The organism is Streptomyces sp. NPDC087420 (assembly GCF_044744165.1).
Classification (GTDB): domain Bacteria; phylum Actinomycetota; class Actinomycetes; order Streptomycetales; family Streptomycetaceae; genus Streptomyces.
This window is the reverse complement of record NZ_JBIUXU010000001.1, coordinates 228325-340482: the sequence shown is the minus strand read 5'-3', so window position 1 is coordinate 340482 and position 112158 is coordinate 228325. Positions and strand designations below refer to the sequence as shown.

The 112158-nt window shown below is 71.8% G+C and carries 104 protein-coding genes and 3 pseudogenes (2 of these 107 cut by a window edge); 39 read left to right on the top strand and 68 right to left on the bottom strand.

What is annotated here, in order from left to right; all coding sequences use genetic code 11:
* The 10 genes from ACIO1C_RS01550 to ACIO1C_RS01505 all read right to left on the bottom strand — a co-directional run.
* On the bottom strand, window positions 1-268 hold the start of the coding sequence (locus tag ACIO1C_RS01550; RefSeq protein ID WP_401857129.1) for a phospholipase C. Its footprint begins 1619 nt before the window's first position; the window shows 268 of its 1887 coding nt (coding positions 1-268); its start codon is at window positions 266-268; its stop codon lies off the left edge, out of view.
* 159 nt (window positions 269-427) lie between these two features.
* Window positions 428-1699: an iron uptake transporter deferrochelatase/peroxidase subunit gene (efeB, locus tag ACIO1C_RS01545; protein WP_401858004.1), complete on the bottom strand. Its 1272-nt coding sequence runs from the start codon at window positions 1697-1699 to the stop codon at window positions 428-430.
* Between the two features lie 23 nt (window positions 1700-1722).
* A complete protein-coding gene (locus tag ACIO1C_RS01540; RefSeq protein WP_401857127.1) occupies window positions 1723-2997 on the bottom strand; it encodes an imelysin family protein in 1275 nt (424 codons plus the stop codon).
* 125 nt (window positions 2998-3122) lie between these two features.
* On the bottom strand, window positions 3123-3293 hold the full coding sequence (locus tag ACIO1C_RS01535) for a hypothetical protein (protein WP_327233153.1): 171 nt from the start codon (window positions 3291-3293) through the stop codon (window positions 3123-3125).
* A gap of 224 nt (window positions 3294-3517) precedes the next feature.
* The gene (locus ACIO1C_RS01530; RefSeq protein ID WP_401857125.1) at window positions 3518-4990 is read right to left on the bottom strand and encodes an SDR family NAD(P)-dependent oxidoreductase; all 1473 of its coding nucleotides are present in this window, start codon (window positions 4988-4990) and stop codon (window positions 3518-3520) included.
* Window positions 4991-5091: 101 nt separating this feature from the next.
* Window positions 5092-5805: a GNAT family N-acetyltransferase gene (locus ACIO1C_RS01525; RefSeq protein ID WP_401857124.1), complete on the bottom strand. Its 714-nt coding sequence runs from the start codon at window positions 5803-5805 to the stop codon at window positions 5092-5094.
* Window positions 5802-6725, bottom strand: a complete 924-nt coding sequence (locus ACIO1C_RS01520) for an NADP-dependent oxidoreductase (RefSeq protein ID WP_401857122.1) — start codon at window positions 6723-6725, stop codon at window positions 5802-5804. The genes ACIO1C_RS01525 and ACIO1C_RS01520 overlap by 4 nt, the downstream gene beginning before the upstream one ends.
* Window positions 6726-6973: 248 nt before the next feature.
* A complete protein-coding gene (glgC, locus tag ACIO1C_RS01515; RefSeq protein WP_401857120.1) occupies window positions 6974-8191 on the bottom strand; it encodes a glucose-1-phosphate adenylyltransferase in 1218 nt (405 codons plus the stop codon).
* Between the two features lie 25 nt (window positions 8192-8216).
* A complete protein-coding gene (gene glgA, locus ACIO1C_RS01510) occupies window positions 8217-9407 on the bottom strand; it encodes a glycogen synthase (RefSeq protein ID WP_401857118.1) in 1191 nt (396 codons plus the stop codon).
* Between the two features lie 94 nt (window positions 9408-9501).
* Window positions 9502-10257: a (2Fe-2S)-binding protein gene (locus ACIO1C_RS01505; protein ID WP_401857116.1), complete on the bottom strand. Its 756-nt coding sequence runs from the start codon at window positions 10255-10257 to the stop codon at window positions 9502-9504.
* Between the two features lie 204 nt (window positions 10258-10461).
* Here ACIO1C_RS01505 and ACIO1C_RS01500 point away from each other — a divergent pair, with 204 nt between their 5' ends.
* Window positions 10462-11694: a DMT family transporter gene (locus tag ACIO1C_RS01500; RefSeq protein ID WP_401857115.1), complete on the top strand. Its 1233-nt coding sequence runs from the start codon at window positions 10462-10464 to the stop codon at window positions 11692-11694.
* On the opposite strand, the gene ACIO1C_RS01495 is transcribed toward ACIO1C_RS01500, so the two are convergent.
* Window positions 11575-12840 carry a transglycosylase family protein gene (locus ACIO1C_RS01495; protein WP_401857113.1) on the bottom strand — a complete coding sequence of 422 codons (1266 nt, stop codon included), beginning with the start codon at window positions 12838-12840 and terminating at the stop codon, window positions 11575-11577. The two genes, ACIO1C_RS01500 and ACIO1C_RS01495, sit on opposite strands and share 120 nt — an antisense overlap.
* A gap of 154 nt (window positions 12841-12994) precedes the next feature.
* Here ACIO1C_RS01495 and ACIO1C_RS01490 point away from each other — a divergent pair, with 154 nt between their 5' ends.
* Window positions 12995-14134 (top strand): LacI family DNA-binding transcriptional regulator, encoded by a 1140-nt coding sequence (locus ACIO1C_RS01490; RefSeq protein WP_401857111.1) that lies wholly within the window; start codon window positions 12995-12997, stop codon window positions 14132-14134.
* Window positions 14135-14263: 129 nt separating this feature from the next.
* Here the strand turns inward: ACIO1C_RS01490 and ACIO1C_RS01485 are convergent, their stop codons facing one another.
* Complete coding sequence (locus ACIO1C_RS01485; protein WP_401857109.1) at window positions 14264-15604, bottom strand: ROK family protein; 1341 nt, start codon at window positions 15602-15604, stop codon at window positions 14264-14266.
* A 142-nt stretch (window positions 15605-15746) separates the two neighbouring features.
* Between ACIO1C_RS01485 and ACIO1C_RS01480 the strand changes: the two genes are divergently transcribed.
* Genes ACIO1C_RS01480 through ACIO1C_RS01465 form a run of 4 tightly spaced genes read left to right on the top strand, consistent with a single transcriptional unit; the run spans window position 15747 to window position 20307 of the window.
* Window positions 15747-17057, top strand: coding sequence for an ABC transporter substrate-binding protein (locus ACIO1C_RS01480; RefSeq protein WP_401857107.1), 1311 nt, complete (start codon window positions 15747-15749; stop codon window positions 17055-17057).
* A gap of 10 nt (window positions 17058-17067) precedes the next feature.
* Window positions 17068-18078 (top strand): carbohydrate ABC transporter permease, encoded by a 1011-nt coding sequence (locus ACIO1C_RS01475; RefSeq protein ID WP_401857105.1) that lies wholly within the window; start codon window positions 17068-17070, stop codon window positions 18076-18078.
* Entirely contained in the window at window positions 18071-18931 is an 861-nt protein-coding gene (locus ACIO1C_RS01470; RefSeq protein WP_401857103.1) for a carbohydrate ABC transporter permease, read from the top strand. Before ACIO1C_RS01475 ends, ACIO1C_RS01470 begins: the two co-directional genes overlap by 8 nt.
* A gap of 20 nt (window positions 18932-18951) precedes the next feature.
* Entirely contained in the window at window positions 18952-20307 is a 1356-nt protein-coding gene (locus ACIO1C_RS01465; RefSeq protein ID WP_401858002.1) for a GH1 family beta-glucosidase, read from the top strand.
* 93 nt (window positions 20308-20400) lie between these two features.
* Here the strand turns inward: ACIO1C_RS01465 and ACIO1C_RS01460 are convergent, their stop codons facing one another.
* The 6 genes from ACIO1C_RS01460 to ACIO1C_RS01435 all read right to left on the bottom strand — a co-directional run bounded on the left by ACIO1C_RS01460 (window position 20401) and on the right by ACIO1C_RS01435 (window position 26416).
* Entirely contained in the window at window positions 20401-21321 is a 921-nt protein-coding gene (locus ACIO1C_RS01460; protein ID WP_401857102.1) for a PfkB family carbohydrate kinase, read from the bottom strand.
* Entirely contained in the window at window positions 21318-22307 is a 990-nt protein-coding gene (locus ACIO1C_RS01455) for a zinc-dependent alcohol dehydrogenase family protein (RefSeq protein ID WP_401857100.1), read from the bottom strand. Before ACIO1C_RS01455 ends, ACIO1C_RS01460 begins: the two co-directional genes overlap by 4 nt.
* Window positions 22304-23191 (bottom strand): carbohydrate ABC transporter permease, encoded by an 888-nt coding sequence (locus ACIO1C_RS01450; protein ID WP_401857098.1) that lies wholly within the window; start codon window positions 23189-23191, stop codon window positions 22304-22306. The genes ACIO1C_RS01455 and ACIO1C_RS01450 overlap by 4 nt, the downstream gene beginning before the upstream one ends.
* Window positions 23188-24129 carry a carbohydrate ABC transporter permease gene (locus tag ACIO1C_RS01445; RefSeq protein WP_401857999.1) on the bottom strand — a complete coding sequence of 314 codons (942 nt, stop codon included), beginning with the start codon at window positions 24127-24129 and terminating at the stop codon, window positions 23188-23190. Before ACIO1C_RS01445 ends, ACIO1C_RS01450 begins: the two co-directional genes overlap by 4 nt.
* A 38-nt stretch (window positions 24130-24167) precedes the next feature.
* Window positions 24168-25529 carry an ABC transporter substrate-binding protein gene (locus tag ACIO1C_RS01440; protein ID WP_401857096.1) on the bottom strand — a complete coding sequence of 454 codons (1362 nt, stop codon included), beginning with the start codon at window positions 25527-25529 and terminating at the stop codon, window positions 24168-24170.
* A 125-nt stretch (window positions 25530-25654) separates the two neighbouring features.
* On the bottom strand, window positions 25655-26416 hold the full coding sequence (locus ACIO1C_RS01435; RefSeq protein ID WP_327233171.1) for a DeoR/GlpR family DNA-binding transcription regulator: 762 nt from the start codon (window positions 26414-26416) through the stop codon (window positions 25655-25657).
* A gap of 428 nt (window positions 26417-26844) precedes the next feature.
* On the opposite strand from ACIO1C_RS01435, the gene gndA reads away from it, so the two are divergent.
* The gene (gndA, locus tag ACIO1C_RS01430; RefSeq protein ID WP_401857094.1) at window positions 26845-28287 is read left to right on the top strand and encodes an NADP-dependent phosphogluconate dehydrogenase; all 1443 of its coding nucleotides are present in this window, start codon (window positions 26845-26847) and stop codon (window positions 28285-28287) included.
* 410 nt (window positions 28288-28697) lie between these two features.
* Here the strand turns inward: gndA and ACIO1C_RS01425 are convergent, their stop codons facing one another.
* Together ACIO1C_RS01425 and ACIO1C_RS01420 are read right to left on the bottom strand one after the other, a co-directional pair.
* Window positions 28698-29330 (bottom strand): aspartate/glutamate racemase family protein, encoded by a 633-nt coding sequence (locus tag ACIO1C_RS01425; protein ID WP_401857093.1) that lies wholly within the window; start codon window positions 29328-29330, stop codon window positions 28698-28700.
* A gap of 76 nt (window positions 29331-29406) precedes the next feature.
* Window positions 29407-29751, bottom strand: a complete 345-nt coding sequence (locus ACIO1C_RS01420; RefSeq protein WP_401857092.1) for a GNAT family N-acetyltransferase — start codon at window positions 29749-29751, stop codon at window positions 29407-29409.
* Between the two features lie 208 nt (window positions 29752-29959).
* On the opposite strand from ACIO1C_RS01420, the gene ACIO1C_RS01415 reads away from it, so the two are divergent.
* The 7 genes from ACIO1C_RS01415 (at window position 29960) to ACIO1C_RS01385 (ending at window position 37477) form a co-directional block, all read left to right on the top strand.
* Entirely contained in the window at window positions 29960-30382 is a 423-nt protein-coding gene (locus ACIO1C_RS01415) for a DUF350 domain-containing protein (RefSeq protein WP_161308425.1), read from the top strand.
* A gap of 88 nt (window positions 30383-30470) precedes the next feature.
* On the top strand, window positions 30471-31481 hold the full coding sequence (locus tag ACIO1C_RS01410; protein WP_401857091.1) for an SPFH domain-containing protein: 1011 nt from the start codon (window positions 30471-30473) through the stop codon (window positions 31479-31481).
* Window positions 31478-32380 carry a hypothetical protein gene (locus tag ACIO1C_RS01405; RefSeq protein WP_401857089.1) on the top strand — a complete coding sequence of 301 codons (903 nt, stop codon included), beginning with the start codon at window positions 31478-31480 and terminating at the stop codon, window positions 32378-32380. Before ACIO1C_RS01410 ends, ACIO1C_RS01405 begins: the two co-directional genes overlap by 4 nt.
* Before the next feature lie 317 nt (window positions 32381-32697).
* On the top strand, window positions 32698-33723 hold the full coding sequence (locus tag ACIO1C_RS01400; protein ID WP_401857996.1) for a hypothetical protein: 1026 nt from the start codon (window positions 32698-32700) through the stop codon (window positions 33721-33723).
* Between the two features lie 165 nt (window positions 33724-33888).
* A complete protein-coding gene (locus tag ACIO1C_RS01395; protein ID WP_401857993.1) occupies window positions 33889-35301 on the top strand; it encodes an amino acid permease in 1413 nt (470 codons plus the stop codon).
* Window positions 35301-36689 (top strand): glutamine synthetase family protein, encoded by a 1389-nt coding sequence (locus ACIO1C_RS01390; protein WP_401857087.1) that lies wholly within the window; start codon window positions 35301-35303, stop codon window positions 36687-36689. Before ACIO1C_RS01395 ends, ACIO1C_RS01390 begins: the two co-directional genes overlap by 1 nt.
* 116 nt (window positions 36690-36805) lie before the next feature.
* On the top strand, window positions 36806-37477 hold the full coding sequence (locus ACIO1C_RS01385; protein ID WP_401857086.1) for an endonuclease: 672 nt from the start codon (window positions 36806-36808) through the stop codon (window positions 37475-37477).
* An 80-nt stretch (window positions 37478-37557) separates the two neighbouring features.
* Here the strand turns inward: ACIO1C_RS01385 and ACIO1C_RS01380 are convergent, their stop codons facing one another.
* On the bottom strand, window positions 37558-37758 hold the full coding sequence (locus tag ACIO1C_RS01380; protein ID WP_401857084.1) for an antitoxin: 201 nt from the start codon (window positions 37756-37758) through the stop codon (window positions 37558-37560).
* An 89-nt stretch (window positions 37759-37847) separates the two neighbouring features.
* Window positions 37848-38228 carry a luciferase family protein gene (locus ACIO1C_RS01375; RefSeq protein WP_401857083.1) on the bottom strand — a complete coding sequence of 127 codons (381 nt, stop codon included), beginning with the start codon at window positions 38226-38228 and terminating at the stop codon, window positions 37848-37850.
* A gap of 180 nt (window positions 38229-38408) precedes the next feature.
* Between ACIO1C_RS01375 and ACIO1C_RS01370 the strand changes: the two genes are divergently transcribed.
* Window positions 38409-38972, top strand: a complete 564-nt coding sequence (locus tag ACIO1C_RS01370; RefSeq protein WP_401857081.1) for an inositol oxygenase family protein — start codon at window positions 38409-38411, stop codon at window positions 38970-38972.
* A gap of 55 nt (window positions 38973-39027) precedes the next feature.
* Here ACIO1C_RS01370 and ACIO1C_RS01365 read toward each other — a convergent pair whose 3' ends face one another.
* Window positions 39028-39507, bottom strand: coding sequence for a hypothetical protein (locus ACIO1C_RS01365; RefSeq protein ID WP_401857079.1), 480 nt, complete (start codon window positions 39505-39507; stop codon window positions 39028-39030).
* A gap of 360 nt (window positions 39508-39867) precedes the next feature.
* On the opposite strand from ACIO1C_RS01365, the gene ACIO1C_RS01360 reads away from it, so the two are divergent.
* From ACIO1C_RS01360 to ACIO1C_RS01350, 3 genes are all read left to right on the top strand, one after another.
* Window positions 39868-41418: an alkaline phosphatase D family protein gene (locus ACIO1C_RS01360; RefSeq protein WP_401857077.1), complete on the top strand. Its 1551-nt coding sequence runs from the start codon at window positions 39868-39870 to the stop codon at window positions 41416-41418.
* 230 nt (window positions 41419-41648) lie between these two features.
* Window positions 41649-43079 carry a M20/M25/M40 family metallo-hydrolase gene (locus ACIO1C_RS01355; protein WP_401857075.1) on the top strand — a complete coding sequence of 477 codons (1431 nt, stop codon included), beginning with the start codon at window positions 41649-41651 and terminating at the stop codon, window positions 43077-43079.
* Between the two features lie 107 nt (window positions 43080-43186).
* Window positions 43187-44119, top strand: a complete 933-nt coding sequence (locus tag ACIO1C_RS01350; protein ID WP_401857074.1) for a LysR family transcriptional regulator — start codon at window positions 43187-43189, stop codon at window positions 44117-44119.
* A 102-nt stretch (window positions 44120-44221) separates the two neighbouring features.
* Here the strand turns inward: ACIO1C_RS01350 and ACIO1C_RS01345 are convergent, their stop codons facing one another.
* Window positions 44222-45811, bottom strand: coding sequence for a FadD7 family fatty acid--CoA ligase (locus ACIO1C_RS01345; protein WP_401857072.1), 1590 nt, complete (start codon window positions 45809-45811; stop codon window positions 44222-44224).
* Between the two features lie 268 nt (window positions 45812-46079).
* On the opposite strand from ACIO1C_RS01345, the gene oxc reads away from it, so the two are divergent.
* Window positions 46080-47831, top strand: a complete 1752-nt coding sequence (oxc, locus tag ACIO1C_RS01340) for an oxalyl-CoA decarboxylase (RefSeq protein ID WP_401857071.1) — start codon at window positions 46080-46082, stop codon at window positions 47829-47831.
* A gap of 57 nt (window positions 47832-47888) precedes the next feature.
* Window positions 47889-49145: a formyl-CoA transferase gene (frc, locus tag ACIO1C_RS01335; RefSeq protein WP_401857069.1), complete on the top strand. Its 1257-nt coding sequence runs from the start codon at window positions 47889-47891 to the stop codon at window positions 49143-49145.
* Window positions 49146-49272: 127 nt separating this feature from the next.
* On the opposite strand, the gene ACIO1C_RS01330 is transcribed toward frc, so the two are convergent.
* From ACIO1C_RS01330 to ACIO1C_RS01235, 20 genes and pseudogenes are all read right to left on the bottom strand, one after another.
* Complete coding sequence (locus ACIO1C_RS01330) at window positions 49273-50706, bottom strand: PQQ-dependent sugar dehydrogenase (RefSeq protein WP_401857067.1); 1434 nt, start codon at window positions 50704-50706, stop codon at window positions 49273-49275.
* 184 nt (window positions 50707-50890) lie between these two features.
* Entirely contained in the window at window positions 50891-51874 is a 984-nt protein-coding gene (locus ACIO1C_RS01325; protein WP_401857066.1) for an aldo/keto reductase, read from the bottom strand.
* A 135-nt stretch (window positions 51875-52009) separates the two neighbouring features.
* Complete coding sequence (locus tag ACIO1C_RS01320) at window positions 52010-52537, bottom strand: hypothetical protein (protein WP_401857064.1); 528 nt, start codon at window positions 52535-52537, stop codon at window positions 52010-52012.
* Window positions 52538-52545: 8 nt separating this feature from the next.
* The gene (locus ACIO1C_RS01315; RefSeq protein ID WP_401857063.1) at window positions 52546-54006 is read right to left on the bottom strand and encodes an aldehyde dehydrogenase family protein; all 1461 of its coding nucleotides are present in this window, start codon (window positions 54004-54006) and stop codon (window positions 52546-52548) included.
* Window positions 54007-54148: 142 nt separating this feature from the next.
* Window positions 54149-55060, bottom strand: a complete 912-nt coding sequence (locus ACIO1C_RS01310) for a BadF/BadG/BcrA/BcrD ATPase family protein (RefSeq protein ID WP_401857062.1) — start codon at window positions 55058-55060, stop codon at window positions 54149-54151.
* Window positions 55057-56079 carry an SIS domain-containing protein gene (locus tag ACIO1C_RS01305; protein ID WP_401857061.1) on the bottom strand — a complete coding sequence of 341 codons (1023 nt, stop codon included), beginning with the start codon at window positions 56077-56079 and terminating at the stop codon, window positions 55057-55059. Before ACIO1C_RS01305 ends, ACIO1C_RS01310 begins: the two co-directional genes overlap by 4 nt.
* A complete protein-coding gene (locus tag ACIO1C_RS01300; protein WP_401857059.1) occupies window positions 56076-57203 on the bottom strand; it encodes a Gfo/Idh/MocA family protein in 1128 nt (375 codons plus the stop codon). Before ACIO1C_RS01300 ends, ACIO1C_RS01305 begins: the two co-directional genes overlap by 4 nt.
* Complete coding sequence (locus tag ACIO1C_RS01295; RefSeq protein ID WP_401857057.1) at window positions 57200-57952, bottom strand: sugar phosphate isomerase/epimerase family protein; 753 nt, start codon at window positions 57950-57952, stop codon at window positions 57200-57202. Before ACIO1C_RS01295 ends, ACIO1C_RS01300 begins: the two co-directional genes overlap by 4 nt.
* Window positions 57949-59979 (bottom strand): primary-amine oxidase, encoded by a 2031-nt coding sequence (locus tag ACIO1C_RS01290; protein WP_401857055.1) that lies wholly within the window; start codon window positions 59977-59979, stop codon window positions 57949-57951. The genes ACIO1C_RS01295 and ACIO1C_RS01290 overlap by 4 nt, the downstream gene beginning before the upstream one ends.
* Window positions 59980-60020: 41 nt before the next feature.
* Window positions 60021-60809, bottom strand: a complete 789-nt coding sequence (locus ACIO1C_RS01285) for a GntR family transcriptional regulator (RefSeq protein ID WP_401857053.1) — start codon at window positions 60807-60809, stop codon at window positions 60021-60023.
* A complete protein-coding gene (locus tag ACIO1C_RS01280; protein WP_401857052.1) occupies window positions 60806-61846 on the bottom strand; it encodes a Gfo/Idh/MocA family protein in 1041 nt (346 codons plus the stop codon). Before ACIO1C_RS01280 ends, ACIO1C_RS01285 begins: the two co-directional genes overlap by 4 nt.
* Window positions 61843-62835, bottom strand: coding sequence for an NAD-dependent epimerase/dehydratase family protein (locus ACIO1C_RS01275; RefSeq protein ID WP_401857051.1), 993 nt, complete (start codon window positions 62833-62835; stop codon window positions 61843-61845). Before ACIO1C_RS01275 ends, ACIO1C_RS01280 begins: the two co-directional genes overlap by 4 nt.
* The gene (locus ACIO1C_RS01270) at window positions 62832-63623 is read right to left on the bottom strand and encodes a sugar phosphate isomerase/epimerase family protein (RefSeq protein ID WP_401857049.1); all 792 of its coding nucleotides are present in this window, start codon (window positions 63621-63623) and stop codon (window positions 62832-62834) included. Before ACIO1C_RS01270 ends, ACIO1C_RS01275 begins: the two co-directional genes overlap by 4 nt.
* Window positions 63624-63666: 43 nt before the next feature.
* Window positions 63667-64341, bottom strand: a complete 675-nt coding sequence (locus ACIO1C_RS01265; RefSeq protein ID WP_401857048.1) for a ThuA domain-containing protein — start codon at window positions 64339-64341, stop codon at window positions 63667-63669.
* Between the two features lie 61 nt (window positions 64342-64402).
* The gene (locus ACIO1C_RS01260; protein WP_401857047.1) at window positions 64403-66082 is read right to left on the bottom strand and encodes an ABC transporter substrate-binding protein; all 1680 of its coding nucleotides are present in this window, start codon (window positions 66080-66082) and stop codon (window positions 64403-64405) included.
* Window positions 66083-66153: 71 nt separating this feature from the next.
* Window positions 66154-67257 (bottom strand): ABC transporter ATP-binding protein, encoded by a 1104-nt coding sequence (locus ACIO1C_RS01255; RefSeq protein WP_401857045.1) that lies wholly within the window; start codon window positions 67255-67257, stop codon window positions 66154-66156.
* Window positions 67254-68366 (bottom strand): ABC transporter ATP-binding protein, encoded by a 1113-nt coding sequence (locus tag ACIO1C_RS01250; RefSeq protein ID WP_401857990.1) that lies wholly within the window; start codon window positions 68364-68366, stop codon window positions 67254-67256. The genes ACIO1C_RS01255 and ACIO1C_RS01250 overlap by 4 nt, the downstream gene beginning before the upstream one ends.
* Window positions 68367-68507: 141 nt before the next feature.
* A pseudogene (locus ACIO1C_RS01245) lies at window positions 68508-69338 on the bottom strand (ABC transporter permease); the annotation flags it as partial.
* Between the two features lie 3 nt (window positions 69339-69341).
* Window positions 69342-70316, bottom strand: a complete 975-nt coding sequence (locus ACIO1C_RS01240; RefSeq protein WP_401857044.1) for an ABC transporter permease — start codon at window positions 70314-70316, stop codon at window positions 69342-69344.
* Between the two features lie 13 nt (window positions 70317-70329).
* Window positions 70330-71433: a Gfo/Idh/MocA family protein gene (locus ACIO1C_RS01235; RefSeq protein ID WP_401857042.1), complete on the bottom strand. Its 1104-nt coding sequence runs from the start codon at window positions 71431-71433 to the stop codon at window positions 70330-70332.
* Window positions 71434-71690: 257 nt separating this feature from the next.
* Between ACIO1C_RS01235 and ACIO1C_RS01230 the strand changes: the two genes are divergently transcribed.
* The gene (locus ACIO1C_RS01230; RefSeq protein ID WP_401857040.1) at window positions 71691-72635 is read left to right on the top strand and encodes a zinc-binding dehydrogenase; all 945 of its coding nucleotides are present in this window, start codon (window positions 71691-71693) and stop codon (window positions 72633-72635) included.
* Between the two features lie 49 nt (window positions 72636-72684).
* On the opposite strand, the gene ACIO1C_RS01225 is transcribed toward ACIO1C_RS01230, so the two are convergent.
* From ACIO1C_RS01225 to ACIO1C_RS01205, 5 genes are all read right to left on the bottom strand, one after another.
* Window positions 72685-73440 carry a GntR family transcriptional regulator gene (locus tag ACIO1C_RS01225; protein WP_401857038.1) on the bottom strand — a complete coding sequence of 252 codons (756 nt, stop codon included), beginning with the start codon at window positions 73438-73440 and terminating at the stop codon, window positions 72685-72687.
* Between the two features lie 168 nt (window positions 73441-73608).
* Window positions 73609-74709, bottom strand: a complete 1101-nt coding sequence (locus ACIO1C_RS01220; RefSeq protein WP_401857036.1) for a hypothetical protein — start codon at window positions 74707-74709, stop codon at window positions 73609-73611.
* Window positions 74710-74748: 39 nt separating this feature from the next.
* On the bottom strand, window positions 74749-75864 hold the full coding sequence (locus ACIO1C_RS01215; RefSeq protein ID WP_401857034.1) for an AI-2E family transporter: 1116 nt from the start codon (window positions 75862-75864) through the stop codon (window positions 74749-74751).
* Between the two features lie 123 nt (window positions 75865-75987).
* Entirely contained in the window at window positions 75988-77163 is a 1176-nt protein-coding gene (locus ACIO1C_RS01210; RefSeq protein ID WP_401857033.1) for a hypothetical protein, read from the bottom strand.
* A 59-nt stretch (window positions 77164-77222) separates the two neighbouring features.
* A complete protein-coding gene (locus tag ACIO1C_RS01205) occupies window positions 77223-78182 on the bottom strand; it encodes an STM4015 family protein (protein WP_401857987.1) in 960 nt (319 codons plus the stop codon).
* Between the two features lie 197 nt (window positions 78183-78379).
* Between ACIO1C_RS01205 and ACIO1C_RS01200 the strand changes: the two genes are divergently transcribed.
* Both ACIO1C_RS01200 and ACIO1C_RS01195 read left to right on the top strand, forming a co-directional pair.
* Window positions 78380-79312 carry a DUF5829 family protein gene (locus ACIO1C_RS01200; protein ID WP_401857984.1) on the top strand — a complete coding sequence of 311 codons (933 nt, stop codon included), beginning with the start codon at window positions 78380-78382 and terminating at the stop codon, window positions 79310-79312.
* A gap of 189 nt (window positions 79313-79501) precedes the next feature.
* Window positions 79502-80329: a lipase family protein gene (locus ACIO1C_RS01195; RefSeq protein ID WP_401857032.1), complete on the top strand. Its 828-nt coding sequence runs from the start codon at window positions 79502-79504 to the stop codon at window positions 80327-80329.
* A gap of 64 nt (window positions 80330-80393) precedes the next feature.
* On the opposite strand, the gene ACIO1C_RS01190 is transcribed toward ACIO1C_RS01195, so the two are convergent.
* The 3 genes from ACIO1C_RS01190 to ACIO1C_RS01180 form a co-directional block, all read right to left on the bottom strand.
* Window positions 80394-81593, bottom strand: a complete 1200-nt coding sequence (locus ACIO1C_RS01190; RefSeq protein ID WP_401857981.1) for a cytochrome P450 — start codon at window positions 81591-81593, stop codon at window positions 80394-80396.
* Between the two features lie 230 nt (window positions 81594-81823).
* Window positions 81824-83128, bottom strand: a complete 1305-nt coding sequence (locus ACIO1C_RS01185) for a hypothetical protein (protein WP_401857031.1) — start codon at window positions 83126-83128, stop codon at window positions 81824-81826.
* Window positions 83129-83176: 48 nt separating this feature from the next.
* Window positions 83177-83473 carry a chaplin family protein gene (locus ACIO1C_RS01180; protein WP_401857029.1) on the bottom strand — a complete coding sequence of 99 codons (297 nt, stop codon included), beginning with the start codon at window positions 83471-83473 and terminating at the stop codon, window positions 83177-83179.
* Window positions 83474-83755: 282 nt separating this feature from the next.
* Between ACIO1C_RS01180 and ACIO1C_RS01175 the strand changes: the two genes are divergently transcribed.
* Window positions 83756-84163 carry a YciI family protein gene (locus ACIO1C_RS01175; protein WP_401857027.1) on the top strand — a complete coding sequence of 136 codons (408 nt, stop codon included), beginning with the start codon at window positions 83756-83758 and terminating at the stop codon, window positions 84161-84163.
* 8 nt (window positions 84164-84171) lie between these two features.
* The gene (locus ACIO1C_RS01170; protein WP_401857978.1) at window positions 84172-85320 is read left to right on the top strand and encodes an RNA polymerase sigma factor; all 1149 of its coding nucleotides are present in this window, start codon (window positions 84172-84174) and stop codon (window positions 85318-85320) included.
* A 92-nt stretch (window positions 85321-85412) separates the two neighbouring features.
* Here the strand turns inward: ACIO1C_RS01170 and ACIO1C_RS01165 are convergent, their stop codons facing one another.
* A complete protein-coding gene (locus ACIO1C_RS01165; RefSeq protein ID WP_401857025.1) occupies window positions 85413-85964 on the bottom strand; it encodes an HPP family protein in 552 nt (183 codons plus the stop codon).
* Between the two features lie 162 nt (window positions 85965-86126).
* On the opposite strand from ACIO1C_RS01165, the pseudogene ACIO1C_RS01160 reads away from it, so the two are divergent.
* Window positions 86127-86567 (top strand): annotated as a pseudogene (locus ACIO1C_RS01160) (M24 family metallopeptidase); the annotation flags it as partial.
* Here the strand turns inward: ACIO1C_RS01160 and ACIO1C_RS01155 are convergent.
* From ACIO1C_RS01155 to ACIO1C_RS01135, 5 genes and pseudogenes are all read right to left on the bottom strand, one after another.
* Window positions 86560-87189, bottom strand: a pseudogene (locus ACIO1C_RS01155) (molybdopterin-dependent oxidoreductase); the annotation flags it as partial. The pseudogenes ACIO1C_RS01160 and ACIO1C_RS01155 sit on opposite strands and share 8 nt — an antisense overlap.
* A gap of 175 nt (window positions 87190-87364) precedes the next feature.
* Complete coding sequence (locus tag ACIO1C_RS01150) at window positions 87365-87739, bottom strand: hypothetical protein (protein ID WP_401857023.1); 375 nt, start codon at window positions 87737-87739, stop codon at window positions 87365-87367.
* A gap of 90 nt (window positions 87740-87829) precedes the next feature.
* The gene (locus tag ACIO1C_RS01145) at window positions 87830-88264 is read right to left on the bottom strand and encodes a roadblock/LC7 domain-containing protein (RefSeq protein WP_327233226.1); all 435 of its coding nucleotides are present in this window, start codon (window positions 88262-88264) and stop codon (window positions 87830-87832) included.
* A gap of 166 nt (window positions 88265-88430) precedes the next feature.
* Window positions 88431-89204, bottom strand: a complete 774-nt coding sequence (locus tag ACIO1C_RS01140) for a transcriptional regulator (RefSeq protein WP_401857021.1) — start codon at window positions 89202-89204, stop codon at window positions 88431-88433.
* Window positions 89201-89680: a hypothetical protein gene (locus ACIO1C_RS01135; RefSeq protein ID WP_401857020.1), complete on the bottom strand. Its 480-nt coding sequence runs from the start codon at window positions 89678-89680 to the stop codon at window positions 89201-89203. The genes ACIO1C_RS01140 and ACIO1C_RS01135 overlap by 4 nt, the downstream gene beginning before the upstream one ends.
* Window positions 89681-89987: 307 nt before the next feature.
* Here ACIO1C_RS01135 and ACIO1C_RS01130 point away from each other — a divergent pair, with 307 nt between their 5' ends.
* Both ACIO1C_RS01130 and ACIO1C_RS01125 read left to right on the top strand, forming a co-directional pair.
* On the top strand, window positions 89988-90968 hold the full coding sequence (locus ACIO1C_RS01130) for a TIGR03557 family F420-dependent LLM class oxidoreductase (protein WP_401857019.1): 981 nt from the start codon (window positions 89988-89990) through the stop codon (window positions 90966-90968).
* A 69-nt stretch (window positions 90969-91037) separates the two neighbouring features.
* Complete coding sequence (locus ACIO1C_RS01125; protein WP_401857017.1) at window positions 91038-91316, top strand: hypothetical protein; 279 nt, start codon at window positions 91038-91040, stop codon at window positions 91314-91316.
* Between the two features lie 50 nt (window positions 91317-91366).
* Here the strand turns inward: ACIO1C_RS01125 and ACIO1C_RS01120 are convergent, their stop codons facing one another.
* The gene (locus tag ACIO1C_RS01120) at window positions 91367-91693 is read right to left on the bottom strand and encodes a plasmid stabilization protein (protein WP_401857015.1); all 327 of its coding nucleotides are present in this window, start codon (window positions 91691-91693) and stop codon (window positions 91367-91369) included.
* Between the two features lie 1445 nt (window positions 91694-93138).
* On the opposite strand from ACIO1C_RS01120, the gene ACIO1C_RS01115 reads away from it, so the two are divergent.
* The 3 genes from ACIO1C_RS01115 to ACIO1C_RS01105 all read left to right on the top strand — a co-directional run bounded on the left by ACIO1C_RS01115 (window position 93139) and on the right by ACIO1C_RS01105 (window position 95365).
* On the top strand, window positions 93139-94302 hold the full coding sequence (locus tag ACIO1C_RS01115; RefSeq protein WP_401857976.1) for a YihY/virulence factor BrkB family protein: 1164 nt from the start codon (window positions 93139-93141) through the stop codon (window positions 94300-94302).
* 98 nt (window positions 94303-94400) lie between these two features.
* Window positions 94401-94820, top strand: a complete 420-nt coding sequence (locus ACIO1C_RS01110; protein WP_401857013.1) for a phage holin family protein — start codon at window positions 94401-94403, stop codon at window positions 94818-94820.
* Window positions 94817-95365: a DUF3618 domain-containing protein gene (locus tag ACIO1C_RS01105; protein ID WP_401857011.1), complete on the top strand. Its 549-nt coding sequence runs from the start codon at window positions 94817-94819 to the stop codon at window positions 95363-95365. The genes ACIO1C_RS01110 and ACIO1C_RS01105 overlap by 4 nt, the downstream gene beginning before the upstream one ends.
* A gap of 313 nt (window positions 95366-95678) precedes the next feature.
* Here the strand turns inward: ACIO1C_RS01105 and ACIO1C_RS01100 are convergent, their stop codons facing one another.
* The 3 genes from ACIO1C_RS01100 to ACIO1C_RS01090 form a co-directional block, all read right to left on the bottom strand.
* Entirely contained in the window at window positions 95679-97304 is a 1626-nt protein-coding gene (locus ACIO1C_RS01100; RefSeq protein WP_401857009.1) for a phytoene desaturase family protein, read from the bottom strand.
* Between the two features lie 2 nt (window positions 97305-97306).
* The gene (locus tag ACIO1C_RS01095; RefSeq protein ID WP_401857007.1) at window positions 97307-97807 is read right to left on the bottom strand and encodes an SRPBCC family protein; all 501 of its coding nucleotides are present in this window, start codon (window positions 97805-97807) and stop codon (window positions 97307-97309) included.
* Window positions 97808-97978: 171 nt separating this feature from the next.
* Window positions 97979-98344, bottom strand: coding sequence for a YybH family protein (locus ACIO1C_RS01090; protein ID WP_401857005.1), 366 nt, complete (start codon window positions 98342-98344; stop codon window positions 97979-97981).
* A 190-nt stretch (window positions 98345-98534) separates the two neighbouring features.
* On the opposite strand from ACIO1C_RS01090, the gene ACIO1C_RS01085 reads away from it, so the two are divergent.
* The 6 genes from ACIO1C_RS01085 to ACIO1C_RS01060 all read left to right on the top strand — a co-directional run bounded on the left by ACIO1C_RS01085 (window position 98535) and on the right by ACIO1C_RS01060 (window position 106307).
* Entirely contained in the window at window positions 98535-99491 is a 957-nt protein-coding gene (locus ACIO1C_RS01085; RefSeq protein WP_401857002.1) for a GlxA family transcriptional regulator, read from the top strand.
* Between the two features lie 110 nt (window positions 99492-99601).
* Window positions 99602-100597: a type I glyceraldehyde-3-phosphate dehydrogenase gene (gap, locus tag ACIO1C_RS01080; protein WP_401857001.1), complete on the top strand. Its 996-nt coding sequence runs from the start codon at window positions 99602-99604 to the stop codon at window positions 100595-100597.
* A 110-nt stretch (window positions 100598-100707) separates the two neighbouring features.
* A complete protein-coding gene (locus tag ACIO1C_RS01075) occupies window positions 100708-101319 on the top strand; it encodes a dihydrofolate reductase family protein (RefSeq protein WP_401856999.1) in 612 nt (203 codons plus the stop codon).
* A gap of 314 nt (window positions 101320-101633) precedes the next feature.
* Window positions 101634-103229 (top strand): DUF4331 domain-containing protein, encoded by a 1596-nt coding sequence (locus tag ACIO1C_RS01070; protein WP_401856997.1) that lies wholly within the window; start codon window positions 101634-101636, stop codon window positions 103227-103229.
* A gap of 85 nt (window positions 103230-103314) precedes the next feature.
* A complete protein-coding gene (locus tag ACIO1C_RS01065) occupies window positions 103315-104658 on the top strand; it encodes a tetratricopeptide repeat protein (protein ID WP_401856995.1) in 1344 nt (447 codons plus the stop codon).
* Window positions 104655-106307, top strand: coding sequence for a nickel transporter (locus ACIO1C_RS01060; protein ID WP_401856993.1), 1653 nt, complete (start codon window positions 104655-104657; stop codon window positions 106305-106307). Before ACIO1C_RS01065 ends, ACIO1C_RS01060 begins: the two co-directional genes overlap by 4 nt.
* An 84-nt stretch (window positions 106308-106391) precedes the next feature.
* On the opposite strand, the gene ACIO1C_RS01055 is transcribed toward ACIO1C_RS01060, so the two are convergent.
* Both ACIO1C_RS01055 and ACIO1C_RS01050 read right to left on the bottom strand, forming a co-directional pair.
* A complete protein-coding gene (locus tag ACIO1C_RS01055) occupies window positions 106392-107030 on the bottom strand; it encodes a maleylpyruvate isomerase family mycothiol-dependent enzyme (protein ID WP_401856991.1) in 639 nt (212 codons plus the stop codon).
* Window positions 107023-107937, bottom strand: a complete 915-nt coding sequence (locus ACIO1C_RS01050; RefSeq protein WP_401856990.1) for an alpha/beta hydrolase — start codon at window positions 107935-107937, stop codon at window positions 107023-107025. Before ACIO1C_RS01050 ends, ACIO1C_RS01055 begins: the two co-directional genes overlap by 8 nt.
* A 109-nt stretch (window positions 107938-108046) precedes the next feature.
* Here ACIO1C_RS01050 and ACIO1C_RS01045 point away from each other — a divergent pair, with 109 nt between their 5' ends.
* Window positions 108047-108682, top strand: a complete 636-nt coding sequence (locus ACIO1C_RS01045; protein ID WP_401856988.1) for a TetR/AcrR family transcriptional regulator C-terminal domain-containing protein — start codon at window positions 108047-108049, stop codon at window positions 108680-108682.
* A gap of 16 nt (window positions 108683-108698) precedes the next feature.
* Here ACIO1C_RS01045 and ACIO1C_RS01040 read toward each other — a convergent pair whose 3' ends face one another.
* From ACIO1C_RS01040 to ACIO1C_RS01025, 4 genes are read right to left on the bottom strand one after another with little or no spacing between them, the layout of a single operon-like run.
* Window positions 108699-109391 carry an MBL fold metallo-hydrolase gene (locus ACIO1C_RS01040; protein WP_401856986.1) on the bottom strand — a complete coding sequence of 231 codons (693 nt, stop codon included), beginning with the start codon at window positions 109389-109391 and terminating at the stop codon, window positions 108699-108701.
* Window positions 109392-109445: 54 nt separating this feature from the next.
* Window positions 109446-110336 (bottom strand): hypothetical protein, encoded by an 891-nt coding sequence (locus tag ACIO1C_RS01035; protein WP_401856984.1) that lies wholly within the window; start codon window positions 110334-110336, stop codon window positions 109446-109448.
* 58 nt (window positions 110337-110394) lie between these two features.
* Entirely contained in the window at window positions 110395-110829 is a 435-nt protein-coding gene (locus ACIO1C_RS01030; protein ID WP_401856983.1) for a MarR family winged helix-turn-helix transcriptional regulator, read from the bottom strand.
* Between the two features lie 10 nt (window positions 110830-110839).
* Window positions 110840-111838 carry an SDR family oxidoreductase gene (locus ACIO1C_RS01025; protein ID WP_401856981.1) on the bottom strand — a complete coding sequence of 333 codons (999 nt, stop codon included), beginning with the start codon at window positions 111836-111838 and terminating at the stop codon, window positions 110840-110842.
* 116 nt (window positions 111839-111954) lie between these two features.
* Between ACIO1C_RS01025 and ACIO1C_RS01020 the strand changes: the two genes are divergently transcribed.
* Window positions 111955-112158 carry the 5' end (the start) of a TetR/AcrR family transcriptional regulator gene (locus ACIO1C_RS01020; protein WP_401856980.1) on the top strand. The gene runs 498 nt beyond the window's last position, so 204 of the gene's 702 nt are visible here — the first part of the coding sequence; the start codon lies at window positions 111955-111957; the stop codon falls past the right edge of the window.

Genomic DNA, 112158 nt, shown 5'->3' with positions numbered 1-112158 from the left:
AGGGGGTGCCGTCGGTGTTCGCGGCCTTCGGGTACGTCGCGAAGTAGTGGTCGAAGGACTCGTTCTCGTCGAAGAGGACGACGACGTGCTTGATCGGGGTCGTGGTCTTCGCGCTGTTGTCCTTGTCGCCCTTCGGGTGGTGACCGGGCGCCGCGGCGGCCGGGGCCACCGAGCCGCCGAGCGCGAGGAGGGCGGCGGCGGCGGCGAGCGTCGCCGCCCGTCCCGTCCCGCGCCTGCCCTGGCGCGCCTTGACTCTTGCTGTGAACATCTGTCACCTATCGCTGCGTGCGCGCCCGGGCGCCCCCGTCGGGCGCCCGGGTGGTGCGCCGTCTGATTGTCGTCAGCATGTTCGGACGCCTGTACGCACCACTGCGTGGCCTGACCATGTATCTGCGGTGAATGGTTGGTCAGGGAATGCACATGTCCCTCACGCCAGGAGAGCGCTGCCCAGCCAGTCGGCGCGGTCGCGTATCCCCGGAAGGGCGAAGAAGTAGCCGCCGCCGTACGGCTTGACGTAGTCCACCAGGGGTTCACCGGCGAGCTTCTTCTGCACGGCGGCGAACTGCCGGTCCAGGTCCTGCTGGAAGCAGCAGAACACCAGGCCGGTGTCGAGGTCGCCGTTGTCCCGCACACCGCGGTCGTAGTTGTAGCCGCGCCGCAGCAGCCGGGTGTCCGCGGTCGCCGCGGTTCTGGGGTTGGCCAGCCTGATGTGCGCGTCCAGCGGGATCACGTCGCCCTGCGGGTCCTGGGCGTACCGCGGGGCGTCCTTCTCGTGGCTGCCGTCCAGGGGCGCTCCGCTGTCGCGGGAGCGGCCCATCATGCGCTCCTGCTCGTGGAGGGAGACCCGGTCCCAGAACTCCACCATCATCCGGATCAGCCGTACCACCTGGTAGCTGCCGCCCGCCGCCCAGGCCGGCTCGCCGGCGCCGGGACGTACCCACACCAGCCGGTCCATCAGACGCGCGTCCCGGGTGTCGGGGTTGCCCGTGCCGTCCTTGAAGCCCATCAGGTTGCGGGGGGTGCCGGACGGGCGCGGCGGCGACACGAAGCCCTCCATGCGCCAGCGGATCTGCATCAGCCCCCGGGTGTGCCGGGCGACGTCGCGCAGGGCGTGCGCCACCGTGTCGGGGTGGTCGGCGCAGAGCTGGAGCATCAGGTCGCCGTGGCACCAGGCGTCCGCCGGGTCGTCGTCGGGGAAGACGTCCATCGGCCGCAGCCCGCGCGGGCGCAGGGGCGCGAGGCCGAAGCGGTCGTCGAAGAGCGAGGAGCCCACCGCGACCGTCGCGGTCAGCCCGTCGCCGGGGACGACCGGGCCGAGGACACCGGAGTCGGGCAGCGGCGCGGAGATGCCGAGCGGTTCGGGCACCCCGCCGGCGGTGAGGAAGCGCAGGCGCTCGGTGAGGGTGCGCAGCAGGCCGGCCAGTTCGGCGCGGTCGCGCGCGGTGACGTCGAAGGAGGTGAAGACGGCGTGGCGCTGGACGGGCGTCAGGATGCCGGCCTGGTGGGCGCCGTGGAAGGGGACCGTGTGGCCTTCCGGCCGCTCCTGCACCGGCTCGTCGCCCGCGCGGGCGACGGCGCCCACTCCCCCGGCTCCCGCGGCGGCCCCGGCGGCGCCCGCCGCCAGCGCCCGGTGCAGGAAGGACCGCCGCCGCACACCTGACGGTGTGTCATCGTGAGCCGGGGTGGGGGTGGTTGTCATCGAGTCCTCCGTACGGTCGCTGGTCATGAGGTCCTCCGTACGTCGAAGATGACCGCCACCGGGGCCAGTTGTTCCGCCAGGTCGCCGAAGTCGGCGTCGATCCGTTCGCGGTCGGCGCGGGGCAGGGCCGCCGGCGCCCGCCAGCCGCCGTGGGACGCCAGCGCGTCCAGATCCCGCTCCGTGGTCCGCAGTCCGCTGTCGACGCGGGGCAGACCGGTGTCGCGGGGGGTCAGCAACGGCCGCAGCAGGGTGACGAGTTCGGCGGTGCCGTCCAGTCCGGCGCGGGCCGACGCGAGGGAGGTGCCGCTGCCGAAGTCGGAGCGGCCCGTGAGGTCCTGCTGGATGCTGTCCTCGGTGATCTCGTGGGTACGCAGGCCCAGGTCGAGCGGGTCCATGCGGGTGTCCGTCCACGCGGTCCTGAGCGTCCGTACATCCGCCGCCAGCCGGTCGGCGGGACCGCGCAGCGCCTTCGCCGCCTCGCCGTGCCACAGCCCGTACTCGACCCGGTGGAAACCGGTGAAGTCCTGGTCGTGCGGGCCGCCGGGCAGCCCGGCGTCGGTGCCGTCCACGGCGGCGCCGAGGTCCCCGAACGCGCCGTACGCGCCCCCGAGTCCGACAAACGCCAGATGTGCGGGCAGCCAGGCCGTCCGCGCGGCGGCCAGGTCGCCCCGGTCCACCGCGTCGCGCAGCGTGTCGACCCGGGCCACCACACCGCCGAACCCGCCGGCCACCCACTTCTGGTAGGCGAGGGTCACGGGGATCAGGTCGTGGCTGTTGACGGGCAGCACCGCGGGTCCGCCCTTGGCGGGTCCTTGGCTGATCCGTACGGCCGCCCCCGTGACCGCGTCGGTGTCCTCGACCAGGCAGCGGAAGGTGTACGTGCCACGGCCGAGCGTCACCCGGATCGGGCGGGTCGTGCCGGGCGCGAGCCCGTCCACCTCGCCGAGCAGCGCGCCGGTGGAGTCGGTGAGATACACCTCGGCGGCGCTGGTCGTGTCGTTGCGCACGTCGAAGACCTGGAATCCCGCCCGGGGGTGCCGCCAGCCCTTGCCGCAGGTCTCGGCGGCGTCCGACGCCTCGACGGCCGTGTGGGGCAACCCGTCTGCGGCCGGGTCGGCCCGCTGGGCCACGGCCTGCGCGGTGTGTCCGCCGGGGTGCGCCAGGGCTAGCGCGCCTGCCGTGCCCGCCAGGACGAGACACGCGGCGAGCGCCACCCGTCCGCGTCGTACACGGCGGGCGGGCGGGGGCTCTGCCTGGGGTCCCGGGGGGACGTGGTGGAAGAGGTCACGTAGCGGCACGAAAATGGATGCTAGTTGCATTCATCCTGGCGGCCGGGGACGACTCGGTGAAGTTCGCTCGAAATCAAGGTGTCCGGCCGGCGCCGTCGCGCCGGCCGGACGAACGCCTTGCGACGTCGGTACCGTCAGTCGATCCCGCGCAGGATGTGCGGCTCCGAGAGGTCGTCCTCGTAGCCCGCCAGCCGGATCGGGGCCGACCTGGCCCACACTTCGAGGTTGCCGAGCTTCTCCGGTCTGCGGGTCGGTTCCCCGGGCTCCGCGGCCCGTTCCTCGCTCGTCTTGATGTCTGGTGTCACGGCGCACTCCTCTGTGTCGCGCAACTCTGGGACAGGGGCAGTTCCGTCGCGGTGGCGCCGTCTACTCGGGCGGGACCGCGGCCGTGGTAGTGGGCCTGTCCCCGCGCGGCCGTGAGGATGGTGTATCCCCGGTGTTGGCCGCGTGTGCCCCTCAGATTAACCAGATGAGCGGCTGTCCGCTCGACCGGGCTCACCGGGGGGTGAAGTTTCCGGCCGAACGGCCCCTACCAGTTGGCGGGCGCGTAGTCCTTGAGGAAGCAGCCGTACAGCGCCTCGCCGCGCTCGCCGCGCACGATCGGGTCGTACACGCGCGCCGCGCCGTCGATGAGGTCCAGCGGGGCGTGGAAGCCCTCGTCCGCCAGGCGCATCTTGTCCGGGTGCGGGCGCTCGTCAGTGATCCAGCCGGTGTCGACGGCCGTCATGAGGATGCCGTCGGACTCGAACATCTCCTGGGCGCTGGTGCGGGTGAGCATGTTCAGCGCGGCCTTGGCCATGTTCGTGTGCGGGTGGCCCGCCCCCTTGTAACCACGGCTGAAAACACCCTCCATGGCGGAGACGTTCACCACGTACGTGTGGGTGGCCACGGCGGCGGCCATCGCCCGGCGCAGCCGGCTGATCAGGATGAACGGCGCGGTGGAGTTGCACAGCTGGACTTCGAGCAGTTCGACGGCGTCGACGTCGGAGACCGTCTGCACCCAGCTGTTGGTGTGGTGCAGGTCGGGCACCAGGCCGCCGGCGTCGATGGCGGTGCCCGCCTCGATCCTGGCGAGCGTGGCGGAACCGCCGACCAGCGCGAGTCCGGTGACGTCCGCGGCGGACAGCGCCTCGGCCGCCCCGGAGGGGAGGACGGCCTGGGCGCCGCTGCCGAAGGCTCCGATGACGTGGGAGGCGGGCAGTTCCCCGGCGGGCAGGGGCGCGGACTCGGCGGCGAGCAGCTCGCTGTAGGCCTGCGGGGAGCGGCGCACCGTCTGGGCCGCGTTGTTGATCAGGATGTCCAGCGGGCCCTCGGCGGCGACGGAGTCGGCGAGCGCGACGACCTGCGCGGGGTCCCGCAGGTCGATGCCGACGATCTTGAGCCGGTGGATCCACTCGTCGCTGTCCTCCATCGCCTTGAAGCGGCGGATCGCGTCGGTGGGGAAGCGGGTGGTGATGGTGGTGTGGGCGCCGTCGCGCAGCAGGCGCAGCGCGATGTACATGCCGATCTTGGCCCGGCCGCCGGTGAGCAGGGCGCGGCGGCCCGTGAGGTCCGTACGGGCGTCACGGCGGGCGCGGTTCTCGGCGGCGCAGGACGGGCAGAGCTGGTGGTAGAACGCGTCGACCTCGACGTAGCGGGTCTTGCAGATGTAGCAGGAGCGGGGGCGCCGGAGGATGCCCGCGATCTCCCCGGCGACGGACGACGACGGCAGCAGCCCCTGTGTCTCGTCGTCGATCCGCTCGGCGGAGCCGGTGGCGGTGGCCTCGGTGACCGACCGGTCGTGGGCGGTCTTCGAGGCGCGGCGCTCCTGGCGGCGGCGCTGCTTCACCGTCCGGTAGATCCCGGCGGTGGCCCGGCGCACGGCGACCGCGTCGGGGTGGTCGACGTCGATCTTGTCGAGTTCGTCCAGCACGCTCAGACAGACGGCCAGCCGGTCGGGGTCGATGCCGGGGCCGTGCGTCAGGCTCTCGCCGTACGCCGGGTTGTCCTCTGTCACCGTCATCGCCGCTGCCGTTCCTCGCTCGCCCGTGCGCTGGTGCGCGGGTCACTCATGCGCAGGTCAGGAGCATACCGATGTGTCGGGTGTCAACAAAATCCCTCAGGTCACCCGGTACTCACCCGGCTGGTGTCCGGCAGCGGGACGCGGGCGTCCAGGAAAGTGGTGGTCCTACGGAGCCGGAAGCCGAGCGACTCGTACAGCCTGATGGCGTTCGTGTTCTTCGCGGCGGTGTGCAGGAACGGGACGTCGCCGCGCTCCCGGATGCCGTGGGCGACGGCCAGGACGAGCCGCGCCGCCAGGCCCTGGCCGCGGTGGGCGGGGTCGGTGCAGACCGCGCTGATCTCCGTGTGGCCGACGGGCCGCATCCGCTCCCCGGCCAGGGCCACGAGCGCCCCGTCGCGGCGGAAGCCGAGGTAGGTGCCCATCTCGATGGTGCGGGGCATGAAGGGCCCCGGCTGGGTGCGCGCGACCAGGTCGAGGATCTCGGGGACGTCGCCGGCGCCGAGGCGTACCGCCTCCTCGTCGGGTGCGGCGGCCACCCCGTCGTCGATCATCTGCACCCCCTCGATGCTGAAGGTGATCTCCCACCCGGCCGGCGGGGGCAGCCGCAGGCCGGGGAGCGCGACGGTGTTGCCGGGGCCGGTGATCGCGGCGATGTCCGCCCAGTCCTCGTCGTCCGGCTGGTCGGGGAGCGCCAGCCAGGGCGACACCTCGGGCGGGTAGCGCAGCAGCCGGCCCCGCCGTTCGGCGAAGTGGGCGTGCGGCCCGGTCAGGGAGGAGTGGGCGGGGTTGTCCAGCGGGTGCGACACGGTGTTCATGCTCCGATCTCGATGACGATCTTGCCCTTGATGTGGCCCTCTTCCACGGCGCGCAGCGCCTCGCCGGCCCGCTCCAGCGGGAACGTCCGGGTCACGTACGGCCGCAGCGTCCCGCTCACCACGAGCTTCGCGACCTCGTCCAGGACCTCCGCGTTGCGCAACCGCAGCACCGGCTCCCCGCCGAGGCGCGCGATCGTCTGCCGGTCGCCCGCGCTGATCAGTTTTGTACGGTCCTCGACGAGGACGGCCACGGCCTCCAGGTCGGCGCCGCCGACCAGGTCGAACACCGCGTCGATCCCGTCGGGCGCCACGGCCCGCACGCGTGCGGCGACGCCGGGGCCCGGGGTGACGTGGACGACGCCGAGCGACTCCACGAAGTCCTTCTTGCCCGCGCTCGCCGTGCCGACGACCCGCAGGCCGCGGCCGACCGCGATCTGGGCGGCGGCGACGCCCACCCCGCCGCCGACCCCGGTGATCAGGAGGGTGGCGCCGGGCGGGAGGTCCAGCTGGTTGACGCCGTCGTACGCGGTGGCCGCGGCGATCGGCAGGGTGGCCGCGTCCGTGAACGACAGCGCGTCCGGCTTGTGGGCGGCGATCCCGACCGGGAGGAGGGTGTACTCCGCGTATCCACCGGTGGCGGCCGAGCCGAAGACGGCGTCGCCGGCCGCGAACCCCGTGACGTCGGGTCCGGTCGCCTCCACCACACCGGAGACCTCTCCGCCGAAGACGACGGGGAACCGCGTCGGCGGGGCGCCGGGCCTGCTGAAGCCCGTACGGAGTTTGTGGTCGACCGGGTTCACCCCGGCCGCGCGGACGGCCACGAGCAACTGTCCCGGGCCCGGTTCGGGCTTCTCCGGCAGCTCCACGAGTGCTTCCGTCTCGGGACCGCCGTTGCGGGTGAAGACATACGCCTGAGTCATGGGAACTCCTCGGTTCGGCCGACGTGTCGCTGGGCGTCGCAGCCCCCGGTCGCTGGGCCGCGGCCCACAAAGGAGGGAAAGCGGATCACCGGGCGGCTATTCCCGGGGTCACACGCTGTTCATGCCCCCGCAACAAGCAGCGACGAGCCGCGAGAAGGGACCGTTCCGGCCGGGGCGCGGCGGAACGGGCGGCCGGGGAGATCCCCGGCCGCCCGCCGTGCCACACGTCCCTGTGCCGGGCAACGGGGTCAGGCCACGACCTGGCCCTTGCCGAGGGCGATGATGCCGTTCTTGGAGACGGTGTAGAGCGCCCCGTCCCGCTCGGGGTTGACGCCGATCGTCGCGCCGGGCGGTACGTCCACGTTCTTGTCGAGGATCGCGTTCCTGACCACCGCGCCCCGCCCGATCCGTACGTTGTCGTGGAGCACCGACCCCTGCACCACCGCACCCTCCGAGACGACCACCCCGGGCGAGAGGACGGAGCGGGTGACCTGGCCCCGGATGACACAGCCGGGGCTGACGATCGACTCGCCGGCGATGCCGCCCGCCACGAAGCGCGCGGGCGGCAGCTGGGTGGAGTGGGTGTAGATGGGCCAGCGGCGATTGTCGAGGTTGAAGGCCGGCTGGTGCGAGATCAGGTCCATGTGCGCGTCGTAGTACGAGTCGAGCGTGCCGACGTCGCGCCAGTAGCCGTGCTCGCTGGGCGTCTCGCCGGGGACGTGGTTCTCGCTGAAGTCGTACACCTGGGAGACGCCGCGCTCGGTGAGCATCGGCAGGATGGAGCCGCCCATGTCGTGCACCGAGTTCTCGTCCTCCGCGTCCCGGTGCAGGGCGTCCACGAGGACCTTGGTCGTGAAGAGGTAGTTGCCCATCGAGGCGAAGACGTGCCCCGGGTCCCCCGGCAGACCGGGCGGATCGGCCGGCTTCTCCAGGAAGCTGTCGACCTGGAGGCCGTCCGAGGCCGGGGTGATGATCCCGAACGAGGAGGCCTCGGCCTTGGGCACTCTGATCCCGGCGACGGTGACACCCGCGCCGTTCTCGATGTGCTGCTGGAGCATCTGGCGCGGGTCCATGCGGTACACGTGGTCGGCGCCGAAGACCGCGATGTAGTCGGGCTGTTCGTCGTGGACGAGGTTGAGCGACTGGAGGATCGCGTCCGCGCTGCCCAGGTACCAGTGCGGGCCCAGCCGCTGCTGGGCGGGGACCGGCGTGACGTAGTTCCCCAGCAGGCTCGACATCCGCCAGGTGGTGGTCACATGGCGGTCCAGTGAGTGCGACTTGTACTGCGTGAGCACGCAGATGCGCAAGATGTCCGCGTTCACCAGGTTGGACAGGACAAAATCGACGAGGCGGTACGTACCGCCGAACGTCACCGCCGGTTTGGCCCGGTCCGCGGTGAGCGGCATCAGGCGTTTGCCTTCCCCGCCCGCCAGAACGATTCCGAGCACCGAAGGTCCACCGCGCATCGCCGCTCCCTACTCGTCCGTACTCTCAGAAGCCCTGATCGGGCTTCAGCAGCTTCCGGTACACCTCGCGCGTACGGAGGGCCACCTGGTCCCAGCCGAATTCGCGTACGGCGCGCTCCCGTCCCGCTACCCCCATCGCGGCCGCCGACTCCGGATCGTCGAGAACCCGGTTGAGCGTTTCGGTGAGGGCCGACTCGAAGGCGGCCGGGTGGCGCTCGTCGTACGGCACGAGCAGTCCCGTACGCCCGTCGTCCACGACCTCCGGGATGCCGCCCACCGCGGAGGCCACCACCGCCGTCCCGCAGGCCATCGCCTCCAGGTTGACGATGCCCAGCGGCTCGTACACCGACGGGCAGACGAACACCGCGGCGTGCGTGAGCAGTTGGACCACCTCGGGGCGCGGCAGCATCTCGGGGATCCAGTGCACGCCGTCGCGGGTGCGCTGCAACTCCTCGACCAGCTCGCGGAACTCGCGCTCGATCTCGGGGGTGTCCGGCGCGCCCGCGCACAGCACGAGCTGGGCGTCCGGGTCGAGGGCGCGGGCGGCGCGCAGCAGGTGCGGGACGCCCTTCTGGCGGGTGATGCGGCCGACGAAGAGGACAAACGGGCGGTCCGGGTCGAGGCCGATCCGCTCCAGTACGTCCGTGGCCGGATCCGGCCGGTACAGGCGGGTGTCGATGCCGTTGTGGACGACGTGCACCCGGTCCGGGTCGAGCGCGGGGTAGGCGGCGAGGATGTCGGCGCGCATGCCGTGGGAGACGGCGATCACGCCGTCGGCTGCCTCGATCGCCGTGCGCTCGGCCCAGCCGGAGAGCGCGTACCCGCCGCCGAGCTGCTCGGCCTTCCACGGGCGCAGGGGCTCCAGCGAGTGGGCGGTCATCACGTGCGGGATGCCGTGGAGCAGTTTGGCGACGTGGCCGGCGAGGTTCGCGTACCAGGTGTGGGAGTGGACCAGCTCGCGGCCTTCGAGGGCGGCGGCCATCGCCAGGTCCACCGAGAAGGTGCGCAGCGCGTCGTTGGCGCTGTCGAGCCCGGCGGCGGCGCGGTGGCGGAACACCCGGTCGCGGGCGTCGGCCGCGGGGTCGGTGCTCTCGCCCCAGCAGTGCACGTCGAGATCGGTCAGGGGCCGTAGCTCCCGGGCCAGGAACTCCACATGGACACCGGCCCCGCCGTAGACGTCCGGCGGATACTCCCGCGTCAGCAGCCCCACCCTCACGCCGTACCCCTGTCCTGGCCCTGTCGTAGCCGCTGGTCGAAACAGTGCCGGTCAGCCTGCCACACGCGATGTCAGGTGCCGACGCCAGTCATGGTCACCCGGAATCGGCCCCGGCGGAAGACCGTTGCGGAGGCCGGTCGAAGACGCAGTCCCCGCACAGGCCACCGCCCGGACACCGGTAGTGGAGACAGCAGCTCCGCCGTCGGAATGACCCTGCCCCGTAATCGCCCGTGGCACGCAGGTCCCGGTGATCGAAAAGCTCGGCGGCCAGGGCGTGCGCCCGGGCCGCGATCTCGGGCCGGCCGTTCCGGTCCCCCCAGGCGGCCAGCTCGCGTGCGGCCCCGGCGAGCGCGGAGGCCGCGTTCCCCCACAGCAGCCGGGGCGAGACGTGGCCGTCGCGGCGCAGGGCCTCGGCGAGCGGGACGAGATGGCCGTACTGCACCACCTCGCGGACGGTCGCGGCGGTGGCCGGAAACGTACGGGTGCCGGCCAGCCAGAGGTCGTCGGGTGTGGTGAGGTCCGGGTCCCAGTGCAGCCGCTCGGGGTCCAGATCGGGCACCGTGTCCCCCAGAACGGCGCAACCGAGCGCGATGGACCAGAGGCGGGCCGCGAGGCCGAGCTGGGCGACGGACGCCGCGACCCTGCGCTCGGGCGTGCGCAGCCGGGCCGCCACTTTGTCGACGCGGGCCGTCAGGGGCGCGATGCCGCCCTCGTACACGCGGGCCAGCGCTCCGTGCGCGCCGGGCGGCGGCTCGGTGCGCAGCGCGAAGAAGCCTCCTACGGAGGCGACTTCCGCCAGATCCGTCCGGCCCATCCGTACCTCTCTTCCATCCTCGCTTCGATCACTCATGGTGACCTTTTGGCCGATCATTTACGGGATGTGACCGGTCCCGCCCGGGTGAACGGACGCGGCCGACGGCGGTTTCCTCGCCGCTGACCTGCACGACCGTCTCTGGGTGGAGTTCCGGGACCGCCCCGTACTGCGACCGTAGTACGACGGATTGACCACTTCAGGACGACGCCGAATCCGCCCGGACGAGAGATCGTGGGAGGCATGAGTGCACTTGCGCTGTCCGTGCTGCTGTCGCTGGTCTCCGCGGTCGCCTACGCGGCCGGGGCGATCCTTCAGGAGCGCGTCGCCGCGGACACCCCCGACCGTCCGTACGCCCCGCTGCACCACGGTGTGTGGTGGGCGGCCGTGGCCCTGAACGGGGTGGGGGCGCTGCTGCACGTCGTGGCGCTGGCGTACGGGCCGCTGAGCCTGGTCCAGCCGCTCGGCGCGCTGACGATCGTCTTCGCGCTGCCGATGGCCGCGCTGTTCGTGGGACGCAAGGCCGGGCACACCGCGTGGCGCGGCGCGATCATGGCGGCCGTGGGGCTGGCGGGGCTGCTGGCGCTGACCGGCGGCACCGACTCGCACTCCCTCGGCGCGACGGAACGGCTGATCCTCGGGGCGTCGACGTTCGGCGCGGTGGGGCTGCTCTTCCTGGTGGCTCAGATCGTGGGCCGGCCGATCGTACGGAGCATGCTGCTCGCCGGCGCGGGCGGTGTCGCGTTCGGCATCGCGTCGGTGTTCACGAAGACGGTCGCGGTGGACTGGACCTCGGACTCCACGACCGTGCAGGTGCCGAGCCTGCTGGTGATCGGTGTGCTGGCGGCCACGGGGCTGATGCTCTCCCAGGCGTCGTACCGGGGCGCGGGCCTGGCGGCTCCGCTGGCGACGGTCACGGTCGTCAACCCGGTGGTGGCCGCGGCGGTGGGCATCACCCTGTTCGGCGAGACCTTCCGGTACGGCGTGCCGGGCACGGTGCTGGCGCTGGGCTCCGGGGTGGTCGCGGCGGGCGGGCTGATCCTGCTCACCACGGAGCGGTTGGGGTCGTCACGGGAGCCGCGGGACGAGCCCGCGGCGCCGCCGTCCTCGCCGGAGGGGCCCGGACCCCGGCGCGGTGGTCCTCCGGGCGGTGCGCGCCCGGAGGACGTACAACCGGAGGACATAGCCTCCGACAGCGCACGGCGGGACAGCGCCCGCCATCACGGCGCACGGCCGAACAGGCCCCGTGCGGACGGCACACGGTCCGACGGCACACGGTCCGACGGGACGCGACCGGACGGAACGCGGACGGAGGGGAAGCCGCCGGAGGGGAAGCCGCCCGGGGGGCCGGGGGCGTCAGATGCGGACGCCGCGCGCCCTCAGCCAGGCGAGGGGGTCGATGTCGGTGCCGTAGCCCGGCCCCGTACGCACCTCGAAGTGCAGGTGCGGTCCCGTGCTGTTGCCGGTGGATCCTGACCGGGCGATCCGCTGGCCGCCGCCGACCTGCTGGCCGGCCCGTACCGTCAGCGCGGACAGGTGCGCGTACTGGCTGTACTTGCCGTCCGCGTGCCGGATGACGACCTCGTAGCCGTACGCCCCCGCCCAGCCGGCCGAGACGACGTGCCCGGCGGCGGCCGCCTTCACCGACGTGCCGGTGGGGACGGGGAAGTCGACGCCCGTGTGGTAGCCGCTCGCCCAGGCTCCGGCCTTGTGGTACGGCGTGCCGGTCGACGCGGCCACGGGGGCGGTGGCTCCGCCGGTGGTCTGCGTGCTGGTACGGGTGGGCGCCTCGGTCCTGCGCTTCTCCGCCGGCTTCGGCTTGGCCGTCCGCTTCGGTTCGGCGGTCTTCGGCTTCTCGGCGGTCTTGGGCCGCTCGGCCGTCCTGGGTTTCGCGGCCGGCGCGGCCTTCTGGGCGGGCTCCGCCTTGGGCTTGGTGGCGGGGGAGGCGCTCTTGGCCGGGGCCTGGAGGACAAGCTTCTGGCCCGGGAAGATCAGGTCGGGGTCGCTGCCGATGACGCGGCGGTTGTCGTCGTACAGCCGCTGCCAGCCGCCCTTGACCGACTCGTCCACGGCTATCTCGGAGAGGGAGTCGCCCCGGGCGACGGTGTATCCCTCGCGCTGGGTGGGGACGGACGTCGGCGAGGTGGCCTTGTCGGTGGCTTTGGACCGGGTCTTCTCCTGGGTCTTGGCCTGCGCGGGCGCGGCGCGGGTCGTGCCACCGGGCGTGATGTCGGGGGCGTCGCCGCCGCGGGTCAGTCCCGCCTTCACCGAACAGGCAGGCCAGGCGCGCGGCCCCTGTCCCTTGAGGACCTTCTCGGCCACGGCTATCTGCTGGTCCTTGGTGGCCAGGTCGGCGCGCGGGGCGAAGCTCCGGCCGCCGTACGCCTCCCAGGTGGACTGGGTGAACTGGAGCCCGCCGTAGTAGCTGTTGCCCGTGTTGATGTTCCAGTCGCCGCTCGACTCGCAGGCCGCGACCTTCTCCCAGACATCCACGGACGCGGCGTGCCCGGCCCCGGCGGCGATGAGCGGCAGTGCCATCCCCGCGCCACCCGCCGTCACGCTCAGCGATACGCGGTTGATGCGGCTCGGCTGGTACCTGCGGTGCCGACCGTTAGCGGTCATGGCTTGCTCCCCCGTTGACAGGTAGGACACGTCGCAAGCCGCCAACTTAAGGGAGTCGCACGGACGGTGACAAGAGCTCACGCTCCGCTCGCCCTCTTTCCGCCGTATACGCCCCCTACGAGAGCGCTCTCCCTCTGGTGCTACAAATGGGGCCATGACGGAAGACGTGCGATCGGCCGCCGCGCCCACCCTGGAGGACGTGGCACGAGCGGCCGGAGTCTCCCGCGCCACGGTCTCCCGGGTGGTCAACGGGGTGCGCAATGTCGATCCCGCGATCCAGGAAGCGGTACGGCAGGCCGTCGCCGCCACGGGCTACACGCCCAACCGCGCGGCCCGTTCGCTGGTCACCCGGCGCGCGGACGCCATCGCCCTGGTCGTCTCGGGGGCGGCGGCGGACGACGCGATGGAGGAGCCGGGGCCGGCCTCCGGGGAGCGGGAGAACGGGGGAAGCGCCGGCGGGGGCGTGGACGAGGACGAGGACACCGACGGCGGGAGTGTCTCCTTCACCGCCCGGGTCTCGGCCGACCCGTTCTTCGGCCGGGTGGTGACGGGGGTCGTCAACCACCTGCGGCCGCGCGGCATGTACCCGATGCTGATGTTCGCGGGGACCGCCCGCGCCCGCGACGAGGTCGTCTCGTACATCCGCCAGGGGAACACGGACGGCGCGCTGGTCGTGTCCGCCCACGCCGAGGACCCGCTGCCGTCCCTGCTCACCGAGGCGGGGCTGTCCGCTGTGCTGTACGGCAGGCCGACCCGGCCGGTACGGATCAGCTATGTGGACCTGGCCCAGCGCGACGGCGCGCGGCTGGCCGCGGAGCGGCTGCTGGAGCGGGGGTGCCGGCGGATCGTGACGATCACCGGGCCGCTGGAGGCCCCGGTGGGGCAGGACCGGCTGACGGGCTTCCGCGAGACGCTGGCGCGCCGGGGGTATCCGGAGGTGCCGGCGGTCGAGGGGCGGTTCAGCCAGGAGAGCGGCGAGGCGGCCATGGCCCGGCTGCTGGCGGAACACCCCGATCTGGACGGGGTGTTCGCGGCCAACGACCTGATGGCGGCGGGCGCGTGCCATGTGCTGCGCGAGCACGGGCGGCGGGTGCCGGAGGACGTCGCGGTGATCGGCTTCGACGACAACGGGGTGGCCGCGGCGTGCCGGCCACCGCTGACGACCATCCGGCAGCCGGTGGAGGAGATGGCGGCGGCGATGGTGGACCTGCTGCTGGACCGCCTCGCTCGGCCGAGCCTCCCGGTCACGTCGGTGATCTACGAACCGACCCTGGTGGTACGGGACTCCGCGTAGCGCGTCGCCGGGCTGTGGGTGTCCTCAATCGCCGGCCACATCAAGCCGCCCGGCGATTGAGGGCACCCGGCGTCGGACGGAAGCGGCACGATCAAGCCCGTCCGGCGATTGAGGACAACGGGTGGCCGTTCAGGCCGACGGGTCCGGCGTCGGGGCCGGGGTGCGGCGCCAGCGGTGCGGGGCCGCGAGGCCACCCGCGTCGCCGGGAACCGCGGGCGCGGGCACCCGTGGCCGGCTCCCACCCCGCGCCAGGAACGCCGCGAGCGGCAGCGTCGCCGCCCCCACCGTGACCGCGTCGGGCCCCAGTTCGCCCAGCTCGATGGTGGTGCGCGCCGACGGGTGCTTCAGGGAGTACGCCTCCGCGTGCCGCCGGATCGCCGGCAGCAGGTGCGGCCCGATGAGCAGCCCGGCCCAGCCGCCCAGCAGGATGCGTTCCGGCAGGAAGAGGTTGATGAGATCGGCGACCGCCGCCCCGAGGCACTCCGCGGTGTGGTCCAGGAGCGAGACGGCCAGCGGATCGGGCGGCGGCCCGTCGGGGCCGGGGAACGCCGCTTCGAGCAGCGCGGCCAGCGCCGTCTCGTCGTCGGCGTCGTCGGGCAGCGGCCCGCCCGCCTCGTACCACCGCTCACGCATCGCCTCGGCGCCCGCGTACGCCTCCAGGCAGCCGATGGAGCCGCAGCGGCATCTGCGCCCGCGCATCTGGACGGTGGTGTGCCCCCACTCCAGCGCGCTGCTGCGGCGGCTCTCCTCGACCAGGCTGCTGCCGTGGATGACGCTGGCGCCGACCCCGGAGCCGATGAGGGCGATCGCGGCCGTACCGGCGCCCCTGCCCCCGCCGAACCACATCTCGGCCTGGCCCAGCGTCTTGGCGCCGTTGTCGATGAACAGGGGCACCTCGGGCGGGATTTCGAAGCCCTCGCGGAGCAGTTTCTCGAAGGGGACGGCGCTCCAGCCGATGGTCTGGCCGTGCACCACCGCGCCGTCCTGGCCGCCCCGTTCGATGATGCCGGGGACGCCGATGCCGATGCCGAGGAGCCGGGCGGGGTCGGCGCCCGCGTCGCGCAGGACGTCGGCGACGCCGGAGCGGACGTGGGAGACGATGCGTTCGACGTCGTACCCGTGCTGGGCGAGGAGCCGTTCCGTCCGCGCGAGTTCGGTGAGCGACAGGTCGAAGAGCTCGACCCGGACCCGGGTCTCGCCGATGTCGATGCCGATGAGCAGGCCGCCGTCGGCGGCGACACGGAGCAGGGTACGCGGACGGCCGCCGTCGGAGTCGACAACACCGGCCTCTTCGAGGAGTCCCTCCGAGGCCAGTTCCGCGACAACGTTGCTGATGGAGCCCGAACTGAGTCCTGTGGCCGATCCGAGTTCCTGGCGGCTCAGCGGACCGTCGAAATACAACCGTTGTACAACCCTGGCACGATTGCCCCGGCGCAGGTCACGCACTGTCCGTCTGCCGCGCTCAGCCATGTTGCTCCTTCCCGGCAGGCAACATACCCCGGCCCCAGCCCTTGACGCGACCTTCTCTCACCTCTTAAATCACGTCATAAATTAAGTCATGGAGGCCGTTCGACTCTCGAACGCTGCCATCCCCGGAAAGGGGCCACCTCACATGCGCAAGGCCAGAGCCGCAGCAGCAGTAACCATCGTCAGCGCTCTCGCGGCAGCCGTCACCGGTTGCGGCGGGGGATCGTCAGAAGGTGGAAGCAACGAATCACCGAAGACCCTCACGTACTGGGCGTCCAACCAGGGCCCCAGCATCGAGGCGGACAAGAAGATCCTGACCCCCGAGCTCGCGAAGTTCGAGAAGCAGACCGGGATCAAGGTCAAGCTCGAGGTTGTGCCGTGGTCGGATCTGCTCAACCGGATCCTCGCCGCCACGTCGTCGGGCAAGGGCCCCGACGTGCTGAACATAGGCAACACCTGGTCCGCCTCGCTCCAGGCGACCGGTGCCCTTCTGCCGTGGGACACGAAGAACTTCGACGCGATCGGTGGCAGGGACCGGTTCGTCGACTCGGCGGTGGCCTCGGCCGGCGCGGAGGGCAAGGACCCCTCCGCCGTGCCGCTGTACTCGCTGGCGTACGCCCTTTACTACAACAAGGCGATGTTCAAGGACGCGGGCATCGAGAAGCCCCCGGCCACGTGGGACGAGCTGGTCGCCGACGGCAAGAAGATCTCCAAGGACGGCAAGTGGGCGCTGGGCGCGGAGGGCGGTAACCTCTCCAACAACATCCACCAGGTCTTCGCCCTCGGCAAGCAGCACGGCGCCGACTTCTTCGACAAGGACGGCAAGCCGACCTTCACGTCGGACGGCGCTGTCGCCGCCGTGAAGCAGTACGTCGACTTCATGGCCAAGGACAAGATCGTCGCTCCGGGCAACGCGGAGTACGCCCAGAACCAGTCCCTCCAGGACTTCGCCAAGGGCAAGACGGCCATGGTCCTCTGGCAGGCCGCCGCGTCGACCTTCGCCTCCCAGGGCATGAAGCCCGAGGACTGGGGCGTCGCCCCGGTGCCCGTCCAGTCCGGCGTTCCCGGCACGGGCGAGCAGACCAACTCCATGGTCGCGGGCATCAACATCGCGGTGTTCAACAACACCAAGAACATCGACGGCGCGAAGAAGTTCGTGAAGTTCATGACGAGCGACGCCGAGCAGACGCTGCTGAACAAGACCTACGGCTCGGTCCCGCCCGTCAAGGCCGCGCAGCAGGACCCGGCGTTCGGCGCCTCGGACGTGAAGGTCCTGAGGGACACGCTGGGCACCAGCGCCGCCCCGCTCCCCCAGGTCGCGAACGAGTCCCAGTTCGAGACGACCGTCGGTACGGCCGTCAAGGGCCTGTGGGCCGACGCCGCGGCGGGGAAGCCGGTGACCACCGAATCCGTCAAGGCAGCACTGACCAAGGCCCAGCAGCAGATGACTCCGTGAGGCTCTCTCCATGACCGCCACCGTCACACCCAGCAGTGGGCACAAAACGGGCGACGTGGAGAAGACGGACAACGGGGGTGCGCGCGGACGACGTTTCCCGCGCATCCCCGACCGGATCCGTCAGGGCGGTCTGCCCTACCTCCTGCTGCTGCCCGCCGTCGTGCTCGAACTGCTCGTCCACATCATCCCGATGGTGATCGGGATCTGGGTGAGCTTCAGGCAGCTCACCCAGTTCTTCATCCGGAACTGGGGCAATTCCCCCTCCGCCGGTTTCGACAACTACAAGGTCGCCATCGACTTCGATGCCCCGATCGGTCAGGCGCTGCTCCACTCGTTCCTCGTCACCTGCGCCTTCACCGTGCTCTCCGTCGGGCTCTCGTGGCTGCTCGGGGTGGCGGCGGCGATCATGCTCCAGGAGAACTTCCGCGGCAGGAGCATCCTGCGGACGATCTTCCTGGTCCCGTACGCCCTGCCCGTGTACGCGGCGGTCATCACGTGGGCGTTCATGTTCCAGCACGACAACGGCGTGATCAATCACATCCTTCACGACCAGCTCGGCCTCACCGACAAGCCGTCGTTCTGGCTCATCGGCAACAACAGCTTCATCGCGCTGGTGATCGTCTCGCTCTGGAAGTCCTGGCCCTTCGCGTTCCTGATGCTGATGGCCGCCCTCCAGAACATCCCGCGTGATCTGTACGAGGCCGCCTCCATCGACGGGGCGGGCATCTGGCAGCAGATCCGCAAGATCACGCTGCCGTCGCTGCGCCCGGTCAACCAGGTGCTGGTGCTGGTGCTCTTCCTGTGGACGTTCAACGACTTCAACACGCCGTACGTCCTGTTCGGCAAGTCGGCGCCGGAAGCGGCGGACCTGATCTCGATCCACATCTACCAATCGTCCTTCGTCACCTGGAACTTCGGTTCGGGCTCTGCGATGTCCGTCCTGCTGCTGCTCTTCCTGCTGCTGGTCACGGCGATCTACCTGTTCATCACCTCACGGGGAAGGAAGGGCACCGATGTCTAGCCCCCGGTCTCCCATGGCGCCGCCGCAGTCGTTCCTCTGGACGCGCCGCGTCGTCCTGACGGTGCTGGCGGCCTTCGCGCTGCTGCCCGTCTACGTGATGGTCAGCAGCTCGCTCAAGCCGCTCCAGGACGTGTCGGGGAAGTTCCAGTGGATCCCGACGAACCTGACGATCCGCCCGTACTTCGACATCTGGAAGACGGTCCCGCTCGCCAAGTACTTCCTGAACTCGCTGATCGTGGCGGGTTCCGCGACGGTGCTCTCCGTGGTGATCGCGGTGTTCGCGGCATACGCGGTGAGCCGGTACAAGTTCCGCGGCAAGCGGACCTTCACCATCACGGTGCTCTCCACCCAGATGTTCCCGGGGATCCTCTTCCTGCTCCCGCTGTTCCTCATCTTCGTGAACATCGGGAACAGCACCGGCATCGAGCTGTACGGCTCGCGCGCCGGGCTGATCCTCACCTACCTGACGTTCTCGCTGCCGTTCTCCATCTGGATGCTGATCGGGTACTTCGACTCCATCCCGCGCGAGCTGGACGAGGCCGCCATGGTGGACGGCTGCGGACCGATCCGCGCCCTGTTCCAGGTCGTGGTGCCGGCCGCCGTCCCGGGCATCGTGGCCGTCGCCGTGTACGCGTTCATGACGGCCTGGGGCGAGGTCCTCTTCGCCTCCGTCATGACCGACGACCAGACCCGTACCCTCGCGGTCGGTCTCCAGGGGTACGCCACCCAGAACGACGTGTACTGGAACCAGATCATGGCCGCCTCGCTGGTCGTGAGCGTGCCCGTCGTCGTCGGGTTCCTTCTCCTCCAGCGCTACCTCGTCGCCGGCCTGACCGCGGGCGCCGTGAAGTGAACCACCCCGAAAGGCAGTTCGTGAACGACCTCAACGCCCTTCCTCCCGATTTCACCTGGGGCGTCGCCACCGCCGCGTACCAGATCGAGGGGGCGGTGGCCGAGGACGGCCGTGCCCCGTCGATCTGGGACACGTTCTCGCACCTCCCCGGCACGATCGACAACAACGACAACGGTGACGTGGCCTGCGACCACTACCACCGGGTGCCCGAGGACATCGGGCTGATGAAGCGGCTCGGCGTGGACGCGTACCGCTTCTCGCTGGCCTGGTCCCGGGTCATCCCCGGCGGCGACGGACCCGTCAACAAGGCGGGTCTCGACTTCTACGACCGGCTGGTGGACGGGCTGCTGGAGGCCGGCGTCACGCCGTTCGCCACGCTCTACCACTGGGACCTGCCGCAGGCGCTCCAGGACCGGGGCGGCTGGCCGGTCCGCGAGACCGCCGAGCACTTCGCCCGGTACGCCTCCGTCGTCGCCGAGCGCCTCGGCGACCGCGTCAAGGACTGGGCGACCCTCAACGAGCCGCTGTGCTCGTCGTGGATCGGCCACCTCGAAGGCAAGATGGCGCCCGGCGTCACCGACCTCGAGGCGGCGGTGCGCACCTCGTACCACCTGCACCTCGGCCACGGGCTCGCGGTGCGGGCGATCCGCGCGGTCTCGCCGGACGCGCGCGTCGGCATCGTCAACAACCTCAGCCCGGTCGAGGCGGCCTCGGACAGCGACGCGGACCGCGCGGCAGCCGTCCGCGCCGACGGGCACACCAATCGCTGGTGGCTGGACCCGATCCTCGGGCGCGGCTACCCGCAGGACATGGTCGACCTGTACGGCGTGGAACTGCCGGTCCGGCCGGGCGACCTGGAGACCATCGCGGCGCCGCTGGACTGGATGGGAGTGAACTACTACTTCCGCCAGATCGTGGAGGACGACCCGGCCGGCATCGCGCCCTTCGCCAAGCAGGTCGAGGGACCGAACGCGCTCCACACCCACATGGGGTGGGAGGTGCACGCGGAGGGCCTGGAGCAGCTGCTGCTCCGCCTCACCGACGAGTACGGCGTCGAGCGCATCTACGTGACGGAGAACGGCTCGGCCTTCCCCGACACCGTGCGCGCGGACGGTACGGTCGACGACCCCGAGCGGACCCGGTACCTGGAGGACCACCTCGCGGCGTGCGCCCGAGCGGTGGAGAAGGGCGCCCCGCTCGCGGGGTACTTCGCCTGGTCGCTGATGGACAATTTCGAGTGGGCTTACGGCTACGACAAGCGGTTCGGGCTGGTCCACGTGGACTACGAGACGCAGGTCCGCACGGTCAAGGCCAGCGGGTACCGCTACGCGGAGATCATCCGCGAAGCCTCCGCGAAGCGCGACGCGGCCGCCTGACGCCTTTTGTCCTCAATCGCCGGACGGGCTGAACTTTCAGCCCGTCCGGCGATTGAGGACACACCGCGGCCGGAGGCCGCGCACCACGCACTCCTAGGTCGCCGGGACCGGCACCGGCTGTGTGCCCTCCTGGGCGACCACCGACGCCGCGACCCGGGACGCGAATCCCAGCATCTCCGCCGCGCCGGCGGGCGACAGCTCCCCCGCCCGCGCGAACGCACCCTCCCTGGACAGCCAGTTCAGCACCGCCGCCATGAACGCGTCTCCCGCACCGATGGTGTTGACCACCTCGACCGGTACCGCCGGTACCGTCACCGGCTCCCCGGTCCGGGTGTAGGCGGTCGCGCCGCGCGCCCCGCGCGTCAGCACCACCAGCCGCCCCTCCCGCGCCAGCCGCAGGCACGTCTCGCCCGGATCGGCGTCCGGCCAGAGCCGGAGCACGTCCTCGTCGCTGGCCTTGACGATCCCCGCCAGGGCGCACAGCTCCCGCAGCCGCCGCGCACCCGGCCCGGCGTCCAGTGTGCGGTCCTCGCGCACGTTGGGGTCGACCACCAGCACCGAGCGGTCCGCCGCCGCGCGGGCGGTCGCCGCCACCGCCTCGGCGGCCGGGGACACGACCGCGGCGAGCCCGCCCACGTACACCGCCCCGAACTCCCCCGCCTCCGCCGCGCGTTCGCTGATGCGGAAGGTGGCGGTGTCCTGGAGGTGGAAGTGGTAGCCCGTGCCGTCGGGGCCCGGGTCGGCGACCGCGAGGGCGGTGGGCAGCTCCGACCGTCCGCACAGCCCGAGTTCGGTACCGGCCGAGACCAGCCGCCGCTCGATCGCCCGGGCGAAGCCGTCGCCGCCGAGTGTGCCGGCGAACCAGCTGGGGGTGGAGAGCGCGGCCAGTCCGGCGGCGACGTTGGCGGGCGCGCCACCGGGCTGGGCGTGCTGGGTCAGCCGGTCGTCCGGGGACGGTACGAGGTCGATCAGCGCCTCCCCCATCACCAGCACGGCGCCGGGCCCACCGGTCACGGCTCGACCACGATCTTGCGTCCCTGGCCGGCCTTGAAGCGGTCCAGCGCCTCGGGGTACGACTCCAGCGGCATCCGGTCGCTGATGAACACCGCGGGGTCGAGCACCCCGGTGGCGAAGAGCGCCGCGGCCCGCTCGTAGCTGTGGAGCACCGCCATCGAGCCGGTGATCGTGATCTCCTGGTTGTAGATGCGGTACGGCTCGATGACCGCGGTCGTCGCGTAGTCGGCGACCCCGAACTGGAGGAACGTACCGCCCTTGGCGACCCGTCCGAGGCCGTCCTGGATGGCGCCGGCGTTGCCCGTGGCGTCGATGACGATGTCCCAGCCGCGCGGGGTGTCCAGCTCCTCGGCGGAGGCGGCGGAGCGGGAGACGCCGAGCGTGGTGGCGGTCGCGAGCCGCTCCGGGTTGATGTCCAGGATGTCGACGGAGGCGGCGCCGGTGCGCTTGGCGAGCTCCAGCATCATCAGGCCCATGGTGCCGGAGCCGTAGATCAGGACCTCGGCGCCGAGCGTGGAGCGCAGGACGTCGTAGCCGCGCACCGCGCAGGACAGCGGCTCGATGAGCGCGGCGTCCTTCACGTCGATGTGGTCGGGCAGGCGGACGCAGTTGGCGACGGGCGCGACGGCGAACTGGGCGGCGCCGCCGGGCTTGCTGACGCCGATCGCGTTCCACCGCTCGCACAGGTTGCCGCGCCCGATCCGGCAGTAGTGGCACTCGTGGCAGTAGAGCGAGGGGTCGACCGCGACCTTGTCGCCGACCGCCAGTTCGGTGACGTCGGAGCCGATCTCCACGATCTCGCCGGCGAACTCGTGGCCGGGCACGATCGGCAGGGTGGGCGCGAACTCGCCCTGGAGGATGTGCAGATCGGTGCCGCAGAGCCCGCAGGACGCGACGGCGACGACCACGTCCCGGGGGCCGGGGGTGGGGTCGGGCACCGTCGTGACGGAGACCTTGCCAGGGGCTTCGATGATCGCGGCCCTCATTTGACTGCTCCAAGGGAGAGGCCCTGGACCAGTTTGTCCTGGGCGGCGAAACCGGCGGCGAGCACCGGCAGGGACACGACGACGGAGGCGGCGCACAGCTGGGCCAGGAAGAGGCCCTGGCTGGTGACGAAGCCCGTCAGGAAGACGGGCGCCGTCTGCGCGGTGACACCGGTGAGCACCCGGGCGAACAGAAGCTCGTTCCAGCTGAAGATGAAGCAGATCAGCGCGGTGGCGGCGATGCCGGGCGCGGCGACCGGGGCCACCACCCGGGCGAGGACGGTCGGCAGCCTGGCGCCGTCCATCTGCGCGGCCTCGATGATGGAGACCGGGACGTCCGCGAGGAAGGACTGCATCATCCACACCGCGATCGGCAGGTTCATCGAGGTGTAGAGGATGACGAGCAGCCAGATGTTGTCCAGCATGCCGATGTTCTTCGCGAAGAGGTAGATCGGCAGCAGGCCGGCGACCACCGGCAGCATCTTGGTGGAGAGGAAGAAGAACATCACGTCCGTCCACTTGCGGACGGGCTTGATGGAGAGCGCGTACGCCGCCGGAAGGGCCAGCAGCAGGACAAACAGGGTCGAGAACAGCGAGGCTGTCAGGGAGTTGATCAGCGGCGGCCAGGGGCTCGCGCCGCCGTCGGAGCCGAAGAACACCTTGTAGCTGTCGAGGGTGAGGGGCGCCGTGAACGAGGGCGGATTGGTCGCCGCGTCCGTCTCCGAGTGGAAGGACGTGAGCAGCATCCAGAGGGCCGGCAGGCAGAAGCCGAGCCCCACGACCCAGGCGAGCAGGCCGAGGCCGGCGGAGCGCCGTCTGGCCTTGCGGGTGGCGGGCGCGTAGGCCGTGACCGGGGCCGCCTTCGCGGTGGCGGTGGTGGTGCTCATGCGCGGCTCGCCTCCTCACTGAAGAGGGACGAGACCACGCGGAGGGCGAAGGTCGCGATCACGATCGTGCCGATCACGACGACCACTCCGGCCGCGGAGGCCAGTCCGTACTCGTGAGCCTGGTAGAAGGTCTGGTAGATGGTGTACGGCAGGTTCGCGGTGCCCAGGCCGCCCGCGGTGATGGTGAACACCGCGTCGAAGTTCTGGACGACGTAGATGGCGCCGAGCAGGGTGCCCAGCTCCAGGTAGCGGCGCAGGTGGGGCACCGTCAGGAAGCGGAACATCTGCCAGGTGCCGGCGCCGTCGAGGCGCGCGGCCTCCATCATGTCCAGCGGCTGGCTCTGGAGTCCGGCGAGCAGGATGAGCATCATGAACGGCGTCCACTGCCAGACGAGGGACGCCTCGACGGCCAGCAGCGGCATGTCGGTGATCCAGTCGGGCTGGGCGGGCGTGGAGTCGCCGAACAGTCCGGTGAACCAGGCCCAGCCCCCGTTCAGCAGACCGTACTCGGGGTTGTAGAGCAGGTGTTTCCACATCAGCGCCGCCGAGACGGGCACCAGCAGGAACGGGGTGATCAGGAGCGTACGGACGAAGCCGCGCCCCATGAACTTCCGGTTGATCAGGAGCGCCAGCAGCAGGCCGAGCACCACGCTGACGATCACGACGGTCGCTGTGAGCAGAATGGTGGTGAGGATCGACTCGCGCAGGGACTCGTCCGTGACGACCGTCTTGTAGTTGGACAGTCCGGAGAACGCGCGCTCGTCGGGGGCGAGTGAGTTCCAGTCGAAGAGCGAGATGAACAGCGTTGCCACGAAAGGCAGTTGGGTGACCGCGATCAGGAAGATCAGCGCGGGCAGCAGGGGCGCCCTGGTGGCCCAGGCGCGGGCCCTGACCGAGGGCCCCCGTCCGGCGCGCCGCGGCGCCGGGGGCCGCGACACGCCGGCCGGGGAGGCCGAGGGGGTACTGACGGGGACACTCACTGCTGCTCCTTGCCGACCTTCTCGGCGAGCGCCTGCGAGGTCTTGAGGGCCTCCGCGACGGACTGCTTGCCCGCGATGGCGGCGCTGATCTCCTGCGAGACCTTCGTGCCCAGGTCGGTGAATTCCGGGATGTCGACGAACTGGATGCCGACGGTGGGCCGGGGCTGGGTGCCCGGGTTGGTCGGGTTGGCCGTGGTGATGGCCTGCTGGGTCACGTCGGCGAAGGCCGCCGCGTCCTTGAGGTAGGCCGGGTTGGCGTAGGTCGAGGCGCGCTTGCCGGCGGGCACGTTGGGCCAGCCGATCTTCTCGCCGACGAGGTTCTCGTACTCCTTGCTGGACGCCCAGGAGATGAACTTCCAGGCGCTCTCGTCCTTGGTGGACGCCTTCTGCATGCCCCAGGCCCAGGTGTAGAGCCAGCCGGAGCTCTCGGTCTTCTCGACCGGGGCGGGTACGTAACCGATCTTGCCCTTGACCGGGGAGTCGGCGGCCTCCAGCGAGCCGGCGCCGGCCGTGGCGTCGTACCACATGGCCGACTTGCCCTGCGTCATGTTGTTGAGGCACTCGGAGTAGCCGGACTGCGCCGCGCCCGCCTCACCGTGCTTGCGGACGAGGTCGACGTAGAACTGGGTGGCCTTGGTGAACTCGGGCGACGTGAGCTGTGCCTCCCAGTCCTTGGTGAACCAGGTGCCGCCCATGGTGTTCACGACCGTGGTCAGCGGGGCGATGACCTCGCCCCAGCCGGGCAGCCCGCGCAGGCAGATGCCCTTCATGCCGCTCTTCGCGCCGTCCGCCTTCGCGGCGAGGTCGGCGACCTGCTGCCAGGTGGGCTTGGGCGGCATGGTCAGGTTCTTCTCGGCGAAGATGTCCTTGCGGTACATGAGGAACGACGACTCGCCGTAGAAGGGCTCGCCGTAGAGCTTGCCGTCGGCGGCGGTCAGCGAGTCCTGGAGGGGCTTGAGGATGTCGGCCTGGTCGAAGGCCTTGTCCTTCTTGACGTAGTCGTCCAGCGGGTGCAGCCAGCCGTTCTTGGCGAAGAACGGGACCTCGAAGTTGCTGATGGTGGCGACGTCGTACTGGCCGGCCTGCTCGGAGAAGTCCTGGCTGATCTTGTCGCGGACGTCGTTCTCGGGCAGGACGGTGAAGTTGACCTTGATCCCGGTGTCCTTGGTGAAGTTGTCCGCGGTGAGTTTCTGCAACTCGACCATCTGCGGGTTGTTCACCATGAGGACGTTGATCGAGTCGCTCCCGCCGGAGGAGCTGCCGCCGCCGGCTCCGCTGCACCCCGCGAGCAGGGCCGCCAGGGCGGCACCGGCTCCCACACGGACGCTGATTCCACGTCGTCTTTGCTGGACGGGCATGAGTTGTCTCCTGATCACTTCGTTGTGAGGGGGTTCCGGGGGTGTGCGGACCCGCGTCCCGGCCGTGCCGAGGAGGCGCGGCGGGTACGGAACGGAGAGGGCCGGTGGGTGTCGGACCGCGGGTGTCAGACGCGGATGACCTGTGGTCCGAGCAGTGAGTACCGCTGGGCCTCCGCCGAGGGGAGGCCCGCGTCCGTGACGATGGATTCAAAGTCGGCGACCTCGGCGAACCGGCAGAAGCTCACCGCGCCGAACTTGGTGTGGATCCCGGCGAAGACCCGGCGCCGGGAGCTGCGCATGGCCTGCGCCTTGACCTCGCTGACGGCCGGATCCGGGGTGGTGAGGCCGTACTCGCGGGAGATCCCGTTGGCTCCGACGTAGGCCAGGTCGATGACGAACTCGGAGAGCATACGCGTGGTCCAGTGGTCCACCGTGGCCATGGTGGATCCTCTGACCCGGCCGCCGAGGAGCAGCACCGCGATCTTCTCCGCGTCGGCGAGCGCGGTCGCCACCGCGAGGGAGGCGGTGACGACGGTCAGGGTCCGGTCGCGGGGCAGCGCCTCGGCGACGAGCTGCGGGGTGAAGCCCTCGTCGACGAAGACGGTCTCCGCGTCGCCGAGGAGATCGGCGGCGGCAGCCGCGATCCGGGACTTCTGCGGGACGAGACGGGTGGTCCGTACCGCGAGGGTCGTCTCGAAGCCGGCGGACTCCACCGGGTAGGCGCCGCCGTGGGTGCGCCGTACCAGGCCGTGTTCCTCCAGGGCGTGCAGGTCGCGCCGGACGGTCTCCTTGGCCACCGAGAGCTTCGAGGCGAGCGCGGTGACGTCGACCGCCCCGGCACGGCGGGCGATCTCCAGGATTTCTCGTCGGCGTTCGTCGGTGTCCACGACACACACTTCCCTGCTCCGCTGCGGCTCGGGCTCAGCACCCGTTCGGGCTCATGCGTCGTTTGTACAAGCAAAGGCCCCGTCGCGACCAGGTTCTTCACTCATCCGACTGTGCCCGTTCATGCCCGCTTCGCCCGGAGCGTCGGCGCAGGTCACACCAGTGGTGACGGCTGTTGTCGCGCAGATCACCGCCCGCTTCGGTACCGCTTCGTGCCCGAACGGAGCCCGAACCGGAATCCCCTTTCCCCACAACCGGCGTGGTTACACGAGAAGCCGCTCACATCTGACCCTGCCCGTTCGGACACGATCGGGCGATCACGTCGCGCGTACGGCGGGAACACGACACGATGCGACAGGCCCGGAATGCGGATGACTCCGGGCACCTTGAGGATTGACGTAACAAGCTCACTACTTTCAGGAGCGCTTCCATGAGTGGTACCGCCCAGATCGGCGTCACGGGGCTCGCGGTGATGGGCCGCAACCTGGCCCGCAACTTCGCGCGCAACGGTCTCACGGTCGCGGTGCACAACCGCACGGCCGCGAAGACCCGGGCCCTGGTCGAGGAGTTCGGCGACGAGGGCACGTTCGTGCCCGCGGAGACCGCGGAGGAGTTCGTCGCGGCCCTGGAGCGCCCCCGCCGCCTGATGATCATGGTGAAGGCCGGGGACCCGACGGACGCCGTGATCCAGGAGTTCGCCCCCCTGCTGGAGGAGGGGGACGTCATCATCGACGGCGGCAACGCCCACTTCGCCGACACCCGCCGCCGGGAGAAGGAGCTGCGCGAGCGCGGCATCCACTTCGTCGGGGTGGGGGTCTCGGGCGGCGAGGAGGGCGCGCTGCACGGCCCGAGCATCATGCCGGGCGGCTCCGCCAAGTCGTACGAGTCCCTCGGCCCGCTGCTGGAGAAGATCGCGGCGAAGGCACCGGACGGGGCGCGGACGGTCGCGCACATCGGTCCTGACGGCGCGGGCCACTTCGTGAAGATGGTGCACAACGGCATCGAGTACGCCGACATGCAGCTCATCGCGGAGGCGTACCACCTGCTGCGGTCCGTCGCGGGCTACTCCCCCGCGAAGATCGCCGAGACGTTCCGTACGTGGAACACCGGCCGGCTCGACTCGTACCTGATCGAGATCACCGCCGAGGTACTCGCCCATACGGATGAGGCGACCGGCAAGCCGTTCGTGGACGTCGTGCTCGACCAGGCCGAGCAGAAGGGCACCGGCCGCTGGACGGTCCAGATCGCCCTCGACCTGGGTGTGCCGGTCTCCGGGATCGCCGAGGCGGTCTTCGCGCGTGCCGTCTCGGGCCACGCGGCGCTGCGCGAGGCGTCGCGCGGGCTGCCGGGGCCGACCGCGCGCCCGCTGGACGACACGGAGGCGGCGCGCTTCGCCGACCAGGTGGAGCAGGCGCTGTACGCGTCGAAGATCGTGTCGTACACGCAGGGCTTCCACCAGATCCGGGCGGGCAGCGACGAGTACGACTGGGACATCGACCTCGGTTCGGTCGCGGCGATCTGGCGGGCGGGGTGCATCATCCGCGCCGCGTTCCTGGACCGGATCCGGGCGGCGTTCGACACGCGGCACGACCTGCCGAGCCTGCTGTCGGACAAGCAGTTCGCCGAGGAGATCGGCACGGCGCAGGACGACTGGCGGGCCGTGGTGGCCACGGCGGCGGTGCAGGGCGTCCCGACTCCGGGCTTCTCGGCGGCGCTCTCGTACTACGACGCGCTGCGCGCGGAGCGGCTGCCCGCCGCCCTGACGCAGGGCCAGCGTGACTTCTTCGGGGCGCACACCTACCGGCGTACGGACCGCGAGGGGTCGTTCCACACCCTCTGGGGCGGCGACCGCTCGGAGGTCAGCAGCGACTGACCGGCCACTGCCCCCTACGCCGACCGGCCGGCCGCGTTCTCGCGGTCGGCCGGTCGGCGTGGAGGGCGGGCGTCAAGGGGTGTCGCGCAGGGGCCCCGGTGCGGGCTCCGGTTCCGGTACGGGGTCCGGGCCCGGCGGGCTCGGCACCGGATCGGGCTGCGGGGGCGGGGACGGGCGCGGCGGGGGCGAGGGGGCCGGGGGCGGCGAGGGAACGGGCGCGGGGCCCGGGCCCGGCAGCGGTCCTGGTGCCGGCGGTCCTGGCGTGGGGACGGGCGACGGCGGTACCGGATCGGGATACGGGCTGGTCATGACTGACCTCCTGTGGTGCGTGGTCGTACGTTCCCAATGTCTCCCGGTGCGCGTGCCCGCGCGCGCCGGGTCCACGCGTCAGGATGCGCCGGGTCCACGTGTCAGGAGAGCGCGGCCGCGGCCACCGCGGCGGCGTTCAGGCCGGGGCGGGGGCTGGAGAGCACCGGGACGGTGGTCGTGGCCCGGTCCGCCGCGCCGGCCATCGACGCCTGGGCCAGTACGATCACGTCCGCCGCCGCGACACCGTCGACGACCGCCGCCACCGCGTCCAGATAGCCGTCGAGGTCGCCCGCCTCGAACCGCTCCCAGGCGCCGTCGACCAGCACGGTCCGCAGGTCGACGGGCCGGCCCGCCGCCTCCTCGCGGATCAGCGTGAGCGTCGGCTCCAGCGTGCTCTCCACCGTGGCGACCACCACCACCCGGCCCGCCTCGGCCGCCGTGGCCGCCATCGGCCGGTCGACCCTGAGCACCGGTACGCCGAGGACGCGGCCCGCCTTCTCCGCGACCTCCCCGAGCGTCGAGCAGGTGCAGAGCACGGCGGCCGCGCCCTCGGCGACCACGTCCTCCAGCGCCGCCTCCACCGCGTCCGACACGGCCTCGGGCCCCTCGATCCTGGCCCGGTCGAGCAGCTCCCCGGCCACCACGTGCCGCAGGACGAGGCCCGGGTGGTCGGAGTCGCGCAGGGCGTCGAAGACCGGGACGTGGGCGGGAGAGGTGTGCAGCAGCGCGAGCATGATCACGATGCTAGACCGGGCCGGCGCGGGCGTCGCGCCGGTCGCCGGACCCCCGCGCCGGTCGCCGGACCCCGGGTCACCAGACCTTGGTGCTCGCCTTCAGCTGCTCCTCGGCGGCCGCCACCACGTCCACCGGCGCCGGGGGCGCCTCGTCGGGGTGCCGCTCGGCCCAGGTGGCCGCGTACGGGCAGAGGGGGACGACGGGGACGCCCTCGCGCGCCGCCGTCGCGTAGAACTCACGGACGAGCTTGCCCGCGATGCCCTTGCCCTCGTGGCCCTGCTCCACCACGGTGTGCACCGCGACCAGCGCGGCGGGGGTGGCGTCGAGGGTGAAGTAGGCGACGACGCCGACGGCCTGGCCGTCCTCGTACGCCTCCAGACGGCCCAGCGCGCGGTTGTCGCGGATCTCGATGTCGGCCATGGTGACGGACTCCCTGTGGTTCGGTGGGGCGGTCTCGGTGGTGGTCGGTGGGATGGAGAGCCACACTCACGTGACCGTTTCAGCCTACGCAACCCGCCTGCGGCGCAGCCGGTTTGGGCCGCCGCGACCGGAGATCTCGTACGGCCGTGCGATACATTTTGCGTCGCTTTTACCACGATCCACTTCTGCGGCGGAGACGAGCTTCTCAATGAGCGACATTCTCAACGGACTTGGCCGGGCCGGCGTCTACGGGGCGCTCGGTGTGGTCCTGCTGATCCTCGGCATCGTCCTGGTGGACCTGCTGACCCCGGGCAAGCTCGGGAAGCAGATATGGGAGGAGCGCAACCGCAACGCGGCGGTCCTCCTCAGCTCGGCCCTGCTGGGCATCGGGGGCATCGTGTTCACCTCGATCTGGACGACGTACGACGACTTCGGCAAGGGACTCGCGTCGACCGCCGCGTTCGGGGTGCTGGGGCTGGTGATGATGGCCGTGGCCTTCCTGGTGGTGGACCTGGTCACGCCGGGGAAGCTGGGCGCCACGCTGGTCGAGGCGGAGCCGCATCCGGCGGTGTGGGTGACCGCGTCCTGCAACCTCGCGGTGGCCGCGATCATCTCGGCGTCCATCGCCTGACGACACCCCCTCCCCCTTCATATCGTCAGCTTGACGACAAGGAGCCGCCTTCGATATCGTCGCCATGACGACAACAAGGGGGGCCTCCATGGCCGACATCACCCGGCGCCTCGGCTGGCGCCATCTGCGCTCCGCGCCCACCGCGTACGTACGGCACGACCGGCGCGGACAGCTCGCCCACGACGGCACCGGGCTGAGCTTCTGGTTCCGGGCGCTGAGCGCGGCCCTCTCCGAAGTGCCGGTCGACGACCGGGAGCTGGCCATGGCCTTCCACGCCCGTACGGCCGACTTCCAGGACGTCACCGTGCAGGCGACCGTCACCTACCGGATCAGCGACCCGGGCACGGCGGCCGGCCGGATCGACTTCTCCGTCGATCCGGACACCGGCGCCTGGCGGAGCGCGCCGCTGGAGCAGATCGCCACCCTGCTCACCGAGACGGCCCAGCAGCACGCGCTCGACGTGCTGGCCCGTACCCCGCTTGCGGCGGCGCTGGCCGACGGAGTCGCGTCCGTGCGGCAGCGGATCTCCGACGGCCTCGCGGCCGAGCCCCGGCTGCCGGCGACCGGCATCGAGGTGGTGGCCGCGCGGGTGGTCGCCATCCGCCCGGAGGCGGAGGTGGAGCGCGCCCTGCGCACGCCCGCCCGTGAGCTGATCCAGCAGGAGGCGGACCGGGCCACCTACGAGCGGCGGGCCGTGGCGGTCGAGCGCGAGCGGACCATCGCCGAGAACGAACTCGCCAGCAAGATCGAACTGGCCCGGCGCGAGGAGCGGCTGGTCGAGCAGCACGGCACCAACGCCCGTCGCGAGGCCGAGGAGAGCGCGGCGGCCGACGCCGTACGGGCCGAGGCCGAGGCGCGGCGGATCGTGAAGCTCGCCACCGCGCAGGCCGAGGCGGCGCGGCAGACCGGTGACGCGCGGGCCGCGGCCCAGTCCGCCTGGCTGCGGGTGCACGGCGAGGTGGACGCGGCGACGCTGCACGCGCTGGCCGCGACGCGCCTCGCGGAGAACCTGCCGCGCGTCGACAGCCTCACCCTCTCCCCCGACGTGCTCACCGGGCTGCTCGCCAAGCTGGGCCGTCCCGGGGACGGGTCCGCGTGAGTCTGGCGCCGCGCGCGGTGCTGGTCCACCGCACCAGTGAGTACGAGGAGTTGCTCGCCCGGCACGGCACACACGGCCAGGCCGCCTTCTACCTCTCCTCGCGCGGCCGGTCCCTGGACGAGGTGGCCGCGCGCCACCACCGGGCGCTCCGCGCGCTGACGGAGGTGGCGGCGGCGGTGCCGTTGTCGTGGCGGCAGGCCCGGGTGGAACGGGCGGACCTGGACCGGTTCCTGTTCGGCCCCGAGGACGTGGTGGTCGTGGTGGGCGCGGACGGGCTGGTCGCCAACACCGCGAAGTACCTGACGGGGCAGGTGGTGGTGGGGATCGACACGGATCCGGGGCGGGGGCTCGGGGTGCTGGTACGCCACCGGCCGGGCGACGCGGGCGCGTTGCTCCGGGCGGCCGGGCACGGGCGCGCGGCCCGGGTCGACGAACTGACGATGGTCGAGGCGGTCGCCGACGACACACAGCGGCTGCTCGCCCTCAACGAGATCTACCTCGGCCGCCCCGACCACCAGACCTCGCGCTACCGGCTGGGCCCGGACGACGGGGACGACGGGACGGGTCCCGCCGAGGCCCAGGCGTCCTCGGGCGTGCTGATCGGCACGGGCACGGGCGCGACGGGCTGGCTGCGCTCGCTGGGCGGCGGCGCCCTGCCGGCGCCGTCGCCGACCGATCCCGTCCTGGTCTGGTGCGTACGGGAGGCCTGGCCCTCCCCCACGACCGGCACATCGCGGCTGACGGGCGTCCTGACCGGAACGCACCGGTTGCGCCTGACGGTGGAGTCGGAGCGGCTGGTCGCGTTCGGCGACGGCATGGAGAGCGACGCGCTGGAACTGACGTGGGGCCAGACGGTCCGGGTGGGCCTGGCGGACGGGGCGCTGCGCCTGCTCGCCTGACGCCCCGTTCCCATCTGATCCCTCCGTTGTGGAAAGCACATTCCGCCAGGTGGAGGTCGCCCGGTCGAAAACGGTCAATCGGCGCACCGGGACGTGCAATTGGGGGGATCAAAGTTCCGGTCGAGCTTTCTTTACGAAAGCCCAAGTGCCATGCTGGTGCGCCGGGACGCAGGGCCACCGAGCGCAAACCCTCGGTGATGGACGGCGTCCTGAGCGGACCCCCCTGACCTGTGACAAGGAATGACGATGTCTCCTGTGCGGCCGTTACCCCGGTCCTCCGCCCCCGGCGGCCCCGGGGGCCGGTGCCGGTGAACGCCATGGGGACGGGCGACCGGTCCGGGCGGGGGATGCGGTTGTCCTCCGGGCCCGCCGGGGACGACCACGAGTTACGCGCGGTGCTCCAGGACGTGGCCTCGGGCTACTGGATGTCCATGCAGGACCTGCTCTTACGCACCGAGGCGGGCGTCTTACGCACCGAGGCCGGCGCCGACTGGGCGCAGTGGACCTTCCGTACACAGGTACTGGGCGCGGCGTCGGCCGGGACCACGGTGGTGCAGACGTGGCAGCGCGAGGTCCCGGACAGCCGGCCGGCGTCGGTGATGCGCGCCCGGGTCGCGGTGGAACGGGCGCTGCGGGCGAACCGTATCGGCGATGTCCAGCACCTCCAGAGCCTGTGGTGGACCGCGAGCGCGGCCTGTGCGGCCGCGGCGGAGGCGGCGCCGCACGATCCGGTGCCGTTCCTCTGCCGGCTGGCCCTCGCGGAGCTGGACCCGGGCCAGGTGGACCCGGAGCACCGGCGCCACGCCCCCGACCCGCAGCTGTTCCCCGGCCCCTGGGGGCTGTTGGCGGAGGTCGACCGGCGGGACCCGGGCAACCGTGAGGCGTACCACCGGATGGCGCGCTACTTCCTGGTCCGCAAGGGCGGCTCGGTCGCCCACCAGGACTTCTTCGCCCGGTGGGTGGCGGACGGGGCGCCCGCGGGCTCGGCCCTGCTGGCCCTTCCGCTGTATGTCGCCGTGGAGCGGTGGCGGGCGACCCACACCGGCCGCGAGTCGCTGGACGCCAGCCTCTACTGGGTGACCGACCGGGCGCTGGAGCGGGCGCGGGTGGCGTACCGGGAGTGGTTCGCCGTCACCCCCTCGCGCCGTCTGACCCAGGACATGAACTACCTGGCGCACGCGCTGTGGTCGAGTCAGCAGTACGGCCCGGCGGCGGAGGTGTTCCGCGCGCTGGGACCCCACGCCTCGCCCCGCCCGTGGCTGTACCTCGTCGCCGACGGCGCCCGGTGGGAGCGCCTGTTCCTCGACGCCCACGAGGCGTCCCTGGCGAACGGCTCTCCCTGAGCCGTCGTGCGTTCCCGGTGATCCCTTCCCCGATGAGTGTGTCCCATGAGGAGGACCTCAGTGTTTGGTGCGACCCGACCACAACCCGTCTCCGGACCCGAGCAGGTGTCCGACGACAACCGGCAGCTGGCCGATCTCGGCTACGAACCCGTGCTGGCCCGGCGGATGGGCGGTTTCGGCAACTTCGCCGTGAGTTTCAGTGTCATCTCGGTGCTGGGCGGCTGCATGGCGCTGTACGGGCCCGGGCTGATCGCGGGCGGTCCCGCGGTCATGCTGTGGGGCTGGGCGGTGGTGGGCTTCTTCGTGCTCTTCGTCGGGATGGCGCTGGCCGAGGTGACGAGCGCGTACCCCACCTCGGGCGCGATGTTCTACATGGCCGACCAACTCGGCGGCCGGCGCTGGGGGTTCTACACGGGATGGCTGAACCTGTTAGGTCTGATCGGCGGCATCGCCGTGATCGACTACGGCGCCGCCCTGTTCACCGGAGCCGTTCTCGACCTCCAGTGGGGCATCGCCGTCACACCGGGGGAGACGATGGTCATCTTCGTCGCCATCCTCCTGTTCCACGCCGCCCTGAACCTGGCCGGCGTACGGCTGGTCAGTGTGCTGAACTCGATCAGTGTGTGGTGGCACCTCGCCGGTGTGGCCGTCATCCTCGGTGTGCTGTGGATCGCCCCGGACAGCCACCAGTCCGCGTCGTTCGTCCTCGGTGAGTTCAGCAACGGCACCGGCTGGGCGAATCCGCTGTACGTCACCGGCATCGGCCTCGCGATCGCCCAGGGCACGCTGGTGGGCTACGACGCCTCGGCCCACATGTCGGAGGAGACGAGCCGCGCGGCGGTGTCGGCCCCGCGCGGCATCGTGCGCTCGATCTGGGTCTCCTGGGCGGTGGGCTTCGTCCTGCTGGCCTCCATGGCGTCCGCGATCCAGGACTACACGGCCACCGCCGCCTCCCCCGTACCCCCGGCGCAGATCTTCGTCGACGCGGTGGGCACGGACGGGGCCACCCTGCTGCTCGCCGTGGTCATCGTGGTGCTGCTGTGCGGCGGCAACGCCGAGGTCGCGGCCGGCAGCCGGATGGTGTTCGCGTTCTCCCGCGACGGGGCGCTGCCCGGCTCCGGCCTGTGGCGGCGGCTGAGCCGCAGCCAGACCCCGCACCTGGCCGTGTGGCTGGTGGTCGCCGCCGCGTGCCTGATCACCCTGCCGAGCCTGTACTCCCCCACCGCGTTCACCGCCGTCTCCGCGATCAACATCATCGGGATGACGCCCGCGTACGCGATCCCGATCTTCCTGCGCCTCCGCCACGGGAACCGTTTCCGCAAGGGCCCCTGGCACCTGGGGCGTTGGAGCAAGCCGGTGGGATGGGTGGCGGTGATCTGGGTCGCCTTCGTGACCATTCTCTTCTGCCTGCCGCAGCGCAACCCCGTCACCGTCGAGACGTTCAACTACGCGCCGGTGGCGCTCGTCGTCGTCCTGCTGCTGGCCGAGCTGCGCTGGCCGTTCGCGCGCCGCGCCTACAACCCGCCCACGCCCACCCCGGCCGCCCAGGACCGCGCGCACGTCGAGGAGTTCATCTGATGACCGCCGACCAGGACCGGCCGGGCCGGGCCACCGGGCGCCTCACCCTCGACCAGCTGCGGACCGAGGTGGACGAAGGCCGCGTCAGGACCGTGGAGTTGGCGCTCGCCGACGTACAGGGCCGGCAGCAGGGCAAGCGGTACCACGCGCGTTACTTCCTGGACCGGGTGGCCGGCGACGGGGCGGACGTGTGCGCGTACGTACTGGCCACGGACGTCGACATGCTGCCGCCGTCCGACTTCGAGCTGGTCTCCTGGGACAGTGGCATCGGCGACTTCCAGGTACGGCCCGACCTGACGACGATCCGGACGGCGCCCTGGGATCCGGCGACGGTGGTCGTCCAGGCGGACGCCTTCCTCGACGACCGGCCCGTGGAGGTGTCGCCGCGCCGGATCCTGCGCCGGCAGCTCGACCTGCTCGCCGAACGCGGTCTGCGGGTGAAGGTGGGCATCGAGACGGAGTTCGCCCTCTACCGCGGCACCCACCAGCGCCTGGAGGACACCCTCCACCGCGCGCTGCGTCCCGTGTCGGCGAAGAACCGCGACTTCGCCCTGGAGGTCGACCCGCGGACCGGCCGCTACCTGCGGCTCCTCCAGGAACACCTGGAACACGCGGGGCGGCCCATCGAGGCGGCCAAGTCCGAGGCCGCGCCGGGGCAGGTGGAGATCACCTTCCCGTACGGCGACGCGCTGGAGGCGTGCGACGGGCACGTCCTGTTCAAGCGCATCGCCCGGCACACCGGCGACCGGACGGGGCTGGCTCCGACGTTCATGCCCACCCCGCAGCCCGGCACGGCCAGCGGACTGCACCTCCACCTGTCCCTGTGGCGCGACGGCGAGCCGGTGTTCGTCGCCCCCTCGGGGGGCCTGTCCACCACCGGCGGGCAGGCCGTCGCCGGGCTGCTCGCGGTCCTGCCCGACCTCACCCCGCTGTGGGCGCCGAACACCAACTCCTACCGCCGCTACCAGCCGGACACCGGCGCCCCCACCAGCTTCACCTGGGGCTACGACAACCGGACCTGCGCGGTACGGGTGGTGGGGCGGGCCACCCCGCACCTGGAGGTACGGCTGCCGGGGGCGGACGCGAACCCCTACCTCGCCCTGACGGCCGCCCTGGCCGCGGTCGAGCACGGCATCGAGAACGCGCTCACCCCACCGGAGCCGGTCACGGGCAACGCGTACGCGGATCACACCGCACCGCCGGTCCACACCACACTGAGCGCCGCTCTCGAGGCGTTCCGGTCCTGCCCACTGCCGGACAAGATCCTCGCACCCGGGGTGGCGAAGCACTACGCCCAGGTCGCCCAGCTCGAACTCGACGCCCTGCCGGAGGAGCTGGGAGAGGAGATCACGGACACGGAGATCACACGCTGGTTCTCCCGGGCCTGACCCCGCCCGCGGCAGCGTGTGCGGCCGGCGCCGGGTGGCGCGACAATGGTGGAGGCGCGGGGAGAGAGGTTCTGCCCCGCGCCGCACCGGCAACTGTCCGTCGGAGGAGGTGCGTTGTGCCGCGATCCAGTGACAACGAGACCGTGCGGAAGCTGCTCGACACCCACGGCCGCACCTACGCGCAGGAGGCCGGTATCCGCCTGCGTGACACACCGCAGCCGCTCTACCGCACCCTGGTACTGGCGCTGCTGCTGAGCGCGCGGATCCGCGGTGAGACCGCGGTCGCGGCCTGCCGGGCCCTCGGCGACGCGGGGCTGCGCACACCCCGGCGCATGGCCGACGCCACCTGGCAGGAGCGGGTGGACGCGCTGGGGCGCGGTGGCTACCGCCGCTACGACGAGCGCACGGCCACCCAGCTCGGTGACGGCGCCCGCCTGCTCCTCCACGAGTACGGCGGTGACCTGCGCCGGCTGCGCGAGGCGGCGGGCCGCGACACCGGCGCCCTGGCCGCCGGGATCCAGAAGACCCCGGGCATCGGTCCGGTCGGCGCGGACATCTTCCTGCGCGAGGTCCAGGGGATCTGGCCGGAGGTCGCGCCGTACCTGGACGACAAGGCGCTCCAGGGAGCACACCGCCTGGGTCTGCCGGACGATCCGGCGGCACTGGCGCGGCTGGCGGGCGACACCGATCCGGCGGTCTTCGCGTCGGCGCTGGTGAGGGCCGCGCTGGACCGGACCGGGGCGCTCGACCCCGACGGCCCAAACAACAACCCTGACGACCACACCTGAGAACACGATCACACCTGAGAACACACCTGCCACCGGACCCGATCAGGTCCGGTGGCAGGCACAAGTCTCATGGGGTGCGGTCAGGGCTGCGGGGGGCGGTCGTCCGACGGCGGGTCCTGCGTCCCCATCTGCTCGTTCATCCGCTTCTGGGCACTGTCGGTCTGGCCGCTGTACTTGTTGTCGGTCTTGGCGTCGAACGCGTCGCCCCCCTTGTCCACGCCCTGGCGGCTCGCGTCGTCATGGCCCTTCATGAGGTTCTTGAGCTTGTCCATCATCGACATTGCTTGCTCCTCACTCGGAACGTACTCACACCCCACCATCCCCGTTGCCCGGCGATCCCGCATCCGCAACGTGGGTCTCGGCGTGGGTCTCAGCGGGAGTACGCCCTGTTGTGCCGCGTGCAGGGATCGGTCACGACCCCCGTGCCGCCCTCCTCGGGCAGCCCGGCGACGGCCTGGAGGGCCGCGCTGACCAGCGTGGCGAGGAGATCGATGTCCGCGCCGGTGTCGAGCCGGACCGTGACCCAGCCGGAGCCGGCCCGCAGCCGCAGCGCGGTGGACCGCTTGAGCGCGGGCCGCAACTTGGCGATCATGGAGTTGGTGAGGTGCACGTCGGCCTCGTTCTCGCCGTGGAAGTGCACGATCTCCTGGGACTCGGTGCGCACGCACAGGTCTGTGCCGCAGTAGGCCCGGCCCCGGCTGAGACCCGGCCAGGTCATCAGACGTTCGCCGGCATGTCTGGCAGCGTTCATGCGTCCAGCGTGCCGTACGGCGGGCGCGCACAACAGGGGAAATGGCGAACAAAATACGGTCTGTTTTTGTTCGTCGGCTGTTCAGAGGGCCGGGCGTCGACCCGTTCACCACTTCGTGATCTGCTCGGCAGCGCGACGGCAGGCATTCCAGGACGGGAACAGCACGGGAAAGGGCCACCCATGGCTGCGAACTCGGTCGACGAGCTGATGGATCTCCTCCACGCGAGCCGGGGCGCCTGGGACACCCCGGACCGCACCGGCGATCCCGTCGACCTCCACGACCACGCCTTGCAGACGGCCGCGCTGCTGCGCCGGCGCCGTCCCGCCGACAAGGAGCTCCAGATCGCCGGCCTCGTGCACGACCTGGGCCGGCTGCTGGTTCCCGGCGACGAGACGGGCCACGCGGATCTCGCGGCGGACGCGGTACGCCCCCTGCTGGGCGTCCGGGTCGCCCGGCTCGTCCAGCTGCACGTACCCGCCAAGCGCTACCTGGCGGCGGTCGAGCCCGGCCGTCCCCTGTCCGGGCACAGTGCGGCCACGCTGCGGCTCCAGGGCGGCCCGATGACCCCGGCGGAGGCGGCCGCGTTCGCGCGGGACCCCTTGGCGGAGGACGCCGTGACGCTGCGTCAGGCCGACGACGAGGGCAGGGCCGTCGGCGTGGACGCGGGGGTGATGGAGGACTGGCGGCCGGTGCTGGAGTCGGTGGCCGCCGCGACCGCCCACTACTTCGCGGACACGCCCTAGGTGATCAATACACCTAGGGCGTGTCCACACAGTGGAGCCGCCGTCCGGACCCCGCTCAGATCCGGTGCCCGTGCTCCCGCCCGTACGTGTCCCGCTCGGGCGGCGGCCAGGTGGGGGCGCCCGCGGCGAGCGCGTCGTCTATCTCCCGGACCGTGTCGTGGTTGTAGACCTCCGCCACCTGACGTACCAGCAGCAGGGCCTCGGTCACGGCCGGTTCGAGCGGGCGGTCCGTGCGGCTGATCCCGGCGGGGAGGTTGCCGAGGTTACGGGCGCTGCGGAGCTTCCAGCCGGCCTTCGCGTCGAGGCCCGCGGTGGCGAAGCCGAGAGCGGAGGCCATCGTGACGGCCGCCTCCGAGGCGCCCGCCGTGAGAAGGGCGAGCCCGGCCTCGTGCTCGACGGCCGTCCCGGGGGCGGTGAGCGTACGGCAGGAGGTCTCGGCCTCCTTGAACAGATGGCGCGCCTGTTCGAGCAGGAGAACCGCCCAGGCGAGTTGGGCGACATCGGCGTACGGGGGCGGCGTGCCTGGCATCTCCATCACGGGCTCCCTGAGGTCGGCTGACTCCGAGCGTAGGGAGCCGGAGCCCCCGGCGGGAGTGATTTCGCTCAGAGCAGCTCGAACAGGGCGGATCGACACCCCTCGGGCGGCAACCGTGGCCGGATCCGGCCGTCGCCGGGACGCGCCCGAGCGCCGACCCTCCCGAGGCGCCCGGCGGCCCGATCCGTGGCACTCAGGTGAATCCGTTGGTACTCCTGGGGTATTCATTCCGTCCGAATTGAGCTGATACGACGTCAGTGGACACTCTTGTGTCACGGTCCGGCCGGGTGAAATTGGGTGCCTGTGTCTGTGGACCTGACACCTTCTCCGCGGCTATGCCGCAATGAGAAGGGAACCCCCATGCCCGAACTCGCCCGCCGCCGCCTGCTGATGGCCGGTGCCGCCACCGCCGGCGCCGTCGCCACCGGACAGTTGCTGACCGCTCCCGCCGCCCGCGCGACCGGAGTCTCCCGTCCCGCCTACGCCCCCCTGCCGGACGGCCTGTTCACGCTCGGTGTCGCCTCCGGAGACCCGCTGACGACCTCCGTCGTCCTGTGGACCCGGCTCGCCCCGGACCCGCTCAACGGCGGTGGCATGCCGGACAGAACGGTGCCGGTCCGCTGGCAGGTGGCCCTGGACGAACGGTTCCGTACCGTCGTCCGGCAGGGCACCGCCGTCGCCTCGCCGTCGCTGGGGCACAGCGTCCACGTGGACGTGCCAGGCCTGAGCGCCGGCCGGCAGTACTGGTACCGCTTCCGGGCAGGCTCGCAGCTCTCCCCCGTGGGGCGCACCCGCACGGCCGCCGCGAACCCCTCCACGCTGCGCGTCGCCCTGGCCTCCTGCCAGAACTGGCAGAACGGTTACTTCACGCCGTACGCGGACATGCGACGGCAGGACCCGGACGTCGTGGTCTTCGTCGGCGACTACATCTACGAAAGCGCCCCCGCCGCCTCGGCCGTACGCCGCCACGAAGGCACCGGGGAGCCGGTGGACCTGGTGGGGTACCGCAACCGCTACGCGCAGTACAAGACGGACCCCGACCTGCGGGCCATGCACGCGGCCGCCCCGTGGATCGTGACCTTCGACGACCACGAGGTCGACAACGACTTCGCCGGGGAGATCCCGCAGGACCCGGGCAAGCAGCCGCACGACGCCTTCGTGGCCCGGCTGACCGCCGCCTACCAGGCGTTCTACGAGCATATGCCGGTCAGGGCGTCGGCCGTGCCGAACGGCCCGCACATCCAGATGTACCGGCGCTTCGACTTCGGACAGCTGGTCCGGCTCAACGTGCTGGACACCCGGCAGTTCCGCAGCGACCAGGCCGTCACGCACGCGGGCGCCCAGGACCCGTCGCTGACCATGCTGGGCGCGGAGCAGAAGCGCTGGCTGCGGTCCGGGCTCAGCACCTCGCGGGCCCGCTGGAACGTGCTCGCCTCGCAGATCATGATGGCGGAGACCGACATCCTCGCGGGCCCCGGCAAGGAGTGGTACTACGACGCCTGGGACGGCTACCAGGTAGAGCGCAACGATCTGCTGGCCCGCTTCCGGAACGTGCAGAACCCGGTGGTGCTCAGCGGCGACCGCCACCTGACGATGATCAGCGACCTGAAGCGGGACTACGCCGATCCGAAGTCGGCCGTGGTCGGGGCCGAGTTCGTGGGGACGTCCATCAGCTCCAACGGCGACCAGAGCGTGGCGGCGTTCGACGCGCAGTGGGATCCGCTGCGCGCCGACAATCCGCACTGGAAGTTCATCGACTGCCACCGCGGCTACCACCTCTTCGACATCGGGACGAAGGGCATCGACGCGCAGGTGCGGACGGTCGGCACGGTCCTGCGCCCGCAGTCGCCGTCGGTGGCGCTGGCCCGGCTGCGGGTGGAGTCGGGGCGGCCGGGGGTGACGAAGGCCTGACACGCGGGGGACGACACGCGCGTGACGACATCCGGGGGATCCCGTGCGCGGGACGACACGCGCGTGACGACACGCGGCGGGGGGCCGGGGCGGGTCCGTGGAGGGACCGCCCGGCCCCCTCCGGGGCGGCCTTGTGATCCGTTGTTCTGTCCATGACCATGGAGCGCCAGGTCCTGCCCTACGCCCCTCGCGTACCGGCAGACCCACCCGCATCCGTGGAAGGGACCGTCATGCCCCAGCACCCCACAGGGACGCCCCGCAGGACCGTACTGTCGTCCGCCGCCGCCGTCGCGGCCGGAGCGGCCGTCGCCGCCTCGGCCCCGTCGGCGAGCGCGGCCGGATCCGGCGGGCGGGAGGCGGGCGGCCGGCCCGCCGCGACCGTCCAGCACCCCGACCGGGAGCTGCGGGAGCTGCTCAAGGAGGTCGACCGCGACCGGATCGAGGCGACCGTGAGACGCCTCGCCGCCTTCGGGACCCGCCACACCCTGTCCACCCAGGACGACCCCGAGCGGGGCATCGGCGCCGCCCGGGACTGGATCCACGCCGAGCTGAAGCGGTACGCCGCGGCCTCCGGCGGCCGGATGACCGTGGAGCTCCAGTCGTACGTCCAGGAACCCGCCTCCCGGATCCCGGTGGCCACCCGCATCACCAACGTGGTCGCGACGCTGCGCGGCGCGGTCGACCCCGGGCGGGTGCACGTCGTCTCCGGGCACTACGACTCCCGCGCCACCGACGTCATGGACGCGACCGGCGACGCGCCGGGCGCCGACGACGACGCCTCCGGGGTCGCGGTGGCCATGGAGCTGGCGCGGGTGATGGCGAAGCGCCGTCCCGCCGCCACGATCGTCTTCGCGGCCGTCGCGGGCGAGGAGCAGGGCCTGTACGGATCGACGTACCTGGCCGAGAGTTTCAAGGCCGCCGGTGCGAACGTCCAGGCCATGTTCACCAACGACATCGTCGGCAGTTCCCGGGCGGACGACGGCACCCGCGACCCGTACACCGTGCGGCTCTTCGCGGAGGGCGTGCCCACGTCCGAGACCCCGCAGCAGGCCGACACCCGCCGCTCGGTCGGCGGCGAGAACGACTCGCCGAGCCGCCAGCTCGCCCGGTTCGTCCGCGACGTCGCGGACAACGACGCGACGGGCATGAACGTCCGCGTGGTCTACCGCCGCGACCGCTACCTGCGGGGCGGTGACCACATCCCGTTCCTGGAACGCGGCTACGCGGCGGCGCGCTTCACCGAGCCGGCGGAGGACTTCGCGCACCAGCACCAGGACGTGCGGGTCGTGGACGGCAAGCAGTACGGCGACCTGCCCGAGTTCTGCGACTTCGGGTACATCGCCCGGGTCGCCCGGGTCAACGGCGCGGTGCTGTGGACCCTCGCGCAGGCCCCCGCGGCCCCGCGCGGGGTCAAGATCGTCACCAGCGCGCTCACCAACGACACCCAGCTGGTCTGGGACCCGGGCACGGAGCCGGACCTGGCGGGGTACGAGGTGGTGTGGCGCGAGACGACCGCGCCGGAGTGGACCGCCGTGATCACGGTGGGTACGGCGACGAGTCATACCGTGGACCTGTCGAAGGACAACGTCTTCTTCGGCGTCCGGGCGGTGAACCGGGCGGGCCGGCGCGGCCCGGTGACCTTCCCCGTACCACAGCGCTGATACCGGCCACGGACTCTGCCCGGGCGGACGCGGAAGGGTGACGTCCGTTCGGGGCCGGGTAGAGTTCGTGACCGCTGGTCAGCGGGCCAGGCAGGGAGGAGTCGCTGATGCTGTTCCGTCAGCTGGAGTATTTCGTGGCGGTGGCCAGGGAGAAGCACTTCGCCCGGGCGGCGGAATCCTGCTACGTCTCGCAGCCCGCCCTCTCCGCGGCGATCGCCAAGCTGGAACGGGAACTGAACGTCACGCTCATCAACCGGGGGCACAACTACGAAGGCCTCACCCCGGAGGGCGAGCGGCTCGTCGTCTGGGCCAAGCGGATCCTCGCCGAGCAGGACGCGTTCAAGGCCGAGGTGGCGGCCGTCCAGTCGGGCATCACCGGGACGCTGCGGCTGGGGACGGAACCGACGGCGTCGACCACCCTGGCGCTGCCGGTGGCGGCGTTCTGCGGGGCGCATCCCCTGGCGAAGGTGCAGGTCCAGTCCCGGCAGTCGGCCAAGGAGCTGCACCGCCAGCTCCGCGAGTTCGAGCTGGACGCGGCGATCGCGCACTTCGCGCCCGACGACCGGGAGAGCCTCCAGGTGGTGCCGCTGTACCAGGAGCGGTACGTCCTGCTCGCGTCCGGCGACCAGCTGATGCCCCAGAGCGACACCATGACGTGGGCGGACGCGGCGCAGCTGCCGCTCGCGCTGCTGACGCCGGACATGCGCATCCGCCAGCTGATCGACCGGGTCTTCGCCGAGAACGGGGTCGTGGTGACCCCGCAGGTGGAGACGGACTCGGTCGCGTCCCTCTACGCGCACGTGGGCGTCGGCGAGTGGGCGAGCATCGTGCCGCACACCTGGCTGCGTGCCATGCCGGTGATCGGCAGGCCGCGGGCCGTCCGGCTGGTGGCCCCGGACGCGCGGGCGCAGATCTCGGTGGCGATCCACGCGGCGACGCCGGGCTCGATCGCCGCGCGGGCGTTCGTGAACGCGGCCACGGAGCTGTCGCTGGACGCGTTCTTCGACCAGTCGCTGCCGGGCGAGCACCGCATGCGGTGAGGCCGGGTCGGCCGGAGCCTCGGGGCAGCGCCCGTACAGGCCGTCAGTGCCGCCCGTACAGGTCGTCAGTGCCCGTACAGGCTGCCAGTGGCCGTACAGCTGTCAGTGGCCGTACAGGCTCTCCACCGCCGGCCGGTCCAGGCCGCCCTTGGCCGTGTGCGGCAGCGAGCCGACGACGTCGAGCCGGTCGGGCACCTCGGAGGCGGGCAGCCGGTTGCGGCAGTACTGGAGGATCTCGGGCCCGGTGGACTCGCCGTCGCTCACGACCACGACGGCGCCCATCCGCGGCCCGTTCCCCTCGTCGGGCAGGGCGAAGACGGCCGCCTCGGTGACCCCGGGGCACCCCGCGAGGATGTCCTCGACGTGCTCGGGCGAGATCGTCGTACCACCCCGGCTGATGAGGTTCTTGATGTGCCCGGTGAGGAACAGGTATCCGTCCTCGTCCAGCGAGCCCAGGTCGCCGGTGCGGAACCAGCCGTCGGTGAAGCCGCGCGCCGTCTCCGCCGGGTCGCCCAGGTAGCCGCGCGCGACGGTCGGGCCGTGCACCCACACCTCGCCCTGGGTGCCGACGGGGCAGGGCCGCCCGTTCCGGTCAAAGATCCGCAGGTCCACCCCGGTCGACCGGCCGACGGAGCCGTGCTTGAGGAACCCCTGCTGCGGCAGCGGTTCGCTGGTCGCCTGGTGCGTGGACTCGGTCATGCCGTACGCGGAGAGCAGCGGTGCGCCGAGCGTGCGCTCCAGCGCCCGCTGGGTGGCGGTGTTGAGCGGCGCGCTGCAACTGCGGACGAACTTGAGCGGCGCGAGGCTCGGGCCCGGGTACTCCGTCGCCGACCGCTCCAGGAGAATCTCGTGGACGGTGGGCGCCGCGGTGAACCAGGAGGCGGACACGGCCCGTACGTCGTCCCAGAAGGTCGGCGCCGAAAAGCCGCCGCGCTCGGGCAGCAGGACACACCCGCCGCTGGCCAGCGTGGCCAGGAGCCCCGCGAAGAGGCCGTGTCCGTGGAAGAACGGCATCACCGCCACGGTCGCGTCCCCGGGACCCAGCTCGTAGGTGGCGCAGATGTCCCGCACGGACGCGGCCACGTTGGCGTGGGTCAGCGGGACCATCTTGGCCTGGTCGGTCGTGCCCGCGGTGAACAGGACGAGGCTGTCGTGGTCGGTCAGCTCCCCGGCCGCGCCCCGCACCCGCCGTACCAGAGGTGCGCCGGTGTCGAGGCCGGCGGACGCCGTCCCGGCGCGGGGGACGTCCACACGCAGGGTCCACGCCGGTACGCCGGCCGCCGCGACCGGTGCGGCGTCGGCGGCGGGCGGCCCCGCCAGGATCGCCTGCGCGCCCAGCGCGTCGAGCCGCGCGGACATGTCGGGCCCGGGCAGGGCCGGGTCGACCGGGGCGGCCACCAGGCCGGCCCGCGCGGCGCCGAGCAGCGCGACGACGAACTCGGCGGTGTTGGCGCAGACGACGGCGACCGCGTCCCCCCGGCGCAGCCCGGTGGCCCCCAGGCCTCCGGCGACGTCGTCGGCCAGGCTCGCGAGGGCGCCGTACGACAGGGGCACCCGGTCCGCGCCGGCGACGAGCGCCCGGGCCCGGGGACGGTCACGTACCTGCCGGTCGAGGAGATCTGTGAGTCCTGTGATCGTTGGGGGCCGATACCGGTTCTCGTCGCGCACGGATGCTGCGGTCGGAACCGCCATGACCACCCCCTCCTCGACCAGGCCTGTGTGAAGACGTCAGGTAGCGAGCCTGCGCGGGCGCGGGGTGCCCGTCCAATACGCGATGGCGAACAGCCGATAGCGCAGGTCTATCAACCCAGGCCGAGGGCCGCCCGCCCCGCCTGTAGAGGCCATCGATAAATGCTGTTTATCGGCTGGTCGCCGATAGGTGTTGGACGGGACGTCCCCCGCTGCCGAAGGTGTGATGAGAAGCCGAACAGGCATGCCTGCCCAAGGAGGACCCCGGACCATGACCGCCCCTTCCGCACCGGAGACAGCGGCGACCGCCGACGCTCGGGACGAGCTCACCGACGGGTACCACTTGGTCGTCGACGCGCTCAAGCTGAACGACATCGACACGATCTACGGGGTCGTCGGCATCCCGATCACCGACTTGGCCCGGCTCGCGCAGGCGCGCGGCATCCGCTACATCGGCTTCCGCCACGAGAGCAACGCCGGACACGCGGCGGCCGCGGCCGGTTACCTCACGAAGAAGCCCGGTGTGGCCCTCACGGTATCCGCGCCGGGCTTCCTCAACGGGCTCGTCGCGCTGGCGAACGCCACCACCAACTGTTTCCCGATGGTGCAGATATCGGGTTCCAGCGAGCGCCACCTCGTCGACCTCAAACAGGGCGACTACGAGGAGATGGACCAGCTGGCCGCCGCGCAGCCGTTCGTCAAGGCCGCGTACCGCGTGAGCCGCGTGGAGGACATCGGGCGCGGTATCGCCCGCGCCCTGCGCACCGCGATCTCCGGGCGCCCCGGCGGTGTTTACCTCGACATCCCCGCCGCGGTGCTCGGGTCCATCATGGACAAGGAGACGGGCGACAAGACGCTGAGCCGTCTCGTCGACCCCGCGCCGCGCCAGCTGCCCGCGCCCGAGGCCGTGGACCGTGCGATCGAACTGCTCGCGGGCGCCGAGCGCCCCCTGGTCCTCCTCGGCAAGGGCGCCGCGTACGCGCAGGCCGACGACCAGGTACGCGAGTTCATCGAGTCGACGGGCATCCCGTACGTACCGATGTCGATGGCCAAGGGCCTGCTGCCCGACAACCACGTCCAGTCGGCCGCGACCGCCCGTTCGCTGGCGCTGAAGAAGGCCGACGTCGTGGTGCTCGTCGGAGCGCGCCTGAACTGGCTGCTGAACCACGGTGAGGCGCCGTCGTGGAACCCGGACGCGAAGTTCATCCAGATCGACATCGAGGCCAAGGAGCTGGACAGCAACCAGCCCATCGCCGCCCCGCTCGTCGGAGACATCGGTTCGGTCCTGGAGGCGATCGCCGAGCGCACCAAGCCCGGCCAGATCACGGCTCCCGCCGCCTGGCGCGAAGAGCTGGCGGCCCGCTCGGCGACGAACGTCGCGAAGATGGCGGAGCGCCTCAAGGCCGACCCGTCGCCGATGCAGTTCATGGGCGCCCTCAAGGCCGTACGGGACGTCCTGCACGCCAACCCGGAGGCGTACCTCGTCAACGAGGGTGCCAACGCGCTGGACATCGCGCGCAACGTCATCGACATGCACGTGCCGCGCCACCGCCTCGACAGCGGTACCTGGGGCGTCATGGGCATCGGCATGGGTTACGCGATCGCCGCGGCCGTCGAGAGCGGCAAGCCGGTCATCGCGGTGGAGGGCGACAGCGCCTTCGGCTTCAGCGGGATGGAGCTGGAGACCATCTGCCGGTACAACCTCCCGATCGTCACCGTCATCATGAACAACGGTGGTGTCTACCGCGGTGACGACGTCAACCCGCTGGAGACCGACCCCTCGCCGACGACCCTGATGCTCGCGGCGCGCCACGACAAGATGATCGAGGCGTTCGGCGGCAAGGGCTACCGCGCCACCACGCCCGCCGAGGTCACCGCCGCGCTCAACGAGGCGCTCGCCTCGGGCGGCCCGGCGCTCATCGACTGCGAGATCGACCCCTCGGCCGGCACGGAGAGCGGCCACATCGCGCACCTCAACCCCAAGGGCATCACCGTCGGCAACATCACGCCGGCGAAGAAGTAACTGCCACCGCACCGCACTGCCCACCGCACCGAGTTCATGACACAGAAGGAAGCAAACATGAGTGACAAGCCGCTCGCCGGAATCAAGGTGATCGACTTCACCGGGGTCCAGGCCGGGCCCGCGTGTACACAGATGCTCGCCTGGTTCGGAGCTGACGTCATCAAGGTCGAGCGCCCCCAGGGCGGCGACGTGACCCGCGGTCAGCTGCGTGACATCCCGGAACTCGACGCGCTCTACTTCACCATGCTGAACAGCAACAAGCGTTCGCTGGCGATCAACACCAAGACCGCCGAGGGCAAGGAGGTCATGGAGAGGATGATCCGCGAGTCGGACATCCTCGTCGAGAACTTCGCCCCGGGCGCCCTGGACCGCATGGGTCTCGGCTGGGACCACATCCACGAGCTCAACCCCCGCCTGATCTTCGGTTCGGTCAAGGGCTTCAACGACGACTCGTCGTGGTCCGACCTGAAGGTGTACGAGAACGTCGCGCAGGCCGCCGGTGGCGCCGCCTCCACGACCGGTTTCTGGGACGGCCCGCCGACCATCAGCGGTTCGGCGCTCGGTGACAGCAACACCGGTATGCACCTGCTGATCGGTCTGCTCACCGCGATCATCCAGCGCGACAAGACCGGTCTCGGCCAGAAGGTCTCGGTGTCCATGCAGGACGCCGTACTCAACCTGACCCGTGTCAAGCTCCGTGACCAGCAGCGCCTGGAGAAGGTCGGCTACCTGGAGGAGTACCCCCAGTACCCGGCGACGGAGTTCGGCGACACGGTGCCGCGCGGCGGCAACGCGGGCGGCGGTGGCCAGCCGGGCTGGATCCTGAAGTGCAAGGGCTGGGAGACCGACCCCAACGCCTACATCTACTTCACGATCCAGGAGCAGAACTGGAAGCGGACCGCCGAGGCCATCGGCCGGCCCGAGTGGGTGGACGACGCGGAGTACAGCACGCCCAAGGCGCGTCAGCCGCACATCTTCGAGATCTTCGAGGAGATCGAGAAGTGGCTGGCCGACAAGACCAAGTACGAGGCCGTCGACATCCTGCGCAAGTGGGAGGTGCCCACCGCTCCCGTGCTCAGCATGAAGGAGCTGGCGGAGGACCCCGACATGCGCAAGAGCGGCACCATCGTCGAGGTCGACCAGAAGCTCCGCGGCAAGTACCTGACCGTCGGCAGCCCGGTCAAGTTCTCCGGTTTCAAGCCCGACATCCAGGGCGCGCCGCTGCTCGGTGAGCACACGGACGAGGTGCTCGCGAGCCTCGGGTACGACGAGGACGCCATCGCGAAGCTGCGCGAGGGCAAGGTCGTCGCCTGACGCGAACCCCGTCGTCCTGGCTGAACATCACAGCGGCCTGACTGACTGGACATCACACCAGAAGGCGGTACCGGAATTCCTCCGGTACCGCCTTCGTGCTGGGGTGGCCGGCTGTGGGGGTGGCCGGTCAGCCGATCGTGACGCGGAAGATCCGGTCCGAGCCCGGTCCCTGTCCCCCGTTCGCGTCGGCGTTGGTGGTGGCGAGCCACAACTGGTCGACGCCCGGGGCCTTCAGGACGGTTCGCAGCCGCCCGTACGTGCCGATGTAGTACGCCGTGGCGGTGCCGACGTTCTCCGTGTCACCCGTGATCGGGATCCGCCACAGCCGTTCGCCGCGCAGCGAGGCCATGTAGAGGACGTTGCGGACGATCGTGATGCCGCTGGGCGAGGCCTCGGCGGTGCTCCAGGTCTTCTTCGGATTGGTCGTGCCGGCGACGTTGCAGGTGCCCTCGCAGGTCGGCCACCCGTAATTGTTCCCGGACTTGATCAGGTTGAGTTCGTCGGTGGTGGACTCGCCGAACTCGGAGGCCCAGAGGCGGCCGTTGCGGTCGAAGGCCATCCCCTGCGGGTTGCGGTGGCCGTAGCTGTAGACGTACGAGCCGAACGGGTTGCCGGGAGCCGCCGCGCCGGTGGTGGTGAGGCGCAGGATCTTGCCGTTGAGGGAGTTCCTGTCCTGCGCGAGGGCGGGCTGCTGGGCGTCGCCGGTGGACGCGTAGAGGAAGCCGTCGGGGCCGAAGAGCAGCCGTCCGCCGTTGTGGTAGCGGTTCTTCTGGATGCCCCGGAGCAGGACGGTGTAGCCGCTGAGGGTGGTGCCGTTGTACGTCATGCGGGCGACGCGGTTGCCCTCGGAGGCGGTGTGCATGAAGTACACGTACCGGTTGGTGGCCCAGTTCGGGTCGACGGCGACGCCGAGCAGTCCGCCTTCGCCGCCGGTGGTCACCGTGTTGGGCACGGTGCCGACCTCGGTCCTGGTGCCGGTGGGGGTGACCTTGAAGACCTTGAAGGTGTCCCGCTCGGTGACCAGCGCGGAGGTGCCGTCCGGCAGCCAGTCCGTGCCCCACGGGACGGACCAGCCGCTGGAGAGGGCGGTGGGGGTGCCGGGGACACCGCCGTCCGCCTGGCAGGCGGTGGTCGAGAAGGACACGGATCCGCCGGCGGGCGACGCGTTGCCGGCCGCGTCCTTCGCGACGACGGACAGGGTGAAGGGCGCGTTGCAGGCGAGTCCGGTCAGCGTGGTCGAGGTGGCGGGCGGGGTGCCCGTCAGGGTTTTGAGTACGGTGCCGCCGCCACGGATCTCGTACGCCACCACGCCGGTGTCGTCCGTGGACGGGCCCCAGCGCAGGTTCGCGCCGGTGGAGGTGATGCCGCTGACGGCCGGGGTGCCGGGGGCCGTGGGTGGCAGTTCGGCGGGCGCCGCCGGGTGATTGGTCCCGGCCTCCGGGCGGACGGTGGCGGCGCCCGCCGGACCGGACAGGGCGGGCAGGCCGAACAGCATTGTGGTCGCGAGGGCGGCGATGGCCGCGCGCGCGATCTGTTTCCTGCGGGGTTTTCTGGACCTCATGAGCCGTACCTGCTTTCCTGATGTGGGGGTTCAGGAGTGAACGGTGGGGCTGGGAACCGCTCTCACCGGACGCGCATTCATGTGGGTGAATCGCGTTCAGTCGCATGCGCCATCGAGCATGGCCGCTCGGCGGACGACGGTCAATGGCCCGGACTTGTCCAACGCCCGGTGCTCGCGGGGCGGTTCAGGCCATGACCGGCGCGCGTTCGTCGAGCAGCCCCTCGGCGCGCAGGTCGGACCACACCTGTTCGGGGATCTCCGCGCCGAACGCCGCGAGGTTGCTCCGTACCTCGTCGGCGGAGCGCATCCCGACCACGATGCCCGCGACCACCGGATGCCGCAGCGGAAACGCCATCGCGACCTGAGGGAGCGTCACTCCGTTCGCCTCGCAGACGTCGGCGATCCGATGGGTGCGGCGCAGCAGCTGCGGTGAGGCGGGCGCGTAGTCGAAGCGTGCTCCCTCGGCCGGCCGGTCCGTCGCCAGGAGACCGGAGTTGAAGACGGAGGCCGCGAGGACGGACACACCACGGTCGGCGCACGCCGGGAGCAGGTCGTCCAGCGCGCCGTGCGCCAGCAGGGTGTAGTGGCCGGACAGCATCACGACGTCCACGTCCGCCTCCTGGACCAGCCGGGTCAACAGGGAGGTGTCGTACATCCCCGCGCCGACGGCGCCCACCACTCCCTGGGCGCGCAGCTCGGCCAGCGCGGGCCAGCCGTCGCGCAGCGCGGCGTCGAAGTGCCGCTCCGCGTCGTGCAGGAACAGCGTGTCGACGCGGTCGGTACCCAGGCGGGCGAGGGAGTCCTCGACACTGCGCAGGATCCCGTCGCGGGAGAAGTCCCAGACCCGGCGGTGGGTCGCCGGTACCATGAACGACTCGTCCGTACGCCCCGCCGCGTCCTGGGGCACCAGCACTCTGCCGACCTTGGTCGACAGCGTGAACTCCCCCCGGAGCCTGGGCCGGAGGGCCTCCCCGACCAGGCGCTCGGACTGCCCGATGCCGTAGTGCGGCGACGTGTCGAAGTAGCGGATGCCGCCCTCCCAGGCCGCCTCCAGCGCTCCCGCGGCGGTCGCGTCGTCCACCGGTGCGAAGAGTCCGCCCAGCGGGCCCCCGCCGAAGCCCAACTCCGTGACCCGGACCGCGCTGTGCCCGAGCTGATTCACCCTCATGCCGCAACTTCCCTCTTCCGTGCTGCTGGAACCGCAAGCACGCCAATCCTGCCATAGCCGGATTTCAGCACACAGAAGGGGCGGGCGGCCCGGCCGGACGAGGTGTCGGCGCCGACGCCACGGTCGACGGCCCTGTCAGGCGAGCATCGCCGCCATCCCCATGACCATCGCGGCGCCGCCCAGCTCCGCCACCACCGCCCGCCGCCACGGCCGTCCCGGGGCGGCCGCCGAGGGGGAGCGGGACCTGAGGAGCCGGGTGAGGGGGACGCAGGCGCGGGCCAGCACCCAGCAGGCGACGAGGAAGAGGAAGAACCTCGGGTCGTACGCTCCTGAAGCGCCGCCCATGTGCATCCCGGCCGGGTGGGCGGGGCCACCGGCGTGACCGGTCCTGGCGGCAGCGGCGGTCAGCAGCGCCATCGTGGCGAGGTCCACGGCGGCCGGGGCCCGGCGGTGGGCCGGTCCTGCGCGCGCGGCCCACAGGCAGGCGCCGGCGACAGCGACCGCTGCCGCCGTCAGGGCCGTACCGCCCACTCCGTACGCCATCAGCGCCATGACCCCCAGGACGACGGCGGACGGGCCCCAGCAGCGGGCGGGCCCGGCGAGCCGCTCCGCCAGGCACAGAACGGCCCCCAACAACCCGGCCAGCGCGGTCAGTTCGTGCATCGTGGTGTCTAGTACGGGTAGTGCGCGGGGGTGCCCGCGACCGTGCGCCACCGCCGTTCGGTGAACTCCTCCAGGTTCGCGTCACCGCCGGCCCGCCCGCCCAGACCGGACTGGCCGACCCCGCCGAACGGGGCGAGCGGCTCGTCCTGCGGCGTCGCGTCGTTGACGTGCGCCATGGCGCTGTTCAGGCGGCGGGCCACTTCGGTGGCGCGGTGCACGTCGGCGCCCACGACCGAGGAGACCAGCCCGTACGGTGTGTCGTTGGCCAGTGCCACGGCCTCCTCGACACCGTCGACCACCGCGACCGGCGCGATGGGGGCGAAGATCTCCTCGGTCCACAGCGCGGCGGCGGGGTCGACGTCCACGACGACGGTGGGGCGGAAGAACCGGCCGTCGTTCGTCCCCCCGGTCAGGATCCGGGCGCCGCCCGCGACCGCCTCGTCCAACAGGTGCCTGGCCCGGGCCAGTTGGGCGTCGTTGATGATCGGGCCCAGCCCGGTCCCGTCCCGCAGCGGATCCCCGACGGTGATGGCCGCCGCGCGGGCGGTCAGGTCGCGGAGGTAGGCGTCGGCGACCGCGCGGTCGACGATGTGCCGTCCGGCGCTGATGCAGGTCTGTCCCTGGTAGTGGAAGCTCGACCAGGCGCCGATCATGGCGGCCTGCCCGGTCTCCGCGTCGTCCAGGACAACCAGGGCGTTGTTGCCGCCCAGTTCCAGGGAGGTCTTCTTCAGCAGGGATCCGGCGGTACGGGCGATGTCGCGCCCGACGGCGGTCGAGCCGGTGAAGTGGATCATCGCCACGTCCGGGTGCTCGACCAGCCGGCGGCCGGCCTCCTCGGCGCCGGGCAGGACCTGGAATATGCCGTGCGGCGCTCCCGCCCGCTCGAAGAGTTCGGCGATCGCCAGGCCGCCGGAGACGGGGGTCTCCGGGGAGGGCTTGAGCAGGACGGCGTTGCCGAGCGCGAGGGCGGGGGCGATCACCCGCATCCCCAGGACGAGGGGGAAGTTCCACGGTGTGATCGCCGCGACCAGACCGACCGGCACCCGCTCGGACACCGAGAAGCGGCCTTCGTGGCCGGTCCGCAACACCTCTCCGACCGGCCGGGAGGCCAGCGCCGCCGCTTCGGTGAGCTCACCGACCGCCGAGGCGATCTCGTAGTCGGCCTTGCCCGCGATGCTGCCGGTCTCCCGCATGATCAACTCACGGAAGCCGTCGGCGTGTTGGAGGGAGGTCGCGACCTCACGCAGGACCGCGGCCCGTTCCGAGTAGGGGCGGGCCGCCCAGTCGCGCTGGGCGGTGAGGGCGGAAGCGACGGCCGCGTCGACGTCCGAGGCGTCCGCGCTGCCCGCGACGCCGAACACCTCGTCCGAGGACTTGTCACGGACGGGAAGGGTTCCCCCCGCGGCGGGCGGCCGGAACCGGCCGTCGATGTAGAGGGCCCCCGACCAGGGGGGATTCTGCTCTGCCATGGTCAGCTCCTTGAGTGTGGGTCCCTGCCCGGGGGAGAAACGGCCGGGCGGAGGGGTGGGTCGGCGTCCGGACGGAGGGGAGGACGGGGTCCGCGCGGGATCGTCCGTCCCGCGCGGCCGCCCGCGGATCGTGTCGTACGGGTCAGACCTCGGCGGCCCCCGCCGCCGCCCGGTGTCGGGCCCTCGCCAGCGCCACCGCGCCCGCGACCGGCGGCACGTCCAGCAGACGCAGCGTCAGATCAGGCTGTACGGAAGCGAGGTGGGCCCGCAGCCGGTCGGCGAGCAGGGGCTGGCCCAGCACCACCCCACCCGCCGCCACGACCGTGCGGCCGACGGCGCCGCGGGCCCGCAGCCGGGTGACGAGGGCGCACAGCTGGGCCGCGGCCTCGTCCACGACGGCCAGGGCGAGCGGGGAGCCCGCGGTGGCGGCCCGGAAGACGGCGGGGGCACCCGGTCCCCAATTCCCCGTGGTGGGAAGGTCGTTGACCGCTCGGGCGAGAGCCGGGGCGTCGGTGACCCGGTAGTGGGCGAGCAGCGCGGACAGCAGCCCGTCGTCGTGGCGGTCCGTGTCGTACGCGGCCAGGGCGGCCCTGGTCGCGTCCCGTACGATCGCGGGCGCGCTGCCCTCGTCGCCGAGCACCCAGCCCCAGCCGCCGGCGAAGAGCACGGTGCCGTCGGCGCCGGTGCCCACGGCGATGGAGCCGGTGCCCGCGATGACACCGATCCCCCGGTCCAGGCCGGCGGCCGGGACGAGCAGCGCGGCGTCGTTGGCCACCGTCGTCGGCACCCCGAGCCGCCCGAAGGCGGCGGCGAGGCGGGCGCAGTGCTCCTGCGTGTCGCAGCCCTGGGCGCCCACGCCGAGGGCGGCGATCTCGTCCCCGGCGGACAGCACGGGTGCCACGCGGCCGAGGAGCCAGCGAGCGGCCCGGTCGACCGGAGTGGCCTCCCAGCCCGTGGCCGGGATTTCCGTGTCGACCCGTACCGCTCCGTCCGGTGTCTCCACCCGGAGCGCGAGTTTGGTGCCGCCGATGTCGGCCCCGACGAGGACTTTCATACGGCGGGCCGCCCCTCGGCCACCTTGATGTCGGCGTTGTGGAACACGAACTCCTCGATGTCCACTCCACGGACCTCGGCCACCGCCTCGACCAGGATCTGCACGACCAGGATCTCGATGACGGCGCGCTGGGCGGCGGGCAGCCGGGGCACCCGTACCACGTGCAACAGGGGGCGTTCGGCGGGCGGTTCCGCGGTGACGAGCACCACTGGGTGCCCCACGTCCGCCAGGGTGCGGGCGGCGGCGTGCTCGCGTGCGTCGCCGAAGATGACGTGGACCCCGCCGCCCGCCGACTCCATGGCCCCGTGGAGGTACTGGCGGGTGCTCATGCCGGTCGACGGGATCCGGGCGACCTCACGGAAGAGCAGGGCCCCGGCCTCAGCCGAGCCCACGGCGGGCCCGGCCCCCACGAAGTCGGCGGACGTGGCGGTCGCGAAGAGCGGCGCCAAAGCCCGTACCGGACCGGTCAGTTCCTTCTCCGTCGCGGCGAAGAGGGTGCCGAGCCCGGCCCAGCCCTCGTCGGGCGCGCCGCCGTCCCACACGTCGGCGAGCAGACCGAGCGCGGCGACGGTCGCGGTGTAGCCGATCGTGGACGCGTAACTGTCCGGGACACCGCCGATGCCGACCAGGCCGGTGGCGAGGTCCGCGATCGGGGACGGTGTCATGTTGACCACGGCGTGCCGCAGGGCGGGGGCGACGGATTCCAGGACGGCCAGTGTCTCCGCGCTGCGGCCGCTCTGGGAGACGCCGAAGACGGGGTGCCTGCTGGCGGGGAACGGGAGCGGATGGTCGCCCGCGCCGAGCCGCCAGGAGTGCACACCCCGGCTGCGCAGCGCCCACACCGGGGCGCAGGCCGCCGCCAGGCTGGCGCCGATGCCGACGAACACCGGCCCCGGGCCGGTGAGTTGGCCTCTCGCGGCGAGCGAGGTCACGGATCCGGTCAGGCGGGCGATCGCGGCCTCCAGTTCTTCGGCCTGGGTCGCGCGGGCCGCCGCGTAGGCGAGGTAGCCGTCGGTCATGTCTGTTCCGTTCTGTCGTGTCCGTCGAAGGTCGGTGCGGCCGGATCCCATCCGGGTGGGATCCGGGGCACCTCGGGTGCGCCGCTCGCCACCCGGACCGGCGATCCGAGGCCGGCGGACTCCTCGACCGCGAGCATGATGTCGAGCACGTGGTACGCCAACTCACCGCTGGCGCGGGGCCGTTGTCCCGCCCGCAGGGCGCGGGCCAGTTCGAGGACGCCGACACCCCGGTCGCTCGGGACGCCGTCGGCGGGCACGGTGGTCCAGGCCGCGCCGGGCGCGGTCCCGGTCAGCAGCCGGGTCGGCCCGTCGAACCCGCTGACCGGGACCTCCATGACGCCGTCGGTACCGGTGATCTCGAACAGCTGGCGGCGCAGCGGGGAGTCGAAGCTGTAGACCGAGGTGCCGACCGTCCCGGAGGCGAAGGTGGTCACCACGCTGAGGTGGGTCGGCACCTCGACGGGGAAGGCCGTGCCGGCGTCCGGTCCCGATCCGATGACCCGCTCGGCGCGCGGGCTCTGCCCGCTCGCGCTCACGGAGACGACCGGGCCCAGGAGTTGGACCAGGGCGGTCAGGTAGTAGGGGCCGATGTCGAAGAGCGGCCCCGCCCCCTTGGCGAAGAGGAACTGCGGTCGCGGGTGCCACAGGTCGGGGCCCGGGCCCTGCATCAGGGTGAGTACGGTCCTGGGCTCGCCGATCGCGCCCTCGGCGAGCAGCCGGTGCGCGGTCTGTATCCCCGGGCCGAGCACGGTGTCCGGCGCGTTGCCGACCACCACACCCGCGGCGTCGGCGGCGTCGAGGACGGCGCGGGCGGAGGCCCGGTCCAGGGCCAGCGGCTTCTCGCCCCAGACGTGTTTCCCGGCGGCGACGGCGGCGAGCGCGACCTCGGCGTGGGCGGCGGGGACGGTCAGGTTCACCACCAGGTCGACGTCGTCGCGTTCCAGCACCTCGGCGGTGGTGCCCCAGGCCGGCACGCCGTGGGCCTCGGCGCGGGCCCGGGCACGGGCGGGCACGAGGTCGGCCACGGCGGTGACCACGAGGTCCGGGTAGCCGGTCAGGGCCGTCAGGTACGGGCCGGAGATGTCCCCTGCGCCGATGACGGCGACGCGGACGGGCGCGCTCACGCGTGCGCTCCGGCGAGGAAGTAGGCGGCGTTGCGCGCGACGAGCGGCCATACGTCGCTGTGGTGGGCGACCACCTCGACCACGGGCAGTTCCACCGTGCCGGCGGTCAGGGCGAGCACCTCGTCCATCCGCCCGGCCGTGTCGACGCCGAGGACGGGGCGGTCGTTTCCGGGCTCGCGCTCGTGCACCACGTGCAGGAGCCGTACACGGTCGCCGAGGCGTGGCAGCAGCTCGAACACGTCGGCGCCGCCGACCCCGGCCCAGTAGACGTCGACCTCCAGTACGACGGCCGGGTCGAGGAGTCCGGTGAGCAGGTCGTACGCCGGGACGCCGTCCACGGTCTGCGCGAACTCGAAGTCGTGGTTGTGGTACCCGATGCGGATGCCCCGGGCGGCGGCGCGGCCGGCGGCGTCGTTGAGGGTCGCGGCGAGCTGCTCCACCCCGGCCCGGTCCGCGATGCTGCCCGGGTCGGCGTACGGGGTGACGACCGTGCCGATGCCCAGGGCTTCCGCCGCGTCGAGGACGTGCGTCACGTCGTGCCGTACCACCGACGCGTGGGCGGTGGTGGCGCGCAGCCCGGCGTCCCGCAGGGCCGTACCGAGCCGGTCCGGGTCCGTGAGGATGTCGTACGGCTCCGCGTGGGTGAAGCCGAGGCCCGCCAGCCGGGCGAGGGTGGCGTCGAGGTCGGCGGGGCCGATGTCGTCACGCACGCTGTAGAGCTGGATCCCCAGCAGGTGTCCGGTCGTCATGCGCCGGCCTTTCCGTGGTCGTGGTGGTCGTGATCGTGATCGGGGTGTCCGCCGGGGTGGCAGTGGCCGGCGGTGGACGCCGGGATGTCCAGCGTCGGGTTGCGGTCGAAGAAGCCGTACGGCTTGAGTGCGAAGCCGGTGGAGTCGACCGGCATGACCGGCCAGTCCTCGGGCCGGGGGAAGTGGGTCAGCCCGAAGGTGTGCCACAGCACGATGTCGGTGTTGTCGACGTCCCGGTCGGCGGCGGTCCACTCGGGCAGCCCCGCGCCGCCCCGGTGCATGTTGACCAGGTCGCCCGCCGGGTGGTTCTCGTCCGGCGCGTAGGGCGTCACCCACAGGTGCCGGGTGGCGAAGGTGGCCCGCCGGTGGATGTCGGAGGCCTCGTCGGCCAGCAGCAGCGGCCGGCCCTCGGGGTGCAGCAGGTAACCCACCGGGTTGCCCAGCCGGTTGGTGACCGAGGGGTTGGTGACCAGCCAGGCCCGGTTACGGGTGTTGTCGGCGACCCGCTGGGCCCCCGACTCCGTGCGCAGCCGGGTGACGGTCTGGGTGAAGCCGGTGCCGGTGGGGTTGCGCGGTCCCCGGGGCACGAGCACGGACTCCACCTCGTCGACCGCGTTGTCCGTACCGTCCACGGCCATGTCCAGCCGGGCGCTGAACAGGTGTTGGTGGTACGGGGCGCCGAGACCCGGCGCGAGTTCGGAGGCGAACTCGTAGCCGGGCCCGGGATAGGCCGAGGTGAAGACGACGCCGGTCGCCTTGACCTCCAGCTCGATGGCCCCGTCGAGCGAGAAGTACCAGTAGAAGCCGTAGTCGTAGTTGCCGACCGTGACGAAGAAGGAGACCACCAGGCGCCTGTTGCGGCGCGACTCCGAGGAGCCGTTCCAGTTGTCGGAGTGCTTCCAGAGGATCCCGGTGTCCTCCTCATGGACGCAGACGGCCTGCGGGATGACACGGACGCCGCCCGCGCTGTCGGCGAGGACCGCGTCGAGGTACGTGATGTCGCCGACGCAGTCGCAGCCCAGTTCCAGGGAGTTGGCGAAGCCGCCGAGCACGTACTCGCCGCAGTCGAAGAAGTTCTGGAACCAGCGCTGCGGGCTGGGGTCGCCGTACGGGACCATCATCTCGGCGACGGAGGCGCGGTAGAGCACCGGGCGCTGCCGGCCGGCGTCGTCGATGCTGACGTTGTGCAGCACCAGGCCCTCCCGCTGGTCGAAGCCGACCTGGAGCGACCAGCCGAGCCAGTTGATGACACCGTTCTCGTCCACGGTGAAGCTGGGGCCCTCGGGCTGGGTGATCTCGATCGGTTTCAGCCCGGCCCGTGGCGGCCGGTCCACCCAGCGGGGATCGTGGAAGTTCCCGTCCTCCTCGGGCACCGGCAGGTCCATGTGGTCGACCACGTCGAGGACTTCACGGCTGATCACGTCCACGACGACGGTGACGCCGTCCACGGGGTGGGCCCAGCCGAGGTCGTCCGGTGTCTTCTGTACGAAGGTGAAGCAGCGCTGGAGGCGGCGGCCGTCCTCCCCCTCCCCCGCCACACCGGCCGACAGCGGGTTGACGCGCAGCCGGCTGAGGTCCGTCAGGCCCCGCTTGCGCATCGCCGCCAGCCAGCGCTCGTCGGCGTGCACGATCTCCTCGACCAGCCCGAACTCGGCCAGCACCACAGGGACATGGCCGTCGGTGGCGACGTCCAGGACCCGGGTGGAGACGAGGCGGTCCTCGCCGGGGCAGGCGACGACGTCGTGCGAGAGGCCGGTGCGCAGGTCGACCAGCATGACGCGGAAGCGGCGGGGGGCGATCGTACCGACGAGGAGTTCGCGCTTGTCCTGCTCGGCCAGGCCGAAGTACGAGACGTGGGTGTCGGGGCCGAGCAGGCCCTCCCGCCGCAGGAGGCTTTGGCACGCCGTGATCTCGTCGGGGCGGGGCGAGGCAAGGGCACGGGCCAGCGCCGGTGTGCCGCCGGCGCCGTGGGTGCCACCGGCGCCGACGGCGCCGTCATCGGAAGGGGGTCGCGTTGTTGTGGTCACAGGGGGTCCGCTTCTGCGAAGGAGGTGAGGGGGACGGCGGTTCACGCGCCCGCGTTCCGCGTGAAGGAGGTGCGCAGGCGGTAGCGGTCGCCCGCGTAGCGGATCGAGGAGGAGAGCAGCGGGCGTCCGCTCCGGTCACGGACGATCTGCCGCATGTCGAGGACGGGGGTGCCCGGCGCGATGGCGAGGTGCCCGGCGAGCGCCGCGTCGGCGGAGCGCGCCTCGATGGTGGTGTCGGCCTGCGCGAGCTCGAAGCCCAGGCGGGCCATGGTGTCGTACAGCGAACGGGTGGTGAAGTCGACCTCGTCGAAGCCGGTGGCGAGGTCGGCGGGGACGAGCGAGTGGTCGACGGCGATCGGCACCCGGTCGAGCAGGCGGACGCGCTCCAGCCGGTACAGCGCGGTGCCGGGGACGATCTGGAACGCCTCCGCCTCGTCGAAGGTGGCCGGTCCCGGCTCGCGGCGCAGCACCCGGGACGTCGGTACGAGCCCCATCCGGCGGGCGGTCTCGGAGAACGACTCCAGGGTGTTGGGCCACTCCTTGCGCTCCGGGGCGGTGACGTACCAGCCACGGCCCTGGGCGGCGCGCAGCGCGCCCTCCTCCACCAGGGCGGTCAGTGCCTTGCGCAGGGTGACCCGCGAGATGCCGAGCATCCGGCACAGCTCACGTTCGGGCGGCAGGCGGGAGCCGGGCGCGACCTCGCCGAGGGCGATGCGGTTCTCCAGCGCGGACTTCGCCTGGATCCACAGGGGCTCCGGGTACGCGCCGGTGAGTTCCCGCGGCGCCGCCGCCCGGCCCGGCAGCCGCGGGCCGCTCTGATCCGTGATCATGCCGGGACCTGGACCCTTTCCCATGTGCCTGAGCGCATCGAGGCGTAGCAGGCGTCCAGTACGTGATTGACGGCAACGCCGTCCTCGAAGGTCTCGCGTGGTGTAACGCCCCGGGCGAAGCAGTCGGCGAAGTGCCGCATCTGCTGGCTGAAGCCGTAGGCGCGGGCCTCCTCGGGGACCGGGTAGACCCAGCCGGTGTCGGCGTCGGCCTTCTCGACCAGGTAGCCGACGGGGTGCTCGATGAAGCCCCACACCGGGGTCGCGGAGGTGTCGGTGACCAGGCGGCCCGCGCTGCCGACGAGTTCGTGCCGCAGTTGCATCCCGCCCTTCTCGATCCAGGACGACTCCACGGTGGCGAGCTGGCCGCCGGCGAACTTCAGCAGGGCGATCGCCGTGTCCTCGCCGGTGGTCCGGTCGGCGTGGGCGAGTGTGGCGCCCCACGCGAAGACCTCGGTGATGGGGTTGTCCTTGCCGAAGAAGTGGCGGGCGGACTCGACGGTGTGGCAGCCCATGTCGAGCAGCGCGCCGCCGCCCGCGGTCTCCGCGTCCCAGAAGTGCGGGGCGTGCGGACCGGAGTGCGCCTCGCGGGCCCGCATGGTGAGCAGGTCGCCGATCGCGCCGGCGGTGACCATCTCGTACGCCTTGGCGAGGTTGGGCGAGAAGACCGAACTCTCCGCGTAGCCGTGCCAGACGCCGGCCTCGCGCACGACGTCGAGGATCTGCCGCGCCTCGGCGCCGGTACGGGCCAGTGGTTTGGTGCACACCACGCCCTTGCCGGCCGCCGCGACGGTCCGTACCGCTTCCAGGTGTGCCTCGTTGGGCACCGCGACGACCACCAGGTCGACGGCCGGGTCGGCGCACAGGGCCGCCATGGTGTCGTGGGCACGGGCGTCCGGTGCCCACTTGGCTGCCAGCGCGGAGGCGCGTGCCAGGTCGCGGGAGCAGGTGGCGACCAGGGCGGCGTTCCGTACGTCCTGGAGGGCGTCCGCGTAGGTGTCGCCGATGAATCCCGAGCCGATGAGTCCGACGCCGATCACGTGTTCCTCCGTCCTGCGGTGGTCTCCAGGAGCGCGTCGAAGGCCCGGGACAACTCCTGGTCGGCCAACTTCAGCTCCGGGTGGGCGTCGTGGTGGGCCAGTGCTTCCCTGGCCCCCTCCGCGAAGGACACGCGGGGTGCGAAACCCGGTACCAGCGACCGGAGTTTGGACGTGTCGAAGAGCATCGAGTGCCGGAAGTCATGCTCCAGTACCTCGCCCCAGCCGGGTACGTGCTCGGCGATCGACTCGCTGGCACGGTGGCGCAGCACGGGCGCGCGCACCCCGGCCGCCGCGGCCAGGGTCAGATGGATCTGGTCCCAGGTGAGGATGTCACCGCCGACCACGTTGACGCTCTCGCCCACCGCGTGGTCCAGGCCGAGCAGGGGGACGACGGCACGGGCGACGTCCCGTGTGTGGGTCAGGGACCACAGCGACGTGCCGTCTCCGTGCACCACGACGGGCCGGCCCGCGCGCATCCGCTCGATCGCCGTCCAGCCGGCGAGGACCGGGATCACCGTACGGTCGTACGAGTGGAAGGGCCGCACGATCGTCAGCGGGAAGCCGGCCGACCGGTGGGCGTCCTCCAGCAGCAGTTCGCAAGCGATCTTGTCGCGGGCGTAGCCGAAGACGGGCTGGCGGCGGGGGCTGGACTCGGTGATCGGCAGGTTCGGCACCGGCCGGCCGAAGACCGAGCAGGTGCTGATGAAGACGTACTGCCCGGTCCGGCCGGTGAACAGGTCCGGGTGGGCGCGTATGTCGTCGGGGGTGAAGCCGACCCAGTTGACCACCGCGTCGAACTCGTCGCCGCCCAGCGCCGCCTTGAGCGCCGCCGGATCGCGGACGTCCGCGCGCAGCTGCCGTACGCCGTCGGCGACCGGCCGGACGGGCTCGGAGCGGGTCACGACGGTCACGTCGATTCCGGCGGTGACCGCCCGGGCCGCGACCGCCGAACCGATCATCCCCGCGCCGCCCAGGAACAGTACGTTCATGCCCGCTCCTCGGTCGGTTCGGGGACGCGTGCGCCACGGGACAGCCCGTGGCCCACCAAGTGGTCGTACGAGCGCCGCAGCGCCTCGAACGTGTCGATGTGCAGCCGCTCCAGCTCGACGATGTGCCACCGCAGACCGGACGGTGTGTTCAGGGTGCGGGCCCAGTCGATCCCGCCCTCCCCGATGGGCACCATCACGTCGTGCTCGTAGCTGACGGCCGGGCCGTCCTTGACGTGCACGAAGCGCACCCGGTCGCCGAGCCCGGCCAGCACGTCGGCCGGGTCGGCGCCGCCCATCTGCGCCCAGTACGCGTCGAGTTCGACCAGGACGCGATCGTCCAGCAGCTCCAGCAGCAGGTCGTACGCCGGCCGGCCCGCGAACTCCTGGGAGAACTCGGCGAAATGGTTGTGGTAGGCGATCCGCATCCCCCGGCCGGCCGCGCGTTCGGCGGCCTCGTTGACCCGCTCCACTCCACGCCGGACGGCGTCCGGCGAGTCGAACTCCTCGCGCTCCATGCTCCATACGAGGACGTCGGCACCCAGTTCCTCGTTCGTGTCGAGCAGCGCCTCGGCGCCGGGCCCGGCGGGGAACGGGGTGTGCGCACCGGTCAGGGTGAGCCCGGCGGCGGCGATGGCGTCCCTGACCCGGGCGGGCCCGAAGTGCTCCACGAGCCCGTAGGTCTCGATGCCCAGGTAGCCGAGGCCGGCCAGCCGGGCCAGGGTGCCCTCCAGGTCGGACCGTGCCTGGTCGAGCACGGTGTACATCATGACGCCGATTCCGGCTGTCACGTCTCCTCCTCCGGCCGGCCCCGCGGGGCCGGTGCGTGTGGACTCAGTCACGGCCGGCCGCCCATCGCAGGGCCTGCCTGACCAGGGTGCGGACCGGCGGTTCGCCCCAGGAGCGCATGTCGTGGCCGAGCGCCAGATAGACGACCCGGCCCGCCCCGGCCTCGCGGGCGTAGAGCACCGGGACGACCACCCCGTCCGCCCGGTGCCGTTGCGCGAGCACGGTGATGTCCTGGTCCGCCGTCTCGAACTCGTAGTACTCGTCGAAGAGTTCGAAGTCGGTGAGCCCGCGGGTGATCGGGTGGTCGGCGACGATCTCGACGGTGTGCCGGCCCTCGTGGTGGCCGGGACCGTGCGAGAGGTAGCGGTTGCCGAGCAGCTCGAAGAGCGGCCGGTCCGCCGGGTCGACGCCGTCCCCCCGTACGCCCATGATGTTGGCGCCGTGCACCCCCACCAGCCCCTTGCCTCCCCGTACCGCGTCGGCCAGCGCCCGCTGCTGGTCCGTCGTGAACTGCCCGCCCGCGGTGTAGAGGAGGTAGACGTCCGCCTCGGCCGTCTCGGGCCGTGGATCCACGAAGCGGCTGGTGCCCATGGCCTTGCGGGTGGTGAACCCGGCCTCCACGCCCAGCTGCTGGAACACTCCGGCGGCGCTGAGCAGGTCGTGGTGGATGTCGTCGCCGTTGACGACCACCAGGGCGGTGGGCGTCGAGAGGTGTGGCATGGCTCTCCTCGCGGGTTGCGGCAGGGGGATGGTGGTGCGGAGGCGTTCGGCGCGCGACGGCTCAGACCGGCTTCAGCCGCAGAGCGACGACCGGGTTGGGCACGGGGCTGAAGTAGGGGTCCTGCGGAGTGGGGAACCCGGTCGCCTTCGCGGTGCTCCAGTTGCCGTAGCTGCCCCAGTAGAACATCGGGATCCACGGCAGGTTCTCGACGAAGATCTTCTCTATCCCGTTGAGGATCTGCTGCCGCTGGGCGTCCGTGGTGGCCTTCGGGTACTCCTTGAACAGCTCCGCGGCCTCGGCGTTCCGGAACCGCTCGATGTTCTGGAAGGTCGGCGTCGCCTTCCCGATCGGGTAGTAGAGATTGGGATTGATCGTGTCGTTGTAGTAGGAGAAGGCGCGCGGTGCGGAGTTGACCGGGTAGCCCATCGTGGAGTCGAAGTCGCCCTTGCCGGTGAGGGTGTTGATCTCGTTCACCGTCGTGGTGTCGATGTTGAGCTTGATCCCGATGTCCTTGAGCTGGGAGACCAGCACCTGCACCCGGGAGGCGATGTCGGTGTACGACGACGGGAAGCTGACCGAGAACTCGACCCGCTTGCCGCCCTTCCGGTAGTAGCCGTCACCGCCCTTGCTGTAGCCCGCGTCGGTCAGCGTCTGATGGGCCTTGGCGACGTCCTGGGTGAAGTCGACACCCTTCAACTCGGGTGACACGGACGAGGTGTAGGCGGGCATCGGCAGTCCGGTGACGCTGGTGGCCGGCGGGGCGCCGCTGGCCGCGCCGACCTGCTTGCGGTCCACACCGAGGCTGATGGCCTGCCGCACCGCGAGGTCGCTGAGCGGCCAGCGCTCCAGGTTGGGGATCAGACCGTCGGTCCCGGCCAGCGGCGCCCAGTAGTTATTGTGCTTGCTGCGGCTCAGGTACGTCTTGTCGGCGTTGGCGATGTACGTGCCGCCCCAGTCCGCCTGGCCCTGGACCAGCGCGTTGGTCATGCTCACGTTGTCCTTGTACGCGACGAACCTGAGCGCCTTGATCTGTGCCTTCGGCTGCCAGTACTCCTCGTTGCGTACCAGTGTGAAGCTCTGCGCCGAGAATTGGCCGAGCTTGAACGGGCCGGTGCCGACCGGGTTCTCGTCGGTGTACTTGCTCGGGTCCTTGACCTTGGACCAGATGTGCCGGGAGACGATCGGCGCCGACACGACGTTGGTGAAGAACTGCTCGGACGGCACCGGGAAGGTGAAGACGACCTGGGTGGCGCTGGGCGCGGTGACCGACGTGATCTCGACGCCGAGCAGGTTCAGCCCGGGGTTCTCCTTCAGCATGGTGTACGTGAACACCACGTCGTCGGCGGAGAACGGGGTGCCGTCGGTCCACTTCACACCGGACTGGATGTCCAGGGTGAGGGTCTTGTTGCTGTCCGACCAGCGCCAGGCCTTCGCCAGCCAGGGCAGGTCGTGGCCGATGTTGACGGTGTTGATCTGCACCAGCGGCTCGTAGATGAAGCCGCCGGAACCCTGCGAGGTGTAGGTCAGCCCCTGCGCGGTGTTGGCCAGGAACGGGTTGAAGACCTTGGTGAGGTTGTCGGACTGGCCGGCCACGGTGAGTGTGCCGCTGCCGCCGCCCGAGCCGCCGCCCGAGGACGACTGGCAACTGGCGAGGGCGAGCGAGCCCGCGACGGCGAGGGCGCCGGTGAGAACGCCTCGTCTTGACACGCCTGTCGCGATGAGCGACTTCGAAGTAGTCACGTGCGTCTGCTCCTTGAGAGGTGGGACAGCGGGAGAGATACGTGGGGGTGTACGGGAGGTCCGGTCGTGGATCAGGCGGTGGGGGCGGCCGGGCGCGCGACGGCTTCGGTGTTCTCGGCCCGCTTGGCGCGGGCCTCGGCGTCGTCGGCGTAGAGCCAGCACCGGACGGTGTGTCCGGCGGTGAGATCGAACGGCTCGGGGGCGGTGGTGGCGCAGCGCTCCATCGCGTACGGGCAGCGCGGGTGGAACCGGCAGCCGGCCGGCGGGTCGATGAGGTTGGGCGGCTGCCCGATGTCCCGGACGCGGTCGGCGCCGGACCTCGACGGGTCGGGTGCGGAGGCGATCAGCAGTTGGGTGTAGGGATGGGCCGCCCGCTGGGTCACCTCCTCCGAGAGGCCGCTCTCGACCAACTGCCCGGCGTACATCACCGCGGTGTCGGTGGCGAAGTAGCGGGCGGAGGCGATGTCATGGGTGACGTAGAGCATCGCCGCGTTGCGTTCCTCGGTCAGGCGTCGCAGCAGGTTGAGGATGCCGAGGCGGATGGAGACGTCGAGGCTGGAGACCGGTTCGTCGGCGAGGAACACCTCGGGATCGGCGGCCAGCGCGCGGGCGATGGAGATGCGCTGGAGCTGTCCGCCGGACAGTTCGTGCGGGTATTTCGCGGTGAACTGCCGGGGCGGCACGAGGTTGATCCGGGTCAGCAGGTCGTCGATGACGGCGGCCTGTTCCTTGCCGCGCTTGCCGGGGTGGTGCAGCGCGACGGCCCGCTTGAGGGTGCCGGCGATCGTGGCGACGGGGTTGAAGGACCCGAACGGATCCTGGAGGATCAGCTGGACCTTGCGGACGTGGTCGCGGAAGGCCTTGCCGCGCATCGCCCGGACGGGCTCGCCGTGCAGCCGTACCTCGCCGCCGGTGAGCGGGTGGAGCTGGGCGAGCAGCCGGGCCAGGGTCGACTTGCCGGAGCCGGACTCGCCGACGAGCGCGGTGATCCGTCCCGCGTACAGGCTCAGCGACACGTCGTCCACGGCGTGCACGACCTTGCGGGTGGCGCCGCGCCGGGGCAGTCCGCTCCGTACGGGGAAGTGCTTGGTCACGTGGACGGCTTCGAGTACGGGCCGCTGCCCGGCCGTGGCGCCGGTGGTGGTCGCCGTCCCGGCCTGCGTGTCACCGCTCATCGTGTCTCACCTGTCGCCAGTTCGTTGGGGGTGGTCTCGGAGTGCGGGCCGCCGGGGTGCGCGGTTGCCTTCTCCCGCGCGTCCGCGTGCAGCAGGCAGGCCGCCAGCGAGGTGCTGTCACCGGGCCCGCCAACCTGGTAGAGCCGCGGCACCTGCGTGGCGCAGGCGTCGAAGGCCTGCGGGCAGCGGGGCCTGAACGCGCAGCCGCTGGGCAGCCTGCGCAGGTCGGGCGGGGAGCCGGCGATGCCGGTCAGCTCCCGCTTGGGGCCGCCGAGGGTGGGGAAGGAGGCCAGCAGCCCGCGGCTGTAAGGGTGTTGGGGGCGGCGGTAGAAGTCGTCGGCCGGGGCCGTCTCCACGACCTTGCCGCCGTACATCACCGCGATGGTGTCGGAGAGTTCGATCAGCAACGACAGGTCGTGGGTGATGAAGACGACCGAGAAGCCGAGCCGGTCCTTCAACTCCATGATCTTCTCGATGATCTGACGCTGGATCACCACGTCGAGCGCGGTGGTCGGCTCGTCCATCACGATGATCTCGGGGTCGAGGGCGAGCCCGACGGCGATCATCGCGCGCTGCCGCATTCCGCCGGAGAGTTCGTGCGGGTAGGAGTTCGCGCGGTCGGCGGGGATGCCGACGATGCCGAGCAGTTCGACCACCCGGGCGGCGCGTTCCTGGGCGTCCATCTTCGGCCGGTGGGCGACGATGACGTCCTCGATCTGGGCGCCGATCCGCAGGATCGGGTTGAGCGCGTTCATCGCCGACTGGAAGACGATGGACAGTTCCTCCCAGCGGAAGCCGCGCAGTTCGGTGTCGTCCATGGCCAGCACGTCGACGGTGGTGCCGTCGGGCTTGGTGTAGTGGATCTCGCCCTGGGATATCTCGGCCGGCGGCTTGTGCAGCCGGGTGATGGCGTAGGCGAGGGTGGACTTGCCGGAGCCGGACTCGCCCGCGATGCCCAGGACTTCGCCGCGCCGCAGGGTGAACGACACGTCGCTGACCGCCGGGGTGCGGCCGCCTTCGCCGACGTACTCCACCCGCAGGTCGCGGACGTCGAGCACGATGTCGGTGCTGTCCTGGGTGAAGGGCGTCGCGGCGGGCCGCCGTACCACCGGGCCCTGGTGTTTGACGCGGCGCGGGCGCTTCGCCGACACCTGGCCGCGCTGGGCCTTCTTGGTGCCGAGGCCGACCTGCCGCAGCCGGGGGTTGATGAACTCGTCGATGCCGAAGTTGACCAGGGAGAGCGCGGTGCCGAGCACCGCGATGGCCAGCCCGGCGGGGACGAACCACCACCAGGCGCCGGTCAGGAGGGCGCTGCCGGTCTGCGCCCAGTACAGGATCGTTCCCCAGGACCACTGGGTGACGTCGGCGAGGCCGAGGAACGCCAGGCTGGCCTGGGTGAGGATCGCGAAGATGACGGTGCCGAGGAACGAGGCGGCGATCACCGCCATCTGGTTGGGCAGGATGTCCTTGAGGATGATCCGCCAGGTGTTCTCGCCGGTGGCGCGGGCGGCCTCCACGAAGTCCCGTTTGCGCAGGGAGAGGGTCTGGGCGCGCAGGACCCGGGCGCCCCAGGCCCAGCCGGTGACGGTGATGACCAGGATGATCCCGAGGGAGCCGCTGTGCGGCAGGTACGCGGCGAGGATGATGGTCAGCGGCAGGCCCGGCAGGACGAGGAACACGTTCGCGAGGAGCGACAGCAGTTCGTCGCCGACTCCGCCCACGTACCCGGCGGTGATGCCGACCCCCACCGACAGGGCGGTGGTGATCACGGCGGCGCCGAGGCCGACCACCATCGAGGCGCGGGCGCCGTACAGCATCTGGGACAGGACGTCCTGTCCGTTCTGCGTGGTGCCCAGCCAGTGGGACCCGGACGGGCCGGCCAGGGCGGCGTCGCTGACGGCGGAGGGGTCGTACGGCGAGATCCACGGCGCGATCACGGCCAGGATCACGAAGACCAGCAGGATCACCAGACCGGTGAGGGTCAGCGGTGAACGCAGCAGGCGCACCCAGAGTCGGGCGAGGCTCCCGGAGGACTCCGCACCGGTGTCCGCCTCGGCCAGGGCGGCGGGTTGCAGGGCCATGGGTCAGCTCTCCCTTGTCCGCGGGTCGAGGAACACGTACGCGATGTCCGCGAGCAGGTTCGCGACGAGTACCAGCACGGTGATGAGCAGGAAAATCGCGGACATCAGGGGGTAGTCGGCCGCCTGGGCGGCCTTGAAGAGCACCGACCCGATGCCGGGGTAGTTGAAGACGACCTCGGTGACGATGGAGCCGCCGATGACAAAGCCGAGCGACATCGCGAAGCCGGAGAACGAGGGGAGCATCGCGTTGCGGGCCGCGTAGGTGTACATCACCCGGCGCTTGGAGAGGCCCTTGGCCTCGGCGAGCCGGACGTAGTCCTCGCCGAGCGTGGTGAGCATCATGTTGCGCATGCTGATCAGCCAGCCGCCGATCGAGGCGACGGTGATGGTGGCGGCGGGCAGGACTGCGTAGTTGAGGGCGCTGCCGATGAAGCCGCTGTTCAGTCCGACGCTCTGGTCGAGCGCGTAACCGCCGGACAGCGGGAACCAGTTGAGGGAGATCGCGAAGACGTAGACCATGATGATCGCGAACCAGAAGTAGGGAATGGACGACAGGAACGTCGTCAGGGGCACCAGCGAGTCGAGCCAGCTGCCGCGTTTCCAGCCGGCCAGCATGCCCAGCGAGGTGCCGAGGACAAAGCCGAGCACGGTGCAGATCGTGACGAGGATCAGCGTCCAGTACATGCTCTGGCCGAGGACCGTGCTGACCTTGGAGGGGTAGTACGCGTACGAGATGCCGAAGTTGCCGGTGAAGACGCTGTGCCAGTAACTGACGTACTGCTCCCAGAGGTTCTGGTTCGGCTGGCCGAAGAGAACCCGCAGGGCGTGCACCGCGGACGGGCTGAGCTTCCCGCGGAACTGGTTGATCAGATTGTCCGCCGGATTGCCCGGCATGATGCGCGGGATGAGGAAGTTGAGGCTGATCGCCGCCCAGGCGGTGAGCAGGTAGAAGGCGATCTTCCTGAGGAGTGTGCGCACGGACCATCCCCTTTCAGTAGGTGGAGCGCAATTCACCGGTCGGGCTCCAGAAGCCCTCCGCCCGCCCGCTGATCAGGGCGTTGTCCATGCGGTCCAGCGGCAGGGGCACCCGTCGCCGGGATCTGCTGCTCTCATAGGTGGCGAAGATCAGTTCGGCGCCGCGCAGTCCGTGCTCCGCGTGCAGCTCCGGTCGCCGGCCGGTCCGCAGGGACACCACCAGGTCGCGGATCGCGTCGGCGGTGCCGGCGACGATCGCCGGGTCCACCGCGTGCTCCCACTTCCGGGAGTCGGTGTCGAACGGCGACTCCCGCACCAGGTCGTCCTTGCCGAAGCGCCGCAGCACGCCGCGGGCGCCCCGGATGTCGGCCCGTCCCCGGGTGCCCTGGACGATCAGTCCGAGGTTGTTCTCCGGGTGGAGTACGGGAGTGTGCGGTGCGCGCCCGGTGGAGACGACCGCGCGTACCCCGTCCGCCCAGCCGAACTGGGTCAGCGAGGCGGTTTCGGTGAACACGCCGTACACGTAACGGTTGACGGAGACGTCGATCTGTCCCAACACCCAGTCGGGCGCGACGTCCTGACGGTGGAACAGGATCAGGTCGAGGATGTGGGTGCCCCAGTCGAAGAGGTTGGGGCAGTACCCCTCGACGGTCACCACCTCGCCGATCTCACCCTGCGCGATCCACTCCCGGACCTGCCGTTGTACGGGGTCGAAGCGGCGCTGGAGGTTGAAGGTCAGCTGGACCCCGGCGCCGGCCGCGGTGGCGGCCATCTCCAGGGCTTCGCCGTAGGTGAGCGCGACCGGCTTCTCGCAGTGGATCGCCCGGGCGCCCGCCGCGACGGCCGCCCGTACCACCTCGGGGTGGGAGGCGGGCGGGGTGCAGACGCTGACGATGTCCGGCCGTACCGCCGCGAACAGGTCCTGGAAGGTGGAGTGGACCTCCGGGACGTCCAGTTCGGCGGCGAGCGCCTCGGCGGCCGCCGGATCCGTGTCCGCGAGGCCGACCAGTGTCACGCCGGGGGCGGCGAGATGGCCGCGACCGTGGACCCTGCCCTGCGAACCCGCCCCGACCACCACCGCCGAGAGAACCTCACCGGCGACTTCCGCGGCATCTTCCATCGCCGACTCGCTCTCTTTCGGCTGATTTAGTGGTGTGCCAAACGCATACCACTTGCCGACATCTTAATACGAACGGCGATCCTGTCTAGAGGTGGAACAGCAGAGAACGCGGCGTAAATTCGCCGCCTAGTTGGCTACTTTAGCCACAAACAAGGACATACAGGACGATCGGATTTGGCCATCGCGTTTCGAATCAGTGCTTACCACTTAGAACCACATCGCTACACTGATCCGAACCACTCGGACAGGAGACCCGTATGAAGATCAGTCAACTTGTCGGCCGGCGCACCTCCGAGGTCGTCACGGCGGACGACCTCGTCCCCGCCGACCACCAGGTGCTGGTGGAGGTACTGGCCTGCGGGGTGTGCACGTCGGACCTCGGGCCGTGGCTCACCCACGACGGGGCCGGCTCCCCGGTGCGGCTCGGTCACGAGATGGTCGGCCGGGTCGCCGCCGCCGGGCGCGACGCGAAGCGGTGGCGTCCCGGCGACGTGGTGACGGGACTCGGCGGTGACGGGTTCGCGACCCTGGCGGTGATGGACGCGAACGCGGTGCTGCCGGTACCGGCGGGCATCGAACCGGCGCACGCCCTCGGCGAACCCGTCGCCGACCTGGAGGAGGCGCTGTCCCGTACCGGCATCGGCCCCGGTGACCGGGTGGCCGTGGTGGGACTCGGCTTCATGGGGCTCGGGCTCGTCCAGCTCGCCAGGCGGCACGCGCCCGGTCTGCTCATCGGCGTCGACCCCGACCCCGCCCGGCGCCGGCGGGCCCTCACGCTCGGCGCCGACCTGGTGTTCGCCCCCGACACACTGCCGGAGGAGTACCGCGCCGACACCGGCCGGGCCACGGACGCCCGTCCGGCGATCGTGCTGGAGGCGACCGGGGCCACCGGCGGGCTGCGGACGGCGGGCGGCATGGTCCGGCCGTTCGGCACCCTGTGCGTGGTGGGCTACCACCACACCGGCGACGCGATGATGGACATGGACCTCTGGTACAAGGCCGTCACCATCGTCAACGGCTTCTGTCCCGACCGCACCCGGCTGGTCGCCGCGATGCGGGAGAGCCTCGGCCTGATCGCCGAGCGGCGGTTCAGCTACGAGCCGCTGATCACGCACCGGTTCGGTCTGGAGGACATCGACGAGGCGTTCCGTACGCTGGAGGAGGCGGGACCGGACTTCGTCAAGGGTGTGGTGCTGTTCTGACCGTCGGGGCGGGACCGCAGCGGGCCGGACGCCACGTTGCGGACGCGCCCTACGACCGCGCGAACGACGTACGCAGCCGGTAGCGGTCGCCCGCGTACTGGATGGTCGACACGAACAGGGGCTCCTGCTGTGCGCCCAGGGCGACTTGCCGCATGACGAGGACCGGGTCGCCGGGTGCCAGATCGAGGTGTTCGGCCGCCCGTTCGCCGGCCTTCGTCGCCTCGATGGTGCTGTCGGCCCGTACCGGTTCCACCCCGGCCGCCGAGAGTGTGGCGTACAGCGACCGCTCCTGGAAGTCGAGCCGCTCGATGTCCGGGACCAGTGCCTGCCGCAGGCGTGTCAGGTCCAGCGCTATCGCGACGCCCTCCAGCAACCGCACCCGCTCCAGGCGGAAGAGCGGCGTCCCGGGGGCGATGGCCAGCTGCTCGGCCTCGTCGATGGTGGCCGGGCTGGTCTCGGCCCGCAGCACCTTGGAGTGGGGGGTGAGCCCCATCCGCGCCGCCGTCTCGCTGAACGACTCCAGTGTGTTGGGCCACTCCTTCTTCCGCGCGCTCCGGGCGACGTACCAGCCGCGCCCGTGGGAAGGGTTCAGCACACCGGCCTCGACCAGGCTGTTCAGCGCCTTGCGCAACGTCACCCGGCTGATGCCCAGTTGCAGGCACAGCTGGCGTTCGGGAGGCAGCCGCCCGCCCGGCTGGAGCACACCCCGGTCGATCTCACCCTGGATCACCTGGACCGCCTGGATCCACAACGGCTCGGGATATCCGGGCAGTGCGGCGCCGGAGACCTCAGGCGAGTCGTTCATACAGTGAGGCTCCCATGGTGATGTGTACGGTGAACAGGCGCGGATCACCTTAGCTTCACCGGCGACCCCCTGGCCAGGCGCCACGATGGCCGGGCAGGCAACGGTCAGGCACGGCGAGGGTCAGGCACGGCGAGAGTCGGGCACGGCGACGGCCGGGCGCCGTGACGGTCAGCGCACCGGGCTGCGCCGTACGACCTTCCCCTTCGCGTCCGCGTCGAGCGAGGCCGTGCCGTTGGGCCCCGTCACGGCGATCCGGACGGCGAGGGCGCCGGTGAGGTGGTCGACGGTGACCTGCCAGCCGCGCGGGGCGCGGACGCCGAGGGTGGTCCTGGCCTCCTCGACCAGGGCGGGGATGCGTGCGCACGGCAGGGAACGCACGTCGAACTGGACGACCGGGGTGTCCATGGGGGCGAACACCACGGACAGCAGTTGCTCCTGGATGCTGACGGTGAGCGCCTGGCGCGCGTCCTTCTCCTTACCCTTGGTCAACACGTCGACGGCCCGGCATAGTTCGCCCCGGTCGAGCAGCGACTGGCCGGGGCCGACGGAGACCGTGCCCAGCCCCGCCGACGACGTGACCGTGGTCGAGGACGACGTGGAGACGGAGGGCTTCGAGGAGGACGGCGTCCGCGCGGACGCTTCGTCCCCGAAGAGGTCCGTGCGGAACGACAGGACCACGGCGGCGGCGCCGAGCAGCAGGCCGACAAGGACGAGAAAACCGAACGCGCAGCCCTCCGGCGGTTCTTTCACCAGGGTGGACCCGGGCGCGGAGTCGATACGGGCCTCGGCGGCGCGCTGCTTCCATTCCGGGGTGGGCCGCTCGACCAGCCGTACCTTCCAGGGCCGGTCCGGCCGGTACGTGACCACCACGATGCCGCGCGGCCGGTAGTCGGGGAGCTCGACCAGGTTGATGTTCGCGGTCATCGCGACGCGGAACGCGGGCGCGTCGTCCGGCGCGACCGACAGCTCGAACTGGACCGGTATGTCGCCCGTCTCGCCTCCGACGGCGTGCGAACTCTCGATCATCGCGAGAGCCGTACGGGACCCCCCGGCCGCCTCGCGGACGCGCCGCGGCAGCCCCGCGACGAAGAGCAGCAGGGCGTACACGACCGGCAGGCCCAGGCCCCCGGCGAACAGCGGTACGTTCTCGATGACGCCGCCGACGACCAGCGCGGCCAGTGACGCTCCGCCCACTCCCCCGGTCAGGAACCCCCGCGCGAGGGCCACCGGACGGTGGTGGGTGGGCCGTACGGTCTCCGTGATCGTCATGCGCACGATTGTCCGCTGTCCGTGCGGCCACCGGAATGCCTAAGTCATCACAGCGGCGCCGTTTTCCGCGTCGTCGGCCTCCGGCTCCTCGGGCGGGTCGGCGAGTTGCTCCCGCAGGTAGTTCCAGACCACCGCCACCAGCGCGGCCGCCGGCACCGCGAGGAGGCTGCCCACCACCCCGGCGAGGCTGCCGCCCAGGGTCACCGCCAGCAGGACCACCGCCGCGTGCAGGCCGAGCCCGCGACTCTGGATCATGGGCTGGAGCACGTTGCCCTCCAACTGCTGGACCACGACGATGATCGCCAGCACGATCAGCGCGTCCATCAGGCCGTTCGACACCAGCGCGATGAGCACCGCGACCAGACCGGCGAACAGGGCGCCCACGATCGGCACAAACGCGGAGACGAAGGTCAGCACCGCCAGCGGGAGCACCAGGGGCACGTCAAGAACCCACAGGCCGAGCCCGATGAACACGGCGTCGAGGAGGCCGATGAGGGCCTGGGACCGTACGAACGCGCCCAGGGTGTCCCATCCGCGCGCGGCCACGATCGGGACGTCGGTGGCGAGCCGGCCGGGGAGCTGACGGGCGAGCCACGGCAGGAACCGCGGGCCGTCCTTGAGGAAGAAGAACATCAGGAAGAGCGCCAGGACGGCGGTGACCACACCGTTGAACACAGTGCCCACGCCGGTGACGACGGCGCCCACCATGCTGCCCACACTGCCCTGGATCCGGGCGACCGCCGCGTCGAAGGCTCCCGCGATCTGGTCGTCGCCGATGTTCAGCGGCGGCCCGGACGCCCACTCGCGCAACTTCTGGATGCCGTCGACCACCCCGTCGGTCAACTCGCCGGACTGGGACGCCACCGGCACCGCGATCAGCGCCACGATGCCCAGCGAGACCAGCAGGAAGAGGACGGTCACCGCCGACGCGGCCAGCGCGGGGGCCCACCCGCGCCGGCGCAGGAAACTGGTCAGGGGCCAGGTCATCGTGGTGAGGAACAGGCCCACCACCAGCGGCCAGACGACCGGCCACATCTTGCCCAGGAGCCACAGGGCCACCGCGACCATGACGAGGACCGCCAGCAGCTCGACGGAGACACGCGCCGATCTCCGGAGCGCCGCGGCGGTTTTTGTGGAACTCAACGTGGCAGACATGGGGGTCACCTTAAGGGCTCGGGTCACGGGTGATTCCCCGCCCCGGACACTCCCGTCGCGCGTGGGGAGCAACTCCGGTGCGGTACGGGCGACTTGCCGCCCCGCGTACCGGGTCCCCGACGCTCACGCGGTGGCCAGGGAACCGCGTATCTCCGGGTAGTCGACCTTGTCGGGCAGCTGGTACCCGAGGGCGGTCAGCCGCGCCGCGACGTCCGCCGGGCTCCTCCCGGTCAGGCTCGCGCTGCGCAGGACGTGCTCCAGGTGGACGTTGTCCAGGTACGAGCGGTCGACGGTCGCCAGCAGCCGGACGTCCGCCTCGTCGGCGACCTCGGGCAGGATCGCGTTCCCGTGCAGCCAGTGCCCCATCGTGGCCAGCCGCTCGGCGACGTCGGCGGGGCCGCGTCCCGTGATGAGAGCACCGCGCAGGACGTGCCGCATCGCCAGCCCGACCACCGCGTTCTGCGCCAACCAGGGCCCGCGGCCGTCGAGTTCCTCACTGAGGAGGACGAAGTCGTCGGCCTCCGGAGTGTCGGGCACGGGCGGTGTGGAGTAGCCCAACTCCGTCAGCCGGGCGGCGACGTCCGCCGGAGTGCGTCCCGTCCGCCGCGCGACCTCCAGGATGTGCCCGACGGGCGGCGTCCAGTAGTACCAGCCGCCCCCCGGGGACGCGAGGAGCGGTTCGTCGGAGGGGTCGGGGGTGTACGGCAGCCGGAGGCCGAGTGCGAGCACCCGCGTGGCGGCGGCGTACGGGCTGCGTCGCGTCTCCCAGGCGGCCTCCATCACGCGGTACGCGGGCACCTCCTCGCCCCAGTCGGCCCACTGGCGGTAGCGGCCGCTGTTTCTGGTGATCAGCAGGGCGTCACCGCGATCCGGGGTCTCGGGCAGGGGCCGGCCACTGCCACCGAGCCGGTAGCCGAGCGCGGTCAGCCGCCGTGCGACGTCGGCGGGACTCCAGTCGGTCAGGCTGCCCCTTTCGAGTATCTGCCGCAGGGGCACGGGCTCACCGACATCGAGCCAGGTGCGGCGGTACTCCGCGGTGATGTCCCGGAGCAGGGTGATATCACCGGGCTCGACGCGGTCGGGCAGGGGCCCTTCGGTGAGCTGGACGTCGGCGTGGCCCAGGGCGGTCAGCCGTGCGACGACGTCGGCGGGGGCGTGGCCCAGCACGGCGGCGGCGTGCAGCACATGCCCGTACGGCACCTGCTCGGCGGGGTCCAACCAGGGCCCGCGGCCGTTGAGTTCACGACTGGCGGTCCTGAGGTCGTCCGGGTCCTGGGACTCGGGGGCGGTGTCGTACACGGTGAGGCCTTCCGACGGCGGGGCGAGGAGGTACAGGGGTCAGGACACGGCGACAGCCGTCATTCGTCCACCGCGACATAGCGGCCGTCCCCCTCGTCCCATTCGGGATCGACTTCCTCCCGCTCTTGACTGCCCGTCAGGTCCACCCGGACCCCGTGCGGCTCCAACTCCGTCCAGACGCGCAGCATCATGGCGTGACTGAGGAAGTGGTGCGAGAGGTCCAACTCCCTGAGGTGGGTGAGTGGTTGGCCCATCAGCAAGGCCTCCGCGCCCTCGTCGCCGAGTGTCCCCATCGACAGGCTCAGCGATGTCAGCCGGGCCACGACCGGCGCCGAGGCCAATGCCGCGGCCAACTCGTCCTCGATCGGGCTGTTCTGCAACCCCAGGTGCCGCAGGGCCGGTTTCCCCTGTCCCGTGAGGAGCGGCGCGAGGTGCTCGGCCGTCGTCCCGCCGCCGTAGTTGTCGTGGCCCAGCCACAACTCCAGGCGCTCCAGGGACGGCAGGTCGGCGGCGGCGATCTGCGCCGCCGCGTCCGGGGGCAGCCCACCGGACTGGACGCGCAGCACCCGCAGCGCCTCGTGGCCGGTCACGGGGAACTTCAGGCCCTCCCCGCCGCGTACGGCCAGCTCCCGCAGCCCGGGGAACGCCGCCAGAACGGGCGCGACATCGTCCAGGTAAAGCGCGGAGATCATCGCCTCGTCGTCCTCCAGGTCGGCGAGGAAGAGCGCCTCAAGTCCGGTCAGGCGGGGTGCGAGGTCGGTCAGCCAGCTGTCGTCCGCATACCCGGAGTCGCCGTACCAGGGCTCACCGAAGACCATCGCCCGTACCTTCTCCAGCTCGACGGACTCGGTGAAACGCGCCCAATAGACGTCGGCGCGCCCCCGGTAGTCGGCCTCGCGGGGCAGTTCCCCGCATTGGAAACGCCAGGCCACGGACGCCGCGTCGGGCAGGTCCACGGGGTTCACATACGGCGAGAAGGTGTAGGTGGGCAGTCCGTAGAACTGCTCGACGTGGTGCACATACGACAAAACGTGGCTCCCGACACTCCGGACGCGGCGGCTGTTCCCAAGGTTCTACCAGCCCCTTCCGACACACGGAGCACTTCAGTGTCATTCCGTCACGTACGTACAGGCCGTCGGAGGCTGCCGGAAATCAGCGGCGGACACCGTCCGCCCCGCCTAGGCTTCCTGGCATGCTGCTTCGCCGGACACTACGGATGACCATGGTCCTCGCCGCGACCCTCACGCTGTCCCTCACCGGGGTGGCCGAGGGTGGTACGGGCACGGCGCGGGCCACCGAGGAGACCAGCCGGCCCCTGACGAGCCGCCAGTTGCTCTACTTCAACCACGCCTACGGAGTGCTCGACCGGGAGACCGCCGACGCCATCGAACACTCCGGCTATCTGCGGGACTTCGCCCACTTCCAGATCCGCACCACGACCGGCGCCGACGGACAGACCTGGACCGGCCGCTATCTGATGGGCCGGGAGACCTACCTCGAACTGTTCGGGGTCGGCGACCTGCCCGGCCAGGACGGCACCCTCGGCGCCGCCGGGATGGGGATCTCGGCCGAGCGCGCCGGCGACCTGGCGACGGTGGTCCGGCGGCTGAAGGACCAGGGGATCGCCGAGCCCGTCGAGTTCCGCCAGACGCGCGACTTCGGCGACGGCATCCCGGTGCCGTGGTTCGACGCCGTCTTCACCAGCCCCCAGTACGACGCCTTCGGGGCCTGGGCGATGGAGTACCTGCCGGAGTACTTCGCCGATCCGCGCGGCAACACCGAGCCGGCCGGCCACCCCGGAGACGTCGGCCGGGAGCGCTACCTGTCCGACGACTACCGCACCCATCTGATGCGTGACGTCACGTCTATCGGCCTCGGCGTCACGGAAGGCGACCTCGCCGACACCGTCCCGCTGCTGCGGGCCGGCGGCTTCGACGTCAGGACCACGCCGGCCGGCGGAGTGGTCGCGCGGCGCGGCGGGACCACGATCCACCTGGCCGCCACCTCACGCGACGAGGCGGGCCTCCAGCAGGTCGAACTGTCCCTCAACCGGGCGGTGAAGAACCGCCACGAGGAGCGGATCGGCAGGTCGACCCTGACCGTCGGCCCGGGCAGCACCGCCGTGTGGACGTTCAACGACGCTCCGTAGAAGGGCAGTTGACGGCGGAGCCCCGACCAGGCACCGACCTGGTACGGGCCGACCGGGTGCCGGGGGATTCGGCCGTCGGGGCGTACGCCGCTGCGTCCGTACGGGTGGTCGTGGGCGCGATCACCCTCCCCCAGGCTCCGCCGGAACTACGGTGCTGGGCGACCAGCTGCCGCTTTCCGGAGGACACCGATGGCGATCCCCGCCCTGGACCACTCGACCACCCGCTACTCCCTCGCGCACGCCTACTGGATGGCACGGGCTGCCGGGCTGGCCACGCTGGACCCGACCGCCGTCGAAGCCCAGGCGACCGCGTGGGGCTTCGACGAGGTACGGCACTTCGCGTCGACGCACCGGATGCCGTTCCCGATCGAGGACACCCAGGCGTACGTCATGGCCGGCGACCGCATGATCGTCGCCGGTTTCCGCGGCACCGAGGTCCTGAAGATCTACGACTGGCTGACCGACGTCAGCACCCCGCCGGTTCCCGGCCCGGGGAACAAGGGCTTTGTGCACTACGGCTTCCACCAGGCGCTCCAGTCCGTCTATCCCCGGATCCGCGACACCATCCAGGAGCTGCGCACGAGCGGGCAGAGTGTCTGGTTCACCGGCCACAGCCTCGGCGGGGCCCTCGCGATGCTGGCGGGCACCCGCTGGTATTTGGAGGAGCCACGGCTCCTGCCCGACGGTGTCTACACCTTCGGCCAGCCCCGTACCTGCGAACGACTCCTCGCCGGCGTGCACAACAAGGCGTTCACGAACCGCTGTTACCGCTTCGTCAACAACAACGACATCGTCCCCCACCTCCCGCCCGAGCCGGCGTACACGCACGTCGACACACTCCGCTACTTCGACGCCGACGGCACCCTCCGCGACACCATGCCCCTGAAGGCCCGTCTGCTGGACCGCGCCAAGGGGTTGAGCGCCAACCTCTTCGCCCCCGAGACCGATGCCGTCAAGGACCACCATCTGCCGAACTACCTGGCCGCGTTCGAGAAGAACCTGGCCACGTCCGGCTGACCGGCGCACCGGGGAACGCCCGGGGCCCGCACGCCGGCGGTGGCGTGCGGGCCCCGGGGTGCTTCTACCAGGCGACGGGGAGCGTGACCGGGCCTCTGATCAGGGCGTCCTGCTGGAAGGCGACCTCTTCGGCCGGTACCGCCAGGCGCAGGCCGGGGAAGCGGGCGAAGAGCGCCGGCAGCAGGACGTGGGCCTGGACGCGGGCCAGGTGCGGTGCCACGCAGTAGTGGGGGCCGTGGCCGAAGGCGAGGTGGTTCGGGCCGGGGCGGTCGGCGTCGATCTCGGCCGGGCACGCGAAGACGTCGGGATCGCGGTTGGCTGCCCAGTACTGGACGTAGACGAAGTCCCCGGCGCGGATGGTGGCATCGCCGACCACCACGTCCTCGACCGCCACCCGGGGCTGCCCGATGCCGTTCTTGTGGGGGATCCAGCGCAGCAGTTCCTCGACCAGCAGGGGTACGGAGAGGTCACCGGCGCGCAGGGCCTCGGCCAGGTGGGGTCGGCGCAGCAGGGCGAAGACCATGTTGGCGAGGTTGTTGCGCACCGGGTGCCAGCCGTTCAGCGCGGTGAGGGAGGCCATCGCGAGCGCCTCGTCGGCGCTGACCCGTTCCTCGTCCACGGCGCGGGCCACGTCCGTCATCAGGTCCTCGGCGGGCGCGGTACGGCGTTCCTCGATCACGGCGCGGAAGTAGTCGGCCGCCTCGTCACGCAGCGCCCGGACCCGCGCCGCGTCCGCCTCGTCGCGGGGGCGTACGAGGATGCGCTCCGCCCAGCTCCGGATCCGCGGCCGATCTGCCGCGGCAAAGCCCATGATCTCCCCGATCAGGGTCAGCGGCAGCGGGGCGACGACGGCCTCGATGAGATCCGTGGGCGGCCCGGCGGCTTCCAGCCCGTCCAGCAGCTCGGTCACCAGCGTCTCCACCCGGGGGCGCAGCGCCTTCATGCGGGCCTCGGTGAAGGCCGGGGTGACCACGGAGCGGATCCGCGTGTGGTCGGGCGGGTCGATGAAGCTGACGCTGGCGCCCAACGGGATGAGGTGGCGGTTCATCGTGGGGAAGGGCCGGCCGGTGATGCGCCGGCTGAAGCGGGGGTCGGACGTCACGAACCGGACCTCGTCGTACCGGGTGACGAGCCAGCACTCCGTCAGTTCCCCGCCCTGGGGCAGCAGGATCTTCATCGCCGGTCCCTGCTCCAGCGCGTGGGCCAGGAACGGGTCGAACTCGAGACCGGGCAGATCGGGTGGCCCGTACTCGGGCGGACTCATCAAGGACACGCCATTACCTCCGGCACATGAGCGGCTCGGCCGACACGGCACAGGAGCCTCGTCGGTTTCGGGCATCCTGCCGCACCGGCCCGCCCCACGTCCGGGTCCGGTGGGTCACCACGCTGGTTGTCACCCACGCGGGTGACGGCGGTGCGCGCGGGTGACGGCGGCGCGAACGGCGGCGGTACGGGCGGGTGACCGCGGTACGGGGAGCGGCGGTACGGGTGGGATCAGCCGGGCCCGACCCCGGGTGCCGGGGTACGTGCGGTGAGGAGGAGGTCCTCGTAGGCGTGGTGGCGGCGGGTGCTGGTCCGGTGGTGCAGGAGGTCCGCCGCACGGACGTGCTCCCCGGCGTCGACGAGGGCGCGGGCGAGGGTGTCCTGGACGATCTCCCGCTCCACCCGTACCCCGCCGATCCGCTCGGCCTTCCCGCCCAGCGCCTCCAGCCCGTCGGCCGCCGCCCGAGGACGGCCCGCGGTGATCTCGGCCAGCGCCCGGACCACGGGGGCCAGGACGTCCCGGTAGTCGGGGCGCGGGTCGGCGGCGGCCCGGCGGGCGAGGTGCTCCAGGTCGTCGGTCGCGGCCTCCACGGCGAGGGCCAGGGCCAGGTTGAACGTGTGGAAGACCTCCGCCGTCCCGCCGGGTGCGGCGAGCAGCTCCCGTACGTGCTCCGGATCGCTGCGGCCGGCCGGCGCCTGCCCCACCAGCAGGAGGCGCCAGTTCGTCGCGGCCCGCATGCCGACGTCCTGGCGTGGCAGCGCCGCGTCCGCGCGGCGGCGGGCGTCCTCGAAGTCACCGCTCGCGATCGACTGCAAGGCGGCGTGCCAGCTCAGATGCCGCACCTGCACCGCCTGCGGGTCCGCCGTCAGCCACCGGTCCAGGAACGCGGTCGACGCGGGGCCCGTTCCCAGCTCGTGTTCGGCGTGCGCCAGGGCGTGCACGGCCACTCCCGAGCGGGGGTACAGGGCCAGGGCCCGCTCGGCCAGCTCGTGCGCCTCGCGCACCCGGCCCTGCTCCGCCCTGGTCGAGGCCAGCCAGCTGGTCCAGGGCCAGCTGTCGGGACCGGCCAGCGCGGCCTGCCGCTCCACCAGCGTGTCCCCCCGGGCCCGGTAGGCGGCGTCCCCGCAGGCGGAGAAGGCGCCCACCATCAGCCCGGCCAGTTCGTCGGCCGGCCACCGCTCGAAGTGGGTCACCAGGTGATCGGCTGTCAGCCGGTACTGCCGGTGCGTGTGGAGGAACACCCCGTACACGAGGCTGGCCTCCCGCTCACCCGCCATCCGCGCGTCCCGGTGGGCGAGGGCCAGCTGTTCCTTGAGTACGGTGTCGTCCAGGCGGTCGCCCGTCGCCAGGGTCAGCAGCCCCCGCGCCACACCACAGCCAGGGTCCCCGCCCACCCACTCCCGCAGGAGGGGCAGGGCCCGCCCGCTCAGGGCCAGGAGCGCCACCGCCGCCCGGTCCCCGACCGTCAACCCCGTGGCCGTCCCCCTGGTCGTCCCCGTGATCGCCGCACCCACCGCCGTCACCGTCCTCACCACACAGCCGGCACCCCGCCGCTCGCCGTCCCCATCACCTCGCCGTCCCCATCACACCGAGGACATGAAAACCGCGGTGCAGACGATGCCGCTGTTGCCGCAGTGGTTGCGCGGCAGACTCAGCGGCAGACCGACATGGTTTCCGCTGCCCAGCCCGGCCCCGCCCACCGTCGCACCCGCCGCACGCGCGTCGCCCTGGTTGGCGCAGGTGTTGCCGAACGCCGCGTTCCCGATCCCGACCACGTTCGCCTGCGCGGCGCCGGCCGGAAGCAACGCCACCCCGGCGACCGCACCCAGCACCGCGGCCCGCGCGACCGCATGGCCCGAACTCCGCGTCTCCACACCCATCGCGCTTCTCCTTCGCCCGGGACCACGTCCCGGTTCTCGTCCCGGCCGGTGACCGCTCGCACCCGAGCCGGACATGACCGGCTCTCCCTCGCATCAACGACGGAATCCACCTCCCGACACGCGGCCTTCGCTTGACAGGACCCCAGAAACGATCCTGCGCGGCGACCTCACTCCGCACCTCGCGAAAAAATTTCGGCGTGCGATGTCGAGAACCACTGGCCCGCTCCGTCCCCGGGGTGAACGCGGCCACAATGGGTCGCACCAGTACCAAGGAGAACCACCATGGCCAAGTACCTGCTGCTCAAGCACTACCGAGGCGCCCCGGCACCGGTCAACGACGTACCGATGGCGCAGTGGACGCCGGAGGAGATCTCCGCCCACGTCCAGTACATGAACGACTTCGCGGCCCGGCTGGAGACGACCGGCGAGTTCGTCGACGGCCAGGCACTCTCTCCCGAGGGGACGTTCGTCCGCTACGACGGCGAGGGGCGCCCGCCGGTCACCGACGGCCCGTTCGCCGAGACCAAGGACGTCATCGCCGGGTGGATGGTGATCGACGTGGACAGTTACGAGCGGGCCGTCGAGCTGGCCGGTGAGCTGTCGGCCGCCCCCGGAGCGGGTGGCAAACCGATCCACGAGTGGCTGGAGCTGCGTCCGTTCCTGGGCGCGCACCCCACCGTCACGGAGTGAGCACCGAAGTGGACGAGGCACTGCTCCGGAGCCTCACCCCGAGCGTGCTCGGGGTCCTCGTCCGCCGCGGAGCCGACTTCGCGGCGGCCGAGGACGCCGTACAGGACGCGCTGGTCGACGCCGTCCGCGTCTGGCCCGCCGACCCCCCGCGCGACCCGAAGGGCTGGCTGGTCACCGTGGCCTGGCGCCGGTTCCTCGACGCGACCCGGTCGGACGCGGCCCGCCGCCGGCGTGAGGACCTCGTGGACGAGGAGCCCGTACCGGGGCCGGCGCCCGCGGCGGACGACACACTCCAGCTCTACTTCCTGTGCGCGCACCCGTCGCTGACCCCGTCGTCCGCGGTCGCGCTCACGCTGCGCGCCGTCGGCGGGCTGACCACCCGGCAGATCGCCCAGGCCTACCTCGTCCCCGAGGCGACCATGGCGCAGCGCGTCAGCCGGGCCAAGCGGACCGTCTCCGGCGTGCGGTTCGACCGGCCCGGGGACGTCGCGACCGTGCTGCGTGTCCTCTACCTGGTCTTCAACGAGGGCTACTCCGGCGACGTCGACCTCGCCGCCGAGGCCATCCGGCTCACCCGGCGGCTCGCGGCCGCGATCGACCACCCGGAGGTGGCGGGGCTGCTCGCCCTGATGCTGCTGCACCACGCCCGCCGCGCCGCCAGGACCGCGCCGGACGGCAGCCTGGTGCCGCTCGCCGAGCAGGACCGGGGCCGGTGGGACACCGTGGCGATCGCCGAGGGCGTCGGGATCCTCCAGGCGGCGCTCGCCCGCGACCGGCTGGGCGAGTTCCAGGCGCAGGCCGCGATCGCGGCGCTCCACGCCGACGCGCCCACCGCCGGGGAGACCGACTGGGTGCAGATCGTGGAGTGGTACGACGAGCTCGCGCGCCTGACCGACAACCCGGTCGTCCGGCTCAACCGCGCGGTCGCCGTCGGCGAGGCCGACGGCCCGCGCGCCGGCCTCGCCGCGCTCGCGGAGCTGGACGCGGCACTCCCCCGCCGCGCTGCGGTGGCCGCGTACCTGCACGAGCGGGACGGCGACCCGGTGACGGCGGCCCGGCTGTACGCCGAGGCGGCCCGGAAGGCCCCCAACCTGGCCGAACGCGACCACCTGACCCGCCAGGCCGCCCGCCTCAACGCCGGGCGGGACGGCGGCTGACGGGTCGTGGCCGGACGGTTCGGCTGTACGGAGTCCGGGCCACGGCCCCGTGGTACGGAGCCCGGGCCGCGTACCCCGTGGCGGTGCCCCGCTCACCACCAGGACGTGGGATACACCTCGCGCTGCACCCGGGAGGAGACCAGCTGCACCAGGACGAGCAGCGACGCGCCCGCCGCCAGCAGGGGCACAAAATGGGTGGCGCGCGGTTCGGTGAGCATGATCATGACCGCGGTCGCCATGGCCGGCGGGTGGGCCACCTTGAGGACGAGCACCACACCACAGGCCACCCCGCAGGCCACGGCGGCGGCCCAGGGACCGTGCCAGCCGAGGGCGAGGACCGTGAAACAGACCAGACAGGCCAGCATGTGCGCGCCGAGGACATGACGGGGTTGCGCGAGGGGTGAGGCGGGAGTCGCGGTGACGATCGCCGTGGTGGCCGCGAGGGGCGGTATCAGCACCGTCTGGTGCAGGGCCGTCCCGACGGCGACCAGGACAGCGAGCGCGACCGAGGTGGTGACGGCCGCGGACGCGGTCGTACGCCGGGACGGCCGGGGCTCGGCGACTCTCCACCACCGGGCCCTGGGCTCCTCCGCCGGACGGCCGTCGACGGGGACATACGCCTTCGGGACGCGGAAAATCGACACAGTACTCCTCAGAAGCGCCTTCCCCCGCGGCCCACGGCGGCTCGTCACCCGCGACGTCGGAGAACGCCCCGGAATCGTGCCGTCCGAAAGCACCGCCCGTCCAAGACCTCTTGTCGATCACGTCATCGACGCCGCCGATCAAAGGCCCGGTCCGCCTTCTCAGAGGACGACATCGCCTTCGCCGGCTTCGGCCCGATCTTCGAGGAGTACGAGGCGGACTTCGGCCGCACGTACGTGTTCGGCGGCGACCCGATCAAGCACCGCCTCCTGCACGACCTGCCGAGGATCTTCGACGCCGGGCGCGCGGCGTTCGCGGCCGATCCGCAGATCACCGGCGCCCAGATGCACGCCGAGGTCGAGCGCCTGGCCGCCGGGGCGGGCTGGAGCGTCGGCATCTGGCACGCCGGTCACCTCGTCGGCGAGTTCCCGCACGAGACGAACGACGGGGCGCGGGCCGAGTCGTACATCACCCCGGAGAACCACCACCCGCTGCGCCGCACCGACCGTGCGGGACGCGTGTGCCACTGGATCCTGGAACTCCACCTCGTGGACGAGCGGCACGGATTCGGCGGCTTCTACGAGCAGTTGCTGGACCTGGCGTGACGCTCTCCCGCTCCGAGTGGGCGTAGCGCTGCCCCGTCCAGGGGTCGCCGATGTTGTGGTAGCCGCGTTCCTCCCAGAAGCCGCGCCGGTCCTCGGTCAGGTACTCGATGGCGCGCAGCCACTTCGGGCCCTTGTAGCCGTAGAGGTGCGGGACGACGAGGCGCAGCGGGAAACCGTGCTCGGCGGTGAGGAGTTCGCCGTTGTGGTGGGTGGCCAGGAGGGTCTCGGGAGCCGTGAAGTCGCTGAGCCGGAGGTTGGCGGTGTAGCCGTACTCCGCCCACGCCATGACGTGCGTGACCTCCGGGGCGGGCGGCGCCAGGTCCAGGAACGTGGTGCCCGCGACCCCGAACCACTCGTGGTCCGTCGAGGTGGGGCCGTTCGCGCAGTGCAGGTCGGCCACCACCGTGACGCGCGGGAGGACGGTGACCTCGTCGAGGGTCCAGGTGCGCTCGTACCCGCCGGCGGTCGCCCCGAAGACGCGCAGGTTCCAGCGCTCGGGGCGGAAACGGGGGACGGGGCCGTAGTGCGAGACGGGCCAGCCGTGCACATGGTGCTGGCCCGGGGGAACGCGGTGGGGTGCGCCGGCCGCGCTGTCCCGCGTACCGGGGCGGTCGCTTCCCACAGCTGCTCCCCTTCCTTCGTCCGGCCTGTTCCCTGTGCAGCGTAGGTGCCCACCGCCCGGAAGGCTCAGCCAGGGCGCGCGGCACCGGCCGCCGGGGCGCGGTTCGCTCCGGGCGGTCCCCGTGACTCCACAGGAACCGCCCGGAGGGTGCGGACCGGACGGCGGCCGAACCTCGTCAGACCTCCAGATCGGCCTCGATCCTCATCAGCTGGTGGCGGGCCATCGCCAGATTCGCCCGGCCCTTGTCCAGCGCCAGGTAGAGGAAGAGGCCGGTCTTGCCGCGTCCTTTGAGCAGGCGGATCAGGTGGTACTGGGTGCCGAGCGTGATGAGGATGTCCTCGATCTCGTCCTTGATGCCCAGCATCTCCATCGTGCGGACCTTGGCGCGGACCACATCGGTGTTGCCCGCGGCGGCGACGGTCAGGTCGAGGTCCTTGCCACCGCCAAGCGTTCCCAGGGCCATGCCGCTGGAGTAGTCGACCAGGGCGGCGCCCAGGGCGCCTTCTATGGAGGTGGTGGCTTCCTTGAGAGCGGCTTCGGTGGTGACCATGGTGAGTGCACTTCCTTTTCGTCGTCTTCTTGGGCGTTCGCCCGGGGTGGTCGGTTCTGTGGTGGGGACCGGGGGTGTCATGGGTGACGCTCAGCTCCTCGATCGCCGGTCGAGCGCGTCGTCGACCAGCTCGCCGATACGGGCGCTGGAGCGGCGTGCTTCGAGATGAAGCCGGCCGACGTTCGTCCTGGGCTCGGCCAGGAGGGTCAGGACCGCGGAGGAGCCGGCCGCGTACGTCGCGACGTAGCCCCGCTCCCCACGGACCAACTGCTCCCGGAACGGGCCCTGTTCGGTGGACTCGGTCAGCCGGAGCGCGACGCCCAGCGCGGCCGCGGTGAGCGCGGCCATGGATTCCGCCTCGACGCCCGGGGCGTCCTCGGCGAGCACCAGGCCGTCGGTGGTGGCGGCGAGCGCGCCGGTGAGTTGGGGGAGGACGGCGCGCAGCCGTCTGAGTTCGCCGAGCACCTCGGCTTCCGCCGTCATCAGTTGTCTCCTCTCGGCGCGTTGGCGCAGTGCGCGCCTCATGACGGAAGGTCGGAAGAGCGGTCCGCCGGGATGCGGGGCACGGTGGTACGGGGTGGCGGGGCGCCGGACACGGCGGTACGGGGCGGCGGCGGGCCGGACACGGCGGTACGGGGCGGCGGCGGGCCGGACACGGCGGTACGGGGCGGCGGCGGGCCGGATCGGGGCGTCACAGATAGGCCTCCAGGGCGTCGCGGAGCCGGCGCAGCAGGGCGATGTCGGGGTCGGTGTTGACCGCGGAGACGGTGGCGACCCAGGACGGCACGGGCGGTGCGGCGATCTCCGCCCCGTCCGGCGGGGTCTCGACCAGACCGGCGGCGGCCAGTCTGCGGATGTCGAGCAGGGTGTGGAACGCCGGGCGGCCGAGGGTCCAGGCGATGCTCACCGGCGTCCGGGCCCCGTCTGCCAGCTCCAGGAGCGCGCGCTGTCTGCGGGTGACGGCCTGCCCGGCCGCCGGGGCGCGCGCGACGACCGGCGCGGTGTCGACGCCCGCGTACGGCCAGACGTGGTCCAGCAGCCGCCGGCGGCGGAGGGTCTCGCGCTGGACGGCGTCGGCGGAGACCGGCCGTACGGGACCGAACCAGTGCGCGACTCCGTAGCGGAAGCGGGTCGGACCACTGCCGGGAGCCAGCGCGAAGAACGCCGCATCGAACAGCGCCCCGAGGTGGCATATCTCCAGCTCACCGTCGCCCAGGTACCCGCTCTCCACGAGGAACCGGCCCACGGCGCCCCGGCTTCCCGCCTGTTCGATGGCCTTCTCCCACGCCTCGTACGGCAGTCGGCCGCCGGCGGTGAGCATGACCTCGACCCCGGGGGCGGCGGGGCTCTCCGCGTGCACGATGCGGCCGTCGGCGAGGTAGAGCGTGCCCTGGTCGCGCAGGAGGGCGCCGGTGGCCCGCTCCCCCGCGAGCCGGACGAGCATGGGCGACACGGCGGCGGTCATGCCAGCACCAGCCGGGCGGCGAGCTGCTGGAGCCGTAATCGGGCGAGCGCGAGGTTGCCGGTGTCGCGGTCGAGCCACAGGTGCAGGAACACACTGCTGTCGAAGGCCGTCTCGACAAAACACAGGATGTGGTAGCCGGTACGGGTGGTGAGGATGAGGTCCTCGACCGGCGGCCCGGCGGGGGCGGCGGGTGCGGGCGGTCCGGTCCTGTCGTCCGCCGGGGGCCCGTCGTCCGCCGGGGGCCCGTCGTCCGCCCCGGGCGCGGCGCCGCCGCCGGGCGCGTCGGGTGCGAAGGCCGGATACTCCGCCGCCGCCCTGGCCAGCTCGGCCGTTTCCGCCGCCGTGGCCTCGTGGTCGCCGTTCGGTGACTCCCCCGCCGTACCGAGCGCGAGTCCGCTCGTCCAGTCGACCACGGCCGCCCCGCGCGCTCCCGGCAGGTTCATGGCCTCCTGGAGGCATGCGTCGATTCCGGGCACGCGGAGTCCCTCCCCAGCCTTGCGTGCAGCCGTACGTGCGTACGGCAGTGACGGAGAGATTACGTAACGTGCCGCGTCCCGTTGGGAGTTCTGGCATTTTCCTCCGGAACATGCCAACCGCCGATAGGGTCGGTGCACGGCTCGCCCTGGCTTCCCAGGCTCTCGTCCGCCTCCCTGCCCCCTCCTGCCCTCCCCGCACCGGGGGCGCCGGGGCGGGCCGTATTCAGGTGGGCGTTATGCCCCGACATTGGCGGGTACCTGTTTCTGCGGACGGATCACCCCACGTCGCAGGAGAAACGAGGAACACGTGAAGGTCGGTTACAAGCTGGCCGCCGAGGGCTTCGGCCCGGCGGAATTGGTTCGGCAGGCGGTTCTCGCGGAAGAGGCCGGTTTCGACTTCGTCGAGATCAGCGACCACTACCATCCGTGGCTGGACAACCAGGGGCATTCGCCCTTCGCCTGGACGGTCCTGGGCAGCATCGCGGCCAGGACCTCACGGATCGGGCTGGCGACGGGCGTGACCTGTCCCACCGTGCGCTACCACCCGGCGATCATCGCCCAGGCGGCCGCCACCCTCGCCCTGCTGTCGGACGACCGCTTCGTCCTCGGCGTCGGCTCGGGCGAGCGGCTCAACGAGCACGTCGTCGGCCGCGGATTCCCCGACAGCGTCAGCACCCGGCACGACACCCTCAAGGAGGCGCTGGAGATCATCCGGCTGCTGTGGAGCGGCGGCTACCGTTCCTACGAGGGCAAGCACCTCCGGCTGGAGGACGCCCGCGTCTTCGACCTCCCGGAGAAGCTCCCCCTGATCGCGGTGGCCGCCGGCGGCCAGGAGTCGGCCCTCCTCGCCGCCGAACTGGGCGACGGCCTGTTCGCCACGGAGGACAGGCCCGAGATCGTCCGGCACTACCGCGACGCCGGCGGCACCGGCCCGTGCTACGCGGAGGTCCCGGTGGCCTGGGCACCCGACGCGCACACCGGGGCGAAGGCCGCCCTGGAGACGTCCCGCTGGGCGGTGACCGGCTGGAAGGTCATGAGCGAGCTGCCCAATCCGGTCAATTTCGAGGCCGCGACCACCACGGTGCGCGAGGCCGACATCCTGGAGAAGTTCGCCTGCGGCACCGACCCCGCCCGGTACGTCGAGATGGCCCAGAAGTTCGTGGACGCGGGCTTCGACAGGCTGGTCATGCAGAACGCGGGCCCCGACCCGGACGGCTTCATCGACTTCTACCGGAGCGAACTCGACAGCCGTATCAGGCGGCTGACGCCGAAGGGCTCACAGGCCTGAACCACACACCGGACGACTGACCGGCGTATGTCCCCCTCTGATCCGGCGAACAGTCCCTAAGCTACGTGCGTGGCAGACACCCTGGATGAATTGGTCGAATTGCAGCGCGCCGCCGACAACGCACACGACCGCGCGGGAGAGTTACGCGCGGCGTTCGGGCCACCGGCGGTCGAACCGTGGACCGAGGGACAGAGATCCACCTACGAGACGGCCTGGCGGGCGTGGCGCGACCTCGACCGGGACATCAAGGACGCGATCACGCGGTACGCGAAGCGCGAAACGCTCGACCGGGCCGCCGTGGAACGGACCGTACGGGCCCGGGTGGAAGGCCGTCCCCAAGAGGGGTAGCCCCTCTCCTGTGTCCTGTCATCAGCAGCTGTCAGTAGCCGAAGCAGCCGTCAGTAGCCGAGAGCTTTTCGCAGCTGCTGCTTGTTCATCGACGAGCGCCCGTCGATGTTCTTCTTCTTGGCCTCTTCGTACAGCTGGTCCCTCGTCGGCCCCTGGGATCCGCTGTGGGAACGTTCGCCGCCCCGCTGGGAAGCGGATTTGGGATCCCGGAGAGAGGTCTTGCTCGCGGTTTTCGCTTCGCCCGAGCGGGCCCGCTCCTTGTTCACGGTCCGCGCCGCGATTTCCTCGGCCCGCTTCTCCGGGGTGCCGCGCTTTTCGGCGCCTTCCTTGATGTGCTCGTACTGCCGTTCCCGCTTACGACTCGATCCTGCCGGCATGACACACTCCTCCGCGATCCTGGACTTCTCTGCGCCTGCCCGGTCAGGGTTCGTTTCAAGCCGCGCCCTCCTCCCGTTGGGCCGTCTGGACGCGGCTCGTCCGCAGCGCCTAGGGTCGGGGCCACTGGTACAGCCAAGACCACTTGAGAAACCTCTGCCCGGTGACGGAGTCGGCGTGGGACGCGCGTCCCCGCTCCACGCCAGCACTGGACGGTTCCAGGCGATGACCACGGGTCGGCACCTCAGGACGCCGACGACCCCGTGTGGTCCGCCCCGCCGGGCAGCGAAAGCGACACGCCGTGTTGTCGGCGACCTATCGCACCCTGCTCCGCACCCCCGGTGCGGCGGCCTTCTTCCTCAGCGCCACCCTCGGCCGGGTCGGCATCGCCATGACCGGCCTCGGCATCATCTGGCTGGTTCACGGCCGGACCGGCTCCTACGCCGTGGCCGGCCTGGTGACCGGCGCCTTCGCCGTCGCCGAGGCCCTGGCCGGGCCCCCACTCGCCCGGCTGGCCGACCGCTTCGGCCAGACCCGCGTCCTGCCACCCGTCCTCCTCGCCCACACCGCCGCCGTGGGCTCGCTCCTGGCCCTGGTCGGGAACGGCGGTCCGCCCTGGACGACAACGGCGGCCGGAGCGCTCGTGGGCGCCACGATCCCGCAGCTCGGCGCGCTGTCCGCGGCCCGCTGGACGGCGCTGCTACCGGGCGGGCGGGCCGCGGCGCTGCCCACCGCCTTCGCCCTCGAATCGCTCAGCAACGGCCTGTGCTACCTGGCCGGACCCGCCCTGGTCACCACGGTCGGCGCGCGGAGCGACCCGGCCCACGGCATGGCGCTGGCCACGACCATGGTGGTGGGCGGCGGACTGGCCTTCGCCGCGCAGCGCCGTACCGCACCCGCGACGGCCGGCGCCGCCGAGCGCGGGCGCGCGGGCCGCTCGCTGCTGCGGCCGGAATTTGTGGCGCAGGCCGGCGTCAACCTCACCCTGGGCCTGTACTTCGGCACCCTGCAGGTCTCCGTGACGGCCTTCGCGGTGGAGCACGGTACGGCGGACGCGGCGGCGCCTCTCTACGCCGTGTCGAACTGCGCGAGCCTGCTGGCCGGCTGGCTCTACGGCCTGCGCCGGTGGCGCGGCACGCCACAGCGGCAACTGGCGGTCGTGACGGCCGGGTCGGCCCTGAGCTGTCTGCCGCTGCTCGCCGCCGACTCCGTCCCGGGGCTGGGGCTCGCGCTCGCCGTCACCGGCCTGGCCGTCCCCCCGATCCTGGTGCTCTCCTCGGTGCTCACCACCGCGTCGGTGGACAGGGCCGCACTGACCCTGGCGTTCACCTTGCTCAGTTCGGCGAGCGCCGCGGGTGCGGCCGCCGCTGCCGCGGCGTCCGGGAGGGTGGTGGACGCCTACGGCGCACACGGCGGTTTCACGGTCGCCGTCGCGGCCACCTCCGTGATGGCGGTGCTGGCCGCGGCCCGGGCGCGCGCCACGAGGCATGAGCGGGGCCAGGGCGGAAAGCCGCAGGGTATGGCAGCCCTTTCACCGAAGTCGGGTCACGAACCACTGAAGTCGGATCAGGAATCGGATCAGGAACAAGAACGTGAGCGACCGCGCGAGCGCGTCGAGGCAGGCCGGGACGCGGGCGTGGGTCCGGGCGAGGAGGAGGAGGAGGCGCCCGACCGGCCGACCGAGTTGCCCGCGCGGTCGTGGTGGGCGGCGCTGCGGGGCACGGTTCGGGAGTTCCAGGAGGACGACCTGGCCGACCGGGCGGCCGCGCTGACCTACTACGGGGTCCTCGCGCTCTTTCCGGCCCTGCTGGTCCTGGTGTCCCTGCTGGGCATCGCCGGGGAGTCGGCGACCCGGGAGATCCTGGACAACCTGCGGCAGCTCACTCCGGGTTCGGCCCGGGACGTGATCACCGACGCGGTGGAGCAGGTACGGAGCAACGGCAGCGGTGTGGGCTCGCTCCTCGCGGTGGTGGGTCTGGCACTGGCGGTGTGGTCGGCGTCCGGTTACATCGCCGCTTTCATACGGGCCTCCAACGCCGTCTACGACATGCCCGAGGGCCGGCCGGTGTGGAAGGTGCTGCCGCTGCGTCTGATCCTGACCGTCGTCCTGATGGTCCTGGCGTGTGCCAGCGCCCTGATCGTGGTCTTCACCGGCGGTCTGGCACGCCAGGCGGGCACCGCCCTGGGGATCGGCGACGGCGCGTTGACGGTGTGGTCGATCGTCAAGTGGCCGGTCCTGCTCCTGCTGGTCGCGATCATGATCGGGCTGCTGTACTGGGCCGCTCCCAACGCCAAGGGCGGCGGGTTCAGGTGGGTGACCCCGGGGAGTTTCCTCGCGCTGCTGATCTGGATGATCGCCTCGGCCGGCTTCGCCTTCTACGTCGCCAACTTCGCCTCGTACAACAAGACGTACGGCACCCTCGCCGGGGTGATCATTTTCCTGGTGTGGTTGTGGATCACCAATCTCGCGGTCCTTCTCGGCTTGGAGTTCGACTCCGAACTGGCCCGGCAGCGCGCGATCGCCGGAGGCAGTCCCCCGGACGAGGAGCCCTACGTCACCCCGCGCGACACCCGCTCGTGGACCGACGAGGAGCGCCGCCGTATGAAGTGACGGCGTACGACCCCGCCCGGTTGTGCGGCGGGTTGCGGGGTAGCCGCGAGAACACACAACCCGTGGCGGGACAAGAAGAGGTGAGGGGTGAGGGGTACATGACCACAGCGGAACGGCACGCACCCGCCGGCAGCGCGGAGGACACGACATCCGTCCTGGTCACTCGCGCGACGCGGCAGCTCTCGCAGCTGGTACGCGAGGAGATGCAGCTGGCCCGGGCGGAGATGACCGAGAAGGGCAAGCGCCTCGGGGCGGGTGGCGGCCTCTTCGGCGGCGCCGGCCTGGTCGGCGTCCTGGCCGCGCAGGCCCTGGTGGTGGCGGTGATCGCCGCCCTGGCGCTGGTGCTTCCCGTGTGGGCCTCGGCCCTGGTCGTGACCGCCGGACTGGCGGCGGTCGCCGCGCTCCTGGCCGTGGCGGGGAAGAAGCGGGTCACGAAGGCCGCCCCGCCCGCACCGGAACAGACCATCGACAGCGTCAAGGCCGATGTGGCCGAGATCAAGGAGAAGGCACACCGATGACTCAGCGAGACAGCAACCATTCCGGTCCCACTCCCGAGGAGTTGCGCGCCCAGGTGGAGCACACCCGGGACGAGGTGGGCCGGACCATCGACGCGCTGGCGGCCAAGGCCGACGTGCAGGCCCGCGTCCAGGACCAGGCCGCCGCCGCGAAGGAGCAGGCAGCGGTCGTCAAGGACCAGGTCGCCGACAAGGCCGCGGTGGTCAGGGACGAGGTCGCCGACAAGGCCGCGGTCGTCAGGGACCAGGTGGCCGGCAAGGCCGCCCAGGTCGGCGATCAGATCCGCGGCAGGACCGATCAGGCCGCGCGGCTGATCAAGGACAAGACGCCGGCGCCCGTTCTCGACACGGCGGCCGGGGCGGCGGCGCGGGTGCGCGAGACCGCCTCGCGGGTCGGGCAGTTCGCTGCGGACCAGACGCCCCAGCCGCTCAGCGACAAGGCCGGCCAGTTCGCGACGACCGCGCGGAACAACCGCGCGCCGTTGATCGCCGCCGGTCTGGTGCTCGCCGCCTACCTGCTGATCCGCAACGGCGGGCGGAGCAGGTGAGCATGGGCCGGCCTAGGGCGTGTCCGCGAAGTGGCGTCGTTCGCCCGAAGGGCGTGGCCCGCGGCGTCTGGTGCGTGCGATCGTAAGGCGGAGGACCGAGCGTGTACTGGATGTACTCGCTCGGTCCGACAACGCGGCGAGCGCGCGTGCCAGGCGTCGCGGGCCAGACGCCACTTCGCGGACACGCCCCAGGTCCGGTGCTGAGGGTCGGTGCCGGTGCCGGTCCTGGTGTACGGATCGTCCGGCCCCGTCCCGTGTACGGAGCACCCGGGCCCCTTCCGTACCGGTCAGGCGTACTGACCGGGCGTACGGATCAGGGGTGCCGGGTGCTGTCGCGTCCGCGCGCCGCGAGGGCCCGCTGGGCGGTGCTCAGGAAGCGTCCCGGTCCCTGGGCCCGGAGGGCGGCACGGGCCGCGTTGGCGCCGGGGGCACCGTGCACGCCGCCGCCCGGGTGCGCGGACGCCGACGCGAGGAACAGGCCGCGTACGGGCGTCTCGGGGCGGCCGGTCCCGGGCAGCGGGCGGAAGACCAGCTGCTGGTGCAGGCTCGTGGTGCCGCCGTTGATCGCGCCACCCCGCAGACTGCTGTTCGCCGCCTGGAGCGTGGGCGGGGCGAGGATGCGGCGGGCCAGGACGCGCCTGCGGAAGCCCGGGGCGTACCGCTCGACCTCCTCCTCGATGCGGTCGGCCATCCGCTCCTGTTCCGCCGGGTCCCAGCGACCGCTCAGGCCGTCCGGTCCCGCGTCACCCTTCACGTGATGCGGCACATGGGTGTAGGCCCACGCCGACTCCGTGCCCGCCGGGGAGCGGGTGGCGTCGGCGGTGGTCATCTGGCCGAACAGCACGAAGGGCCGGTCCGGGACCAGCCCCATGGCGATCTGCGCGGCGAAGCGGGTCAGCGCGTCCACGCCCTCCGCCAGATGGACGGTGCCCGCCGAGGCGGCTCCGGGGGCGGTCCAGGGCACGGGCCCGCCGAGCGCCCAGTCGACCTTGAACGTGGCGAAGTCCCACTGGAACCGGCGCAGATCCTCGAAGACCCGGGCCGGCAGATGTTCGGCGGGGACCAGCTCGCCGTACAGGGCGGGCGCCGTGACGTCGGCCAGGACCGCGCGGCGTGCGGGGATGCCCTCGCCCCGTGCCGTACGCACACCCACCGCACGGCCTCCGCGGACGACGATCTCCGCGACCCGCTCCCCGCAGCGGACCGTGCCGCCGCGCTTCGCGAGGCGGTCCATGAGCGCGGTCGTGAGGGAGGCGGCTCCGCCGACCGGCACGGGAAAGCCGTACGTCTGCCCCAGCATCGACATCATCCAGCCGAACCCGCCGCTGACCGCGGCCTCCGGGGGCAGGTCCGCGTGGAGGGCGTTGCCCGCCAGCAGGAGCCGGCCGCCCTCGCCGCCGAACTCCTCCTCACCGAGCCTGCGCACCGGCAGCAGCATGCTCCGGGCGAAGCGCAGGCCGCCCGCGCCGCGCAGCCGGCCCGCCAGCCGCGCCCCGGCCCGCACCGGCGGGAACGGCGTGAAGAGGGCTCCCAGCAGGTCGTCCCCCAGCCGGTCGAAGGTCGCGCAGAGGCGCTCCCAGGCCCGGCCGTCACCGGACGCGAAGGCCTCCAGCGAGGCCGCGGTGACCTGCCGGTCGCGGTCCAGCACCGCGCAGCGCCCGTCGAGGAGGGGATGGGCGAGGACGTGGGGCGCGTGGGTCCACAGCAGGCCCTCCTTGTCCAGTTCCAGCGCGGCCAGGACCGGGGAGGCGGCGGCGAGCGGGTAGAAGGAGCTGAACAGGTCGTTCACGTAGGCCGGATGGACGCCCCGGTCGCTCTTGACCGCGCCTCCCGGCTCGTCCTCGGCCTCCAGGACCTCCACGGTCCACCCGGCGTCGGCGAGGAGGTTGGCGGCGACGAGCCCGTTGGGCCCGGCGCCGACGACCACGGCGTCCGTCATCGTCAGCCCTTTCGAGCGGGTGCCGGCCGCCCGGCCGTTTTGTACGTCTCCTCGCCCGCCCCGTCCGCCCCGTAGGTCTCCTCGACCACTTTCGCGAGCCGTCCGAGCATGCTGCGGTGGCGGAGCTGGATCAACGCGTCGAGGACCACGTTGTGGGCCAGGGCGCCCCAGCCCCGCAGCGGGTGTTCGTCGACGATCACCAGGGTCTGCTCGCCCCAGGGCCGTACGTCCAACGCGATCCGCGCGGTCCCGAGGGGGCCGCTGTGCGCTTCGAGTTCGAGGATCCGCGGCGCTTCGACGCGCCGGACGATCGTGCGTCCCTCGAACGACCGGGGGCCCAGCCGCACGGTGTAGGCGAGCGAGGAGCCGACCTCCGGCCAGTGGCCCTCGGCCGGTTCGGTCTCGGCGGTCCCGACGACCCAGTCGGCGTAACGCGAGGCGTCCGACAGGACGGCCCAGACGGCGTCGGGCCTACGGGCGATGAGCTGGTGCCGAACGGCCATGGGTACGCTCCTGCGGGTATCGGCAGCGACGGGTGAGGTGAACCGAGTGCCCGGTTTCCCAGAACTGACACCCGTGCGCCACAGTCCGGCGACAACGGCAAATATAAGCAGTTAACGCCCCATTCCGCCCCTCAGACCACCAGACCGCCAGACCCTCGGGCCCTCAGGCCCTCAGGCCCTCAGCCGCAGAAGAGCGATCGCGCCTCCCGTGAGGGTGACGACGAGCGTGGTGGGGCCGTGGCGCCGGGCACCGGTCAGTTCCGCCTCGACGACGATGTCCCCGCCGAGTGCGCTCACGGGGTGCATCCGCGTCGGAGTGATGTGGCCGTCCTGCGCCAGGAACTCACGCTCGGCCCAGGATTTGATCGCTTCCCTGCCCCGTATCTCGCGCCCCGCGTCGTTGACTATGGCCCTTTCGGCGAAACAGCTTGCCAGCCGGTCGAGGTCGCCGGCGTTGAGCGCCTCGATGAAGGTATGGATGAGTGAAGTCGCGGCGTCGGGCGCGTACCGGTCGGAAAGTTCGTCCACATTCGTCATGGCGTTCGCCTGCCCTTGCTCACGCCTCCTATGCGAAGGAGACGGCCCAGGCCGGCGTCCCGAAGCGCCGCCGGGGAGTCACCCCCTTTCGGGAGGGCGCGTCCACGAGGACACGGGGACCGACCAGCACCCGTGCCGACGACGGACCGGCCCCGGAGCCGGCCGGCGGCCCCGTCGTACCCTTGCCCCCGTGACCGCTCCCTCCCCGCAACGCGTCGCCGTCCTCGTACTCGAAGGGGCGAAGCCGCTCGATGTCGGCATTCCCGCGCAGGTGTTCACGACCCGCGCGAGCATGCCGTACGAGGTACGGGTGTGCGGGGCGGCGCCCGGGCTCGTGACCGGTGGTGACGGACTGTCCTACTGGGTGGACCATGGGCCCGAGGCGCTGGCGTGGGCCGACATCGTCTTCATCCCCGGCTACCGGTTCCCGGGCCGCGACGACCCCCCGCGGGCCGTCCTCGACGCGCTGATCGCCGCCCACGATCGCGGCGCGCGGCTCGCCGCGATCTCCACGGGCGCCTTCGCCCTCGCCGCCACGGGCCTGCTCGACGGCAGGCGCGCCACCACGCACTGGCACTACACGCGGGCGCTCGCGGCGAGACACCCCTCGGTCCGGGTCGACGAGAACGTCCTCTTCGTCGACGAGGGCAGTGTGCTGACGTCGGCGGGCGCCGCCTCGGGCATCGACCTGTGCCTGCACATCCTGCGCCGCGATCTCGGGGTGTCCGCGTCGAACCACGCCGCCCGCCGCCTGGTGGCGGCCCCGTACCGCAGCGGCGGTCAGGCGCAGTACGTACGGCGCAGCGTGCCCGAATCGCTCGGCGAGCGGTTCGCCGCCACCCGGGAGTGGGCGCTGCACCGCCTCGGCGAGCCGCTTACCCTCGACGCGCTCGCCCGGCACGCGGCGGTGTCGCCGCGCACGTTCTCACGGCGCTTCGCCGAGGACACGGGGTACACACCGATGCAGTGGGTCATGCGCGCCCGCGTCGACCTGGCCCGTGAGCTGCTCGAACGCTCCGAGCGGGGCGTCGAGCAGATCGCCGCCGACGTCGGTCTCGGGACCGGTGCGAATCTGCGGCTGCACTTCCAGCGCATCCTCGACACCACGCCGAGCGAATACCGTCGCACCTTCACGAAAGGCGAATAGCACACTGCCACTGACCCAGTGGCGTGATCCTTTTGAACCATGGCACTCGCGCCGCTGCCGTCGGCCGACCCCGCGCGCGAGACTTCGGGGGAACCGAAGGGACACCACTCATGACTCGCATCGCCATCAACGGATTCGGCCGCATCGGACGCAACGCCCTACGCGCGCTGCTCGAACGTGACACCGATCTCGAGGTCGTCGCCGTCAACGACCTCACGGAGCCCGCCGCCCTGGCCCGGCTGCTCGCCTTCGACTCGACGGCGGGCCGCCTCGGCCGCCCGGTCACCGTCGAGGGGAACAATCTGGTGGTCGGCAGCCACCGCATCGCCGTGCTCGCCGAGCGCGACCCGTCCCAGCTGCCCTGGGCCAAGCTGGGCGTCGAGATCGTGCTGGAATCGACCGGCCGCTTCACCTCCGCGAAGGCCGCCCGCGCGCACCTCGAAGCGGGCGCGAAGAAGGTGCTGGTCAGCGCGCCGTCGGACGGCGCCGACGTCACGCTCGCGTACGGAGTCAACAACGACGCGTATGACCCGGCCTCGCACACGATCATCTCGAACGCCTCGTGCACGACCAACGCGCTCGCGCCGCTGGCCGCCGTACTGGACGATCTCGCCGGCATCGAGCACGGCTTCATGACCACCGTGCACGCGTACACCCAGGAGCAGAACCTCCAGGACGGCCCGCACCGCGACCCCCGCCGCGCCCGCGCCGCCGCCGTCAACATCGTGCCGACCACCACGGGCGCCGCCAAGGCGATCGGCCACGTCCTGCCCAACCTCGACGGCAAGCTGTCGGGCGACGCGATCCGCGTACCGGTTCCGGTCGGGTCGATCGTCGAACTCAACACGACCGTCGCCCGCGACGTGACGCGCGACGAGGTGCTGGAGGCGTACCGCGCCGCCGCGCGGGGATCGCTCGCGGGCCTTCTGGAGTACTCGGAGGACGCGCTGGTGTCGTCCGACATCACGGGCAACCCGGCCTCCGCGATCTTCGACTCGGCCCTCACCCGCGTCGAAGGCCGCCACATCAAGGTCGTCGCCTGGTACGACAACGAGTGGGGCTTCTCGAACCGCGTGATCGACACCCTGGAATTCCTCACCCGCTGACCCGGCCGACTCCTCCCGGAACGGCGGCCGCCGGACCGATGAGTTTCCGCGCGACACCATGTCTGTGGGAGGGGGAAACAGGTCCCCTGCCGACGAGAGAGTGGTGCGCGATGAGATTGGTACTCCAGGAGTTCCTGTCGCTGGACGGCGTCTCGCAGGGTCCGGGGTCCCCGGACGAGGACACCAGCGACGGATTCACCCAGGGCGGCTGGTTCGTGCCGCACATGGACGAGGAGTTCGAACGGCAGGCCGGCGACTGGCTCGGTTCGGCGGACGCGTTCCTCTTTGGCCGCCGTACCTACCTGAATTTCGCGCGGGACTGGCCGCAGATGACGGAGCACCCGTTCGCCGGGATCCTGAACGGCCTGCCGAAGTACGTCGCCTCCCACAGCCTGGCCGAGGGAGCGTGGGACCCGACCACCATCCTGTCCGGCGACATCCCCTCCCAGGTCGCCGAGTTGAAACAACAACCCGGCCGCGAGCTCCAGATCCACGGCAGTGCCCGGCTGGCCCAGTCCCTCCTGGCAGCGGGCCTGATCGACGAACTGCGCCTCGTGGTCGCCCCGGTGATCGTGGGCGCGGGCCGCCGCCTGTTCCCGGACGGCGGCGCCCCGGCCGGCCTGCGGCTCCTGAGCAACACGACAACACCCGGCGGACTGGCCATTCAGGTGTACGAATCGACGGGACGTCCCACGTACGGGACGTACGGAGCCGGCGCCTAGGCACTCCCGACCGAATGCATCCCCGCGGCCCGCACCGGACTCAGCTCCCGGTGCGGGCCGCGCGACTGTGTCACGCAGAACACTCGCCCGAATGCAGCACAGAGGCCCACCCCTTCGAGCGAACAGGCCGGTGGAGACCAACCCGCCCCAGGGGTCCCGCCGAAGAGGAAGCGTGGGCCGGCCCCACGGCCGGGGCCACCGCTGGTGGCTCCGGGCGCGCTGTCCGGCCCCGTGCCCCACCCCACCTGAATTCCCCCTGCCCGATCGCGCGCCGTGTGCGAGGGGCCGGGAGTTCGCATGTGAGAGGAACAGCCTTGAATTCCAGATCGACGCGCCCCCGTTCGCGGCGTGTGCTCGACCAGTCCCTCCTCGTCCTGGGCGCCGGGGCGCTCGCGACCGGACTCGGCGCCCTCACCCTGGCGCCGGGCGTCAGCGCCGCCTCCAGCCACCGCGAGGCGCCCCTGATCGCGGGCGACCCGCGTGCGGACAACACCGACGTGTACGCGTACACCAGCCTGGACCGCCCCGACTCGGTGACGCTCCTGGCGAACTGGATCCCGTTCGAGGAGCCCAACGGCGGGCCGAACTTCTACGCCTTCGGCGAGGACCTCCGCTACAACATCAAGATCGACAACACCGGTGACGGCGTCTCCGACATCACGTACACCTGGCGCTTCCACAACAAGGTCCGCGACGCGGCCGGCCAGTTCCTGTACAACACCGGCCCGGTCACCTCGCTGAACGACCCGGACCTCAACTTCCGTCAGGTGTACGACCTGGTGGTCTCCCACGGGAGCAAGAGCAAGGTCCTGCTCTCCGACGTACCCGCCGCTCCCTCTCGCGTGGGGCCCGCCTCCATGCCGGACTACGCCGCCCTGCGCAACCAGGCGATCCGCAACGTACCCGGCGGCGGCAAGACCTTCGCCGGCCAGGCGGAGGACCCGTTCTTCGCCGACCTCCGGGTCTTCGACCTCCTGTACGGCGGCGACCTCAGCGAACGCGGCCAGGACACCCTCGCGGGCTACAACGTCAACTCCGTCGCCCTCCAGATCCCCAAGGCGCAGCTCGCGCTGAAGGGGAACCAGGGCCGCAACCCGGTCATCGGCGTGTGGTCGACGACCGACCGCCAGGGCGTGCAGGTCTCCGACTCGCGCACCCCGCGCCCCGCCCCGTGGAAGCAGGTCTCGCGCCTGGGCAACCCGCTGGTCAACGAGGTGGTCGTACCGCTGAAGTACAAGGACGCCTTCAACACGCTCAACCCGGACCAGGACCGTACGGTCCAGCCGGTCGTCGACAAGGTCCTCGACCCGATCCTGCCCAAGCTGATCCAGCAGGTGTACGGAATCCCCGCCCCGGCCACCCCGCGCAAGGACCTGTTCGAGATCTACCTGACGGGCATCTGCAAGGCGTGCGGGCCGATCCAGGCCGACCTCAACTCCCACCGCCTGAACAAGGACGCGCCGCTGAAGCGGATCGTCCCGGCTGAGGAACTGCGCCTGAACATGGCCGTGCCGCCGACCGCCGACCCCAAGCGGTACGGCGTGCTCGCCGGTGACCTGGCGGGCTTCCCCAACGGCCGCCGCCTCACCGACGACGTCATCGACATCTCCCTCCAGGCGGTCGAAGGGGCCGCTCAGACCGGCCAACTCGTTCCGGCCCTCGCGGACGGCGACCAGGTCGACACCAACGAGGTGCCCTTCGGAACGTCGTTCCCGTACCTGGCCCTCCCGCACACCAAGTCCGTGAACAGCGGCCCGGACGCACCGGAGAGGACCGGCATGAAGGGCGCCGCGGCCTTCGGCGGCCTGGGCGCGCTGCTTCTCGGTGCGGGCGGCCTCCGTCTTCGCCGCAGCCGCAGCCGCAGCCGCGGCCTCAGCCGCGACGGCAACAGCAGCCGCACGTCCAGCTGACCCACCACGCTCCGGGCGGGCACGGAGGTCGGTCCTCCGGTTCCCGCCCGGGGCCCATCCGTCGCCTTTCACCGGGGAGAATCCTGTGCACCGGCCCGTAGACCCACCCGCCCCCGCGATCCGCCGGCGCAGACATCTGCGCAACACCGCGATCACCCTCGCCCTGGGCGCGGTCATGTTCACCGTCGGCGCCGTCGGCCTCTCCCCCGCCGGCTCCGGCGCACCGGACACCTCGGCCACCGCGTCGCCCGCCGCCGGCCAGGCGCACGGCATCGAGGTGATGCGCGAGCGGGTACGGCGTCTGCCGGAGGATCCGGTCAGCTGGGCGGACCTCGGCATGGCGCTCGTACAGCAGGCCAGGACCACCGCCGACCAGGCCGCGTACGCCCAGGCCGAGACGGCCCTGCGCCGCTCGCTCACACTCCGGCCGGCCGGGAACCTCCACGCCGAGATCGGCATGGGCGCCCTCGCCGCGGCCCGTCACCGCTTCCGTGACGCCCTGACCTGGGCCCGCAAGGCGGTCGCGACCAGCCCCGCGACCCCCGCCTCCTACGGAGTCCTGGCCGACGCCCACACCCAACTCGGCCAGTACAAGGACGCGGAGGATGCCGTACAGAAGATGGCCGACCTGCGCCCGGACAGCTCCTCCCTGGCCCGCGCCTCCTACACGTTCGAGCTGCGCGGTGACACCGGCCGGGCCACGGCCCTCATGGAACGCGCGCTGCGGGCGGCGGGCACCCCGGGCGAGCGCGCCTTCGCCCACACCCACCTCTCCTCCCTCGCCCAGGAGAGCGGCGACCCCGCGACCGCGCTGCGTCTGGCGGACGCCGGTCTGGCCCTCGCGCCCCAGGACCCCGGTCTGCTGGAGGCCCGCGCCAAGGCCCACGCGGCCCGGGGGGAATCCCGGCAGGCGGTCGCCGACTACACCGCGGCCGTCGCGGCGGCCCCGCTGCCGCAGTACCTCCTGGAACTCGGCGAACTCCAGCAGGCCCTCGGCCACCGGGACGAGGCCGAGGGCCAGTACGCGGTCCTGCGTGCCCAGGAAACACTCCGCCGGGCCGGCGGCGCGCCCGCAGATGTCGACGCGATCCTCTTCGAGGCCGACCACGGTGATCCCCGGCAGGCGGTGACCATGGCCGAAACCGCCGTACGGGAGCGGCCGTTCATCGCCGTACATGACGCGTACGCCTGGGCGCTGCACCGCGCAGGACGCGACGAGCAGGCCCTCGTACACGCCGGTGAGGCTCTTGCGCTCGGCACCCACAGCGCGCTCTTCCTGTACCACCGCGGCGCCATCCACCAGGCCCTCGGTGACACCACCGCCGCCCGGCGCGATCTGCGCCGGGCGCTGGCCATCGATCCCTCCTTCCATCCGCTGCACGCCCCCGCGGCGCGCACCGCGGTCCGGCGAATCGACGACACCCCATGAACCTCAGCACCCGCCGGCGCCTGTTCGCCGCCCCGCTCACAGCCGCTCTGCTCATCCCGCTCGCCCTCATCGCCGCCGCACCACCCGCGGCCGCGCACCCCCTGGGCAACTTCACCGTCAACTACGCCACCCACCTCACCCTCCGCCCGCACGCGGTCGAGGCGGAGATCGTGGTCGACCGCGCCGAGATCGCGGCGGCGCAGGAGCGCCCGCTCATCGACCGGAACCACGACGGATCCATCGGCGCCGACGAACAGGGGGCGTACGCGGACGAGGCGTGCGCCACGCTCGCCGGGCAACTGGCCGCCGACGTCGGCGGTACGAGCGTTCAGTGGAACCGGGGCGCCGCCGGACTGACCTTCCATACGGGCGAGGCGGGGCTCAGGACCAGCCGGCTCACCTGCCGGCTCCACGCCGACGCGCGCCTCACCTCGCCGGCCGACGTCCGTGCCGTCACCCACTACGACACCCGGCGCATCGGCTGGCGCGAGATCACCGCCGACGGCGAGGGCGTCACCCTCACCGCCTCCACCGTCCCGGCGGTCTCCTCCACCGACCGGCTCCGCCACTACCCGCGGGACCCCCTCGCCGCGCCGCTCGACCAGCGCGGTGCCGAACTGCGGACAGCCCCGGGGCAAGGGCCCGCGGCCCGGATCGTGCCGCCGGGCCTGCCCGGAGCGGGTCCGGTCACCGCCCTGCTCGACAAGGTCTCCGGCCTCTTCGACAGCCTCGTCGGCAGCCGCGAGCTGACGCTTCCCGTCGGCCTGCTCGCCCTGTTCCTCGCCGTGGTCCTCGGGGCCTCCCACGCGGCGATGCCCGGCCACGGCAAGACGATCATGGCCGCTTACCTGGCCGGCCGTCGCGGCACTCCGCGCGACGCCGTCACCGTCGGCGCCACGGTCACCCTCACCCACACCGCCGGTGTCCTCGCCCTCGGCCTGGCCCTGCCGCTCGCCACCCACCTCGCCGGGGAAGCCGTCCTCACCTGGCTCGGCCTGGCCAGCGGCATCCTCGTCATCGCCATCGGGATGCAACTCCTGCGCTCAGCGCTCCGAGGCGACCGCCACGGACACCACCACGAGCACAGCCGGCACGGGCATCACCACCACCATGGAGAACACGGGCACAGCCACAACCCGCTGCCCCATCTGCCGCCCTCACGCCGCGCACCCGACACCGACACCGACACCAGCACCGGCACCGGCACCGGCACCGGCACCGGCACCGGCACCGCATCGGCAGACGGCACCACCGTCGTCCTGACCAAACCCGCCGCCGCCCCCCAGCACGACCATCACCACCACTCCCCCGCTCCGGCCCGGGGAAGGCGCTGGACCCTGGTCGGTGTGGGCGTCGCGGGCGGTCTCGTACCCAGCCCGTCGGCGCTGGTCGTCCTCCTCGGCGCCGTAGCGCTCGGCCGGACCGCCTTCGGCGTCCTCCTCGTCATCGGCTACGGCCTCGGCATGGCCGCCACCCTCACCCTGGCCGGACTCCTCCTCGTACACCTGCGCGACCGCATCGCCACCCGTACCGCGCGGAGTGCCTCCGCACGACTGAGAAGACTCGCGCGCATCGGTCCCGCCGCCACCTCGGCCCTCGTGCTCCTGGTGGGGATCGGCCTCACCGCCCGCGCCATGACCGGCATGTGAACAGGACGGCCACCAGGGCCCCGAGCGCAAGGACTTGACGCGGCCGTACCACACGATTCCCCGCACGGGGAGAACGGAGCGTGCTCACAAGCGGCCCCGCAGGGTGGTGGTGCCACCGCCGGTGAGCCGGGGCAGGGCGTGGCGTCGGCCGGCGAGGACGGAGATGAGGTGCTCGGCCGTGCCGGCGACGTCGAGGTTCCGGTCGCCCGGGTGGTGCCAGTCGGTGTCGGTGGTACGGAGGGTGAGGCCGCGGGCCCGGGCGCGGGCCGGGACGAACGGGTTGGGGACGGTCGTCTCGACCTTCAGGACCGCGTGGGCGACTTCGGGAGCGATACCGGCCGGCCGGCCCAGGGCGAGGGCGATGTCGAGGTGGTGGACGGTGTGGTCGCCGAGCATGAGCGGGGTCGGCAGGAGTCGTCCGATGCCGCGGGGTCGCGCCCGGGCCCGGTCGAAGGCGTCGAGGAGTTCGGCCGGGGTGTGACGGTGGCCGTGGCGACGGGAGAGGTCCTCGTTGGCGCTGTCGAAGGACGCGCGGTGGCTGCCCAGGGCGACGAGCAGCCGTGGCAGCGGAAGGCGCAGTCCGAGGACGAGGTGGGCGAGGACGTCCCGGTTGGTCCACCCGGCACAGAGGCTGGGGCGCTGCCACTCGTCGTCGGTGAGGGTGCGGGCGAACGAGGCGAAGTGGTCGTCCTGGCGGGCGAGGAGCGCGGTGTGGTCAGTCACGGCCCGCCTCGCTGAGCGCCGTCAGCCGCAAGTGCCGGGTCAGGAACGCGACCTGGTCGCGGATGATGTCGTCCAGAAGTGGGGGGTGGTAGACCTCGAAGTGGTCGGCGGGGTAGTGCAGGGCGGTGCCCCGGGGCGCGCTTCGCGCCGTCCGCGCCGCGATCCGCGGGTCCGTGAGGGTCTCGCGGTCGGAGACGCAGACCAGGAGCGGGGCCTGGATCGACGCGGCGCGGCGGGAGGCGTTGAGCCGGACGAGTTCAAAGCCGACCGAGGCCGTCACGCGGTTGTCGAACGACGCGCCGGGCGGGAGCATGCCGTACCACCCGTCCTTGGCCCCCGGCACGGTCACGATCGCGGTCCTTCCCGGGTCGTCGACGAGGGGGACGTAACGGCGCGGCAGGCGGAGTACGGCGCGGATCAGGTCGACGGCGATCGGGCCCGCGAGTCTCGCGACGGCGCCGAGGCCGGAGCTGAAGGCCGCGTTCATGGTGTTCATGACGGGGCACTGCACGACGGCGGCGGCGAGTCCGGGGTGCTTCGCGGCCGTGAGCAGGACGTGGGTGGCTCCCATCGAGGTCCCCCACAGGGCGATTCGGGCCGGATCGACGCGCGGGTCGCCGGCGAGGAAGGCGAGCGCCGCGTCGATGTCGGCCAACTGCCTCGGGATCGAGACGAGTTGGCGGGGCATTCCGTCGGAGGCGCCGAGGTGGCGGAAGTCGAAGGACAGGACGACCATGCCGGCGTCGGCGAAGGCCCGCTCGTACTGTTCGAGCCGCATGTCGTGGGTGGCGCCGAAACCGTGGACGAGGACCACGGCCGGGTGGGGGCCTTCGCCGTCCGGACAGGTGATCCACGCGGCGCACCGCTGCCCCTGCGAGAGGAACGAGGTGGTGGGGGTCGGGTGCATGGGTGGGCGTCCTCACTCGGATCCTCGGTCGGATCCCGACTTGGATACGTACGGTGTACGTGTAGTACCTTCGGATACGTACGCTGTACGTGTCAAGGGGAGAGTGAAGATGAGAGCCCGGTTCACACTGGCGGAGATCCAGCAGCAGGCACTTGCCATCGTCGATCGCGACGGCCTGGCCGGGCTGTCGATGCGCTCGCTCGCGGGGGCACTCCGGACGGGCCCGATGACGCTCTACAACTACGTCGAGGGCCGCGAGGCACTGGAGGAACTCGTGGTCGACGCCGTCGCCGCCCGGGTGGTCCTGCCGGAACCCACCGACAACTGGGCCGCCGACACGCGGGCCGCCGCGACCGCTCTGTGGCACGCCGTCCGGGCGCACCCCGCCGCCGTACCGCTCATGCTCACACGCCGCACGTCCGGGCCGGCGGGTCTGGCCCCGGCGGAGGCCCTGGCGTCCGCCCTCACCCGGTCGGGCCTCGACGGCGCCGATCTGCTCGCCGCCTTCCGCGCCGTCATGGCCTTCGTGATGGGCCTCGCGCAGGCCGAACTCGCGGGCCCCCTGGCCCCGGAGGGCGCGGCAACCGCCGAGGCGCGGCGCATCGGGGCCCTCACCGAGGGCACCCTCCCCGCCCTCTCCCGACTCGCCGCCGTCAGTGCCGACCACGCCGACGAGGAGTTCGACCGAGGCCTCGGACTCATCCTGAGGGGCATCCAGCAGGCCGCCGAGAGCGAGCACGCCTGACCGGCTCTGCCTCAGGTCACTCCCCGGAAGACAACCGCCGCACGAACTCGTGGAAGCCCTCGACCCCGGTCCCCGTCAGCGGCGCGCCGTGCGCGAACCCGACAGCTGTCGCGTGGTGCGGGATACGGGTCAGGCTGCTGGCCCGGGTGGAGGGGTCGGCCGCCATCGCGGCCGGCCCGATCTCCAGTCCACCGCGGTTGAAGAGCGCGTCCCCGACCAGCACGCTCCGGCTGGGCTCGTGGACGAGCACGATGTGGCCGGGAGTATGGCCGGGTGTGTGTACGACCCGCAGACCGTCCGAGCCCTCGATCAGTTCATCGTCCGTCAGCAGCGCGTCCGGGGTGACCGGCTTCCATTGAAGCGCCGGCATCCCGTCGAGGAAGTGCCCCCACGCGCCGGAGCGCCCCCCTTTGGGAACGCGTCCTGCCTCCAGCCAGCCGGCGTCGGCCTCATGGATCAGGATCCGCGCGCCGGTACGGCGGCGCAGCTCCGCCGCTCCCTTGACGTGGTCGGGGTGTGCGTGGGTCAGCACGATGCGCTTGATGTCGCCGGGCTTGCGGCCCCGTTCGTCCACAGCGGCGAGCAGAACGCCGGGGGCCTTGGCCCAGCCGACGTCGACCAGGGTGAAGCCGTCGTCGCCGTCGACCAGAAACGCGTTGTCGCGCCTGGTGGTGGCGATGAGGGTGACGCCGGTTGCCAGAGGAGGCATGGGGTGGTTCCTTTTCTCGCGCGAGCGGCCCTGACCAGTGCTTTCGATCCTTCGTCAGTCCAGCCGGGGAAGATCCACGACAAAGACGTCGACCGGGTCCTCGTTCCGGCAGGTGAGCGGGACGCTCTCCTCCCGGGGGCTGTACAGGCAGGTCAGTTCGGGATAGGTGCGCCCCTCGATCGTCAGTCCGGGACCCACGGACCAGGCGACCTGCGCCCTGTCCGGTCCCAGGGCGAAACGTCCCCGGCCGGACAGGCGGAGGACCGACATGCGCACGTCGGCGTGGGGCCCCGCGTAGTCGAAGTACTGGCCGAGACGCTTCATCTCGACGCCGGGCTCCACCTCGTAGAAGGCGAAGGAGGCCGGGTGCATCAGAATCGGGGCGCTGTAGGACTCAGGCGGTATGACCAGTCGCTTTCCCGCGTACTCGTCGTGAAGCGCCTCCACGCCGTCCCGTACGCGCCGCTCCCCCGTCTCCGGGTCGGTGTCGACGTACTGGCCGTCCTTGAACTCGCCCTTGAGCCGGAGCCGCTCGGTGACTTCCTTGTACTTACGGGCCCAGTCCTTGCCGCCGACCGGGTAGTCGTTGCCGAATCCGTACTGGAGGAGCAGTTGCGCGCCGTGCTCCTTCATCTGGGGCCCGTAATAGGCGCCCTTCGGGAAGTAGGCGATGTCACCCGCGGCGATGTCCTGGCCGGGCGCGTAGTTGACCGCTCCGGATTCCGTCCACCGGATCTGCTGGAAACCGTGATGGTGACGCGGGTAGCGGGCGGCGGTGCCGCCGTCGGGGCTCTCCTGGTTCCGTACGAACCGGAACCTCAGGTCGTCCGCGCCCACGTCACCCAGGAGTGACTTGTGCTCGGTGTCGGAAGGGGGGCGGGCCCCCGGCCGATCGTCCTTCGGCTTCTCGCTCGCGGGGACTTCGGCGATCACTGCTATGTCCATGGGTACATCTCCCCAATCCGGCCGATCCGGCCGATCCGGCGAGCGCGCGGTACGCGCCTCACATCCGCTCGGCCCACCGCTCGATCAGTGGCGCGGCGGCCCGCAGCACCTCGATCTCGTCGTCGTCGAAGGCGGCGAGCAGGGCGTCGGTGAACCGGTCGGCGATCGCGCTGCTGCCCGAGCGCAGCATCTCCTCGCCCTCCTTCGTCGGCGCCAGGAGCATGCGACGGCCGTGCCGCGGATCGGGCGAGCGGGCGACGAAGCCCCGCCTTTCCAGCAGCGCCACGGTGGTGCCCATCGCCTGCGGGGTGATCTGCTCCTGCCGCGCCAGGTCGGCCGTCGTCGCCGGGCCGGCGCGGTCGAGCCTGGCGAGGACCCGCAACTCCGGGCTGGTGAGAGCCGCGTCGTCCGCGCCGTCCCGGATCCGCCGCTTCAGCAGGCTGACGCTCATCAGCATCGCCGCCGCGACTTCGTACGCCTTCGTCCGCTCCATAGTTGCAAGCCTAGACTTGCAACCCTGGATTGGCAATGCCGTCCGGAAGCCCGCCGTCGGCGTGCGGCGGACGGGCGGCGCCGCGAGAATCCGCCGGGGCCGGGAGAGAGGCACCGGTCAGGCGTTCCGCTTCCGCCCACAGGCGCGCGGCCGTCGCGTCGTCGAGAGCCTGGCGCGGGATACGGGCCGGGGCGGTCGGCCCGACCAGGTCGAACCGGCCGCCGGGACCGTAATAGGCGCCGGCTGCCGCGTCGGGGCTGGTCGCGGCGTACAGCAGTGGTTCAACCCCCTGCTCGACCCCCTGCGAGGGCAGGAAGGGCAGGCTGTTGAGCAGCGACCGCTTGGGCCTGTCCCGGCCCAGGCTCGCCCCCGCGCTCTGGAGGTTGGTGCGCGTGAAGCCGGGATGCGCCGCCGCGCTCAGCAGGTTCCAGCCGCGCTCCCGGGAGAGGACGGCCAGGTGGCGGGCGAGCATGAGGTCGGCGAGCTTGGACTGCGCGTAGGAACGGTTGGCGCTGTAGCGCCGCCGCTCCCACTGGAGGTCGTCGAAGTTGATGCTGCCGTACGACGCCGTGCCGCTGCTCATGGTCACCACTCGCGGCGCGGAGGCGGCCAGCAGGACGGGGAGCAGGCGCACGGTGAGGGCGAAGGGACCGAGGAAGTTGCTGCCGAACTGGAGCTCGAAGCCGTCGGCCGTGGCCATGCGGGACGGGGGCGCCATCACACCGGCGTTGTTGACCAGCAGGTCAAGCCGCCCACCGGCGAGGATCCCGTCGGCGAACTCCTGCACCGACGCCAGATCCGCGAGATCGATCCGGCGCACCTCAAGGCCGGCGCGGGGGTTGCGCGCCAGGATCTCGTCGCGGGCGCGCTCGCCTTTCGCCGGGGTGCGTACGGCCATGATGACGTGCGCTCCGGCGTCGGCGAGCCGACGGGCGGCCTCTTCGCCGGTGCCGCTGTTGGCGCCCGTGACAACGACGGTCTTTCCGGTCTGGTCGGGAACGGCGTACATGGGGGCTCCTGGGTGCTCACGCTCAACCGCGCCATAATGGACCGGCGGTCTCTTGTGGAAACGCTAACAGACTGGAGGTCCGATAACAACGGACCGAGGGTCTGTACGATGTGAGCATGGCCTCGAACCCACCCCCGGCACCGCTTCAGGGCTTCCAGCGCGCACGCAACGAGGAGCAACGCGCCCAGCGCCGCCTGCTCATCCTGGAGACCGCGGCGGCGATGCTGGCGGAGATGCCGGTCGCGGAGGTGAGCCTCAACGAGCTGAGCCGTCGCGTGGGCCTCGCGAAGTCCAACGTCCTGCGCTACTTCGAGTCCCGC

Bases quoted from the DNA above. Each gene is read 5' to 3' on its own strand.
- efeB (WP_401858004.1), bottom strand. From the start codon at position 1,699: ATGACAACCACCCCCACCCCGGCTCACGATGACACACCGTCAGGTGTG.
- ACIO1C_RS01530 (WP_401857125.1), bottom strand. From the start codon at position 4,990: ATGACGGTGACAGAGGACAACCCGGCGTACGGCGAGAGCCTGACGCAC.
- ACIO1C_RS01525 (WP_401857124.1), bottom strand. From the start codon at position 5,805: ATGAACACCGTGTCGCACCCGCTGGACAACCCCGCCCACTCCTCCCTG.
- ACIO1C_RS01520 (WP_401857122.1), bottom strand. From the start codon at position 6,725: ATGACTCAGGCGTATGTCTTCACCCGCAACGGCGGTCCCGAGACGGAA.
- glgC (WP_401857120.1), bottom strand. From the start codon at position 8,191: ATGCGCGGTGGACCTTCGGTGCTCGGAATCGTTCTGGCGGGCGGGGAA.
- ACIO1C_RS01505 (WP_401857116.1), bottom strand. From the start codon at position 10,257: ATGAGTGATCGAAGCGAGGATGGAAGAGAGGTACGGATGGGCCGGACG.
- ACIO1C_RS01500 (WP_401857115.1), top strand. From the start codon at position 10,462: ATGAGTGCACTTGCGCTGTCCGTGCTGCTGTCGCTGGTCTCCGCGGTC.
- ACIO1C_RS01495 (WP_401857113.1), bottom strand. From the start codon at position 12,840: ATGACCGCTAACGGTCGGCACCGCAGGTACCAGCCGAGCCGCATCAAC.
- ACIO1C_RS01490 (WP_401857111.1), top strand. From the start codon at position 12,995: ATGACGGAAGACGTGCGATCGGCCGCCGCGCCCACCCTGGAGGACGTG.
- ACIO1C_RS01485 (WP_401857109.1), bottom strand. From the start codon at position 15,604: ATGGCTGAGCGCGGCAGACGGACAGTGCGTGACCTGCGCCGGGGCAAT.
- ACIO1C_RS01480 (WP_401857107.1), top strand. From the start codon at position 15,747: ATGCGCAAGGCCAGAGCCGCAGCAGCAGTAACCATCGTCAGCGCTCTC.
- ACIO1C_RS01475 (WP_401857105.1), top strand. From the start codon at position 17,068: ATGACCGCCACCGTCACACCCAGCAGTGGGCACAAAACGGGCGACGTG.
- ACIO1C_RS01470 (WP_401857103.1), top strand. From the start codon at position 18,071: ATGTCTAGCCCCCGGTCTCCCATGGCGCCGCCGCAGTCGTTCCTCTGG.
- ACIO1C_RS01455 (WP_401857100.1), bottom strand. From the start codon at position 22,307: ATGAGGGCCGCGATCATCGAAGCCCCTGGCAAGGTCTCCGTCACGACG.
- ACIO1C_RS01450 (WP_401857098.1), bottom strand. From the start codon at position 23,191: ATGAGCACCACCACCGCCACCGCGAAGGCGGCCCCGGTCACGGCCTAC.
- ACIO1C_RS01440 (WP_401857096.1), bottom strand. From the start codon at position 25,529: ATGCCCGTCCAGCAAAGACGACGTGGAATCAGCGTCCGTGTGGGAGCC.
- gndA (WP_401857094.1), top strand. From the start codon at position 26,845: ATGAGTGGTACCGCCCAGATCGGCGTCACGGGGCTCGCGGTGATGGGC.
- ACIO1C_RS01425 (WP_401857093.1), bottom strand. From the start codon at position 29,330: ATGCTCGCGCTGCTGCACACCTCTCCCGCCCACGTCCCGGTCTTCGAC.
- ACIO1C_RS01420 (WP_401857092.1), bottom strand. From the start codon at position 29,751: ATGGCCGACATCGAGATCCGCGACAACCGCGCGCTGGGCCGTCTGGAG.
- ACIO1C_RS01415 (WP_161308425.1), top strand. From the start codon at position 29,960: ATGAGCGACATTCTCAACGGACTTGGCCGGGCCGGCGTCTACGGGGCG.
- ACIO1C_RS01410 (WP_401857091.1), top strand. From the start codon at position 30,471: ATGGCCGACATCACCCGGCGCCTCGGCTGGCGCCATCTGCGCTCCGCG.
- ACIO1C_RS01400 (WP_401857996.1), top strand. From the start codon at position 32,698: ATGGGGACGGGCGACCGGTCCGGGCGGGGGATGCGGTTGTCCTCCGGG.
- ACIO1C_RS01395 (WP_401857993.1), top strand. From the start codon at position 33,889: ATGGGCGGTTTCGGCAACTTCGCCGTGAGTTTCAGTGTCATCTCGGTG.
- ACIO1C_RS01390 (WP_401857087.1), top strand. From the start codon at position 35,301: ATGACCGCCGACCAGGACCGGCCGGGCCGGGCCACCGGGCGCCTCACC.
- ACIO1C_RS01380 (WP_401857084.1), bottom strand. From the start codon at position 37,758: ATGTCGATGATGGACAAGCTCAAGAACCTCATGAAGGGCCATGACGAC.
- ACIO1C_RS01375 (WP_401857083.1), bottom strand. From the start codon at position 38,228: ATGAACGCTGCCAGACATGCCGGCGAACGTCTGATGACCTGGCCGGGT.
- ACIO1C_RS01370 (WP_401857081.1), top strand. From the start codon at position 38,409: ATGGCTGCGAACTCGGTCGACGAGCTGATGGATCTCCTCCACGCGAGC.
- ACIO1C_RS01365 (WP_401857079.1), bottom strand. From the start codon at position 39,507: ATGGAGATGCCAGGCACGCCGCCCCCGTACGCCGATGTCGCCCAACTC.
- ACIO1C_RS01360 (WP_401857077.1), top strand. From the start codon at position 39,868: ATGCCCGAACTCGCCCGCCGCCGCCTGCTGATGGCCGGTGCCGCCACC.
- ACIO1C_RS01355 (WP_401857075.1), top strand. From the start codon at position 41,649: ATGCCCCAGCACCCCACAGGGACGCCCCGCAGGACCGTACTGTCGTCC.
- ACIO1C_RS01350 (WP_401857074.1), top strand. From the start codon at position 43,187: ATGCTGTTCCGTCAGCTGGAGTATTTCGTGGCGGTGGCCAGGGAGAAG.
- ACIO1C_RS01345 (WP_401857072.1), bottom strand. From the start codon at position 45,811: ATGGCGGTTCCGACCGCAGCATCCGTGCGCGACGAGAACCGGTATCGG.
- oxc (WP_401857071.1), top strand. From the start codon at position 46,080: ATGACCGCCCCTTCCGCACCGGAGACAGCGGCGACCGCCGACGCTCGG.
- frc (WP_401857069.1), top strand. From the start codon at position 47,889: ATGAGTGACAAGCCGCTCGCCGGAATCAAGGTGATCGACTTCACCGGG.
- ACIO1C_RS01330 (WP_401857067.1), bottom strand. From the start codon at position 50,706: ATGAGGTCCAGAAAACCCCGCAGGAAACAGATCGCGCGCGCGGCCATC.
- ACIO1C_RS01325 (WP_401857066.1), bottom strand. From the start codon at position 51,874: ATGAGGGTGAATCAGCTCGGGCACAGCGCGGTCCGGGTCACGGAGTTG.
- ACIO1C_RS01320 (WP_401857064.1), bottom strand. From the start codon at position 52,537: ATGCACGAACTGACCGCGCTGGCCGGGTTGTTGGGGGCCGTTCTGTGC.
- ACIO1C_RS01315 (WP_401857063.1), bottom strand. From the start codon at position 54,006: ATGGCAGAGCAGAATCCCCCCTGGTCGGGGGCCCTCTACATCGACGGC.
- ACIO1C_RS01310 (WP_401857062.1), bottom strand. From the start codon at position 55,060: ATGAAAGTCCTCGTCGGGGCCGACATCGGCGGCACCAAACTCGCGCTC.
- ACIO1C_RS01305 (WP_401857061.1), bottom strand. From the start codon at position 56,079: ATGACCGACGGCTACCTCGCCTACGCGGCGGCCCGCGCGACCCAGGCC.
- ACIO1C_RS01295 (WP_401857057.1), bottom strand. From the start codon at position 57,952: ATGACGACCGGACACCTGCTGGGGATCCAGCTCTACAGCGTGCGTGAC.
- ACIO1C_RS01285 (WP_401857053.1), bottom strand. From the start codon at position 60,809: ATGATCACGGATCAGAGCGGCCCGCGGCTGCCGGGCCGGGCGGCGGCG.
- ACIO1C_RS01275 (WP_401857051.1), bottom strand. From the start codon at position 62,835: ATGAACGTACTGTTCCTGGGCGGCGCGGGGATGATCGGTTCGGCGGTC.
- ACIO1C_RS01265 (WP_401857048.1), bottom strand. From the start codon at position 64,341: ATGCCACACCTCTCGACGCCCACCGCCCTGGTGGTCGTCAACGGCGAC.
- ACIO1C_RS01255 (WP_401857045.1), bottom strand. From the start codon at position 67,257: ATGAGCGGTGACACGCAGGCCGGGACGGCGACCACCACCGGCGCCACG.
- ACIO1C_RS01235 (WP_401857042.1), bottom strand. From the start codon at position 71,433: ATGGAAGATGCCGCGGAAGTCGCCGGTGAGGTTCTCTCGGCGGTGGTG.
- ACIO1C_RS01230 (WP_401857040.1), top strand. From the start codon at position 71,691: ATGAAGATCAGTCAACTTGTCGGCCGGCGCACCTCCGAGGTCGTCACG.
- ACIO1C_RS01225 (WP_401857038.1), bottom strand. From the start codon at position 73,440: ATGAACGACTCGCCTGAGGTCTCCGGCGCCGCACTGCCCGGATATCCC.
- ACIO1C_RS01220 (WP_401857036.1), bottom strand. From the start codon at position 74,709: ATGACGATCACGGAGACCGTACGGCCCACCCACCACCGTCCGGTGGCC.
- ACIO1C_RS01215 (WP_401857034.1), bottom strand. From the start codon at position 75,864: ATGTCTGCCACGTTGAGTTCCACAAAAACCGCCGCGGCGCTCCGGAGA.
- ACIO1C_RS01200 (WP_401857984.1), top strand. From the start codon at position 78,380: ATGACCATGGTCCTCGCCGCGACCCTCACGCTGTCCCTCACCGGGGTG.
- ACIO1C_RS01195 (WP_401857032.1), top strand. From the start codon at position 79,502: ATGGCGATCCCCGCCCTGGACCACTCGACCACCCGCTACTCCCTCGCG.
- ACIO1C_RS01190 (WP_401857981.1), bottom strand. From the start codon at position 81,593: ATGAGTCCGCCCGAGTACGGGCCACCCGATCTGCCCGGTCTCGAGTTC.
- ACIO1C_RS01180 (WP_401857029.1), bottom strand. From the start codon at position 83,473: ATGGGTGTGGAGACGCGGAGTTCGGGCCATGCGGTCGCGCGGGCCGCG.
- ACIO1C_RS01175 (WP_401857027.1), top strand. From the start codon at position 83,756: ATGGCCAAGTACCTGCTGCTCAAGCACTACCGAGGCGCCCCGGCACCG.
- ACIO1C_RS01150 (WP_401857023.1), bottom strand. From the start codon at position 87,739: ATGGTCACCACCGAAGCCGCTCTCAAGGAAGCCACCACCTCCATAGAA.
- ACIO1C_RS01145 (WP_327233226.1), bottom strand. From the start codon at position 88,264: ATGAGGCGCGCACTGCGCCAACGCGCCGAGAGGAGACAACTGATGACG.
- ACIO1C_RS01140 (WP_401857021.1), bottom strand. From the start codon at position 89,204: ATGACCGCCGCCGTGTCGCCCATGCTCGTCCGGCTCGCGGGGGAGCGG.
- ACIO1C_RS01120 (WP_401857015.1), bottom strand. From the start codon at position 91,693: ATGCCGGCAGGATCGAGTCGTAAGCGGGAACGGCAGTACGAGCACATC.
- ACIO1C_RS01115 (WP_401857976.1), top strand. From the start codon at position 93,139: ATGGCGGTGCTGGCCGCGGCCCGGGCGCGCGCCACGAGGCATGAGCGG.
- ACIO1C_RS01110 (WP_401857013.1), top strand. From the start codon at position 94,401: ATGACCACAGCGGAACGGCACGCACCCGCCGGCAGCGCGGAGGACACG.
- ACIO1C_RS01105 (WP_401857011.1), top strand. From the start codon at position 94,817: ATGACTCAGCGAGACAGCAACCATTCCGGTCCCACTCCCGAGGAGTTG.
- ACIO1C_RS01100 (WP_401857009.1), bottom strand. From the start codon at position 97,304: ATGACGGACGCCGTGGTCGTCGGCGCCGGGCCCAACGGGCTCGTCGCC.
- ACIO1C_RS01095 (WP_401857007.1), bottom strand. From the start codon at position 97,807: ATGGCCGTTCGGCACCAGCTCATCGCCCGTAGGCCCGACGCCGTCTGG.
- ACIO1C_RS01090 (WP_401857005.1), bottom strand. From the start codon at position 98,344: ATGACGAATGTGGACGAACTTTCCGACCGGTACGCGCCCGACGCCGCG.
- gap (WP_401857001.1), top strand. From the start codon at position 99,602: ATGACTCGCATCGCCATCAACGGATTCGGCCGCATCGGACGCAACGCC.
- ACIO1C_RS01075 (WP_401856999.1), top strand. From the start codon at position 100,708: ATGAGATTGGTACTCCAGGAGTTCCTGTCGCTGGACGGCGTCTCGCAG.
- ACIO1C_RS01060 (WP_401856993.1), top strand. From the start codon at position 104,655: ATGAACCTCAGCACCCGCCGGCGCCTGTTCGCCGCCCCGCTCACAGCC.
- ACIO1C_RS01050 (WP_401856990.1), bottom strand. From the start codon at position 107,937: ATGCACCCGACCCCCACCACCTCGTTCCTCTCGCAGGGGCAGCGGTGC.
- ACIO1C_RS01045 (WP_401856988.1), top strand. From the start codon at position 108,047: ATGAGAGCCCGGTTCACACTGGCGGAGATCCAGCAGCAGGCACTTGCC.
- ACIO1C_RS01040 (WP_401856986.1), bottom strand. From the start codon at position 109,391: ATGCCTCCTCTGGCAACCGGCGTCACCCTCATCGCCACCACCAGGCGC.
- ACIO1C_RS01035 (WP_401856984.1), bottom strand. From the start codon at position 110,336: ATGGACATAGCAGTGATCGCCGAAGTCCCCGCGAGCGAGAAGCCGAAG.
- ACIO1C_RS01030 (WP_401856983.1), bottom strand. From the start codon at position 110,829: ATGGAGCGGACGAAGGCGTACGAAGTCGCGGCGGCGATGCTGATGAGC.
- ACIO1C_RS01025 (WP_401856981.1), bottom strand. From the start codon at position 111,838: ATGTACGCCGTTCCCGACCAGACCGGAAAGACCGTCGTTGTCACGGGC.